The 97,817-nt window shown below is 45.8% G+C and carries 76 protein-coding genes, 3 tRNA genes and 1 other RNA gene (1 of these 80 running past the window's edge); 46 read left to right on the top strand and 34 right to left on the bottom strand.

Annotated elements, in window-relative coordinates:
- Window positions 1-303: 303 nt before the first annotated feature.
- Complete coding sequence (locus DVO77_RS02100) at window positions 304-612, bottom strand: hypothetical protein (RefSeq protein ID WP_119977072.1); 309 nt, start codon at window positions 610-612, stop codon at window positions 304-306.
- A gap of 714 nt (window positions 613-1,326) precedes the next feature.
- Between DVO77_RS02100 and DVO77_RS02095 the strand changes: the two genes are divergently transcribed.
- A complete protein-coding gene (locus DVO77_RS02095; protein WP_119977100.1) occupies window positions 1,327-3,039 on the top strand; it encodes an RluA family pseudouridine synthase in 1,713 nt (570 codons plus the stop codon).
- A gap of 53 nt (window positions 3,040-3,092) precedes the next feature.
- Here DVO77_RS02095 and DVO77_RS02090 read toward each other — a convergent pair whose 3' ends face one another.
- The 9 genes from DVO77_RS02090 to DVO77_RS02050 form a co-directional block, all read right to left on the bottom strand.
- On the bottom strand, window positions 3,093-4,247 hold the full coding sequence (locus tag DVO77_RS02090) for a sugar diacid recognition domain-containing protein (RefSeq protein ID WP_119977071.1): 1,155 nt from the start codon (window positions 4,245-4,247) through the stop codon (window positions 3,093-3,095).
- A gap of 149 nt (window positions 4,248-4,396) precedes the next feature.
- Window positions 4,397-6,496: an MtrB/PioB family decaheme-associated outer membrane protein gene (locus DVO77_RS02085; RefSeq protein ID WP_119977070.1), complete on the bottom strand. Its 2,100-nt coding sequence runs from the start codon at window positions 6,494-6,496 to the stop codon at window positions 4,397-4,399.
- An 11-nt stretch (window positions 6,497-6,507) separates the two neighbouring features.
- Complete coding sequence (locus tag DVO77_RS02080; RefSeq protein ID WP_119977069.1) at window positions 6,508-7,494, bottom strand: DmsE family decaheme c-type cytochrome; 987 nt, start codon at window positions 7,492-7,494, stop codon at window positions 6,508-6,510.
- 79 nt (window positions 7,495-7,573) lie between these two features.
- Complete coding sequence (locus DVO77_RS02075) at window positions 7,574-9,583, bottom strand: OmcA/MtrC family decaheme c-type cytochrome (RefSeq protein WP_119977068.1); 2,010 nt, start codon at window positions 9,581-9,583, stop codon at window positions 7,574-7,576.
- A gap of 333 nt (window positions 9,584-9,916) precedes the next feature.
- Window positions 9,917-12,070 (bottom strand): OmcA/MtrC family decaheme c-type cytochrome, encoded by a 2,154-nt coding sequence (locus DVO77_RS02070; RefSeq protein ID WP_119977067.1) that lies wholly within the window; start codon window positions 12,068-12,070, stop codon window positions 9,917-9,919.
- 599 nt (window positions 12,071-12,669) lie between these two features.
- A complete protein-coding gene (locus DVO77_RS02065; RefSeq protein WP_249038082.1) occupies window positions 12,670-14,817 on the bottom strand; it encodes an OmcA/MtrC family decaheme c-type cytochrome in 2,148 nt (715 codons plus the stop codon).
- Window positions 14,818-14,897: 80 nt separating this feature from the next.
- On the bottom strand, window positions 14,898-16,820 hold the full coding sequence (locus DVO77_RS02060) for an OmcA/MtrC family decaheme c-type cytochrome (RefSeq protein ID WP_373317410.1): 1,923 nt from the start codon (window positions 16,818-16,820) through the stop codon (window positions 14,898-14,900).
- A gap of 32 nt (window positions 16,821-16,852) precedes the next feature.
- A complete protein-coding gene (locus DVO77_RS02055) occupies window positions 16,853-18,955 on the bottom strand; it encodes an MtrB/PioB family decaheme-associated outer membrane protein (RefSeq protein ID WP_119977064.1) in 2,103 nt (700 codons plus the stop codon).
- Between the two features lie 15 nt (window positions 18,956-18,970).
- Entirely contained in the window at window positions 18,971-19,933 is a 963-nt protein-coding gene (locus DVO77_RS02050) for a DmsE family decaheme c-type cytochrome (RefSeq protein WP_119977099.1), read from the bottom strand.
- Window positions 19,934-20,333: 400 nt separating this feature from the next.
- On the opposite strand from DVO77_RS02050, the gene DVO77_RS02045 reads away from it, so the two are divergent.
- The 3 genes from DVO77_RS02045 to glnS all read left to right on the top strand — a co-directional run bounded on the left by DVO77_RS02045 (window position 20,334) and on the right by glnS (window position 24,718).
- Window positions 20,334-20,573, top strand: coding sequence for a FeoA family protein (locus tag DVO77_RS02045; protein ID WP_110456631.1), 240 nt, complete (start codon window positions 20,334-20,336; stop codon window positions 20,571-20,573).
- Entirely contained in the window at window positions 20,566-22,860 is a 2,295-nt protein-coding gene (gene feoB / locus DVO77_RS02040) for a Fe(2+) transporter permease subunit FeoB (protein WP_119977098.1), read from the top strand. The genes DVO77_RS02045 and feoB overlap by 8 nt, the downstream gene beginning before the upstream one ends.
- A gap of 187 nt (window positions 22,861-23,047) precedes the next feature.
- The gene (gene glnS, locus DVO77_RS02030) at window positions 23,048-24,718 is read left to right on the top strand and encodes a glutamine--tRNA ligase (RefSeq protein WP_119977063.1); all 1,671 of its coding nucleotides are present in this window, start codon (window positions 23,048-23,050) and stop codon (window positions 24,716-24,718) included.
- Between the two features lie 219 nt (window positions 24,719-24,937).
- Here glnS and DVO77_RS02025 read toward each other — a convergent pair whose 3' ends face one another.
- Window positions 24,938-25,534 carry a Yip1 family protein gene (locus DVO77_RS02025; RefSeq protein ID WP_119977062.1) on the bottom strand — a complete coding sequence of 199 codons (597 nt, stop codon included), beginning with the start codon at window positions 25,532-25,534 and terminating at the stop codon, window positions 24,938-24,940.
- 254 nt (window positions 25,535-25,788) lie between these two features.
- Here DVO77_RS02025 and miaE point away from each other — a divergent pair, with 254 nt between their 5' ends.
- Complete coding sequence (miaE, locus tag DVO77_RS02020; RefSeq protein ID WP_119977061.1) at window positions 25,789-26,553, top strand: tRNA isopentenyl-2-thiomethyl-A-37 hydroxylase MiaE; 765 nt, start codon at window positions 25,789-25,791, stop codon at window positions 26,551-26,553.
- 73 nt (window positions 26,554-26,626) lie between these two features.
- On the opposite strand, the gene DVO77_RS02015 is transcribed toward miaE, so the two are convergent.
- Entirely contained in the window at window positions 26,627-27,343 is a 717-nt protein-coding gene (locus tag DVO77_RS02015) for a UDP-2,3-diacylglucosamine diphosphatase (protein WP_110456805.1), read from the bottom strand.
- A 47-nt stretch (window positions 27,344-27,390) separates the two neighbouring features.
- A complete protein-coding gene (locus tag DVO77_RS02010) occupies window positions 27,391-27,885 on the bottom strand; it encodes a peptidylprolyl isomerase (RefSeq protein WP_119977060.1) in 495 nt (164 codons plus the stop codon).
- A gap of 254 nt (window positions 27,886-28,139) precedes the next feature.
- Between DVO77_RS02010 and cysS the strand changes: the two genes are divergently transcribed.
- Entirely contained in the window at window positions 28,140-29,519 is a 1,380-nt protein-coding gene (gene cysS, locus DVO77_RS02005) for a cysteine--tRNA ligase (RefSeq protein ID WP_119977059.1), read from the top strand.
- Window positions 29,520-29,604: 85 nt separating this feature from the next.
- Here the strand turns inward: cysS and folD are convergent, their stop codons facing one another.
- Window positions 29,605-30,459 carry a bifunctional methylenetetrahydrofolate dehydrogenase/methenyltetrahydrofolate cyclohydrolase FolD gene (folD, locus tag DVO77_RS02000; RefSeq protein ID WP_110456624.1) on the bottom strand — a complete coding sequence of 285 codons (855 nt, stop codon included), beginning with the start codon at window positions 30,457-30,459 and terminating at the stop codon, window positions 29,605-29,607.
- Window positions 30,460-30,920: 461 nt separating this feature from the next.
- Here folD and DVO77_RS01995 point away from each other — a divergent pair.
- From DVO77_RS01995 to DVO77_RS01950, 9 genes are all read left to right on the top strand, one after another.
- Window positions 30,921-30,997 (top strand) — tRNA-Pro (locus DVO77_RS01995).
- 63 nt (window positions 30,998-31,060) lie between these two features.
- Window positions 31,061-31,137: transfer RNA gene (locus tag DVO77_RS01990), tRNA-Arg, on the top strand.
- Window positions 31,138-31,144: 7 nt separating this feature from the next.
- A tRNA-His gene (locus DVO77_RS01985) sits at window positions 31,145-31,220 on the top strand.
- Between the two features lie 257 nt (window positions 31,221-31,477).
- Window positions 31,478-32,782, top strand: coding sequence for a trigger factor (tig, locus tag DVO77_RS01975; RefSeq protein ID WP_119977058.1), 1,305 nt, complete (start codon window positions 31,478-31,480; stop codon window positions 32,780-32,782).
- A gap of 89 nt (window positions 32,783-32,871) precedes the next feature.
- Window positions 32,872-33,483, top strand: a complete 612-nt coding sequence (clpP, locus tag DVO77_RS01970; protein ID WP_110456621.1) for an ATP-dependent Clp endopeptidase proteolytic subunit ClpP — start codon at window positions 32,872-32,874, stop codon at window positions 33,481-33,483.
- 82 nt (window positions 33,484-33,565) lie between these two features.
- The gene (gene clpX, locus DVO77_RS01965; RefSeq protein WP_110456620.1) at window positions 33,566-34,846 is read left to right on the top strand and encodes an ATP-dependent protease ATP-binding subunit ClpX; all 1,281 of its coding nucleotides are present in this window, start codon (window positions 33,566-33,568) and stop codon (window positions 34,844-34,846) included.
- Window positions 34,847-34,972: 126 nt separating this feature from the next.
- Entirely contained in the window at window positions 34,973-37,330 is a 2,358-nt protein-coding gene (lon, locus tag DVO77_RS01960) for an endopeptidase La (protein ID WP_119977057.1), read from the top strand.
- Between the two features lie 258 nt (window positions 37,331-37,588).
- The gene (locus tag DVO77_RS01955) at window positions 37,589-37,861 is read left to right on the top strand and encodes an HU family DNA-binding protein (protein WP_011866302.1); all 273 of its coding nucleotides are present in this window, start codon (window positions 37,589-37,591) and stop codon (window positions 37,859-37,861) included.
- A gap of 217 nt (window positions 37,862-38,078) precedes the next feature.
- Window positions 38,079-39,944, top strand: coding sequence for a SurA N-terminal domain-containing protein (locus tag DVO77_RS01950; RefSeq protein WP_119977056.1), 1,866 nt, complete (start codon window positions 38,079-38,081; stop codon window positions 39,942-39,944).
- A gap of 726 nt (window positions 39,945-40,670) precedes the next feature.
- Here DVO77_RS01950 and DVO77_RS01945 read toward each other — a convergent pair.
- The 9 genes from DVO77_RS01945 to pspF all read right to left on the bottom strand — a co-directional run bounded on the left by DVO77_RS01945 (window position 40,671) and on the right by pspF (window position 50,930).
- Window positions 40,671-41,177 carry a GNAT family N-acetyltransferase gene (locus DVO77_RS01945; protein WP_249038081.1) on the bottom strand — a complete coding sequence of 169 codons (507 nt, stop codon included), beginning with the start codon at window positions 41,175-41,177 and terminating at the stop codon, window positions 40,671-40,673.
- Between the two features lie 91 nt (window positions 41,178-41,268).
- Complete coding sequence (locus DVO77_RS01940; protein WP_119977054.1) at window positions 41,269-41,706, bottom strand: GNAT family N-acetyltransferase; 438 nt, start codon at window positions 41,704-41,706, stop codon at window positions 41,269-41,271.
- Between the two features lie 1,432 nt (window positions 41,707-43,138).
- Window positions 43,139-44,341, bottom strand: a complete 1,203-nt coding sequence (gene fabV / locus DVO77_RS01935; RefSeq protein WP_110456727.1) for an enoyl-ACP reductase FabV — start codon at window positions 44,339-44,341, stop codon at window positions 43,139-43,141.
- A 104-nt stretch (window positions 44,342-44,445) separates the two neighbouring features.
- Window positions 44,446-45,231: a peptide ABC transporter ATP-binding protein gene (locus DVO77_RS01930; RefSeq protein ID WP_110456726.1), complete on the bottom strand. Its 786-nt coding sequence runs from the start codon at window positions 45,229-45,231 to the stop codon at window positions 44,446-44,448.
- Window positions 45,206-46,219 (bottom strand): oligopeptide/dipeptide ABC transporter ATP-binding protein, encoded by a 1,014-nt coding sequence (locus DVO77_RS01925; protein WP_110456725.1) that lies wholly within the window; start codon window positions 46,217-46,219, stop codon window positions 45,206-45,208. Before DVO77_RS01925 ends, DVO77_RS01930 begins: the two co-directional genes overlap by 26 nt.
- A gap of 12 nt (window positions 46,220-46,231) precedes the next feature.
- Entirely contained in the window at window positions 46,232-47,122 is an 891-nt protein-coding gene (locus DVO77_RS01920) for an ABC transporter permease subunit (protein WP_110456724.1), read from the bottom strand.
- Window positions 47,109-48,140: an ABC transporter permease gene (locus tag DVO77_RS01915; RefSeq protein WP_110456723.1), complete on the bottom strand. Its 1,032-nt coding sequence runs from the start codon at window positions 48,138-48,140 to the stop codon at window positions 47,109-47,111. The genes DVO77_RS01920 and DVO77_RS01915 overlap by 14 nt, the downstream gene beginning before the upstream one ends.
- Window positions 48,140-49,774: an ABC transporter substrate-binding protein gene (locus tag DVO77_RS01910; RefSeq protein WP_119977053.1), complete on the bottom strand. Its 1,635-nt coding sequence runs from the start codon at window positions 49,772-49,774 to the stop codon at window positions 48,140-48,142. Before DVO77_RS01910 ends, DVO77_RS01915 begins: the two co-directional genes overlap by 1 nt.
- A gap of 88 nt (window positions 49,775-49,862) precedes the next feature.
- Window positions 49,863-50,930, bottom strand: a complete 1,068-nt coding sequence (pspF, locus tag DVO77_RS01905; protein ID WP_110456721.1) for a phage shock protein operon transcriptional activator — start codon at window positions 50,928-50,930, stop codon at window positions 49,863-49,865.
- A gap of 178 nt (window positions 50,931-51,108) precedes the next feature.
- Here pspF and pspA point away from each other — a divergent pair, with 178 nt between their 5' ends.
- From pspA to DVO77_RS01875, 6 genes are all read left to right on the top strand, one after another.
- Window positions 51,109-51,804 carry a phage shock protein PspA gene (pspA, locus tag DVO77_RS01900; protein ID WP_110456815.1) on the top strand — a complete coding sequence of 232 codons (696 nt, stop codon included), beginning with the start codon at window positions 51,109-51,111 and terminating at the stop codon, window positions 51,802-51,804.
- A gap of 20 nt (window positions 51,805-51,824) precedes the next feature.
- The gene (gene pspB / locus DVO77_RS01895) at window positions 51,825-52,064 is read left to right on the top strand and encodes an envelope stress response membrane protein PspB (protein ID WP_110456720.1); all 240 of its coding nucleotides are present in this window, start codon (window positions 51,825-51,827) and stop codon (window positions 52,062-52,064) included.
- A complete protein-coding gene (gene pspC, locus DVO77_RS01890; protein ID WP_110456719.1) occupies window positions 52,051-52,446 on the top strand; it encodes an envelope stress response membrane protein PspC in 396 nt (131 codons plus the stop codon). Before pspB ends, pspC begins: the two co-directional genes overlap by 14 nt.
- A 95-nt stretch (window positions 52,447-52,541) precedes the next feature.
- On the top strand, window positions 52,542-53,984 hold the full coding sequence (locus DVO77_RS01885; RefSeq protein WP_119977052.1) for a YcjX family GTP-binding protein: 1,443 nt from the start codon (window positions 52,542-52,544) through the stop codon (window positions 53,982-53,984).
- A gap of 40 nt (window positions 53,985-54,024) precedes the next feature.
- Window positions 54,025-55,116: a YcjF family protein gene (locus DVO77_RS01880; protein ID WP_119977051.1), complete on the top strand. Its 1,092-nt coding sequence runs from the start codon at window positions 54,025-54,027 to the stop codon at window positions 55,114-55,116.
- An 81-nt stretch (window positions 55,117-55,197) separates the two neighbouring features.
- Window positions 55,198-56,376: a trans-sulfuration enzyme family protein gene (locus DVO77_RS01875; protein WP_110456716.1), complete on the top strand. Its 1,179-nt coding sequence runs from the start codon at window positions 55,198-55,200 to the stop codon at window positions 56,374-56,376.
- Between the two features lie 56 nt (window positions 56,377-56,432).
- On the opposite strand, the gene DVO77_RS01870 is transcribed toward DVO77_RS01875, so the two are convergent.
- Window positions 56,433-57,824, bottom strand: a complete 1,392-nt coding sequence (locus DVO77_RS01870) for an SLC13 family permease (RefSeq protein ID WP_110456715.1) — start codon at window positions 57,822-57,824, stop codon at window positions 56,433-56,435.
- 386 nt (window positions 57,825-58,210) lie between these two features.
- Here DVO77_RS01870 and DVO77_RS01865 point away from each other — a divergent pair, with 386 nt between their 5' ends.
- Together DVO77_RS01865 and ffs are read left to right on the top strand one after the other, a co-directional pair.
- On the top strand, window positions 58,211-58,510 hold the full coding sequence (locus tag DVO77_RS01865) for a ComEA family DNA-binding protein (protein ID WP_119977050.1): 300 nt from the start codon (window positions 58,211-58,213) through the stop codon (window positions 58,508-58,510).
- Window positions 58,511-58,682: 172 nt separating this feature from the next.
- An RNA gene (ffs, locus tag DVO77_RS01860) (signal recognition particle sRNA small type) lies at window positions 58,683-58,779 on the top strand.
- Between the two features lie 313 nt (window positions 58,780-59,092).
- On the opposite strand, the gene DVO77_RS01855 is transcribed toward ffs, so the two are convergent.
- From DVO77_RS01855 to dinG, 5 genes are all read right to left on the bottom strand, one after another.
- Window positions 59,093-59,365, bottom strand: coding sequence for a late competence development ComFB family protein (locus tag DVO77_RS01855; protein WP_110456713.1), 273 nt, complete (start codon window positions 59,363-59,365; stop codon window positions 59,093-59,095).
- A 267-nt stretch (window positions 59,366-59,632) separates the two neighbouring features.
- Complete coding sequence (locus DVO77_RS01850) at window positions 59,633-60,313, bottom strand: DUF2057 domain-containing protein (RefSeq protein ID WP_119977049.1); 681 nt, start codon at window positions 60,311-60,313, stop codon at window positions 59,633-59,635.
- A 9-nt stretch (window positions 60,314-60,322) separates the two neighbouring features.
- Window positions 60,323-60,985: a primosomal replication protein gene (locus DVO77_RS01845; RefSeq protein ID WP_110456814.1), complete on the bottom strand. Its 663-nt coding sequence runs from the start codon at window positions 60,983-60,985 to the stop codon at window positions 60,323-60,325.
- Window positions 60,982-61,755: a sulfite exporter TauE/SafE family protein gene (locus DVO77_RS01840; protein ID WP_110456711.1), complete on the bottom strand. Its 774-nt coding sequence runs from the start codon at window positions 61,753-61,755 to the stop codon at window positions 60,982-60,984. Before DVO77_RS01840 ends, DVO77_RS01845 begins: the two co-directional genes overlap by 4 nt.
- Window positions 61,756-61,763: 8 nt before the next feature.
- Window positions 61,764-63,836 (bottom strand): ATP-dependent DNA helicase DinG, encoded by a 2,073-nt coding sequence (gene dinG, locus DVO77_RS01835; protein WP_119977048.1) that lies wholly within the window; start codon window positions 63,834-63,836, stop codon window positions 61,764-61,766.
- Window positions 63,837-64,197: 361 nt separating this feature from the next.
- On the opposite strand from dinG, the gene DVO77_RS01830 reads away from it, so the two are divergent.
- Complete coding sequence (locus tag DVO77_RS01830) at window positions 64,198-65,769, top strand: methyl-accepting chemotaxis protein (RefSeq protein WP_119977047.1); 1,572 nt, start codon at window positions 64,198-64,200, stop codon at window positions 65,767-65,769.
- 470 nt (window positions 65,770-66,239) lie between these two features.
- On the opposite strand, the gene DVO77_RS01825 is transcribed toward DVO77_RS01830, so the two are convergent.
- From DVO77_RS01825 to dsrO, 3 genes are read right to left on the bottom strand one after another with little or no spacing between them, the layout of a single operon-like run.
- Complete coding sequence (locus DVO77_RS01825) at window positions 66,240-69,332, bottom strand: tetrathionate reductase subunit A (RefSeq protein ID WP_119977046.1); 3,093 nt, start codon at window positions 69,330-69,332, stop codon at window positions 66,240-66,242.
- A 23-nt stretch (window positions 69,333-69,355) separates the two neighbouring features.
- The gene (nrfD, locus tag DVO77_RS01820) at window positions 69,356-70,456 is read right to left on the bottom strand and encodes an NrfD/PsrC family molybdoenzyme membrane anchor subunit (protein ID WP_119977045.1); all 1,101 of its coding nucleotides are present in this window, start codon (window positions 70,454-70,456) and stop codon (window positions 69,356-69,358) included.
- Window positions 70,453-71,226 carry a sulfate reduction electron transfer complex DsrMKJOP subunit DsrO gene (gene dsrO / locus DVO77_RS01815; protein WP_110456706.1) on the bottom strand — a complete coding sequence of 258 codons (774 nt, stop codon included), beginning with the start codon at window positions 71,224-71,226 and terminating at the stop codon, window positions 70,453-70,455. Before dsrO ends, nrfD begins: the two co-directional genes overlap by 4 nt.
- A 285-nt stretch (window positions 71,227-71,511) precedes the next feature.
- Between dsrO and DVO77_RS01810 the strand changes: the two genes are divergently transcribed.
- The 11 genes from DVO77_RS01810 (at window position 71,512) to DVO77_RS01760 (ending at window position 87,338) form a co-directional block, all read left to right on the top strand.
- Window positions 71,512-73,362, top strand: coding sequence for a sensor histidine kinase (locus DVO77_RS01810; protein ID WP_211328745.1), 1,851 nt, complete (start codon window positions 71,512-71,514; stop codon window positions 73,360-73,362).
- Window positions 73,363-73,374: 12 nt separating this feature from the next.
- A complete protein-coding gene (locus tag DVO77_RS01805) occupies window positions 73,375-73,980 on the top strand; it encodes a response regulator transcription factor (RefSeq protein ID WP_119977044.1) in 606 nt (201 codons plus the stop codon).
- Window positions 73,981-74,114: 134 nt separating this feature from the next.
- Window positions 74,115-76,472 (top strand): DNA polymerase II, encoded by a 2,358-nt coding sequence (locus DVO77_RS01800; protein ID WP_259650891.1) that lies wholly within the window; start codon window positions 74,115-74,117, stop codon window positions 76,470-76,472.
- A 260-nt stretch (window positions 76,473-76,732) separates the two neighbouring features.
- Window positions 76,733-77,941 carry a porin gene (locus DVO77_RS01795; protein WP_119977043.1) on the top strand — a complete coding sequence of 403 codons (1,209 nt, stop codon included), beginning with the start codon at window positions 76,733-76,735 and terminating at the stop codon, window positions 77,939-77,941.
- 962 nt (window positions 77,942-78,903) lie between these two features.
- On the top strand, window positions 78,904-81,642 hold the full coding sequence (locus DVO77_RS01790; RefSeq protein ID WP_119977042.1) for a TonB-dependent receptor: 2,739 nt from the start codon (window positions 78,904-78,906) through the stop codon (window positions 81,640-81,642).
- A gap of 744 nt (window positions 81,643-82,386) precedes the next feature.
- Entirely contained in the window at window positions 82,387-83,169 is a 783-nt protein-coding gene (locus DVO77_RS01785) for a DUF3450 domain-containing protein (RefSeq protein WP_119977041.1), read from the top strand.
- On the top strand, window positions 83,169-84,524 hold the full coding sequence (locus DVO77_RS01780; protein WP_119977040.1) for a MotA/TolQ/ExbB proton channel family protein: 1,356 nt from the start codon (window positions 83,169-83,171) through the stop codon (window positions 84,522-84,524). Before DVO77_RS01785 ends, DVO77_RS01780 begins: the two co-directional genes overlap by 1 nt.
- The gene (locus DVO77_RS01775) at window positions 84,524-85,051 is read left to right on the top strand and encodes a MotA/TolQ/ExbB proton channel family protein (RefSeq protein WP_110456700.1); all 528 of its coding nucleotides are present in this window, start codon (window positions 84,524-84,526) and stop codon (window positions 85,049-85,051) included. The genes DVO77_RS01780 and DVO77_RS01775 overlap by 1 nt, the downstream gene beginning before the upstream one ends.
- Before the next feature lie 13 nt (window positions 85,052-85,064).
- Window positions 85,065-85,469 (top strand): ExbD/TolR family protein, encoded by a 405-nt coding sequence (locus tag DVO77_RS01770; protein WP_110456699.1) that lies wholly within the window; start codon window positions 85,065-85,067, stop codon window positions 85,467-85,469.
- Between the two features lies 1 nt (window position 85,470).
- Window positions 85,471-86,088 (top strand): energy transducer TonB, encoded by a 618-nt coding sequence (locus tag DVO77_RS01765; RefSeq protein WP_110456698.1) that lies wholly within the window; start codon window positions 85,471-85,473, stop codon window positions 86,086-86,088.
- Window positions 86,089-86,090: 2 nt separating this feature from the next.
- Window positions 86,091-87,338, top strand: a complete 1,248-nt coding sequence (locus DVO77_RS01760; RefSeq protein WP_119977039.1) for a tetratricopeptide repeat protein — start codon at window positions 86,091-86,093, stop codon at window positions 87,336-87,338.
- 62 nt (window positions 87,339-87,400) lie between these two features.
- Here DVO77_RS01760 and DVO77_RS01755 read toward each other — a convergent pair whose 3' ends face one another.
- Window positions 87,401-87,916, bottom strand: coding sequence for a diguanylate cyclase domain-containing protein (locus tag DVO77_RS01755; protein ID WP_119977038.1), 516 nt, complete (start codon window positions 87,914-87,916; stop codon window positions 87,401-87,403).
- Window positions 87,917-87,993: 77 nt separating this feature from the next.
- Between DVO77_RS01755 and DVO77_RS01750 the strand changes: the two genes are divergently transcribed.
- The 8 genes from DVO77_RS01750 (at window position 87,994) to DVO77_RS01715 (ending at window position 93,481) form a co-directional block, all read left to right on the top strand.
- A complete protein-coding gene (locus DVO77_RS01750) occupies window positions 87,994-89,820 on the top strand; it encodes a DUF885 domain-containing protein (RefSeq protein ID WP_119977037.1) in 1,827 nt (608 codons plus the stop codon).
- 99 nt (window positions 89,821-89,919) lie between these two features.
- Window positions 89,920-90,198, top strand: a complete 279-nt coding sequence (locus DVO77_RS01745) for a peptidylprolyl isomerase (protein WP_110456694.1) — start codon at window positions 89,920-89,922, stop codon at window positions 90,196-90,198.
- Window positions 90,199-90,212: 14 nt separating this feature from the next.
- Window positions 90,213-90,749: a GNAT family N-acetyltransferase gene (locus DVO77_RS01740; RefSeq protein ID WP_119977036.1), complete on the top strand. Its 537-nt coding sequence runs from the start codon at window positions 90,213-90,215 to the stop codon at window positions 90,747-90,749.
- A gap of 58 nt (window positions 90,750-90,807) precedes the next feature.
- Entirely contained in the window at window positions 90,808-91,041 is a 234-nt protein-coding gene (locus tag DVO77_RS01735; RefSeq protein ID WP_110456692.1) for an RNA-binding S4 domain-containing protein, read from the top strand.
- A 25-nt stretch (window positions 91,042-91,066) separates the two neighbouring features.
- On the top strand, window positions 91,067-91,453 hold the full coding sequence (locus DVO77_RS01730; RefSeq protein ID WP_110456691.1) for a ribonuclease E inhibitor RraB: 387 nt from the start codon (window positions 91,067-91,069) through the stop codon (window positions 91,451-91,453).
- 208 nt (window positions 91,454-91,661) lie between these two features.
- The gene (locus tag DVO77_RS01725; RefSeq protein WP_110456690.1) at window positions 91,662-92,441 is read left to right on the top strand and encodes a TSUP family transporter; all 780 of its coding nucleotides are present in this window, start codon (window positions 91,662-91,664) and stop codon (window positions 92,439-92,441) included.
- Between the two features lie 110 nt (window positions 92,442-92,551).
- Window positions 92,552-92,929, top strand: a complete 378-nt coding sequence (locus DVO77_RS01720; protein WP_119977035.1) for a VOC family protein — start codon at window positions 92,552-92,554, stop codon at window positions 92,927-92,929.
- 276 nt (window positions 92,930-93,205) lie between these two features.
- Window positions 93,206-93,481 carry a hypothetical protein gene (locus DVO77_RS01715; protein ID WP_110456688.1) on the top strand — a complete coding sequence of 92 codons (276 nt, stop codon included), beginning with the start codon at window positions 93,206-93,208 and terminating at the stop codon, window positions 93,479-93,481.
- A gap of 37 nt (window positions 93,482-93,518) precedes the next feature.
- Here DVO77_RS01715 and DVO77_RS01710 read toward each other — a convergent pair whose 3' ends face one another.
- Complete coding sequence (locus DVO77_RS01710; protein WP_110456687.1) at window positions 93,519-94,316, bottom strand: helix-turn-helix transcriptional regulator; 798 nt, start codon at window positions 94,314-94,316, stop codon at window positions 93,519-93,521.
- 102 nt (window positions 94,317-94,418) lie between these two features.
- Here DVO77_RS01710 and DVO77_RS01705 point away from each other — a divergent pair, with 102 nt between their 5' ends.
- The 3 genes from DVO77_RS01705 to DVO77_RS01695 form a co-directional block, all read left to right on the top strand.
- Window positions 94,419-95,132 (top strand): glutamine amidotransferase-related protein, encoded by a 714-nt coding sequence (locus tag DVO77_RS01705; protein WP_119977034.1) that lies wholly within the window; start codon window positions 94,419-94,421, stop codon window positions 95,130-95,132.
- Window positions 95,133-95,391: 259 nt separating this feature from the next.
- A complete protein-coding gene (locus DVO77_RS01700; RefSeq protein ID WP_119977033.1) occupies window positions 95,392-96,537 on the top strand; it encodes an exonuclease SbcCD subunit D in 1,146 nt (381 codons plus the stop codon).
- On the top strand, window positions 96,534-97,817 hold the beginning of the coding sequence (locus DVO77_RS01695; protein WP_119977032.1) for an AAA family ATPase. 1,773 nt of this gene lie beyond the right edge of the window; the window shows 1,284 of its 3,057 coding nt (coding positions 1-1,284); its start codon is at window positions 96,534-96,536; the stop codon falls past the right edge of the window. Before DVO77_RS01700 ends, DVO77_RS01695 begins: the two co-directional genes overlap by 4 nt.

Raw genomic sequence — 97,817 nt, 5'->3', positions numbered from 1 at the left:
CAGGATAACCTCCTGCTTTCTTGTAAGTCTCTTCGTCAAAATATCACTTGTAAGTGTTTGTTGTAAATATGTTATTTAACAAAAAATACAGGTTAAACATGACAATTTAACAGATAAAATGATGCATAGGTGTTTACGAGGTCTGCATAGCACTTTTATATATATTACAAACTATTGATAATAATGAGTTAATGTTTAAAAGTTAGTATTATCGATGCGCCAATCAAACGATTTATGCATCTTTTTCATAGTAATTATCTTAACTTGAACTGTATATGATCCAGTTTTTTGATCGGTAGTGGATTACATCATGCGGGTGTAGCGATAAAAATTTCTAGGCCAGAAAGTCTGCTCGTTACTGAACCACCGACAACTTGTTAACTCATTTGGGGGCAAAAGTACGTTAGCTTTTAATTCTGAGTTCACACCAAATACGGCTAAATCGAAGAGGCGATAGATATAAGTGTAAGCGCGGTTTTGGCCTTCGAAATCATGGATGATTTCGCAGAGCCCACACGGACGTGCTTGCGGCGAGCCAAAAGAGCGCTTGCACATAAGCTCACCGCAGGTGATAGATTGCCATGAAGGTTCACCTTCAAACACCCGTTCCAAAAAAGACTCCGCCAATCATTACCCAAACAAAGTAAAAAATGCCATACCTTCACTTCAAGGCCACCACACTTTGGGGCAAAAACTTCTTAGCCTTTATCTCACTAGTCGTATCAAATGAAGTCCAATCGAAGAAGCGTTAGAGATAGGTGTAAACGCGGTTTTGACCCTTGGCGGCATGGCCAAAAATGTTCCTTACATTTTTTGGCATTCCCTCCATCCATGGAGGTCAGATGCCGCCGTGGAGCGTATAGGGATGGCGCACAACGATATCCCTATCTAAAAGCCAGTTCGACAAAATATATCCATATACAAAAGCCAGTTCGACAAAATATATCCATATACAAAAGCCAGTTCGACATCCCTGTCTCTCGTTCACGAGTATATGGCTGTCGCCAAGCTCACCCTGTCTCTCGTTCGTAAGCACGAAGCTATGCTTCACTCACCGAGCAGCCTGCGGCAGGCTATTAAGGCATGCCTTCAAAGCACATCAATAAATGAAAACTCAGCCAAACGCTACTCAAGCAAACGTTAAAAAATGCTAAAGCTTCATTTCAAGGTCCACATTCCTCATGTTGCACTGGTTGCTAAATAATGACTTCACTGCCATGACAGCGTAAAATCACGCCTCATTATTGCTGTGCAGGCCTTGTGCCGTACCAGCCTTGTTTCGCTTAGTCACCGTTAAGATGTCAACAATTTATGCACCAAGCTCACATGCACCAAGCTTCACAGGGTCAAGCCCTTAAGTATCAAGCTCAGCACTGTTTTACCGCGTTTAAATCGCCAATCGAGAGTTATCAACTACCCGAGCGTTTTACCTTTCCGTTTTATTATGAGCCGCACCCTTTGTGCGTTTTGGCAGCAGAGGAGTTACAAGCTTATCTGAGTAGCCAAACGGATTGGCAGCATAACTTTGGCCTTAGTAACGATACAAACAATGTTATCGGTAAGATGTTTGGTGTGCTGTTAGTGCGCAACAACAGCGGCGAGATTGGTTATTTGGCGGCATTTTCTGGCAAGTTGGCTGAGCAAAATCTTATCGATGGTTTTGTGCCACCAGTATTTGATATGTTGACTAAAGACAGCTTCTTTCATGCTGAGCAACAGGCGATTAATCAGTTAACCCGTGAGTTAACAGAGCTTGAGGCCTCGAGCGAGTTATTGCGATTAAGGCAGCAGTTGGCCACATTAATGCAACAGGCTGATGATGAGCTTGAAGCGATGCGCGCAGCTATTATCGAAGGGCGCAAAGCGCGCAAATTAACGCGCGCTCAGGCGGAAGCTGAGTTAGGCCCAGAGCCGTTAGCCGCGTTAAATGTGCAATTGGGTAAAGAGAGTGTGGCTGAAAAGCACCAGCTTAAAGCGATAAAGCTGCATTGGGATAGCCTCATTGCAGCGATGAGCGCCTCGCTACACTTGTTAGAGACTGAGATTGAATCACTTAAAGCACGGCGGGCAAAGCAGTCTAACGCCTTGCAGCAAAAGCTGTTCGCTCAGTATCGCTTTTTGAACCAAGCGGGTGAGCTGCAAGATCTTAATCAAATTTTTAACGATGCGCCCCATCAGCTGCCGCCAGCGGGGGCTGGCGAGTGCGCCGCGCCCAAGTTATTGCAATACGCTTTTGCTCAGCAGTTAACGCCACTGGCGATAGCCGAGTTTTGGTGGGGCGCTTCACCAAAGTCAGAGGTGAAGCAGCATAAACAGTTTTATGGTGCGTGCCATGGTAAATGCCAGCCGATTTTGAGCCATATGCTTAAAGGCATAGAGATGGATGACAATCCGTTATTGAATAATCCGGCAGAAGGTAAAACTATCGATATCTTGTATCAAGATGAGGCGATGGCGGTGATCAATAAGCCGGCTGAGTTTTTGTCGGTGCCGGGGAAAAATATTACCGATTCAGTGTATGCGCGCATGAAGCAGTTGTTTCCTACGGCGACGGGGCCTTTGATCGTACATCGTTTGGATATGTCGACCTCGGGGCTGATGGTTATAGCCTTAAGCAAAGAGGCCAACAGGGCGCTGGTGCAGCAATTTATTGGCCGCACGGTTGAGAAACGTTATGTGGCAAAACTGGCGGGTAGTGTCGCAGGCGAGCAGGGCGAGATTAACTTGCCACTGCGAGTCGATCTTGACGATAGGCCGCGCCAATTGGTCTGTTTTGAACATGGTAAACAGGCGCACACCCTGTGGCAGGTCAAGGCGCGAGACGATAAACACACTTGGCTATACCTCTATCCCCAAACTGGCCGTACTCATCAGTTGCGGGTGCATTGTGCCCATGTTGATGGGCTTAATCTGCCGATTATTGGTGATGATCTATATGGCACCAAAGCGGAGCGATTACATTTACATGCACAGAAGTTAGCGCTTAATCACCCTACAACACAGGCACGCATGACCTTTGAGGTTGAGCCTGAATTTTAGGGGACTGCCATCAACGTGAGACCCTAACTCCTGAAGCCCCCTAGATTAGAGGCCTAAGTGTGCGAGGTGAATAGCGCTTGACCTAGGTAAAGTTGTAACAGGCCGTTAAGGTTACTCAACTCGACGCCTGTTATCTGACTTATCTTGTCGAGCCGATAGCGCAGGGTATTACGATGAATATACAACTGCTTAGCACAGGTGCCTTGGTCACCAAAATGGTTTAGGTAGGCGGCAAGGGTTTTACGCAGTTGTTGGTTACTGTCGTGCTCGACCAGCTTTTGAAAAGGGGTAAGTAGTTGCTGACCGCGCCAATCCTGTTGCAGCCCAGATAGCATCACTAGCAGTGCATAATCTTCAAATAAGTATTTATTCTGTGTCGGGTGCATCTGCATACCAAACCTAAGGGTCTCTTTAGCGGTTTGGTAAGAGCGATGAATATCTTCAGGACGAGGAAAATAATGCCCCAAGGCGATATTAAGCTGGGCGCTCATCTCTGGCGGTATACGCTTGAGCAGTTGGTCGATACGTTGGCTTTCAAGTTCGGCGCGCCACTGCTTACCATCGAGAAAGGCGGGTTTGAGGATCACCAGCTCTGTCATGGAGGTCATGGCGATAAGATTGCCACGCGAGGGGGTTTCTAAGAGATTAAGCACCTGTTTAAGTAGCGATTTGGCGCTCGACTCATTGCCTTCTTCTTGCACTTGGATCACGGCGGCGACTCGCGGCATGGTTAAATCTATACCCAAACGTTCGGCTCTGGTGCTCAGTTGCTCTAATTGCTGATATTCGCCCTTAATCAGCTGCAGAATAAACTCTTCCTGCTGGCGATTTTGCCATTGAGCAAGCTCGATGGAGTTGGCTTGCTCGACAATCATCTCGGCGCTCATCTTGAGCAGCTTTCCAAACGCCATTAGGGGTTCGGGCTCTCCGGTAATGCCAATCACTCCGATGATCTCACCTTGGTAGTGCAGCGGTAAATTGATGCCTGGTTTTACCCCTTGCAAGCTGGCTATGGTGCCTTGATGGATCTTGACGGTACGATTTTGGCTAATGGCGAGCAAGGCGCCTTCGTGGACAGAGCCAATGCGATTCTTGTCACCAGAGCCTAATATAACCCCTTGGTTATTCATTACATTGATATTGTGGCCGATAATCGCCATGGTGCGATCGACAATCTGTTGTGCGAGCGGGGAGTCTAATAGGTACACAGTGTTATTACGCGCTTATGGTTTTACACGAGCTTACGGTAAATTGGTCGGTGGCACTAGATCTGCGTTGCCGTTTTGTTGATAGCTGTGGAATAGGGCATAAAAAAAACCCGCTCGTTAAGCGGGTTTTTTACATAAGGCGATAACCCTTATAGCTTATAGCTCATGCTTAACATCACCAAATGGGCGGTGTAATCATGGCTGTTGCTACCAAAGCTGACCACATTCCAGATACCATCGGGAGCGATGCTATTGCCTGGGTCATTGTCTTGATAGTTTTCCATTTTGTAATCAAGACGCAGCGCCATTTTGTCGGTGGCCTGGTATTGGCCATAGACATTGACGTTGTGCACTTTGGCAAAGTAATCGCCATAGTCACCGCTTATGCCTTGAGTGACTTGGGTATTACTGCTTGAATCTGAATAGGTGTAATCTACGCCTAAACGCAGTTTATTTTCTAACAGGTTGTTGTAGCTAAAGCCGGCACCCACCACATCGACTTGATCTTCGATTTGGCTAAACCAGTTAGCGGCACCAAAGTTGGTGCTACCTGACTGATCCGAATCGATATTTTGACGATTGTAGAAGGCGTTAACCATCATGTCATCGGTGATCAAGTAGCTGGCATTGATATCGTAACTAAGATCGGTCGATTCAGTTAAGCCAATTTGGGTGTCGTTGTAATCATCCAGTGCGTAGCGTGCACCTAGATCGATAGTCAGCGCATCGATAGGCGTGTGGCTCACACGAGCCTCGACCATGCTGCGTTTGCGATCGGCTAAGTTGTACTTACGTAGCAGTTCGTTCGACTCGCTTGAAGTCCACTGTGATGCTTGATACTGAGAACCATCACGTTCGCCATAGCTGCCCTTGATCCACATATCCCAGTTGTTAAATGCACTGATATGGAACTTGGTCCAAAGTGTATTTTCATCTGTGGTTTCACGATCTTGGTAGCTACGCTCATCACGACGGTAATCGTAACCCGCATCGAGCTTCATGCCGCGGCTGATACGAAAATCGGCGCCCAATTTACCACGATGGGTGGTGATATCATAAGGCGTGTTGTAAGCCACTTTACCGCTGGTGGAGTCGATGCTGATCTGCGTCCACTGTTCAATCTCGGTTTGATTATCACGGTCGCTGTAGTCGTAGCTGGCATTTACACGCACAGTACGATTTAAGCGCGACACCACTTTAAGGTTAGCGCCACTCATATCGACCTGCGCATCCAGTGATTCAGCTGGCAGTTGATAACCGTAGCCTGAGGTAACAAAGGCTTGATCTTGCGTCATTTGACCATAGTGCACGCGGCCACTCATTACCGTTTTCCCTAGGTGATATTGGCCTAGCAACGATACCGTATGGGCTTCGTTGTCTGGGTCAAGCGCCATAGTGCCTCGGGTCTGCGCCCCAAAAGTTGGGTTGAACGCATTATCAAACGTCAGTTGGCTGTATTGGTTTTTAAAGCTCGAACCTGAATAGTTGAGCGCGGTAAACCAATTATCGCCTTTGAGTTTAATGCCGGCCTCAAGGTTATCAGTGGTGTGATCAACGGGTTCGGCAAGCATCATCGACTGGTTAAAGAAACTGCCAGATGCTGACTTTAGTCCGGTTTTATCTTCACGCTGATACTTGATGTAAGCGCTCCATAACTCTTCACCTTGGTAGCTTAGCCCAAGTCCAGCACGCTTACGTTTAAGCGACAATTCTTGCGGCGTTAAGCTGGCGTAAAGCTGGCTCATCTCTTGGCTTGACCCGGCGGTTTGCCAGTTACTCGGCAAGGTTAAATCGCCGCCACCCACACCTTGGTAAGGGGTCATAGCACTGTCGGTTTTGTAGGTCGCAATTTGACGATAATTCAGGTTGAAGTTGTATTGTGCAACTTTGCCGGTATTCACCTCTAAACGACCATTTTCCATGCCTAAGTCTTGTGCTTCTACAGAGGCGCGGTAGCCCGATTTACTGATGTAATTCACATCGGCATCGACCTTACCGGCAAACTCGTTTTCTGCGGCAAATGCATTGGCAGAGCGGATATCATCACTGTCGTTATAGCCAATGCCCGCGCCAACCGTACCTGAGACGCCAGTTGGAACATCACAGCGCTTACATTCCCACTTGTCCAGCTGCACCTTGCTAGTGTTAGCCTGTTGAAGATTATAGCCATCGGCGAGCACGATATTAGGCACAAACACACTGGCGTTAGCGATGAGGGCTAGAGTGACTAAATTTAAGTTAAATTTCATGTTGTCGTCTCCTAACGCTGAAACAGCTTGCCAGATGGATGATTAGAACCATGGATCTGGTTGTGGCAGTTTAAGCAACTGCGACCGCCGGTCATTGCGTTATCAGTAACACTAGCGCCTTGAGCCGTATTACCAAATAGTGCTTGACCGCTATGTGCTGACGAGTGGCACTGCTGACATAGCTGGGGTGCACGGGTCTTGAGCATCCCTTCGTTTACGCTGCCGTGTGGGTTATGGCACGCAACGCAATCTTCAGTTACGGGTGCATGTTCCCACAGCTTTGGGCCGCGTTTTTCAGCGTGGCATGAGTAGCAGGTTTCATTGACACTTGGCTTAACCAGATCCGCATCAGACACGCTACCGTGAGGATTATGACAATCGCTACACACCATTTGATCCCATTTCATTGGGTGGCTTGAGCGTTTATGCATATCCGCTTTTTGCTTGGTATGGCAGCTTGTACATACTTCCATTTCAGTGCTTTTTGATAGCACAGGATCTTTGGCGGTATGCACTGAGTGACATGAGGCACAAGCCACATCGGCATTGTCATGATGACCGCCATTCCATGACATACGCTTATCGTCTTGGTGGCAGCTTAAACAGACACTGTTTTGCTTTTCAGCAGACAAGCTAGAGGTAGGACCGAAATCGATCATTGGCTCTTTGCCGCCCTTGTTATGCTTACCCATTGGGCCGTGGCATGATTCACATTGCAGGCCCGCCATGGGGCTTTTGCTTGAATCAATTGCACCATGGACACCTTTGAACAGATCCATCACTTTTTCAGACTTGCGGTGACACATTAAGCAAGAGTCGGCGCCTTTAGGTGAATAGTGACCTTCGGCGAACTTCTTGTCCAAGGTGGCTTCCACTTCATCCGGTGTCATGCTGGCGTCCCACTTGGCAGCGTAGGTTGCTTGACTGGCGCCAAACGAGAGCAGCGCAGCAGCAATCATTGCTGGTATAAAGCGGGTTAATTTATTGGTGATTTTCATAATAGACTTCCTAATTTGCACAAATGGTAGCGAAAATGGGGGAGAGGGCTCCCCCGTTTTTCATATTGAGATGAGCAAATTACATCTTCACAGCCGTGTGGTCGTCGATAACCGGTGCGTGGCAGTAGAAACAGGTTTCTAGTTGCGCGGCATCGTTAGCTTCTTGGTAGCTGGCATTAACTTTAGCGCCTTGGCCTTCGACGTGATTCTTAAACTTGTCACCGCTGTAGCTGTGACATGAGTAACACGTTGCGGCGATAGGCGTGGTGTATTGGCCTGCCTCTGTTGCTAATGCGCCTTTTTTCTTGAAGGCTTGAGTATTAAAGTCGTTATGGCATGAGCTGCAGTTCATGCCATTAATCGCGGCATAATCGCCATGGCTATGGGTTTTATGCAGTTTCATCTCTAGCGCGCCTTTGTTAGCGCCGCTTGCATAGGTGCCATCTGGCGTATGACAAGTGACACAGGCATCGACACCCGTAACGATTTCACCATTAAGCTCACGGCCTAACTGCTCTGACATGACAAAACCTGCATGATGACCTTTATGGATCTCGAAGGTTTCACCATGACAGCTTTCACAGCCAGCAAAATTAACCGAGTTGATGTGGCGTGTGCTTGGGGCTTCACCCGATAAGGTACCGTGGGTTAGCTCAGCCTTCATGCTGGTCGTTGCAACACCTTCGGCACACTCAACAAGCTTGTCTTGTGCAGTACACATCTCTAAACCAATAATACTAAAGGCGGTATCAGTGTCAGTACCTGCTACGCCAAAAGGTAGTGGGCCAGTGTTAACAACCAATGCACCATCAACGATTTGAGCGCCGCCGTTAAGCGCACCGCTGTTAACAAGATCGATAGCGACTTTCTTTTGGCCATTTCCTGGGCTTGGGTTGTAACCCATAATGGGGAAGTTAGGCCCGACATTGGTGATGCTTTCGAGTCGTTTAACTTTAGGCAGGATACTGCTGACATCCAGCGTGTTACCTGCTTCATCAGAGAAGCTGATGGTGATGTTAGCACTCATATCTGCTGGTACAGCAGTTAGGGTTGCGTTCATACCGACTAAATCGATAAGGGCACGTTTTTGAATGGCATCGGCAGTGTGAATTTCTTCAGTCCAGCTGGCATTATGACAAGCAATACAGTTGCTGTTGTCATCTTGCTGTGAATGGCCTTTGCCGGCGATAAAGTCGACATTGACGTGACAGCTAGTACAGGTTTCCATGGTAGGAACCCGTGACCAGTTACCCCATTCACTTAGCTCGTCGCTGCCTTCTTCTGGAGCCACGTGACAAGTTTGGCAGTTGTCTTGAACTATGTTATGAGCCGTTTCGGCGCTTTTATCCATATCTCTACCGTACATTTTGGCGTTATTGTGTACGTTATGAATTAAATGGTTATAAGCAACTTGCGGCTTACCTTTTTCATCTGCCATTTCTTGGGTATGGCAAGATGCACAAGTTTCTGAAGAGGTATAACTGTGGTAAATTTTTTGTCCTTTAGTGTGACATGAGTTACAGCTTTGCGTTGCGACGACATCTTTAGTATACAGCGCCTCATAGCCTTCACCTGAGAAATCTTTAGAGATTTCCGTACGAGGTACAAGTGTTTCACCATCTTGTAGCGTCGAAGCACTGGCAATAATGTTGTAGCGTTGAGTAAGCTCAGGATTATAGCCTTCTAGCGGAATTGTGAAGCTGTAATTACCGTTCTTCAGATCGACGGGCGTTAACTTGTCTTCAGCACTTCGGGGAGAGCTATAAGTCTCTTGCCATTGGGCACTGTTACCCGCACCAGTAGCGCCCTGGGGGATAAGTTGAACCACTTTTTTGACTTCAAGATCTTTAAGACCAACAATGGGTAAATCTTCTTCGTTGGTGGCAAATACAGTTATCGTTGGAATACCGTTGTCATAGGTGACGCTGGTTACGTCTAGATTAAGTGTATTGATTGCTGGCGCAGCTGGACCACCAGGGTTACCCGGATTACCGTTGTCACCATCGCTGCCGCCACAGCCACTAAGAGCCATCGAGACTGCACCTGCTGCGAGAAGCAGCTTAAACTTATTATTTTGTACGTTCATCATATTTTCCCTGCATAGGTTTGGCATCGTCTTAAGTGCATGGTCAGTTTTCTGAACCGTTCTCATTATAAGTAGTGCAACCTAAGTCAATGCTGGAAATAGAAATCCCCACCGAAATCGTAACGTAACAAGCGGTTAAAATCTGCCGAACTTAGTCTAATGTGTGACCAAGATCTTTCTATTTCTAAAGAGGTAGTTAGATTGGAAGCTAAAGCGCGAGGAAGATCAAAAAAACAGGCGTATTACATTGGCTTAACGCAATTGCTTACGTTGTCACTATATTGTTTTACTGAAAAAACAAAGGGAGGCTAAGCCTCCCTTTGGCGGGGTTACCGACTAGTGACTGCTACCCCAGTTGGAGTGTGCTTCAAGTAGTTGGCTGTCTTTATGACAAGTTGAGCAGGTTTCTGCTGGATTGAGCGTGTCATATGCAGATGCTGGTACACCTAAAGTGGTCAGTGGAGCACCCTCTTCTTTGAGTAAACCACCGTTGGTCTTGATGTGCGCCGCAGTGGCATCATCGATACCATAGGGGCCTTGGTGACAACTCACACAAGCAGCTGTCTGTGGTGATACCACTAATTGCTCAGTATCATTTTTACCGTATGCTACAGGTGCAGCAGTAGGGGCGATTTTACTCAGAGAGAAGCCATTGTCACCGTGACAGGCTTGACACTCAGTTTTCTTAAAGAACATTTCACCATTACTGTCATAAACATAGTGCTTGCTGTGAACGATATAGGCTAGGTTTGAAGAACCAGTGCCTTTCTTGTCACGAGTGCCGTTGTGGCAGCTTGCACAGCCGTCGATATCATTACTGAAACGGTGTTTAATCTCAGTAGTATGACATTGTTGACAAGCGGTCATTTCAGTATGTTGGATACGAGGTGACTTATCGACTTTAGTACCATCAACGGCAAAGTAAGCGGTATCAGATGGCACATAGGGGCCAGCATTGGTAGCTTCTGTACCATCATCACTTAGCGTACAATCCGCGACAGCACCTTTGCCATCGAAACAGATGTGCAGTTGGCTACTTAAAGCGACGCTGACACCTTCGGTTTCCATCACTTTAGCAACCTCAAAGTCCCCATCCGGAATGGTGACATTGATGCTACCTTCTTCACCTGCGGTAAAGTTGCCATAACCGACTTTCTGATAGTTAACGATAAAGTCATCATTGACCACGCCGTTAAACACGATGGCACTGGTATACCCACCATATTTATATGGCGTTGGATCAATTTGAGCCAAAGTGACAATGGTGTCACCAGAGGTGACTGTCATGTTGGCCGTGACTGTTTTGGTATCGGCACTGTAACTCATGCTGTTGAAGGTTACTTTAGCCATTGCTGCTTGTGCATTATCATTTTTAAGATAATGTCCTGACTCTGCACCGCGATAACCGCCATCTGGATCGTTGTGGCAGCTAACACAATTTTGTTTACTCTCAGCAATTTGATTGTTAGCCGTGTCCCAATGCCAGCTTGGCACGCCATATTGGCTGTTGTGACAGTTCATACAGGTGGCTGTATCTAAATCCGCCTTCCATGCATCAGCCATAGCAAGATTTTCATCTGCTTGGTGACAAGTTTGACAGTTAGATGCTGATTGAGGATAAACACCGTTGAAGGTTGCGTGGCTATGGATCTCGTGAGCCATGCCTTTAATCGAACCGTCCACCTCATGTGCGCCAATGACATTCCCGTCTGCATCTTTGTCATCTTTCATGTAAGAGTTGTAGTCTGTATGACAGAAAGTACATGACTCGAGTGTGACATGCTTGCCGCCATGCATCGATAATGCGCCGTCTTGACCAGGGCGGTGACAGTTTTGACAAGTTTCATCGGCGATGATTGCTTTTGGCTTATCTTGAGCTGTGTCAGAGCTAGGTTGCCAATAGTAGAAACTATTATTAACTAGGGTGTGACCTGCATTGTTACTCGCTTTCACACCAAGATAAATACCGTTGGTCGCGTTGGCGTCATAAGCATATTTATCTAAGGTGTCGATTGCTTTGTCTAGGGTTAGGGTGTAGCTGCCGTCACCGTTGTCGGTAAGACAGGTTTCACATTCACTGCCTTTGAAATAAGAAGAGCCAGTATAGTAACCTTCACCTTTATCTTTATTGAAGTAACTTAGCCAAATCTCACGAGGATTCCCTTCTAAATCTGTGCTGCCGACCTCATCTTCACTGCCTACACGGCCAAATGATACGGCACCAATATCGCCATGTTTTAGGTCGAATACAGCAACGCCATTTGCGTCAGTGAGATTGAAATTGACTGTTAGGATGCCTGCATCATCAACGCTTGCTGATTGGATGTTTGCATCAAGATGCGAAACTGAACCTATGGCATTACCTATAGGACCTGGTTTTCCGTCTTCACCATCTTTTCCGTCGCTGCCGCAACCTGAAAGTGCTAAAGAAAGAAGCCCTGCACCTAATACAGCTTTGGTCGCTGCATTAAAATTGAACTTTTTCATCATGATTATTCCCTGCAATAGTTTTAATCATCACTATTGAGTTGTTCTGTTTTAAAAACAGGCCTCAAAATTGAGAACCGTTTCTATTTATAAATTTGTAAAACACTCAATTAGTGTGTGGAATTAAATTTCCACCTCTAAGGCTATCTAAGGCGCAACGATTTAGCAGTTGTTTTAATTGCTTTATGTGATTGAGATCTGACTATTTCTTTAGAGGTAGTCGAATTGGATAAGATAAATGGTCGATGCAGAATTAAACCCTACCCAAAAGATAAAAATTAACAGCTGAGCTGTACTTGTAAAAGGTTTTGGGCAAATGCTATCGCATTGTGGTCACGCCACTTTAGCGATCCTGTGAACTGTGATGTGACGCTTATGTGAAAAGATTGTTTGCAAAGCCGATTGAGATAAAGTGGATTATTCTAGTGGCTTTAATTGCTGGGGTTACAGTTTATTGCTGGGCAGTAAAAAAGGAGGCAAGCCTCCTTTGGGGGGGTAATGTCTTTTAAAGCCTGAATCAGCTAGCCAATTCACGGTTAAGGTATGGGCTTTCGCCGCTAAGGCGTTCCCTAGCGGCTAGGACATCAGGTTAACGTTGTAGATTATCCACCGTGGATTGAGCGCAATTGCGTGGGGGTGTGACAGGTCGAACAGGCTTCTGCCGCTCGGGTTCTGACATCATCGACGCTAGTACCATCGAGAATACCGCCATTGGTTTCAATATGACTTGCGCCAGCGTCACTGAGGTATTTCTGGTGACAGCTTAAACAGGTACCTGCATCTGACGAAACCCAGATATCGGCTCCGGTAGTGGTGTCACCATAGCGCCATACGCGCTCACTTGCGCGGCCCAGTGCAATACCATTGTCGGTATGACAGGTACTACAATCGGTTTTTAAGATGGTGCCCGATTGCACTCCGGCATATTTGAGGTAGTGGCCTGGCGCCTCATGCGCTTTAAAGGCAAAACTTGTGGATTTTTGGCCACCTGGATAGTCACTGTCAGAACGGGTCGTTTTATCAGCGGTATGACAAGTCTGACAATTGTAGCCGTTGTTATAGTGATGATTTTCTTGATTATGACAGCCCTGACATTTAGCACTGTCGATAATACTGCGGCGCATGGCCGTTTGTGCGTTAGCATCGAGGCCTGAGCCTGCCCAGACAAACTGATAAGGCGGCTCTTTAACGGCAACGCTGCGGGTGTTATCGCTACAGGCTGTCATGACCACTTGGGCCACACCATAACCGCCATTATTGAAACAGACCTCAATGGTTGACCATAATTCGAAGGTTTTACCATCGGCATCTGCAGGCAGATCGAAGTTGCTGCCAAGTAAAGTGTAAGTCATGGTGGCGGCATCATAGCTACCTTCAGATAAACGTATACGGCGACCGCTATAAGGAGCATCGGCATACGCGGGGTAATCTTTGTCAGTATCCCATGCGACTACGACTCGGGTACTTTGATCGACAAACTCACTGGCAATAGGTGCGCCACTAGCATCGGTCACTTGTACATCAAACATCAGTTTACCATTGGCATCGAGCCCGATATTACTAAAGCTGACTCCCATGGCTTCGGCGTCAACATATGCTTGTAATACGTCACCATGACGTTTTTCCGCATTGCCTGTACCTGGGTACGTATCGGTGGCGTTATGGCAGACCATACAGTTGGTATCAGTATGATTTTGTGAGGGCTTTTCGCTGTGACATGCGACACATGCCGTGTTGCTCAGATCGGCTTTAAACAGATCCGCATTCGCCGGAGCACCAGCGCCTTCAACATGGCATGAGGCACAATTGGCGGCAGGCTTTTGCGGGAAGGTGACTTTGCCATAGTCGTGTAAACTACCGCCATAACCCACAATCTTATAAGGCGCAGGTACTAATCCATCAGGGGTGCTGATTTGCCTGTCTTGCCCTTTATGAATGGCATGGATCATGTAAGTAAAGTCGACGCTGTTACCGCTTTCAGGATCGCCCGAGGTTGATGTATGACAACTGGCGCAGTTTTCTAATGCGATGCGTCGACCGCCATGCAGTGCTAAGCTTTCTGGCTGATGACAGGTGAAACAGCTGTCAATAGTCACCACATTGCGGGTTTGAATGTCATCAGTAGCGCCTGTTGAGGGCTGCCAATCGTGATGGGCATTGGCCGTTGCTTGTTCCAATTCTAATTCTAACGTCACTCTGTGGGTATTGTCGGCACCATAAGTAATCGTCAGCGGCTCGGTAACGTTGGCGATATTTTGCTGGAAAGTGTAGCTATAGCTGCCATCGAGGTTGTCGACAAGGCAATCGTCACAGTTGCTGGCGGCTTCGACATTGGCTTGATACTGTGGCGATGGATTTAGCCCGGTAGCATCATCCGGCAGTGTGCCCGGTTCTTTTAAGGTATTAATATAGGCCTGCCACTGTAAACCCCTATCATAAACCTCACCCTCGATTGTCTCTGTAACCGGCGCCAGTTGCGCGATACCAAAACGGATATCATAGTCTTTATTAAGGCCCAGCACTGCAACGCCATTGGCGTTTTCTAATTTAAAATCAACGCTGACGACACCATCTGTAATTGAGGCTTGGGTAAATTCAGCCATGATGGTCGATGTTGAATCAATATTGACTCCAATAGGGCCATCGACGCCATCTTTGCCATCGTCTCCGTCACTGCCGCAACCGATTAATAACGTGCTACACGCCAGAGCGATAACACTCCATGGGGTACTTTTTGCTTTTATATCCATAATTATGCGTTCCATAAATTGTGCGTTTTCAAAAGTCGCTTAAGAGATGTGCGCTAGAGAGCACCTAGCGCACATCGTTATTACTTGATCGGGTGAACCTTGAGTACATCGGCGCTTGCGCCTTGACCGTGACAGGTGGTACAGCTTTCGGTCAAGGCGCTGGCATCGGCTAAGGAACCCTTAAATACGGCGCCTTGCTGCACCATATGGTTGGTGGCGCTATCACTGGCGTGGCAATCGCTGCAGATGGCGGCGGTAGGGCTAGTGTATAAATCGCCCGTAATGGCCAGTGGTTTTACGCCCGCATACAGTGGCAATCCTGCGGTTAATACGCCAGCTTGTTGGCTATGACACTGCGCACAATTACCTAAGTTTCCAGGATAGTTAATCGACTCATAACCTTCACGTTGGCCACTGTGTATCCCATGCACTAGGTGCTTGTAATCGGCGGTAGCGGTAGAGGGGTTATCGGTGGCATCGGCAACCATATTAGGGTTATGACACAGCTGACATTGTCCTTCTAAATCATTGCGTGATCCGTGGAAATTAAGTTGTTGATCGCCATGACAACTCCCACATGTGTCATTAGTGACCACGACTCGTCGACCGCTATCGCTTAGTGCTTGTGCGCTAAAGAATTGGTGGCTCGACTTGATGTTAACTTCACTGTTTGTGGTGTCACTACAGTCGCCTAATACGCCATTGGCGGCACAAACCTTGCCTTGTATGGCTAAGGCGCCTAAATCCATCTCGGTGCCAGCGGGCACTGTGACGCCAGTGATTTGATAGCTATAGCGACCATCGCTGCCTGCTATGGGGACTTCCTCTTGCAAGCGAATGGAGCGTGGCGAACGTGTGGCGTAATCGAAGCTGGTTCCCCAATTAGCGTATACACGGAGATCGGCGACGAAATTAAGGTTGTTGGCACTGTCTGTATAAAGCTGGCCCGATGCAGGGTTACGTAAGCTCAGGGTAAAGGAGACTGTATCGCCATTGAGTGATGCCGATGTGATGCTGGCTTCAAACTGGCCTAGGGCCTCATCATTACCACCGTCGTTGTGCACATTGGCGGTCCAATCAGGGTTGTGACAGGCGATACAGTTAGCATTGTCGGCTTGCGCTGGATGCCCTTGGCCTGCTTTAAAGTCAATATTGTTGTGGCAAGCACCGCAAGCCTCCATGGTCGGAACCCGAGTCCAATTATGGTTTTCACTTAAGGTATCATCAGCCACATGGCATGTTTGGCAGTTAGCCAAAGAGCCAGGGAAGCCCGATAAGTGTTTGGCGTGTACCATCTGTGGAAAAATATTGTCAGGATTGCTGACTCTATCGGCATTATGACAAGTGACGCAGGTTTCTATTTGGTTGTAGTTACTACCATGAAAGGCTAAGTCATTATGGCAGCTATTACAGGTTGCCATGGTCACTATGTTGCGGGTGTAAGCTGGCTCTGCACTTGGCCCCGTTGTGGGTGCTTGCCAGTCAATATGCTGATTGGTCACTGGGAGCACTGTGCCATCGGCTAGGCTGTCACCGCCCATTTTTATGACGAGTCGTTGGGTTGCTCCCGCTTGGTAACTAATGTCATTCATGCCATCAAAGGGGGCATCAAAGGTGTAGCTGTAGTCGCCATTTTTATAGTCGACATAATCCCCAGTACACCTAGCAGGGCAGTTTTGTGAGGTAAAAAACTGCCATTGCGAGCTATTGCCCGCGTTAGTGTAACCTTGGGGTAGCAACTGCGCGGCGATAAAGGTAGCGCTTGGCACGCCAACAACCGGTTCATCATCTTGGTTGGTGACACGGTAGTTAACGGTGGCAATACCAGACTGCATAGTGACATCATCGATAGTGATCTGTAGGGTATCGACTGTCATTGCTGGTGGGCCGCCAGGCTCTCCAGGTTTACCGGGGGTGCCATCATCGCCACCGCAGGCGCTGAGGATAAAAGCCACTGCTAGCGTGGCAGCGTAACGGTTAAGGTGGGTCATTTTTTTCATCATCTCTTCCTTGGAAATTTGGTCGTTGGCATCAGTTAGAGTTGATAACTTAATGTCAGCCCAAAATAGTGGGCATTGTAATCGTGGCTTAAATCGCCAAAGCTCAACACATTCGGAATGCTGTTTGGCGCTAGCCCTTCATTTGCCCAGTCAGCATCTTGGTATTGTTCAAAAATCCAATCGAAACGCAGTCCAAATTTGTCGCTAATTTGGTAGTTAGCAAAGGTATTGAGCGTGTGTCTAGTTGAATAGTAACTGTCATAGGGGGAACGCAGACCTTGGATCACCTCGGTATCGTTTTGCCCATCGGCATAAGTGTAATCGATTCCTAATTTAAGCTTGTTATCTAGTAGGTTAGCGTAATCTAATCCAGCGCCGATCAGAGTTGATTTTGCCGCCGAAGTGGCATACCAGTTAGGCGCGCCAAAATTGCTACTGCCAGCTTGGTCGCTATCGCGCCAATCTTGATTAACAAAGGCGTTGAGGTTGATATTGTCGTTGACGGCGTATTGTGCCGACAGATCATAGCCTTGAGTATCGACTTTTGTGAGCCCAATAAGGGTGTCAGTGTAATCATCTTGCATCCAATGTGCGTTGGCGCTGGCTGAGAAGGCACCAGTGGCGTAGCTGCCGTATAGTCCGTAACGTTGGCGCTCACGGTCTGCCAAATAGCTTTTTCTTAACAACGGGTTGCTAGGACTTACTGTGGTGGTGACTGGTGAGTATTCGCTACCGGTTCTATCGCTACCGCTGGCTTTGAGCCAGACTTGCCATTGGGTGGAAATGCGATAATGTATTTTGGCAAATAGCGTCGACTCTTGCAGGTTTTGTCTGTCTAAATCACTGTAATTATTGTGATCATAGTCGTAGCCTATATCGATATACGCGGCGCGATTCAGTCGATATTTAGCCGCAAGTTTGGCCTGCTGTGCGGTGCGATCATATTCGAGATTGTGTGCGTAACCACTGAGGTAGCTGTCGGTGATGATCTGTGGATAGAGATCAACTTGAGTTTTGTTGTCCCTGTCACGGTAGTCATAACTGGCCCGCAGCGACAATGCTCGAGAGACCCGGCCTGAATAGTTGAGTTTCATTTCGGTAATATCAACTTGGCCCGCTAAGTTATCCGTTGGCAGCACAGGAGAGGGGCCATTAATGGTGGCGGGTAAGTAGGACTGATCTTGGGTCATACGGGTAAAACCTATATGCATCAATACGTGCTGAGTCCCACTGGATAACTGGGTATTGCCTGCAATACGGTAGGCTTTATTGTCGGGTGATACCGCATTTTGGCCAGAGTATGCGGCGCCAAAGGTGGGAGCAAAAGCCGATTGCCAACGCAGGGCTTGTTGATCGTTCTTGTAATGGCTGAGCTGCGTCTCTATTCCTGCTAACCAGTTTGTTCCGTTAAGGTAAATTTTAGCGGTCACATTATCGGTGGCATCATCGATACGTTCTGTCAGCATGGTACTGTTAGTGAGTAGGTTGCCACTGGCACGGCGATGTCCTTGGCGCTGCTCATACTGATACCCCAGTTCGGCGCGATAGAAGCTGCCGATATAGCTGGCATCTAAGTTGTAACGATCCCGCTCTACCTGTAATGACGTTGGTTGTATGCTGCTTTGTAGGTCGGTCATCTGCGCGGTAGTTGCGCCAGTTTGCCATTGCTGAGGCAGCTGCCACGCATCGGCTTGAATGTGGTAGGGGGTTAAAGCCTGATTGGTATCATAGTGGGCGATAGCGCGGTAGGCGGCCGATATGTTGTATTGACCAGGTTTACCAGTGGTGAGCTGAGCGAATCCATTATCGTAACCTAGCTTGTCGGCAGTAAAGTGGGTTTGGTAACCCGATGCTGCCCTATGGCGTATATCTCCCTCTAGGCTGGCTACCACGCCATCTTTATCGGTACCGCTGGTATTGCCAAAATGGCTGTCTTCGCCATCGTTATGAGCAACGCCTACGCCGATAGTACCGTGAGTGCCTGTATTGCTGGCACAACGCTTGCACTGCCAAGCCTCAGTTTTAAGGTTGTCACGATTGGCCGATGCTAAGCCATACCCTTCGCCAAGCACGGTAGTGCTGAGGATTGCCAATGCCAGCGTGCTGAGGCGTAAGGGAACTCTAGTGTGATGTGTCATTGCTAATACTCCCTGTTAACGCTGCAGCAGCTTGCCTGATGGATGGTTGGAACCGTGTACTTGGCTGTGACAATTCATACAACTTTGGCCTGCATTAAAGGCATTAGTCGTGTTGCCAAACACCGCGTTAGATGTATGGCCGTCTGATGCATGGCATTGCTGGCATAATTGTGGTGGTTTAGCGATTAGCATAGTTTCATTAACGCTGCCGTGCGGGTTGTGGCAACTGGCACAATTATCTGTGACGGGGGCATGCTCCCAAAGCTTAGGACCGCGTTTCTCTGCATGGCAGGCGTAGCAGTTGTCGTTAACACTCATCTGTTTGAGGCTGGCATCACTGAGACTACCGTGAGGGTTATGGCAATCACTGCAAACCATTTGTTGCCATTGCATTGGGTGAGCACTGCGTTTGTGCATATCCGCTTTTTGCTGGGCGTGGCAGCTGGTGCACACGGCCACTTCTTGGGCTCGAGTGGATATAGGGTCATGTGCAGTGTGGACTTTATGGCAGTCGGCGCAGGCCACGTCGGCGGTATCATGGTGATTCCCATTCCAAGCCATGCGTTGATCATCATTATGGCAGCTCATGCAAACACTATTTTGTTTTGCTGGCGGTACAGGAGAGTTGGCACCGAAGGTGATCATCGGCTCTTTACCGCCTTTGTTATGCTTTCCCAGTGGACCATGACAGGCTTCACATTGAAGATCGGCCATGGGGGAGCCTTTAAGGGCGGTGCTACCATGGACACCGTCGAATAGTGCCATCACAGTTTGGCTTTTACGGTGACAAGTTAAACAGCTATCTGCGCCTTTGGCTGAGTACTGACCTTCAGCAAATTTCTTATCGAGTATCTGCTCTATCTCCAGAGCCGATTGTTCATCCGGCGGGGTAGCCATTGCATTGATGCTTAATAGCATCAAGATAGCGATAAAACTTCCTTGGATTAGGGGCTTTATCCCTGTTGCGTCCATATTCATCATTATTCGTCCCAAGCACATAAGTTGTTTTAGTTGTTATGTTTCATTTTTGACTAAATTACCAAAGGTAAATAATAGGACTTAAATGTGACAAGTGTGTAAATAAATGGTTATTTACTGGTTTTTTTGATGGCTTATGTTAGGGAGCAATACTTAATTGTGACGCCGGTCACAACTTTGCCCTATGCGGCGGGTAAAATAAGTTCTTAATGAAAATCATTATCAATCGCATAAAGGGTTTTACTCGTTGAGAGTTCTATCACATAATACAAAATACAATTGAAAACTATTATCGTTTACGATCTCAAACATTGATCTAGATAAAGTTTTTTTAAGCCATGCTCCGTTAAAATCGGTGCTAATTAAGCTCTTTCGAGGCCTGAAAAGGTAGATATACGATATGAAATTAAGCGAATTAAAGCCCGGCGAGTGTGCTGTTATCGCCGAAGTGGGCCAGATTAATCTGCCTTCCGTTGTCAAGCGTAAGCTATTATCCATGGGGATCACCCCCAACACTGCTTTCACTATGCTCAGACGAGCGCCATTAGGCACAGGTGTAGAGTTGGCTATTCGCGGTAGCAAATTATGTATGCGTAAAGATTTAGCAGATGTTATAGAGGTGGATGTTACCCATGGCTAACCAATTTCATTGTGTCACTGTCGGTAACCCTAATGCGGGTAAATCGACGTTATTTAATGCGTTAACGGGGGCTAATCAACAGGTTGGTAATTGGTCTGGCGTTACAGTTGAAAAGAAAACGGGGCAATTTACCCTCCATGGGGCGGAGGTTTTATTAACTGATTTGCCAGGTATTTACGACCTTCTCCCAGCGGGCAGCAGTTGTGACTGCTCACTCGATGAGCAAGTTGCTCAACAATATTTAGCCGACACCAATATGGATGCCATTATTAATTTGGTCGATGCCACGAATATTGAGCGCCACCTTTATTTAACCGTCCAGCTGCGTGAGCTGGGTATCCCTATGGTGGTGGTGGTTAATAAAATAGATGTTGCTAAGGCCCAGGGTATCGATATCAATGTTGCCGAAATGAGTCAGCAACTGGGTTGCCCTGTGATTGCAGTATGCTCTCGTGAGGCGGGCGATATTGAGCAGGTTAAAAGCCAAGTTGTTAATTTACTCGAGGGCAAAGTTTCTGAGGCGCCCTTGGTATTACCATACGATGATGAAATTGAACGTGGTATTGAGGCGCTACATAGCCGCGATCCTCAGCTTAGCCGCGGTCGAGCGTTGGCGATGCTAGCCAATGGTTTAGGTTGTGGCCAGTGTAAAAATGGCCAAATGTTGACTGAAGTTTCTCAGTGTTCCGAAGCATTAGCTGCGCAAGGTAAAGATATCGAAATTATGATCGCGGCGACGCGCTTTGATTTTGTGCAGCAGGTGTTTGACCAATCAGTAATTAGCAGCAATGCACCCACCTTAAGTGATCGTTTAGATAAGATAGCCTTACATCCTGTGGCTGGGGTGCCTGTTTTTCTGTTTGTGATGTACTTGATGTTCATGTTCAGTATTAACGTGGGCAGTGCTTTTATTGATTTTTTCGATATTGTTGCCGGTGCTCTGTTTGTTGACCATTTTGGTGCTTTGATGAGCAGTCTCAGTTTTCCTGATTGGCTTGTGACGATTTTGGCAGGTGGGCTTGGTCAAGGTATTCAGACGGTCGCGACCTTCATCCCAGTGATAGCGGCCCTATTTTTAGCGCTATCAATATTGGAAGGATCTGGTTATATGGCGCGCGCCGCTTTTGTGGTTGACGGGCTAATGCGTCGTATCGGCCTGCCGGGTAAAGCGTTTGTGCCTATGATTGTAGGCTTTGGCTGTTCAGTCCCTGCCATTATGGCGACACGTACTTTGGGCAGTGAGCGTGAACGCATCGTGACGGGCATGATGGCACCTTTCATGTCGTGTGGTGCTCGTCTGCCTGTGTATGCCTTGTTTGCTGCCGCATTTTTTACCGAATCAGGGCAAAACTTGGTTTTCTTGCTCTATATCATAGGTATTATCGCAGCGGTGGGGACCGGCTTATTGCTACGCTCTACGCTACTTCCTGGTTCAAGTAGTGCTGTGGTAATGGAACTGCCTAATTACGAGACGCCTAAATTCAAGACGGTGATGACTCGAACAGGTAAACGCACCAAGAGCTTTATCAAAGGCGCGGGTAAGACCATCGTCATCGTGGTGACTTTGCTTAACTTTGTCAATGCGATTGGCATTGATGGCTCTTTCGGTCATGAAGATAGCTCTGAGTCGGTGTTAAGTGTGGCTAGCCAAAAGGTGACTCCACTGTTTGCGCCTATGGGCATAGAGCAAGACAATTGGCCTGCCACTGTTGGGATCATCACTGGTATCTTTGCTAAAGAAGCCGTTGTAGGAACCTTAAATAGCCTTTACTCGACGGCGAGTCATGATGATGGCGAGTTAACGCCATTATCTGAGAGTATTAGTGAGGCATTAGCCACCATACCTGAAAACCTGTTTGGTATTGCACCTGAAGATCCCTTGTCAATGTCGGTGGGAGACATTTCAAACCAAGAGTCGGCAGCAGATGAGTTAGTGGTTGATACCTCAACCTTTAGTGCCTTGAAAGCTGGCTTTGCGGGCACGACTGCCGCATTTGCTTATCTGTTGTTTATTTTGTTATATACCCCGTGTGTTGCCGCAATGGGAGCGTTAGTCGGTGAGTTTGGTTCACGTTGGGCGGCCTTTGCCGGGACTTGGACTTTTGCTTTAGCCTATGGTACTGCTACCGTGTTTTATCAGGCGGCGACATTTGCTCAGCATCCATTGCAATCTAGCCTGTGGATAGGTTTCTTTGCGGTGGCACTAATCGGCTTTTATCTGTGGTTGAAGCATAAAGGTAAAAGAGCACAAACAGTGATCCCCGTGGTTAACATAGTGACTGAATAGAGATCACTCTGACTCAAAAAGCAGCGAATGGTCGCTGCTTTTTTGTTTTTGCGATAAATGATAGGGCTTTTTACCTTTCAGCCGTTGTAACTCAGCCTGATCTGTAGGAATATGCAGGTTTTCCCTAATCGATACCGATCGACTACAATCTCGATTGGTCATAGCACTGTTGGCAAAGAGGATTTCCATGAGTCATGCGGGCACTGAAGTTCGTCCAAGTAACTTCATTCGTAATATCATAGATGAAGATTTAGCAAGCGGTAAGCACACACAGGTGCACACTCGTTTCCCACCAGAGCCAAATGGCTACCTTCATATTGGTCATGCCAAATCGATCTGTTTAAATTTCGGTTTAGCGCAAGATTATAAAGGGCTATGTAACTTACGTTTTGATGATACCAATCCTGAGAAAGAGGATATCGATTACGTTAACTCTATTCAGGCCGACGTGCAGTGGTTAGGATTTCAGTGGGATGGTGATGTTCGTTATTCATCTAATTACTTTGATAAATTACATCAGTATGCGGTTGAATTAATCAACAAAGGTTTGGCCTATGTCTGTTTTCTTAATGGTGAACAAACACGTGAATATCGTGGCACCTTAAAAGAGCCAGGTAAGAACAGTCCTTACCGCGATACCTCGGTTGCAGAAAACCTTGAGCTGTTTGAAAAGATGCGCAAGGGTGAGTTTAAAGAGGGGGAATGTTCGCTACGGGCTAAGGTCGATATGGCATCCCCCTTTATGTGCATGCGCGATCCTATTATTTACCGTATTCGTTTTGCTCATCATCATCAGACTGGCGATAAGTGGTGCATCTACCCGATGTACGACTTTACCCATTGTATTTCGGATGCGATTGAAAATATTACTCACTCTTTGTGTACCTTAGAGTTCCAAGACAATCGTCGCTTGTATGATTGGGTATTAGATAATTTAAATGATTTTCAGGCGCCGAACCGTACGCGTCAATATGAATTCTCACGCTTAAACCTTGAATACACCCTGATGTCTAAGCGTAAGCTCAACGACTTAGTGGTGCGTGAACTGGTTTCGGGTTGGGATGATCCGCGTATGCCAACCATTGCTGGTCTTCGCCGCCGTGGCTATACCCCATCCTCTATCCGTGAGTTTTGTCGCCGTATCGGCGTGACTAAACAAGATAATATGGTCGAAGTAGGCATGCTTGATGCGTGTATTCGTGAAGAATTAAACGAACATGCACCACGAGCCATGGCCGTGATTAATCCGCTGAAGCTGGTTATTGAAAACTATCCAGCAGATCACATTGAGCGTTTAAGTGCACCAGCGCACCCAACAATTGAGTCGATGGGTCAACGTGAGCTTGCCTTTGGCCGTGAAATTTACATCGATGCCGATGATTTCCGTGAAGAGGCGAACAAAAAGTACAAACGTTTGGTGCAAGGTAAAGAGGTGCGTTTACGTAATGCTTATGTGATTAAAGCTGAACGTTGTGATAAAGACGCAGATGGTAATGTAACGACCATCTACTGTACTTATGACAAGGACACATTGGGTAAAAACCCTGCGGATGGCCGTAAAGTTAAAGGTGTGATCCATTGGGTTGAAGCCACTACTGCAGTGAAAGCCGAATTGCGTCTGTACGACAAGTTATTTAGTCAGCCTAATCCAGCTGCGGCCGCTACTGTGGATGAGGTATTAAACCCTAATTCACTCGTGGTTAAGCATGGCTTGGTTGAAGCGGGTTTGGTTAATGCCCCTGCAGAGAAAGCATATCAGTTTGAGCGCGAAGGGTATTTCTGCGCCGACAGTAAGGATTCAACCCCTGACAACCTAGTGTTTAACCTGACGGTTGCATTAAGAGACTCATCAAATTAATCGTGCCAAATACGCTGGTATATAACCGCGAGCATTTAGCAAAAGGCCTTAGGATATCCTAAGGCCTTTTTGTTTTACTTTTTTTGTTTACAATCTTTCTGTTTTTAAAACAATGTTCCATTGCGCGACCAGCATATTGAGTTAGTCTAATAGCCAATGGTGTATGTAACTTTTCATTATGGTGCAAGTTTTTGTGTTTCAAGCCATCAGCAAAAGATGTTATTGATACATGGGGCCAAGCCCTAGGCTCCATAAAATGATGCTAGAGGCCATTAATGCCACCAAGAGCACTAAGCCAGCAGTGACCACAGAACTTGCGTAAATAAAGCCTTTCTCTTCGGGGATATTCATGATGATAGGCACGCCAGTGTAGAGTAAATATACCGAATAGCTAAGTCCTGCCAAGCCGACCACCATCATAAACCAAAGTGATGGGTATAGGGCGGCCAATCCTACCATAAATAGTGGCGTAGCGGTGTAAGCAGCCAGCTCTAGAGCTTGAGTAAAACTTGGCGTAGCATCGAACGTTTTAGCCATCCAAAATGCTAAGTAAGCTAATGCAAAGACTCCAACAATAAGCCCAAAATACATACTGATAGACATCATTAACGCGCTGGTCTTGGTGAGAAATAGAGGATCCGATACCCCCAAGTCCCATCCAATAGAGGTGGAGGCAAAATAGGTGCAAATGGCGGGTATAAGTGCAATTAATAACACATGACTAAGACTACTTTTTACCGCTTCGTGGTTTTGTTCAATAGTGTGCCACTCTTCCTTAGGATGAGTGTATAACCCCATTAAGTGATTCAATATCATTATAGTTATCCTTGTTTAGCTTTAATCTTACGCTCGCCAAACTACAGACGAACCTGTTATGCCTTATGGTCTGCAACCCATAGATCCTAGGCTTCAAAAACCGTCACGTCACCGTGACAGTATAGTTAATTTATTGGACATAAACTCTGACTAGTCAAGGTGACGTTGACATCTTAGTTATGAGAATATGCCTATCGGCGCGATTTTTTGTTAAAATGCGCGCCTGTGTAAAACCATCTATTTAGAGTCCATTAATGCAAGCCTTACTAGCGCCAATTCAAGATTTTTTACAATGTGAGACCCCTGATGAGTGGATTGTACGGGCAACAGAGCCTAAACAACTGCCTGCCTTATTAATTGATCATTGTAATTGTGAGCTTAAGGCGGCGCAGACGGCGATGTTTTTAATACGTAAGTATGCGATCGATAAAGCCAGTGGAGGGTTATTGCTTAGTTGGGCTAAGCCTTATGAGGAGTTTGTCTATAACAAGCAACGTTCTATTACTGAATTTTTAGCAAGAGATGTAAAAAAAAATGAGCTTTTAGGCGAGCTAACACCTAAGTCTGGTGTCGATTATAGTGCCGATCTGATTGCGAAAATGGTCAGGCTGATTAAAGAGGAGTTTCATCATTTTGAGCAGGTACTTGAGATCATGCAGGCGCGAAATATCCCTTATCAAAACTTAACGGCTGGACGCTACGCCAAAGGGATGATGAAACAGGTACGTACTCATGAGCCAGCCACACTTATTGATAAGCTGATAGTGGGCGCCTTTATCGAGGCCCGCTCATGTGAGCGTTTCGCAAAATTAGCACCTTATCTCGACGACGGCTTACAAAAATTTTATATTTCATTGCTGCGCTCAGAAGCGCGCCATTATCAAGACTACCTAACTTTAGCTCAGGCTATTGCAGCGGAGGATATTAGTCAGCGAGTCGCTCATTTTGCACAAATAGAAGCGCAGTTAATTTGTGCACCAGATAATGAATTTAAATTTCACTCAGGTTGCCCAGTTTAACTGCTTAGTTGAGTGATGTGGTATTCAGAATGGTTATAACAGGCTTAGTTAGTCGGTAGCGATAAGCTGCCCTTCATTTTAGTGGTAAGCAGCTTAATGTGGCTTCGGTGGGAGTTACCGTTAATACGCTACCTTGATCATACCAGTCGCCGACCACAATACGTTGCCGGTTTCCAGCGAGCGAGTGAACATTGGGCCTATGGGTGTGGCCGTGGATCATCAAGCTGGCGCCTGTTTTATCCATTAACTCAGTCACCGCATGGTTTTCAACGTCCATAATCGTGTCGCTTTTTTGCTGATTACTCTGTTGACTCTTATTTCGCAGTCCGCTGGCGATATCGACACGGCGTTTTTGGGGGAGCAAACCATAAATAAATTTAACCCACGATTGATTTCTAAACCAACGAAATCGTTGATAGGCCTTGTCTAAGGTGCACAGACTATCGCCATGTAGCAATACTGCGGTTTGCCCATACAAATCGATGCAATGCACTTCAGGTAACAGGATCATGCCAGCTAAGGCTGCGTACTCTTTACCGAGTAAAAAGTCTCGGTTGCCGTGGATAAAATAGATAGGGGTATGCGCTGCAAACCGCTTGAGTGTCGCAGCCAGTTCAAGGGCAAATGGCTCGGCCAGATCATCGCCTACCCACACCTCAAACAGATCGCCAAGAATGTATAAGGCATCACAGTGATTAGCGTGTAGCTCGAGGAAGGCATAAAAAGCCGCTAGGATGTCGGGGCGATCGGCACTCAGGTGCAGATCGCCCACGAAAAGAGTGTGATTCAACAAGTGATACTCAGGTGGTGTGATAAAAGTGGCTTAAGAGAGGCTGATTATTCAGCAATCGTCACTTTTTCAATTACAACCGCTTCCAGTGGCACATCTTGGTGCATACCGCGGTTGCCAGTGGCTACGGCTTTTATCTTGTTGACCACGTCCATACCTTCAACCACTTTACCAAATACGCAGTAACCCCAGCCTTGAGCCGATTCAGCTTTAAAATCGAGGAAGGTGTTATCGTTGATATTAATGAAGAATTGAGCGGTTGCTGAATGGGGATCTGATGTTCTTGCCATTGCAATGGTGCCAACGGTGTTTGATAATCCATTATTGGCTTCATTCTCGATAGATTCATTCACGCGTTTTTGCGTCATATCTTCGGTGAAACCACCGCCTTGCACCATAAAACCGTCGATAACACGGTGAAAGACGGTACCGTCATAAAAACCATCTTTAACATATTGAGTGAAATTAGCCGCGGTAACAGGGGCTTTTTCAGCATCTAATTCAATTTTGATTTCGCCGTGATTGGTTTGCATTATGATCATTTGATTCATTCTCATCGTGTGTAACGGGATAGATAACGCAAGATTCTAGCCTATTCCACCAGTAGCATAAAGCCATTCCGTTGACTTTTCCCCTTGAACAATACCAAGTTGCTGAGCTTTTAATCAGCAAAATGTCGATAATGTGTTGGCGGACAAAAAACGCTGCAAATTAGCGCTATCAAGCTGGAAGCGCTGGTTTTCAGGTGATAGACTGAAGTCACTTTTGTTGTCAATTACTTATATAGAGAATCTCAATGTTGAAGCTATACAACAGTCTTACCCGCCAAAAAGAGGAATTTAAGCCATTACAGCCAGGTAAAGTCGGCATGTATGTCTGCGGGGTGACCATCTATGATTTGTGTCATATTGGTCATGGACGTACATTTGTTAGTTTTGACATGATAGTGCGCTATCTGCGTTATAGCGGTTATGAGGTTAACTTTCTGCGTAATATTACCGATGTCGATGACAAAATAATTAAACGTGCTGCAGAGAATAATGAAAGCTGCGAGTCGTTAACCGAACGTTTAATTGGCGAGATGTACCGCGATTTTGATGCGCTTAATATGAAACGCCCTGATTTTGAGCCGCGTGCCACGTTACATATTCCCGAAATTATCGAGATGGTTGAGCGTCTGATTGAGCGTGATCACGCTTACATTGCAGACGATGGCGATGTCCTCTTTAGTGTTTCCTCATTTCCAGAATATGGGCGCTTGTCAGGTCAGAATTTAGATCAGCTGCAAGCCGGTGCTCGCGTTGAAGTTGATGAGAATAAACGCGACCCTATGGATTTCGTCTTATGGAAGATGTCAAAACCCGGTGAACCTACGTGGGATTCGCCATGGGGACCGGGTCGTCCAGGTTGGCATATTGAGTGCTCTGCGATGAACAGCAAGCATTTAGGCGAGCACTTTGATATTCATGGCGGTGGATCTGACTTGCAGTTCCCACATCATGAAAATGAGATAGCCCAGTCTTGCTGTGCCCACGACACGCCCTATGTGAACTACTGGATGCATACAGGGATGGTGATGGTCGATAAAGAGAAGATGTCCAAGTCATTAAACAACTTCTTTACCATTCGTGATGTGCTTGAACATTACGACCCGTCGACGGTGCGCTATTTCCTTTTATCGGGTCATTATCGTAGCCAGCTTAATTATTCTGAAGACAATCTTAAACAGGCTAAAGCCGCGTTAGAGCGCCTTTATACCGCGTTAAAGGGGTTAGACTTAACGGTCGATGCAGCTCAGGCACAGGAGTTTGTTGCTAAATTTAAGGCGGCAATGGATGATGATTTCAATACGCCTGAAGCCTATTCAGTGTTGTTTGACATGGTGCGTGAGATCAACCGTCTTAAGGTTGATGACATGGCAGCGGCCTCAGCGCTTGGTGTTAGTATGAAGCAGCTTGCCGATGTGCTGGGTATTTTAGATCAAGATGTCGATGCCTTTTTCAAAGGTGAGGGGAGTGACGATGAAGTTGCTCAAATTGAAGCGTTAATTGCCGAGCGAAATCGCGCCCGTACAGAAAAAGATTGGGCTGCAGCTGATGTGGCTCGTGATGGCCTAAATGCCCTTGGTGTTATCTTAGAAGATGGTCCAGAAGGCACAACGTGGCGTAAAAAATAGTGCTTGCTGCTTAGACGTACCAATAAAAATGCCTGCACTATTGAGTGCAGGCATTTTTTTATCTTTCTCGAACAGCTAACCTTAATTAATCGTGATAGTTTTCTGCCGCGTACAAGGTATTTTCTAACAGGCTAGCAATGGTCATTGGGCCAACACCACCCGGTACTGGCGTAATATAACTGGCGTGCTGGGCTGCAACATCAAATTGTATATCGCCAACGAGTTTACCGTCGTCTAAACGATTAATCCCCACGTCTATCACTATAGCGCCGGGTTTGATCCATTCACCAGGAATAAAGTTGGCTTTGCCTACGGCAACGATCACTAAATCGGCAGCGCGGATCTTACTTTCAAGATTGCGGGTAAATCGATGGCAAGTCGTGGTTGTACAGCCGGCAAGAAGCAACTCTAAGGTCATGGGTCTGCCAACTATGTTAGATGCACCAACGACCACAGCATCTAAACCATAAGTATCGACACCAGTTGACTTGATTAACGTCATAATGCCCATTGGTGTACAAGAGCGCAGCACTGGGATGCGCTGCGCTAAACGGCCGACGTTATAAGGATGGAAACCATCGACATCTTTATCGGGGCGGATACGTTCAATGACTTTTGACTCTTCAATGTGCTCTGGCAGCGGCAATTGCACTAAAATACCATCGATTGCAGTATCTTCATTACACTGATCAATCAAGGCAAGCAAATCAGCTTCAGAGGTGTCAGAGGGGAGGTCAAATGACTGCGAGAGGAAGCCTACTTCCTCACAGGCGCGTCTTTTGCTGCCCACATAGACTTGTGATGCCGGATCGGCTCCCACAAGAATCACGGCTAAGCCAGGAACACGTTGTCCAGCCTCTTTACGGGCGGTTACTTTTATAGCTAACTGAGTTCGAATGGATTGGGCGATCGCTTTGCCATCGATTATTTGGGCTGTCATGAGGGGTGGATTTCCTTAATATGGCGCGATAATAAAAACGGCGACATTTTAACAGGGGCATAGGTCGGTGTCATTGATTTAGCTGTATAACAGACCGTTTTAAAATACGAATAATCCAGTGATGACTAATTTGCGTATAGTGCGTATTGGATGTGGGCTGTTGAGCTAAAAGTTGTTTAGATGTAGCAGTAGCACAAAATATGGCTAAAATAGTCCTTCAGATAATGATCAGCTATTAAGCAGTAACGTTTTGGCTTACTTTTAGAGCGATTTTAATATTACTATCTTCCATATAACAAGACGTATTATTAGCCTATTAGATGAAATTATTGGCGTATAGTCGTTAAAATAAGCAAGTGAATGGGCTTTTAAAAATAATCGTTGACGGTATTAAATTGAGGGGATAAGATGCGCTCCGTTCTCAGGGAGACTTAGTCAAACAGCGAACAAAGTAATACTTTCGGTGATTAGCGCAGCCCGGTAGCGCATCTGGTTTGGGACCAGAGGGTCAGAGGTTCGAATCCTCTATCACCGACCAAATTTTTAAGTAGCGTGTAAACGTTATTTGCCCAGTTAGGATATGAACCTAGTTCATAACGAAGCGCCCGTAGCTCAGTTGGATAGAGCATCCGCCTTCTAAGCGGATGGCCGCAGGTTCGAATCCTGCCGGGCGTACCAAACAGTGGTGATTGTAGCTCAGTTGGTAGAGCCCCGGATTGTGATTCCGGTTGTCGTGGGTTCGAGCCCCATCAGTCACCCCACTTCTTTCATAGAAGAAAAATAAAAAAAGCGACCTTGAGTCGCTTTTTTTACGCCTGTAATTCGAGCTTTGAGGCTCGACTATGCAGAAAACCGTGGCTATAATGTCGCGTCTTGATAAATTTCAACTATATGCGACGACTGCGAAACTCAGTTACCAAGCCATTTTAGTCGTTTTTTTAGATCAAGAAACGAATACCTTAATAGTTGAATATTCGGCTATTACAAAAAGACGTTTGACATATTTCGAGGTAAAACAATGCAAGTTTCTGTAGAAACAACACAAGGTTTAGAACGCCGCCTAACAATTTCTGTTCCTGCTGAACAGATCGAGAAAGCCGTCTCTGATAGTTTGAAGAATGAAGCCAAGCGTGCGCGTATTCCTGGTTTTCGTCCTGGTAAAGTACCTGTAAGCGTGATCAATAAGCGTTATGGTAGTGCGATTCGTCAAGACATCACTGGTGAAGTGATGCAGCGTAACTTTGTTGAAGCTATCATCGCTGAAAAGTTAAACCCAGCTGGTGCGCCTACTTTCGTTCCTGGCGAAACTGACGGTGAATACTTCCAGTTTGTAGCGACTTTTGAGATCTACCCAGAAGTAGAACTAAAAGGTCTAGATGCGATTGAAGTTGAACAGCCTAAAGCTGAAGTGACTGATGCTGATGTTGACGCAATGATCGAAACACTACGTAAGCAACACGCTACGTTTGAAGTAGTTGATCGTGCTGCTGCTGATGGCGACAAAGCGAAAATCGACTTTGTTGGTTCAATCGACGGTGAAGAGTTTGAAGGCGGTAAAGCTGAAGATTTCGAACTACAACTAGGTAGTAACCGTATGATCCCTGGTTTTGAATCAGGTGTGGTTGGTCACAAAGCCGGTGAAGAGTTCGACATTGAAGTGACTTTCCCTGAAGATTACCATGCTGAAAACCTAAAAGGTAAAGTTGCTAAGTTTGCAATCACCCTTAAAGAAGTTCAAGCGGCTAACCTACCAGAAGTCAACGATGAGTTTGCTAAGTTGTTTGGTGTTGCTGAAGGTGGCTTAGAAGCACTTAAGGCTGAGATCAGCAAGAACATGAGCCGTGAACTTGAACAAGCGCTAAAAGCGAATGTTAAAGAGCAAGTACTTAATGGGCTGCTTGAGCAAAATGATATCGAACTGCCAAAAGCCTTGATCGACGGTGAAGTCAACGTCCTGCGTCAACAAGCGATGCAACGTTTTGGTCAGCAAGCGGCTAACATGCCTGAGCTACCAGCCGATCTATTCACTGAACAAGCTGAGCGCCGCGTAAAAGTAGGTCTACTGCTAGGTGAAGTGATTAAAGCTAACGAGCTAAAAGCTGAGGACGATCGCGTACAAGCGCTTATCGCATCTATGGCTTCTGCATATGAAGATCCAAGTGAAGTTGTTGAGTATTACAACAACAATCCAGAGATGATGCAGAACATGCGTAACGTTGCATTAGAAGAGCAAGCCGTTGAAGCATTGTTAAAATCTGCGAAAGTGACCGAAAAAGAAGTCAATTTCGAAGAATTTATGAACAAGGCTACCGGTCGCGCGTAACCTATGCTTGACTTAAATGGCTATTAGCCATTTATAATGGCTCGTATGAGGCTCCTCATGCGAGCCATTTTTATTTAGGGAAGTTAATAATGCTAAATGCACCAGAATCAGTACTGAATGCACTTGTCCCAATGGTTGTAGAACAAACTGCCAAAGGTGAACGCTCATATGATATCTATTCTCGTCTCTTAAAAGAGCGCGTGATCTTTCTCGTTGGACAAGTTGAAGAGCACATGGCTAACCTCATCGTTGCACAACTACTGTTTTTAGAGTCGGAAAGTCCTGACAAAGATATTTATCTTTATATTAATTCTCCTGGTGGTTCGGTCACTGCAGGTATGGCAATTTATGATACTATGCAGTTCATTAAACCGAATGTCAGCACGGTATGTATCGGTCAGGCTGCCAGCATGGGCGCATTTTTGTTAGCCGGTGGTGCAGAAGGTAAGCGTCATTGCTTACCTAACTCGCGGGTAATGATCCATCAGCCACTAGGTGGTTTCCAAGGACAAGCGTCTGATATTGCGATTCATGCGCAAGAGATCTTGGGGATTAAAAATAAATTAAACCAAATGCTGGCCGATCACACAGGTCAACCTTTGGAGGTTATCGAACGCGATACCGATCGTGATAACTTTATGAGCGCCAAAGAGGCTGAAGCCTATGGTCTGGTTGACTCTGTGTTAGACAAGCGAAGCTGATAATTGTCCGTTGCTGAGCTATGATCAGTAAAGGTTGTAAGATTAATTATGCAGTGCCAGACACTGCAAAAGAGGTAAAGTAATGGGCGACAACAAAAGCAACGGTGATAGTGGGAAACTACTGTACTGCTCTTTTTGTGGAAAGAGTCAGCATGAGGTTCGTAAGCTCATTGCTGGTCCTTCAGTGTATGTATGTGATGAGTGTGTTGAGCTTTGTAATGACATCATCCGCGAAGAGATCAGAGAGATATCACCTAAGCCTGAACAAGATAAGCTGCCTACACCCCATGATCTCAGAGCGCATCTCGATGATTATGTTATCGGTCAGGAAAAAGCGAAAAAAGTCTTGTCGGTTGCAGTATACAACCATTATAAGCGCTTAAAGAATGCTTCTCCTAAAGATGGTGTCGAGCTCGGTAAGAGTAATATTTTACTGATTGGCCCAACGGGTAGCGGTAAAACTTTATTGGCCGAAACCCTAGCACGGTTCTTAAATGTTCCGTTCACCATGGCAGATGCCACGACACTGACCGAAGCCGGTTATGTGGGTGAAGATGTAGAGAACATCATCCAAAAACTCTTGCAAAAGTGCGACTACGATGTAGAAAAAGCTCAGCGTGGTATCGTCTATATCGATGAGATTGATAAGATCAGCCGTAAGTCAGATAACCCATCGATCACTCGAGATGTGTCGGGTGAAGGCGTGCAGCAAGCTTTGCTTAAGCTGATTGAAGGTACGGTTGCCGCTGTACCTCCACAAGGTGGCCGTAAGCACCCTCAGCAAGAGTTTTTGCAGGTTGATACTTCAAAGATCTTATTTATCTGTGGTGGTGCATTTGCGGGCTTAGAGAAAGTGGTTGAGCAGCGTTCACAAGTCGGTACCGGCATTGGCTTTGGTGCTGAAGTTAAAGGTGAATCAGACAAGGCCACTATCTCAGATATGTTGATGCAGGTTGAGCCGGAAGATCTCGTTAAATACGGTCTGATCCCAGAGTTTATCGGGCGTTTACCAGTGCTCGCCACATTAACAGAACTCGATGATGCTGCGTTAGTACAGATTCTGTCTGAGCCAAAAAATGCATTAACTAAGCAGTTTGCTGCGCTTTTCGAAATGGAAGGTGTTGAACTTGAGTTTAGAGAAGATGCGTTAAAAGCGATTGCGCTAAAAGCGAAGACCCGTAAAACGGGGGCTCGTGGTTTACGTTCAATCGTAGAAGGCCTGTTACTCGATATCATGTACGATTTACCATCACTCGATAATGTGGTGAAAGTGGTTATCGATGAATCTGTGGTAAACGGCGAATCAGACCCGATCTTGATTTATGAGAACACCGAATCTCAAGCTGCTGTTGCCGAACAATAATTGGCCTAACAGAGCACTAAATTATGATTAAGGAGTCCGACGGGCTCCTTTTTTTATGTTTGCCATTGAAACCCATTAATCAACCCCAATATACTCATTAATATTGTTAGCAACCGGAATCGAGCTATGACCTTAGAGCGTGAAGCGCGAATCGAACTCCCTGTACTGCCGCTGAGAGACGTGGTGGTGTATCCTCATATGGTTATCCCCCTTTTTGTTGGCCGGGAAAAATCAATTCGTTGCTTAGAGGCGGCGATGGAGCAAGATAAGCAGATTATTTTAGTCGCACAACGCGATGCTGAACTAGATGAGCCAACTAGTGACGATATCTTCGAGGTGGGTACTGTTGCATCAATCCTACAATTGCTTAAGTTACCTGATGGTACGGTAAAAGTACTGGTAGAAGGTGGCCAACGTGCGCGCATTGAAAAGTATACGCAAGAAACAGAATACTTTATTGCCACTGCAGAGTATTTAGAGTCTGAGCAAATTGCCGACAAAGAAGAAGAGGTTCTGGTTCGTTCTGCTCTCGGTCAATTTGAAGGTTATATCAAGCTCAACAAAAAAATCCCACCAGAGGTGTTGACCTCACTGTCAGGTATTGATGAAGCCGCGCGCCTCGCCGATACCATGGCCGCTCATATGCCATTAAAGCTGGAAGACAAGCAAACCATTCTCGAGATGGTCAATGTTTCTGAGCGACTCGAATATCTGATGGCCATGATGGAGTCTGAAATCGATCTGTTACAAGTCGAGAAGCGTATCCGTTCTCGCGTTAAAAAACAGATGGAAAAGAGTCAGCGTGAGTATTACCTCAATGAGCAGATGAAGGCGATTCAAAAGGAACTTGGCGATATCGATGAGTCCCATGATGAATTTGAAACCTTAGCGAAAAAAATTGACGAAGCTGGCATGCCTAGCGAGGCAAAAGAGAAAGCCGTTGCTGAACTGAATAAGCTGAAGATGATGTCGCCAATGTCGGCTGAAGCCACTGTAGTGCGCAGCTATGTCGACTGGATGATCTCTGTGCCTTGGAAACAACGCTCTAAAATTAAGCGTGACTTAGCCAAAGCACAAGATGTACTCGATACCGACCATTTTGGTTTGGAAAAGGTCAAAGAGCGCATTTTAGAGTATCTCGCGGTGCAGAGCCGTGTTAAGCAGCTTAAAGGGCCAATTTTATGTTTAGTTGGACCACCAGGGGTCGGTAAAACCTCGCTTGGCCAATCCATCGCTAAAGCGACTGGCCGTAAATATGTGCGTGTCGCGTTAGGTGGCGTTCGTGATGAGGCGGAGATCCGTGGGCATCGTCGTACCTACATTGGCTCGATGCCAGGTAAGGTGATTCAAAAAATGTCGAAAGTCGGCGTTAAGAATCCGCTGTTCTTGCTCGATGAGATCGATAAAATGAGTTCAGATATGCGTGGTGACCCAGCGTCAGCCTTGCTTGAAGTACTCGATCCTGAGCAAAATGCGACCTTTAGCGATCACTATTTAGAAGTGGATTACGATCTATCCGATGTGATGTTTGTGGCCACCTCTAATTCAATGAATATCCCAGGTCCACTGCTTGACCGTATGGAGGTGATTCGTCTTTCTGGTTACACTGAAGATGAAAAGCTAAACATTGCTAAACAGCATTTGTTACCTAAGCAAATTGAACGTAACGGCCTGAAAGCCAGTGAAGTGATGGTAGCAGACAGCGCCATTATCGGCATCATTCGTTACTACACCCGCGAAGCTGGTGTGCGTTCGTTAGAGCGCGAGTTATCTAAGATTTGTCGCAAGGTGGTTAAGCAAATTTTGCTGGATAAATCCGTTAAGCATATCGATGTAAATCAAGATAATTTGAAATCATTTTTAGGCGTACAGCGCTTTGATTACGGTAAAGCTGAGTCAAATAATCAAATTGGCCAAGTAACAGGCCTTGCATGGACCGAAGTGGGTGGTGATCTGCTCACTATTGAAGCCACATCGGTACCAGGTAAAGGTAAGTTAACTTACACTGGTTCACTTGGTGATGTGATGCAAGAGTCGATTCAGGCGGCAATGACTGTGGTTCGTGCCCGCGCCGAACAACTAGGCATTAACCCTGATTTTTACGAAAAGCGCGACATTCATGTACACGTACCAGAAGGTGCGACACCTAAAGATGGTCCATCTGCTGGTGCCGCTATGTGTACGGCATTAGTGTCTAGCTTAACGGGTAACCCTGTACGGGCCGATGTGGCGATGACAGGTGAAATCACCTTACGTGGTGAAGTTTTACCTATTGGTGGTTTAAAAGAGAAGTTGCTTGCAGCCCATCGCGGCGGGACAAAATTAGTGCTTATTCCGAAAGAGAATGAGCGCGATTTAGAAGAAATTCCTGCCAATGTGATTGCCGATCTGGACATCAGGCCGGTACGTTGGGTCGATGAAGTCTTGGCTTTGGCGTTAGAACGACCAATTGAAGGGTTTGAAGTTGTTAAAAATTTGGGCTAACGCAAGAAAATGCTTATTTGCATTAAAAAAAATGCAAAAAGGGGCTTTCTAAAATCCTAACCTGTGGTAGCCTAGGTCGGTGGATAGCTTTTTAGCTACAGGCCTTGGCGCTACTGGTTTTTAGCTTATTCCAATTTTATTTCTTAGGTTTTCCTATTTGGCTTGAACTTTAGGATCAAGCTTGTTATAAAAGCCACCGCAGACCGCTCTAGACAAGGATTTGGTTGCGGCGCACAAAATTAAATTCAAGGGGATGACATGAACAAATCTGAACTAATCGAGAAAATCGCATCTGGTGCTGATATTTCTAAAGCGGCAGCAGGCCGTGCTCTAGATTCTTTTATTTCTGCTGTGACAGACGGCCTTAAAGATGGCGATAAAATTTCTCTAGTTGGTTTTGGTACTTTTGAAGTTCGTCAACGTGCAGAGCGTACTGGTCGTAACCCACAGACGGGTAAAGAGATCAAGATTGCAGCGGCAAACATTCCTGCGTTCAAAGCAGGTAAAGCACTTAAAGACGCTGTAAACTAAGATAAACTTAGTCAAGGTGGCCTTTGTAAACCTTACACGCCGATAAGCACTGTTTAAACAGTGCTTTTTACCGAGTAAGTGTTTTGATAATGTAATCGTCATTATCATGCCGTTGGCCTAACTTACGTAATGTATAACTAGGTCTGACAATTTACATAGAAGGCGCATCCTATCAAGTGATGCGCCTTTTTATTTTTAGTAACGAGCGAGAAATCTGATGTTAGAAAAGATTCGCGAAGGCTCACAGGGCGTGATTGCAAAAAGCATTCTCGTACTTGTAATACTATCCTTTGCATTTACTGGCGTGAGCAGCTATTTAGGATCATCATCTGAGCCTGTAGCCGCCACCGTAAACGGCGAAGAGATCAGTAACTCAGCGTTGGAACAAGCCTATCAAAGCGAGCGTGCTCGATTAGAGCAGCAACTGGGTGAAATGTATGATGCACTTGCCAGTAATGAAACTTACTTAGCAAGCGTAAAACAAAGTGTATTAGAGCGTTTGGTTGCCGATAAGCTTATCGATCAGGCGGCAGCAGATTTAGGCTTGACCGTCTCTGATGAGCAGATCAAAAACGCGATTATTAACGAGCCAGCCTTTCAAACTGACGGCCAGTTCGATAATGACCGCTATCTGGCACTTATTCGTCAGCTGGGTTACCAAGTAAACAGTTTCCGCGACATGATGCGTGTCGATATGACTCGTCGCCAGTTAGTGGCTTCATTGGTGGGTTCTGAATTTGTATTACCAGGTGAAGTTAATTACTTAGCCACTATTCAGGCGCAAACCCGTGATATCCGTTATCACGTTGTTGATGCAACACCGCTACTTGAACAAGTAAGCGTGCCTGATGAGGAAGTAGATAGCTACTATCAGGCCAACCAGCATCAATTTGTGCGACCAGAAACTGTATCACTCGATTATATCGAGCTTAATGCTGCAGATATGGCCAGTGGACATAGTGTCACCGACGAAGAGGCTAAAACCTATTACGACGAACATAAGGTGCAATACCTGCAGCCTGAAAAGCGTCTTGCAGGGCATATTTTAGTTAATTTTGGTGATGATGATACGGCGGCTAAAGCTAAAGCCGATGCTATCTATGCTAAGTTAGAAGCTGGTGAGGACTTTGCCACCTTAGCCCAAACTGAGTCAGATGATACCTTTAGTGCAGAGCAAGGAGGTAAACTTGATTGGTTTGAACAAGGTGTCATGGATCCAGCCTTCGACAGCGCCTTATTCGCGCTAGATGAAGGTCAGTATTCAGATGTGGTTAAAACCAGTTTTGGTTTTCACATAATTAAACTGCTCGATGTTCAAGCGGGATCAACGGCATCATTTGATGATGTTAAACAGCAGATTGTCGCCCAGTTAATGGAAAAGAAAGCAGTGGATCAGTTTTACGGTCTGCAGCAACGCTTAGCCGATGTGAGCTATGAAGTACCTGACACCTTGTCTGAAGCGGCTCAAGAAGTGGGTGTAGCAGTTAAAACTAGCCCAGAGTTTTCACGTGACAATGCGCCAGAGCCGCTTAACGCGCCTGAAGTGATCAAAGCGGCCTTCTCTGAAACGGTATTGCTCGACGGCATGAACAGCGACGTTATCGAATTAGGTCCAAATCATGTGATGGTTGTGCGAGTGAAGTCCCATACGCCAGCAGGAACGCTAGCCCTAGAGCAAGTTAAAGCCAGTATTGTTGAGCGCCTCAAACAAGACAAGGCAAACGACATTGCTCGTGAGCAGGCTCAAACACTGATGGCGGCGATTAAAGCGGGTGAGAGCACAGCTGAGCTAACCACTCAAGTGCAACTGACCCGTTTCGATCAACGCATTGATAATGCTATTACTACTAAAGCGTTTGAAATGGCACAGCCAAATGCTGAGCCTGTGGTTGATACCGCCGCCTTGGCCAATGGCTATGCGGTTATCGTGCTCGATAAAGTGAATACCGCTGAGACTGTCGATGATAACTTGGCCAATGCCATTAAGCAGCGCCTTAATTCACAGTATGCTGAAAGCGATTACCGTGCAGTGATAAGCCTTTTAAAAGCACAAAGCGAAGTGGCTTATAGCCCAGCTGAGTAAATTATCCCGTCATTGATAAAAAGCCAGAAGCGTGATCTTCTGGCTTTTTTTATGCTAATAATTTATCGATGCTTAAGGTGCAATTAATCGGGTTTACGCCGCGTAATCTTTGCTCTGCTGACGCGGTAAGGTTAGAGCTAGTCACTTTGTACTGACTCATACACGAACTGACACTTTTAGATTTTGAATGTGACCTTATCTAACATTGAAGCATCTCTTGATTAATGTCTGAAAGGAGCGATAAGCAGACGGTCGCTCTAACTCGTTTTTGGACAAAAGTATCTTGACCTTCGAATGAAGGGGCTGGCATTTTTGGCTGGTAGCATTTAGTCGAATTAGTTTTTATTTATTGATGGTAGCGTTAACCTTTATGGCAACCAATTGCCTGCAGCATGCCTTTCGTGCAGGTGCTTCTTCGGCACCGCTGTAAACCCATCCTTGGGCGCTCTGCGATTTCATCCCTGAAATCGAAGGCCTCAGCCGCACCTACACCCGAGTTCTTAATCTCTTCGATTTGACCTTACTAGTGTCACTCGGACAATCAAAAGCTAAATTGTTTTTGGACAAAAATGTTAGAACTTTAGATCTATTTCATCAGGTTCGGATTCATTTATGTATGGGTAATGCCCAAATAACAGGCTAAGTAATGGTTGGCTAAAATTGTGCAGCGAAGCGAAACGTAGCCAACTGTTACGTGTCCTTGTTTATTTCTTGTTATATCTCGTTTTATAGTGTCACTTGATAGACGTCGACGTTAACCCCACGAAACACAGACGATTTAATAAATTTAAAACCTGTTCTATTTACCACTTTAACAGAGCTAACATTCGCTGACTCTATTAGCGCGTGTACAGCTTTAAGTTTTAAGGATTTTTTAGCAAAATCTAAAACACCAAATGTTGACTCAACAGCATAACCTTTACCTTGTTGGTCAGTGGCAAGGCGATAATTGATATGTATAACATCATCAGTGCCCACTTTATGCTTATTTAGACCACACACACCAACAAACTCACTAGTTATAGAGTTATAAATTGCCCAATGCCCATAACCATTTAAGTCATATTGATTTTTACAATTAGTTATATAGTCATAAATCTGTTCTTCTGAGTGAACACCTACGGTCGAATATTGCATCACAATAGGATCAGCTAACACTTTTGATAGGTTTATAGCATCCTCATTCGTAATTTTACGAATACTTAACCTTTCAGTTTCAACAATAGTCAACACAAACTCCTAGAGGTATTACGCCCGCCACAAACGCGAGCAACTTGTTGCGAGTCGAGCCGCGAAGCGGCGTTTTGATGGTGATTATTAGATATCACAGCTTGATGACTGCCAACATATCTTCACCATCTTCATCCAAACCCACTTCCTCAAAGCCAAAACTTGAATAAAAATCTTTGGCCACTGGGTTTTCAGGGTCATAGCAAATTTCGATTTCTTTTATTTTGTCACTGGCTTTGATTTCATTGAGTGCCAAATTTAGCGCAGCTCTACCAATACCCGCTTTTTGAAAACGTTGATCCACCATAAAGCGCCAGATAGAAACTTTTTCAGGGGTTTCAGATACCCACATGAAAAAACCGACAGGTTTATCGTTTTGATAGATCGCTCTACAGGTATGCCCTTGGCTGTAATGTGACTCAACCAAAGACCACATATTACTCGCAACATATTCCTGTTGCTCATCCGTGACATCTAAGTCACATACAGCTTCATAATTTGAACTTGTAACTTCTTCCAGTGTGATACTCATGGCGTCCTGCATTATAAAACAATAACATAATACGCTTTCGGTTCATGTTCAATCGCCGTGATGTGATTTTGTCATTTTAGGTCGATACGATATGGCCGGAGTATTGATATATGACGACATTAAGCCTGCTGACTTGAAAACGGCGTATTTCAGCTGTACTAAACCAACCTATTGCACCAGAAGAACAACAGGTTTTGTGATGCAATAAAGCAATAAGTCTAACAATGGAAGTCAGAATATAGTGTTACATTTGATAAATTTAGGACAATAAGCAAACCATACTATTCATGGGATAGACACTCTAAATTGAAGATGGATAAAAGCACGCTAGCCTTAGAATAACAAAAAATGACAGTGATGCTATTCATGAACCAGACTAGGCAAGTCTGTTTCACTGTAACGATTTTTGAAATCCCTCATGGGCTGGTCATATTTTTTTCTATTCATTACTTTATGTATCTCAAACTATCAGTCTATCAGACTAAGCAAGAGCATGCCTTCGAGCTGTGACACGTTTTGGGGCAAAAGCTTCTTAGCCTTTAACTCACTAGTCGTATCAAATGAAGTCCAATCGAAGAAGCGTTAGAGATAGGTGTAAGCGCGGTTTTAGCCTTCGAAATCATGGATGATTTCGCAGAGCCCACACGGACGTGCTTGCGGTGAGCCAAAAGAGCGCTTGCACATTCCCCGCCGGACAGGCGATTAATAACAGTGAAGGTTCGACCTTCAAACACTTTCAATAAATGAAAATACAGCCAGCCGCTACTCAAACAAATGTCATCGCTCTTCATTCCAAGACCTGCAGACTTTGGGGCAGAACCAAGTTAGCTTTCTACTCGCCACTCACACCAAATGCAGCTTAATCGAAGAAACGTTAGAACCCAAGTGTAAACGCGGCTGCGGCCTTTGGCAGCAGGGATGCTGGCGTAGAGCCCACAAGTATGTGCTTGAACAACGTCCATGTCTCTCGTTCGTTAGCGCGAAGCTACGCTTCACTCACCGTGTCGCAGAAGTGTTTGCACATAAGCTCACCGCAGGTGATAGATTGCCATGAAGGTTCACCTTCAAACACCCGTTCCAAAAAAGACTCCGCCAATCACTACCCAAACAAAGTAAAAAAATGCCATACCCTCACTTCAAGGCCAGCACACTTTGGGGCAGAAACGAGTTATACCTGAATGTCCGCTCGTGATCAGGAGCGACCAAATCTAACACTCTACGACTATTAGATTTGATCGCGCTCAGCTAAGGAGTTTTGTCTGATGAAGTTCGGACCTATTCAGGTAAATAAAAAACCACGATAGTAATCAATCGTGGCTTTTCATTAGACTTTATTAGCTTGTCACTGTTTTTAACAGACAGTGTTGCTAGCTAAACACTTTAGTCTGCGCCGGACTATATGTATTAGTCCCGACTAGATCTGTTTTACGTCCTATATCTGTTCTACATCGAAGTTGACTTCAGGGTTAACATCAGCGTCATAATCAACTGACTCTATACCGAAACCAAATAGCTTTAAGAACTCTTGTTTATATTCGCGATAATCGGTGAGCTCACAGAGATTTTCTGTGGTGACTAACGGCCATAAGTCACGGCAATGCTGTTGTATCTCTTCTTTGAGCTCCCAATCATCCAAACGTAGACGATCTGCTTCATCAAGTTGTGGCGCTGTACCATCTTCACGGAATAAACGTTCTTTAAACATACGGTTAATCTGTTCTTGGCAGCCTTCATGTAGGCCTTCTTCGCGCATCTTCTTAAAGACCATTGCGATATACAAGGGCATGACGGGAATAGCAGAACTAGCTTGAGTGACGACACTCTTAAGCACGGCAACATTAGCACTGCCACCGGTAGCTGACAGCTTAGCGTTAAGTTCATGGGCTGCACGGTCAAGATCCATCTTGGCTTTGCCAAGAGCGCCATGCCAATAGATAGGCCAAGTCAATTCGGTGCCTATATAGCTATAAGCAACGGTCTTACAGTTAGGAGCCAATACACCAGCATCGGCTAGGGCGTTGATCCATAGCTCCCAATCTTGACCACCCATAACGGTAATGGTGTCTTGGATCTCTTGCTCTGTGGCGGGCTCAACGCTGGTTTCGATAATGATATCTTTGTTGGTATCAACTGCTGTTGCGGTATAGGTTTCACCTATCGGTTTTAGAGCCGAGCGGATTAACTCGCCGCTATCAGGCAGTTTTCGAACTGGTGAGGCCAGCGAATAGACCACCATGTCAACTTGGCCAAGATCTTGTTTGATTATTTCAATGGCGCGTTGTTTAGCCTCATGGCTAAAAGCATCGCCGTTTAAACTCTTTGAGTATAAACCAGCTTGTTTAGCAAATTTATCAAATGCCGCAGAGTTATACCAACCTGCGGTACCAGGTTTGGTTTCGGTTCCTGGTTTTTCAAAAAAGACGCCGAGGGTTGCAGCGCCGCTACCGAAAGCCGCTGCAATACGTGAAGATAGACCATAGCCGCTTGAAGAGCCGATAACCAGTACCTTTTTAGGACCGTTTACAACAGGTCCGTTTGCCTTGGTTAGGTTGATTTGCTCAAGTACATTTGCTTCACAGCCGACCGGATGAGTGGTAGTACAAATAAAGCCACGTGTTTTGGGTTTGATTATCATGTTTCTGCTTCTCTTGAAAAAGTGCCATTAGGATAATTAAAGCAAGATGAAATGGCACATGTTTTTTAATAATTAGGCACATAAGTCCTAGTGGTTGGAGCAGTTTAGCGTTTGTAGGAGAACATCGTTTGCTCCTGGATCAGTCGCTGGGTGTATTCATGTTGCGGCGAATTAAATAAATTCTCCGTAGTGGCCTTCTCCACCATTTCCCCCTGATGTAACACCATAATTTTGTCGCTAAAATGGCGAATAATGTTCATGTTGTGTGATACAAAAATGTATGACAACCCCATCTCTTGCTGGAGTTTGAGCAACAGGTTTAAAATCTGCGATCGCACCGATAGATCCAATGCGGTTAATGCTTCATCGGCGATAATGATTTTGGGGTCTAACATTAAGGCTCTCGCAACCGCGACTCGCTGTTTCATCCCCTCTGAAATCATATGGGGATAAAAATCGGCGTGCTCAGGCAGTAAGCCAACCTTCCTTAAACGGTCAATCACTTGTGCACGGCGGCTGTGTTTATCTAAGTCGGTATTAAAGCGTAGCGGTTCATCGAGCAGTTCACCCACAGTTAAACTGGGGTTTAATGAAGTGTTAGGATCTTGGAAAATCATCCTAATTAACTTGCAACGCTGTTTAAGATCACGGCTATCAAGGCGTTCACCTTCAAAGTAAATCTCCCCCGCGCTGCGCTGCTCTGCGCCTACAAGAATACGCGCTAGGGTACTCTTACCCGAACCTGTTTCGCCCACAATGGCGAGGGTTTCGCCGCTGTTAAGCTCAAATGATATTGGCCCAAGCGCTTGATTATATTGACGCTTAAAACCTTTGTAGCCAGCAAAAAAGGTTTTACTGAGTTGGCTAACTTTTAGTAAGGGGCTCGTCATGACTTGGCTCATTATAGTAAGGGAAATGACACGCAAAATAGCGATCTTTATGATGGCTCAATTTGGGCTGATTCACACAGTGTTTTTGCGCCTGAGGGCAACGGGGACCAAGACGGCAACCAATGGGTTGGTGTTGTAGTGATGGTGCTGAGCCACGCAGGGTTTGCATCATGGTTTTATGCAGCTCAGGGTTAGAATAATCAGGGATATTGTCCAGTATCGCTTTGGTGTAAGGGTGATATGGTTGAGCAATCACATCGGCAGTGGGGCCCGATTCCATTATCTGGCCACTGTACATGACAGATAAACGGTCGCACCACAGCGATAAGTTTTCTAGCTCGTGGCTAATCAATAAAATCGACACATTATGTAATTGATTTAATTTACTCAGCAGGCGAAATATTTGCGCTTGGGTTCTGACTTCCATCGAGTTGGTCGGCTCGTCGGCGATCAATAATCGTGGTTGATTGGCGACCGCAATGGCAATCATCACTTTTTGGCATTCACCGTCAGACAGCTCCCAGGCGTAGCTTGACATCACTTTTTGGGTTTCTTTAATACCCACCTTATGTAGCCATTGTCGTGCAGTTTTACGTTTGTCTTGCTCACGTCGCCACCAAGGTAACGCCTTGTTTTCGGGCATGGCTTCGATAATTTGTACGCCGACCACTATGGTGGGATCTAAGCTGCTAATGGGGTCTTGAAAAATCATCGCCATTTCGCTGCCCATTAAGGCACGGCGCGCTTTAGTGCTCATGTCCAATAAATTTTGCCCATCCCACATCATGCGATCGGCTTGTATTGTCCAATTATGCCCAGGGATCCCCATAATGGCTTTTGCCAGCAAGGTTCGCCCCGAGCCAGATTCACCCAGTAGACCATGAATTTCACCCGGGTTAAGGGTCAAGCTTACTCGCTCTAGCGCCTTCACTCGGCCGTGGGGCGTATCGAGTTCTATGGTGAGGTTTCTAATGTCCAATAATGGCATGTTGGTTTCTCATTAATGGCGAATGGGTGAAAGTGCAGAGCGCAGACCGTCGCCAACGAGGTTAATCGCCAGTACACAGCATAGGATGGCTACGCCAGGGATGGTGACTGTCCATGGTGCCGTTAAGAGGTTATCTAGCCCTTGTGCCACCATGGCGCCCCATTCTGGGCTCGGCGCTTGTGCCCCCAGATTCAAGAAACCTAAGGCGGCGATATCCAAAATCGCCGCCGAAATACCTAAGGTGGTTTGAATAATCATGGTGTCTAAAATATTCGGTAAAATCACATACCAAAAAATTTGTAGTGGGTTGGCTCCATCTAGCCTTGCTGCGGTCACATACTCTTTTTGCAACTCTTCATGTACCGCTTGGTGGATGGCCCTGACAAATTGAGGCGTTAATGCAATGCCTACCGCCCAAAATACATTGCTCAGCCCTGGTCCGGTGACAGCCACCACTAGTATTGCCATTAATAACGATGGGATAGAGAGAAGTGCGTCGAGTAAATGACTCAATATACTCGATTTTAAGCCCGTCATCATGCCCGAAATAGACCCTATTACAAAGCCTATCACCAAGGCCGTGGCAACAATCGCTAGCGCCATACCAAAGGTCAGGTGCGCCCCATGCAGCAACCTGCTAAAGATGTCTCTGCCCAGATCGTCGGTCCCTAAAAAATGTTCAACCGTGCCAGCAGGATCCCAAGAGGGAGGCAGTAATAACGCCTGAGGATCTTGATGTGCAGCAGAAAATGGCGCAATAAGCGGTCCAAATAGTGCCAGTAATATGAGGCAGCAAATCGCCCAAAAACCGGCAAACGCAAATGGGTTGTCGGTAAACGCATTCCAGATGCGTCGCAAAGGCGAGGGGATATGCCCCACCTGATAAATTTTAATGGGCGGCATAGAGTTCTTTCCTACTGAGCGGATTGATCGCCGTATGTAACACTTCAATTAAGATGCTTAAAAAGATGATGATCAATGCCACTGCCAAAATCCCCCCTTGGATCACGGTATAATCGCGTTGATAGATCCCCGAGACTAACCAAGCACCAACCCCCGGCCAGCTAAAAATCACCTCAACCACAATCGCGTAACTGGCAAATGCCCCGAGCATGAGCCCCAGATTTTTAAGAACAGGAATAAAGGCATTGGGCAGTGCGTGGCGCATCACTATGGTATAGGTTCTTAGGCCGCGAGCTTCGGCGGCCTTAATATAGGTTTTTTCCATAATCGACATCATGGCGCTGCGAGTGATACGCACTACCACAGTAAAGGGCAGTACTGCCAAGGTGACCGCAGGCAAGACAATATGCTGCAGAGCGTCAACAAAAGCTGACCAAGCATAGCGAGAGTCCCATAGCAAAATATCGATGAGCAGAAACCCCGTTACTGGCTTTATCTCGTAAAGTAGATTGATTTGACCTGAGATGGGCAGCCAGCCTAGGCGCACGCCAAACCACAGTGACAGGCTCAGTCCGAGCCAGAAGACGGGAATTGAGTAGCCCGTTAAGGTGATTGCCATAATGGTATGTTGGGTAATTTTATGTTTACTTAATGATGCCAAAACCCCGAGAGGGATCCCGAGTAGTAGTGCAATCGCACCGGCGACAAAGGCCAGTTCGAAGCTGGCGCTGAGTACGGCGGTTAATTCATTAAACACCGGGTTTTGCGAGGTGACAGAGATCCCCAAGTTACCGGATAAACGTTGTTCTAAATAGGCAATAAACTGGCTCACTTGGCCTTTATCCAGACGATAAGCCTCATTGATGCTGGCTTGTTCTTCTGCCGTGGGAGCGTGGATGCCTGTGAGGGCGACAGTGTGATCGACCGGAAATTTAGCTGTGACACTAAACATCACCACAAACAACACCAGTGATGTGGCAAAAAATAGGTTTAAGCGGCGAGCAAGATAGCGTGCCATCAGTTAGGCTCCTCAATAGCCACAACGGCTGGTGTAACCTTAGTGAAAGAGATACCACCAAAAGGCGTTAGTTTAGACTGCGTTACCCGTTTTTGTTTGACCACCATGCGGGTGGCGTGTGCGAAAGGCAGCATCGGAACTTGCTCAGCGACATATTGTTCGGCTTGTTGGTATAGCGCTGTACGCTCTACACGATCAGTGGTTGACTTAGCCGCCTGAAGAATACGGTCAAATTCCGGTGCGCACCAACGTGAGCGGTTACTGTTAGAGTCTACTGATGCGCAGCTTAATATGGGGGTGAAAAAGTTATCAGGATCACTGTTATCGGCGTTCCAACCGATTAACACTGAATCGTAATTTTGCCGACTGAGTTTCTGGTTAAACACACTCCAGTCATAACTGACTATGTTGACCTTGACCCCAATTCGCGCCAAATCGGCTTGAATTAATTCAGCGGTTTTGTGGGTATTAGGATTATAAATGCGGGCCACCGGCATTGCCCAAATATCAATACTTAAGTCACTGATACCAGCATCGTTGAGTAACTTACGTGCTTTTTCTGGATTATAGTCGATCAGGCTTTTATTGCTCGAATAGGCCCATGATAGCGGGGGCAGGAGGCCAACGGCTTCTACAGCCGTTTGATGGTATACCGCCCGCAGGATATTTTCTTTATCCACAGCATGGGCTAATGCTTGACGTACCCGCACATCATTAAAGGGAATACGTTCGGTATTAAATGCCCAAAAGGCGACATTAAAGCCTGGGATAGAATCGACCTCTAAATTGGGTTTGTCGATCACCACGGGTAACTCACCGGCTTTGGGCAGCGCCGAAATGTTGCAGTCGCCTGTAATGAGCTTAGCCAGCCGTGTGGTACTTTTGGGGGTAATATCAAATACCAGTTGCTCAACGTCGGGGGTTAAACGCCAGTAATGGTGGTTGCGATAATAACGAATAAAATCATTTTTTACATAATCGACCAGCCTAAAAGGGCCAGTACCAATGGCGAGTTTATCAAGGAGTTCAGGCTCGTCAGCTTGTAGCAATTGTAAGCCATACTCTTGCGACAGTATGACGGCAAATCCGGTGGCGAGGTTAGATAAAAACGAGGCGTCTTTTTGTGTCAGATGAAAGGCAACCTGATAGTCGTTTACTTTCTCAATGTTGTCGATTAACTCTGAAAATCCAATACTTTGGAAATAAGGGTAGCCATTTTTAGCCACATCATGATACGGATGAGTGCTGTCGATAATACGATTGAAGGAAAATAGGACATCGTCGGCGTTGAAATTACGCGTTGGGGTAAAAATGTTTGAATGATGGAAACGCACTCCAGTGCGCAGCGAAAAAGTGTATACGCGCTCATCGTCACTGATGGTCCACGCTGTGGCTAATGAGGGGACTAACTGGCCGGAGGTCGCATCATAATCGACTAGTCCGTCATAGAGTTGCTGCGAAGTGGCGTCGACTGTGGTGCCCGAGGTCACTAATTGTGGGTTGAAGGATTCTGGATTACCTTCCGAACAATAAACCAGACCAGAAGGAACCCGAGAAGGGCCACAGGCTGCTAATAATGGTATAACGCAGCAAAGAACCGACCCTAATGTGAGACGCTTAAGCAGCTCTGTCATCAGTAGATGTAATCGTTGTTTGAATGAATAATTTCATTTTAACAGTGCTACTGAGCTAGGAGCAAACTTCATCTGCTTTAAGCGAGATTTATTTATCCAATAAATTGTATTTTTTCAAAATTCCTCGTAGTTGATGGTAACTGAGTCCGAGTAATTCGGCGGTTTTTTTCTGGTTGTATTGCCCAGCTTCCAAGGCCTTACTGAGTAACTGCACTTCATGGGATTCGCAGTGTTCTTTAAAGTCTAATGGAAATGCTATTGCGGCAGCCTGTTGTGGTTGCGGAGCCGACTCGGGCTCAAGTGGGGTGACAGGCGTCGCATTGTGCTGCGGTATAGCTTGGCGCGAAGTGGTTTTTACTCTGTGCGTGGGGCGGTAGGGCGAAGCGAAGGGATCTATGACGATATGATCGATAGCGGTATGCAGATCCGTATTTCGATAAACACTGCGCTCCACCACGTTTTTGAGTTCGCGAATATTGCCAGGCCAATCATATTGCATTAATTGCTCGATAGCGCGGGGGGAGAAACCGTCAAACAGTTTATGTTTTAATTGTCGCGCCATGCCGATAGCAAAGTATTCTGCCAGCGGCATAATATCTTCGGGGCGATGACGCAGTGGCGGTAAGGTGATCACATCAAAGGCTAAGCGATCTAGCAAGTCTGGTCTAAATTCTCCGGCTTGGGCAAGTGAAGGAAGATCCTCATTGGCAGCACAGATTAAACGCACATCGGTTTGTACCGTTTTACTGCCGCCCACGCGTTCAAATTCACCGTACTCAATGACTCTTAGCAACTTTTCCTGGATGAGCCCTGAAGTATTGGCCAATTCATCTAAAAAAAGTGTCCCGCCATCGGCGCGTTCAAAACGACCTTCATGCTTTTTATTGGCTCCAGTAAATGCGCCAGCATCATGGCCAAAGAGTTCACTTTCCAGTAAATTCTCGCTTAAGGAGGAGCAGTTCAGTTTGATAAAATTTTGCTCCCAGCGCGTCGACAGGTAGTGCAGTCGCTCGGCTATGAGTTCTTTCCCCGTGCCGCGCTCACCAATAATGAGTACGGGTTTGGATAAGGGGGCAATTTTTGATACGTGCTCTAGTACTTCCAATAACGCATTCGATTGGCCGATAAGATTATCTTGTTGGAATTGATTCGCCACGATAAGTTTTAGTCTTTCACGCTAATAATTGGTGAAATTTATAATATGTGGCTGCGGTTACAAAATAAAGTAAAAGTTAAAATAATGTTTAAGTCTATGTATTGTAATGGATATCGAAAGTTGGCACACTAAATGTATTATTATTTGCGACACCAACGTTAATTTAGAGGACAGTATTATGGGCATTTTCTCTCGCTTCGCAGATATCATCAATTCTAATATCAGCGCGTTACTCGATAAGGCCGAAGATCCTGAAAAAATGGTTCGTTTGATCATCCAGGAGATGGAGGACACCTTAGTCGAAGTTCGTTCAACCTCTGCCAAAGTACTTGCAGAGAAAAAAGAGATCTTGCGTCGTATCGTAAAGGTGCAAGAGCAAGTGCAAGATTGGCAAGATAAAGCTGAGTTAGCGTTATCGAAAGATCGCGAAGACTTAGCCAAAGCCGCATTACTTGAAAAGCAGAAAGCCAGCGAATTGGCCGCTACGCTTGAAAAGGAGTTAATGGTCGTCGAAGAACATATTACTCGCCTCAAAGAGGAAGTGAATCTGCTGCAAGAAAAGCTAGCTGATGCTAAGGCGCGTCAGAAGACGATTATCATGCGCAAGCAGACAGCCTCTTCTCGTCTTGAGGTTAAGCGTCAACTTGACTCAAGCAAGATTGATAGCGCCATGAGTAAGTTTGAGCAATATGAACGCCGTGTCGAAGGGTTAGAGTCACAGGTTGAAGCCTATGATTTAGGTAATCCTAAAACACTTAACGATGAGTTCGCCGCTTTAGAAGCCGAAGATTCAGTCAATGCCGAGTTGGAAGCATTAAAAGCCAAGGTTAAAGCCAGCAACGCGAAAAAACAGACGACTAAAACAACTAAATAGACACGATTCAGAGGTGAGTTATGGATATGGATTTATTAATAGCCCCGATCATCATCTTCATGATAGTGGTGGCACCCATTTGGCTGATCCTACATTACCGTAGTAAACGCCAAGTGAGCCAAGGACTCACTGAAGAAGAGTTTACTCAGCTAAATGAGTTAATTAGCAAAGCCGATAAAATGGCCCAACGCATAGAAACCTTGGAAGCTATTTTAGACAGCGAGGCGCCACAATGGAGGCATCGAGATGAGCGCATCTAATGGACGTCCCTTATATCGCATTCCCGAATCAGGCAAAATCGCTGGGGTCTGCGCCGGAATAGCCGATTACTTTAACTTTGAAACCTGGTTAGTCAGGGTGGTGGCTGCATCGATATTTTTACTTGGGGGCTCGGGCATCATCTTTATCATCTATGTGCTACTGTGGATGATATTAGATATCAAGCCTGGTAGCACAAAGAACAAATATCAACATAAAGAGATCGAAGTTAAAAAGAAGGTCTGGCAGGCTGGCGAACCCGCTAAAGCAGCGTTACGCGATGTCAGTAGCCAATTTAGACAATTAGAGGTAAGGCTTCAGCAACTCGAACGTCACGTCACCTCTGACAGTTTCGATCTTAAACGGGAGATCAACAACCTATAAGCTTGACTCATCTTGACTTACTTAGGGCGGTGAATACCGCCCTTTAACATGGCTACGACCTGAATACGGATTGTATAGGGTCCAAGATAGGTGCTATGAACTCACTCAATCGCTCACTTCAAAAGCTATCACAGCAATCAAAATCTTTGGTCAAACGTACCACAGATAACCATGTACGCTTAGCGGTAACGGGTCTGTCTGGCGCAGGCAAAACCGCCTTTATCACCGGATTAGTTAATCAACTCCTGCACAGTGGTACCGTTGGGCAACATAATGCGTTGCCCTTATGGCAGGTGGCGCGAGATGAGCGCCTTTATGGGGTAAAACGCGCCTTACAGCCCGACATGACCATTGCCAGTTTTGATTACGAAGGCGCGATGGCGGCCTTAACGTCAAGTGAGCCTCACTGGCCAGCGTCCACGCGTAATATCAGTGAGCTGAGGTTAGCGATTAAATATCAGCCGCAAAAAGGGCTGTTGGCAAAACTGACTGACCATAGTACCTTATATGTTGATATTGTTGATTATCCAGGTGAGTGGTTACTCGATTTACCTATGTTAAAACTCACCTATCAACAGTGGTGTCAGCGCCAAGATGAGCGCAGTAGCTTGTTGTCACTCAGCGAGTATTACGCAGCGTTTATTGACGCTTGTGCCGAGCTACCTTTAGCGTCACCAGCCCAAGAGCTGCAACTCAAACAGGTGTCGAGCCTGTATCAACAACTGTTGTGTGACAGTGTACATACCCATGGTTTTTATAATGCCCAACCTGGACGCATGTTATTGCCAGGTGAGCTGGCCGATACGCCAGTATTAGCGTTTTCTCCTCTATTAGGCTTAAGTGAGGCGCAGAGTGAGGCGTTAGAAAAAAGTCCTAAAGACTCCTATTACCATGTACTTAAAAAACGTTATCACAGCTATGTGACCCAGGTTGTTAAACCTTTCTACCGCGATTACTTTGCCAAGTTTGACCGTCAATTATTATTAGTTGACTGTTTTACGCCACTTAATCGCGGTAAAGCGCAGTTTGATGATATGAGTCAGGCGCTAGATGACATCATGGCTAGCTTTCACTTTGGTCAATCTAACTTATTGAAAAGGCTCTTTGCTCCTCGTATCGATAAGCTATTATTTGCGGCCAGTAAAGTGGACCATATTACCCGCGATCAGCAGGGCAATGTGTTATCGCTATTAACTCAACTCGTTAATCGTAGTCAACAACATGCCAAGTTTGAAGGTTGTGATGTTGAGGTGATGGCGATCAGCGCCATTAAAGCCACACAACATGGCATGGTGCAAGTCGACACTAAACAGATAGAGGTGGTTAAAGGGCGCGATATGGCAAGTGGTAAAGCGGTCACTTTGTTTCCTGGCGAAGTGCCTAAGCAGTTGCCTCGCAGTGAGTTTTGGCAGCAACAAGGATTTGAATTTGTTAATTTTGCGCCGCCTCAAATCGCCAGTACAGGTAAGGATATGCATTTTGAGCATATTCGGTTAGATCACCTATTGCAGTATTTAATTGGCGATAAGTTAACTTAGCTATCCCTGATTTACATCTTGATTGATGATAGGAACGATAATGACACAACCCTCAGATCCGATAGAAAAAAAACAGTTATTCGAGCTAGGCGATGATGATCCCTCGGCTCAGCCAAGGCTACAACAGGCAAGGCATTTTGATGCTGAACCTGTACATATACTATCGGCCGAGGGTGATGAGGCGCAGCTTGCACAATTATTAGATATTGACCATAGCGCGAAGCGCACCTTGATGGTGAGTAAGCGTCGCCGCTGGTCATGGTTGACTAAAAGCATGTTGCTTGGCCTTATCATCTTAGTACTGACCCAAACCGGGTTGTCCTTGGCACAAGCATGGACCGATAGCCCTTGGTTATTTGGTTTATATGCTAGTGTTCTGGTTTTAGTTATCTTGTGGGCTGGGCGGATAACCTTTAGTGAATGGCGTCAGCTGAAGCGATTAAAGGGGATTGAGGAGGCGCAGCAAGTGAGTGAGCGCTTAGCTCTCAGTATGCAGATTGGTGAGGCCGACCCATTTATCGAGCGGATTTTGGCTAAATTACCCACAGATATCGACACCCAAAACTACCGCGATCATGTGCGTGATGAGCATAACGATGCCGAACGCGTGCTGTTATTTGAGTCGCTGGTGTTAACTGAAATCGATAAAAAAGCTAAAAAATTAGTGCATCGCTATGCCACAGAATCGGCATTATTATTAGCCGCAAGCCCGTTAGCCGTGCTCGATATGGCGATTATTTTATGGCGTAATCAGAAGATGATCCGCGAATTAGCCAGCTGCTATGGTATTGAACTGGGTTATTGGAGCCGCATTAAGCTTATTCGTTCTGTGATAACCAATATTATTTATGCGGGCGCCAGTGAGGTGGTAACCGATATTGGTACCCAGTTGCTGTCACTGGAAGTGTCTGGCAAGGTATCGACGCGGATGGCGCAAGGCTTAGGCGGCGGATTACTCACCGCAAGGTTAGGTTATCAGGCCATGGCATTGTGCCGGCCCGTGGTATTTAGTCGTGAGAGTCGACCCAAATTAACCAAGATCCACACCGCACTATTGGGTGAACTCAAAGATTTCTCTTTAGGCGCACTGGCTAAACGGACTGGTCGTAACAAAGATTTTACATCTCGCTAAGGCTTAATCTGATGTCGTGGCTTTACTCTCAAGCGTAAAACGGGCCAAGGTTATACTTAATCGGCAGCTTGGAGAGATAAAATGCAACAAAAATGGCAGCAGGCGACTCAAGTTATCCACGCAGGGCATCAAAAGGATGCAACGGGAGCATTAGTCTCACCGCTATATCAAAGTGCAACCTTCACATTCGATAACGTAGAGCAAGGCAGCGCCTGCTTTGCTGGTGAGCAGCAAGGCTATATTTATACTCGCTTAGGTAATCCCACCACGGCTGAGCTTGAGCGTAAGTTAGCCATACTTGAGGGTAGCGCAGCCGCCGCTGCTACCGCTTCGGGCATGGCGGCGGTATCGGCCGCATTATTAACCCATTTATGCTATGGCGATCATCTCGTTGCCGCCAAAGCCGTCTATGGGTGTACCTTTGCCTTGATGACCACGCAGTTGAATAAGTTTGGTATCGAAACCACCTTGGTGGATTTTAATGATATTGATGCGATAAAGCGCGCCATCAAGCCCAACACTAAAGTGCTGTTTTGTGAAACTCCGGTGAATCCCCATCTCGATGTGTATGACTTAACCGCCATTGCTCATATAGCGAAGCTGCATCATCTGGTGAGTATTGTCGATAACACCTTTATGACCCCGTTGCTGCAGCAACCTATCTCGTTGGGCATTGATATGGTGGTGCATAGCGCCACTAAATACCTAAATGGCCACGGCGATGTGATTGCCGGCATGGTGTGTGGCAGTGAGGAGGTGATAACCAAACTCAAAACAGAAATTCTCAAAGACATAGGTGCGGTATTATCACCACACGATGCTTGGCTTATCTTACGCGGGCTAAAAACCTTAGATGTCAGACTTGCACGTCATTGTGATAATGCCCAGGTGATTGCCGAATATCTGGATAAACACCCGCAAATTAGCCGGGTCTATTATCCAGGCTTAAGCCACCATAGTGGACATCATCTTATCGGCTCGCAGATGCGCCGAGCCGGGGGAGTGGTAGCCTTTGAACTTGATAGCCATTTTGATGGGGCCGTTGCATTTGTTAATCGACTTAAGTTATTTACTATTGCGGTCAGTTTAGGTGATGCTGAGTCACTTATTCAGCATCCAGCTTCGATGACGCATTCGCCCTATTCATGTGAGGAGCGACTTGCGGCAGGGATTAGCGACAGTCTATTGCGTATATCGGTAGGATTAGAGGCGGTTGAAGATATTCTTGATGATTTACGTCAAGCGTTAGAAGGGGGGTAGTCCATCAGTGGCCAACTCATTATCGAGTAGGCCACTGACAAGTAAGCGGCTTACGCTTAGATAGTCCAGAACAGGTGAGCGATGATGTACAGTACTAACATACTGATAAAGTTGATTATTGCGCCTGCTCGCATCATCTCTGATTGCTTAATATGACCTGAGCCATAGACAATCGCATTGGGCGGCGTCGCCACTGGCAGCATAAAGGCACAAGAAGCAGCAATACCAATTAACACCGACAGCATCACAGGTGAGAGTCCCAGTGCTTCAGCAATCGCGGCAAATACAGGTACCAACAAAGCAGCACTAGCGGTATTACTGGCAAACTCGGTGAGCATCACCACAAAAAAGATCACCGCAAAGGTGAATAACGCCATGTGAGTGTTACCAAAAATGTCGGTGACCCAGTGGGCTAAAAACACACTTGTACCTGTGGTTTTTAAAATAGCACTTAAGGTTAAACCACCACCAAAGAGGATCAGCACGCCCCAATCTGTCGTTTTTTCTATTTTTTTCCACTGCACTAAGCCTAGGCCAGCTAGTAATACCACGGCACTTAATGCCACTATGGTATCGAACTGCTTGATGCCGCCTAAAGCGCCAGAAATAGGCTTACTGAATATCCAGCAACATACGGTTGCTAAAAATACGATGAGGGTGAGTTTACCTTGAAAGTTTAATTTCTGGCTGTCGTTTGGGATCTCGCAAACCACATTAAGATTGGGTTTCAAATAAAGATAAAGCGCGATAAGCATACTGGGCAACATCAGTGCCACGGTGAGCAGACCGAACTCTAACCAGTCGGCAAAACTTAAACCCACTTGAGCCGCTGCGATAGCATTAGGCGGACTGCCCACTAAAGTACCTATGCCACCAATATTGGCCGAGTAGGCAATGCCAAGCAGCATAAAGAGGTATGTACTGCGATGCTCTTTAATGTCTAGCTGTTGCAAAATGCCCAAAGCTAACGGCAGCATCATTGCCGCTGTTGCTGTATTACTGATCCACATCGATAGTAGGGCGGTGATGACGAACAACATCATACAGGCAATACTCAGTTTACCTTTAGAAGCGGAAAGCACTTTCTGAGCAATGCGGCGGTCGATGCCTTGATGGTTCAAGGCTGCAGCAAGGACAAAGCCGCCAAAAAATAGATAAATAATCGGGTTAGCAAAATTGCTCATTGCCGTTTTGGTCTCAAATACTCCTAATACGACCCCTAAAATAGGGATCAATATCGCGGTCACGCTAATATGGATAGCTTCGGTTAACCATAATATTGCGGCGAAAACGAGAATGGCGAGTCCGATATTAATGCTCTGCTCAAAAGGCAAAAATTGATACATCAATATGAATAAACAGATATCGGCAAACAATATAAGCATATTTTTAGATTGTGCCGGCTTTTCTGGGATCAGTGGCTGAGCCTGCGTGGTTTCGTGAGACATTAAAGGGTCCATATATTTGTTGTTAGGTGCACAACATTATCCCAGCGTGAGATCGGCACAAAGCTTTTTATTTGTAGTTAAATTACTTTGTACTACAGCTGTATGTGTGCAGTAGCGCAATAAAATGCGGCTCAATGCTACCTGAATCACACTTTAAAGTAAGGGGTGGATCACATTTTTTTTCATATTGAATCGCTTACAACAGATTTCATCCAGTTATGAAATAAACTGAAAGTCATTTTGTGTGATCGTCGTCACCGTGTGCTCGACTTGTTGTTGGTGCTTGTCACGTATTTGCACAAGGTATGAGTTTGTTCTATGTTTTTAACGTGACCAAGGAAAAAGGAATGCTGGTCATCCCCTAATGGATACTCAAGGAGTTGGTTATGAAAGCAACATTATTGGGCTGTTTAATCGCGGCTACATTGGCAATCGGTTCGGCTCATGGGGCCGAAAAAGTTGAGCCTGTCACTGTGAATGCACCAGTTCAGGCGCAAGCTGTTAATATCAATACCGCCACAGTAGAGCAGTTAAGTCAGCTAAAAGGAATTGGCGAAAATAAGGCGATGGCGATTATTGAGTACCGTAATACCTACGGTAAATTCACTGATATCAATCAATTGTCCGAGGTTAAAGGCATAGGTCCTAAACTACTGGAGGACAATCGCGCCAATATCACATTGTAAATGATTGACTTGTTTTTATTAAAAATACCCGCGCTTGTGGGTATTTGTTTATAGATTCACCACTCAGGCATAAAGAATGCCTCATATGCAGATATTCGCTTGATCGCATCTGCTGCATGATAGATAATGCCCCCGTCTTAGAGTGAACATGCTTTAAGGATCTATGGTGACCCTAGGGTCCCCCCGCAATGATAACTTGTGAACTCGGCCAGGCCCGGAAGGGAGCAACCGCAGCAGGCGACTCATGTGCCGGGGTGTGGCTCTAGGGAAACCTCCAAACCTCCTGTAAACCAATCTTAAAAATTAAATTCTAATCAAAGGTTTATTTCATAAAGACCGCAAATAGTACACTCGATGAGAAATCGGTTAGCTAAAACTTGCATTATCTTTTCTAATATTTGCCGTTTTATCTTTGGTTAATGCCGTGCCGTTATAAATAGTGAAATACCCATAGGTGTGATTTTTTATGTCTGGGGGTCTGAGTTATGTCTGGAAAGTCGCGAGCGTGTGAATACCAAGGCGTACGCCCTTAATTGAAATCCTTGGTAACGTGAAACTATTAATTGAAAGCGTTGGTTCTATTTATAGGTTTTCCTGTTTAGGAAGCTTAGTTTTTAAAAAAGCGCGAGATTTCTCTAAGGCGGATTGGATCTCCGTTTTCATCTGCTTGAGTTCGTCATAATCTTCAAAAAAATAGGTATCGACGAGATGACGAATATAGCGTACGGGCAGCTGATTGAGCGTCACGCAGCATAAATCGGCGAGATAGTCTTCGGGGAGTTCATCAATTAACCCTTCATCAGACAGCATCTCGAGTAACAGTACTTCATAATAATTTCGAATTTCTAGTTGCATGCATCTATCTCCACGATGAGGGGCTTGGCTTATATCGTTTGTCTAGTTTGCAATCATATTGGCTTAGCCGCAATAACTATTTAGCGTTGCGTGATAGTCAGGTACGTGATGCAAAGTAGGGTAATACTGACAATGTTATTAAGTGTAAACGCGAGAAAGGTGTGAGGCGGTATATTGTTCGAGGCGAAACTGGGGGCGATTTCGATATGGGGAGCGTCACGCCAACATATTGCCAGCGTGACTCAGCTTGTGGTACTTACAACTTAATCACAACTGTTTGATAGCCCAGCTCATAAACTCTTTGCGTGTTTTTTCATCGGCGTGTAACCACCAATATTGCAACATTTGCTGAGCATGTTCAGCTTCGCTCTTGTTGCTGGGTGTTGTTGTTGCGGGTAATGTCGCGGCTTCGATTGCACTAATAGGTTTTGCGGGGACGGAGCTGGCAGCCACAGCGCTGCCCGTTGCAACGGCTGCTGCGGCTTCAACATCTTGTCCGCTGTCATTACCAAAGAGTCTACCGATGAATGAAGACTCAGTTATATCAGTTTGTTCCACCTGATAACTGACTTGCCCACCACCTGTTCGAGTGACAATAACCTCGGGGGATTTAGCAAACTCTTTCGGGCGTTTAATAATTTCACCTTCGGCAGGCTGTAGCTGGTATTGATAGTCTCCATCAACTTTAAGGGTAACGATAAAGGGAGATGATTTGATAAAGCTCTCGCTGTCACTGAAGTCATCTTGCACCATATCGTGATAACGGATAGCGATTTTATGTGTACCGTTATCTAGGCTTAAATCGGCCTTATGATTAAACAAGCTGCTTTCTACTTTTTGACCATTAAGGGCTAAGTATTCAAATGCCATGGGAATGGTGAGGTTGGCGGCCATTGCCGATGAGCTACCAAGCAAAGCGATTAAAGCGATTGGCATTACTGATTTCATTGTTACTCCTTAACGATTATGACTTCTATACGGGCGTTCAAACGCCTGAATGCGATCTTCTATATAACTAATAGCTTGTCGACACTTACCTAAGCGACGATGGACTAAAAGTATCTCATTTTGCAGTGCAATTTTGTCAGCACTATGACAGTTTTCAAGTTTTGATTGTAAATCTGCAATTTTTTGCTCAAATGTTTGAACCCAGTTCAAATGTTTGTTTAATTCATCATACAGCTGGTGGCTATTATGCATTACGCCAGAGGCAATCCAACTAAAACCGCTATCGGCGTGGGATTGTTGCCGTCGTTGCTTAGCATTAGCAATACGCGATACTCTTTGTTGCTCGGCCGATTTCACATCAAGTGTGGTGGTATTCAGTGCCCGGCGCAATGCGGTAAATCTATCTTGAATACCTTCACAGCTTAGCGCTACGGTCGATGTCGAGATATTTCCCTTGAGTAGTTTTTCGAGCTGCGTAATTTTATTGCTGATTTGACTGATACAAGGGGCAAGCTGGGCACCAGATTGATTAAATAAGCCATGGTTAAAACGCTCGGTATCGTGTAGTAGCTTACGTTGTCCTTTTGCCAGTTGACTGTCATGTTGCAGTACTTCTTGCTCTAATTGCTTAAGTTGGACTCGTAAACGATGAATTAGTTCTGAGGTGTTCATGCCCATGCACTCCACGCCAAATTGACGGCAATCAAAATAACCACGGTGATAAATAGCGGACGGATAAATGGTACGCCAAATTTGATTGCGGTGCGAGCGCCAACAAACGAGCCTAACATCATGCATAAGCCCATGGATAAACCGATAACAATATTGACTTGTCCCAAGGCTAAAAAGACCATTAAAGAGGTTAGGTTACTGATAAAGGTCATGGCGCGGGCTAATCCACAACTGTTGAGTACTGGTAATTGGTATTGTGAAATACTGCTGATTGTCCAAAATGCTCCAACAGCAGGCCCTGCAAAACCATCATAAAATCCCAGTGGTATCCCTTGGCGCCATTGCTTAAAGGCCGATGGCGCGCGAGTTGGAGGTAAGTGGGTGTTAGCTCCCATTACGCTGGGTTTTAGCAAGGTGTAGATGGCAATGATGATGATTATAAGTGGCAGTAATTTTTCGAGCCATTGATTATCAATTAGATACACTACGAAGGTGCCAATAACAGCCCCAATAAAGGTGGCTATTGAAGCATGGTACCAAAAGCGTGGTTCAAAAAAGTGTTTACGATAATAGGTAAATGCCGCCATGGATGAGCCAAAGCTGGCGGCCAATTTATTGGTACCGAGCGCCGCGTGTGGCGGTACGCCTATGGTTAATAACGCCGGGATCGACAGTAAGCCACCGCCGCCGGCGACAGCGTCAATAAAGCCGGCAATAAAACCTGTGGCGGCTAAAATAACCCAAACGCTGGGGTCTAAAAGTAACTCCAATGTGGTTCCTACTCTATCACTTGGCGAAACGGCGGTAAGGCATCAAGCAGTGACTTACCGTAGCGTTTAGTCACTAAACGCCGATCTAAGATAGTGATACGGCCATAATCCTCTTCCTTACGCAGTAATCTACCACAACTTTGGATCAATTTACGCGATGCGTCGGGTATGGTCAGTTGTAAGAACGGATTACCGCCCTTTATCTTGATATATTCTGCATGGGCTTGCTCAACCGGAGAGGTTGGCACTGCAAAGGGTAATTTGGTGATAATTAAATTGGTAAGATAATCCCCAGGCAGATCGAGCCCTTCAGAGAAGCTGCCCGTGCCGAAAATAATACTTACCTCGCCAGCATCACAGCGCTGTTTATGTTGTGTCAGCAGTTGTTGACGCGAGTCTTCCCCTTGGATCAATAATGGGCTGTCAATCTTGGGGCGGACAATATCGGCCACTTTTTCCATCTGCCAGTATGAGGCAAACAGCACTAAGGTGGCGGTTTCACCTTCGATAAGGGTCAATATCTGCTCGGCAAGCTCATCGGTATAACGGTCGTCCGTAGGTTCGGTACGCATTTTTGGCAGATATAAGGTCGCATTTTGCTCAAAATCAAATGGGCTATCCATGGCTAGATAACGACTGCCATCATTTATCGACAGGCCCACTTGATGGGTAAAATGATTAAAATTGTTCAGTGCACGTAATGTAGCGCTGCACAGAACCACGCCGGCGGCTTTCTCCCACAATAAGGATTCGAGCATGAAGCCCACTTCAATTGGTGAGACGTTACACAAGTAGTCGTGTTGTTTTCCCGGAAGTTGCTCTATCCATCTGGCCATAGGCGCCCCTTTAGGACTGTCGGTCTTGGCCATCATCTTCCACAATTTTTGCAGGTTTTCTAAGCGCTGCAGCATAAAGCCGGTTTCGCTCAGCAGTTGCTCAGCCTGATGCTTGGGCAGTTCACCATCTTTTATGGCTTCGTTGAGCAGGGTTAGCATTTTATTAAATTGTTTGAGGGCATTATTAGAGGCGCTCGCTAAGTTTTCCGCTTGAATAACCAAAGGTTGCGGCAGCTTGCCATGCTCAAAACGGATGCGGTTTTCAGGGTTATCAAATGCCGCGCCTTGGCCATCGCAATACTGCGCCACGGCGTTGAGCAAGCCAGTTAATTCGTTAATATGGTCTAACATCGCCTGAGCAGGGGCAATAATATGGTTACTCTTCAGCTGATTTTGCAGCTTAGCACTGGTTTTGCCTATCTTTTCTAACCAATCGACCGCGCCCCTAAGTGTCGCCTGCGCACTGGAGAAATCTCTGGCGACGATCGGGAGATGATGTGCTTCGTCAATCACATAATAGAGATCTTCTGGATCGGGCAAAATCACCCCGCCACCTAGCTCGAGGTCGGCAAAAAGCAGACTGTGGTTAGCGATTAATACATCCCAGGTATCAATATCTTCACGCGCCTTATGAAACGGGCAGTGGCGATGACTGGCCAGTTGCCGATGACAGCTGTGCTTGTCGCAGGCGATTTGGCTCCAAAGGTGATCGGGCAGTTGTTGCGTCAGGGTATCACGCTCGCCATTCCAATGGCCTTCATGGAAATCTTTTAATAAGCTTTGTAATAAGGCTATCTGGCTGTTATCGGGTTTAGTTTGCCACATGGCCATCTGCGTGCCGTCATCACTGCCAATGAGCATTTCGAGTTTGGCTAAGCAGACGTAGCGTTGACGCCCTTTGACCAGGCCAAAGGTAAAGTCGAGTCCAGATTGCTGTAAAAAGAAGGGCAAATCTTTATTGAGCAACTGCTCTTGCAGCGCGACAGTTGCGGTGGCAATACAGACTTTTTTCTTGTTCGCTAAGGCAAGTGGAATGGTACCGAGAATATAAGCCAATGACTTACCAATCCCCGTGCCGGCTTCGACGACAATGATACGCCTATGTTTGTCATATTCACCTGCTAATGTTTTTGAGATCTCTGCCACAATATAGTTTTGCTCGCGCCGAGAGCGAAAGTTGGGCAAGGCGGCCGCAATATCTTTATAGATAGTGCGGATCTGAGTTTTAACGTTGGCAGATAACATGGAGGCACATAGCAGAGAAATACAGCTGTACATAATAACAGTAAAACAGTATCAGCGGAATATGATTCAGCGCTTAATCAGTCGTTATAAGCACCAGAGGTTATCTGTTTGTGCTTCAGGGTTTTGGTGTTTTGTTCGTTGTGCGCTTGGTAGCACAAATGAAATTTTAGTGAGCAAGCTCATACTGCACCCTGTAAGTCATTTGTTTAAGTTGCGAAATTGATAACATAGCTTCTGCTTTTACATTGTTAACATTTGTAAGACTAACAACTGTGATCGGCAGCGCACTCTTTTACGTATTGGGTCTGTCAGTCATAACGCACTGCAAGGCAACATAATCTCGGGAAGAAGTCACCTTAATATGGTCAGTAAGCATACTAACGCAGAACGTGAAGTCGAGTTTGATCTCGATGCTAATCTCATTTCAACCACAGATCCCGCTAGCAACGTCACTTATGCTAATGCCGGTTTTTGTGATATTGCCGGCTATCAAGCTGATGAATTAATTGGTAAACCACACAATATAGTGCGTCATGCCGATATGCCAAAGTCGGCTTTTAAACAGTTATGGCACACGGTTCAATCTGGGCGCAGCTGGATGGGGCTTGTGAAGAACGCCCGTAAAGAGGGCGGTTTTTATTGGGTCTCTGCGTTTATCACCCCCATCACAGATGCTAAGGGTAAGATTATTGAATACCAGTCTGTGCGTACAAAACCTAATCGAGAATGGGTTAAGCGTGCAGAGTCGCTCTACAGTGAAATGAGCCAAAAAGGGATGCCATCTAAGCTATCAAGGCCGCGGTTTAATTATCGTTGGGCACGTTATCTGGCTGCGTTAACTACGCTCGCTAGCACCATAGTTATGATGAGCGGTGCGTCGTTGTACGCAGGTGGTATGGTATCGATACTGGCGATGGCCGGGCTTTTACTCAATGAATTTTTCCATCAACGACGTTTAGGGCAGGTGGCAACGCTGGCGACACAAGCATATGATAATCCGTTGATGGAACTGGTGTATACCGGGCGCTATGATGAATATTCTATGATTGAACTGGCGCTGCAAAAGCGTAAAGCTGAGGTGCGTGCAATTGTTGCCAGGGCTTGCGAAACTGCTGAGGGAATTCACGTTAGCGCCGAGCAAGAGTTAGTCAATCAAGAAGAGATTAAGGACAATTTAGATAACCAAGGTGCAGGGACTGACTCGGTGGCCACCGCGGTAACTGAAATGGCTAGTTCTATTCGAGATGTGGCAGATAATGCGATGGCGGCATCACAACTGGTAGAACAAGTGAATCAGCTTGCTGACGACGGCCTCGATAATGTGCAAACCACGATAGATTCGGTGGCTGAGCTGCACTCAGAATTGGAGCGTGCCAAAACCATTATTAATGATCTGTCGGTGAGCAGCCAAGAGATTGAAAAGATCCTCGAAGTGATTGGTACCATAGCCGATCAGACTAACCTGCTGGCCCTAAATGCCGCGATAGAAGCGGCTCGAGCGGGGGAAAGTGGCCGCGGATTTGCGGTGGTGGCCGATGAGGTGAGAGCGTTAGCCTCAAAAACCCAAGCTTCCACCGAGGAAATTCACAGCATGATAACTCACCTACAACATACCGCAGGCCAAGCGGTGACGGCGACACAAAGAGGCAGTCATTTATCAGATGTGTGCCGAGACAATGCCGTACGTACTGGTGATGTGCTTAAACATGCTAATAGTATGCTGGGCGAAGTGGCCAGTGCTAGCCAACAAATTGCCGCTGCGGTGCATCAGCAAGCGAGTGTGACAGAAGACATTAATGTCAACATCATCTCCATTCAGCAGTTGTCATTAGCCAATATTGAGCGATGCGATCACTCGGTGAAACGTGGTTCTGACTTGGTGAGTCAGTTAGGCGATTTACAACGTTTAATGCAGCAATTTCAAAAACGATAACGCGATTGCTTAAGCACAATCGCTCATCATCGCCACGTCTCTTAAACTAAGTCCCTTAAATGGCAGGCATTGTGGATTGAGGCCGTCAGCAGAAAGCTAAATGAGTATGAACATACGCCGCTGATATAGCGGCGTTTTTATATCTATAGCGACCGCAACCAAACTGCCAAGCAATCAAATAACCAAGTGAGGTGTATCTGTTATCGGCATGCTTCTACTTAACGCGCTCAATGTGGGATGGATAATGCCAGATGGTTAATTCTACAAGGTTAATTCTACAAGGTTAATTCTACAAGGTTAATTCCATGAGACTGAGCCCACTAGATTAATGCTACTCGCCTAATGACTAATGCCTAGGTTTTAGGCTGCAACAGGCTTAGCATCGACTAAATCGAGTCAGTAAAAGGCATAAAAAAACGCCATCATGTTAATCATGACGGCGTTGATTAAGGGGCAATCGCGCGATGTGTTTACACCTTATAAATCTTAGCGGGTAAGGCTTGGCGAACGGCGGCGCCAACCACCCAGTCGAGCATCACGCCTTGGCCTTTGCGGGTAGGGTCGATAAGGCCGATGTCGTTAATATTGACCCCATCGCTGGATTTCATTTTAACGGGCTGCTGTTTGTCACCAATCCAATGAGCCCGCTCACCTAGCTCAGTATGGCCAAACCCATGCTCAAACCCTAAAGTCCCGGGCATTATCCCCTCAACGACCATTGCTAAGGCTTGGGTTTTAGCGCTTGGGGTTTCAATCATAAAGTGATCGCCGGTGCTTATCCCCGCATTGTTAGCGTCAACGGGGTGAATATACACAGGGTTAATCCCTTTAATAGAGGCGAGGCGTGGTGATAAATTAGACACCGAGCTGTGGATGTTTGACTTAAAGTTGGTCAAGCTAAACGGCCACTGTGTTTTAGGGTATTGTTGCTCAAATGGCGTGCCGTCAGCCAAGCGTTGCGGTGACCAAGTTGGGCAACCTAGGTAGCGCTCGCCGGTCATGGTGTTGATTGATGTACCGACGGTTTCATTCCAAATGGCCAGTGGCTTGGCCCAGCGATGCTTCATTCTCTCTTGCTGGTAAGCTTGGCTGGCGTCTTCAAAACGACCGCCACGGGCAAAGATGTAGCCCACTTTTCGCATCTCTTCACCTGTTAAGGTACGGGTCATCGCCGGCATGAGGCGCTCAAGCCCTGACCAAGCAATGTCTTCTGCTTCGACGCTCGGAACGCCGCCTTTAACATAGGCAAGGTTTGCCGCCGCCCGCAGGTAGAAATCTTCAGCGCTGTGGATCCCATGCCAGTTGCCTTGGTTGTCTGGTATCGCATTGTCGCCAAAGCCGCCTAGTTCCATCCGTTTAGCCACATCGATAACGAAGTTTTCAAGGTTAATCGCTCGGCCATCGGCAGTTTTGTCGGTGCGCGGTTCAACAATGGGCCAGCGTGCGGTGACCGCTTTGGTCGGTACGCCGTGCCAAGGGGTAGACATGCCCCAGCTTTCATAGGTGACAGTGTCGGGCACAATATAATCAGACAGCGCAGTAGTCTCATTGATAAAAGCATCAATAGAGATAATCAGGCCTAATTGCTGTGGATCTTTCAGCTTATCGCCCAGCAGGGTATTTAGCCCGGGTACCCCATAAAGCGGGTTGGCCATGTGGTTAATCCAGGCTTTGGCTTTATAAGGGTAACCGTCGATAGCCGCCGATAAGTGCTCGGTGAGCAGTGGGGCTGATATCGGATACCAAGGCGCGCGAGTAGGGTATGGTGACTCTCCAGCGGCGACGCGGCGTTTATATTCGCTGGTTTTTTGGTAGGGGAATTTACTGCGAGATAAGAAAATCCCTTTTGGCTTAGTCTTGCCGTTAAATTGGGTGAAATCGTAACGTGGGCCTGCGGCCGATGTGGGGTAACCACCGGCTTTAGCCATGGCGCCACCTTTCATATTAATGTTACCAATCAGCGCGTTAAGCATTAAAATAGTAAAAGAGTTATAAAAGCCATTGGTGTGCATATTGCCGCCATGGGTATCGACTACCGCTTTGGTGCCGTGGCTGGTGAACTCGCGCGCTAAGGCTTCGATTTGTGCTACCGCGATGCCACACTGCTGGCTATAAAACGCCAAGTCATGCTTAAAGGCTTCCTCTTTTAAGCGTTGCAATGATGATTTTACGCGGATATTTTTGCCATGGCTAATGACTTGCCTATCGACAAACAGCTGCGCCGCATCGTCTTGGGTATTGACGTTAAGTTGCTCTGAGGCCGCATTAACCACCACAAAAGGGTCGCTGTCAGATAACGGCTCACCGCTATAGCTCAGGCCAATATCGGAGGCGCGCAGGAAGCGGCCATTATCGGCATGACTCTCGTCACTTATCACCAAGTGTGTGGCATTACACCAATGGGCAGTATTGGCTTTTGCCATAGCTGCGGCGCTAGGCTGGGCCAAAAAGGATTGGTTGTAAGCGTGATTAGCGATGATCCATTGGATCATGCCCAGCACTAAAGCAGAGTCTGTACCTGGGTTGATGGGCAGCCAATTGTTGTTATCACCGGCGGCTAAGCTCGATGAGCCTGCTGGTAAACTCGGGGCGATGATGGTGTATTTGAGCCGACCGCTAGTGCGTCCTTCGGCCAATTGCCTTGCTTGGCGTTTAAACGGGTTGCCCGCTTGCGCCGGTGACATACCAATAAATAGCACGTATTCGGCGTGGTCTAAATCGGGTTTTAGATGAGCGAATTTATTCAAATCATTCATCATGGCGCCCGAGCCTGCACGAAACGCATAGCCACAATAGGAACCATGGTGACCAAAGTTACGCGTGCCGTAACTGTTGAAGGCAAAGCGTTTTAAAATATCATCACGGCCTTCGTTTCCCGCATTGGTGACTAATAGCTGGTTGGCTTTGGGGCCATATTCGGGGTTTTGGGGATCCAGCGGGGTGTGAATGTCGCGTATTTCACGCAGCCCAGTTACTTGGCCTTCACCAAACAGATCGCCGCCTTCTATCACTTCGTTGAGCAACTGCTCATAGCTAATGGGTTGCCACTTGCCTTCGCCGCGTTTACCCACACGTTTAAGCGGTTGGGTGATACGATAAGGGCTGTTGCGTATCTCTAACATGCCATTGCCGCGGGCGCAGGCGGTGGAGCGTCCCGCGAGCCCAGCTTCGCCCATTAAAGAACGATAAGCCTCTTTAACAGGGGTCGCGTAAGGGATTTGCTCATGGTGCGATAGTGGGTGGTATGGGTTACCAGCAATGCGCAATATATCATCGGTACGATTATCGATACGTACTCGCAGGCCACATAACGACCAACAGCCAAAACACATAGACGGCGCGACTCTTTGATCTGGATTAGGCAGTAGTTTGCCATTCGCATTGAGGTGATATTCTGGCGCTAACGAGTTGCCGTGGTGAATGTGCTGAGTCTTTTTACCCGCAGTGCCCTCTAAGGTTCCTTTGACTGCATGATGAATGGTGTCACTGTAACCGGCTGAAAATGCACCTAATCCACCAACAGCAAAACCTGATTTTAGTAGCAGACGACGTTTATTATCCATTTTAAAATCCTTAAATATGTTGGTTATTGCTGCGGAGCTTGAGGTTGGCGAGCCGCAGTAGCTTTAGTGTTGATAAGCTCTGAGGCGATAAGTGCCAGTGCCAGCCATAGGCCGAATATGCCAATGATCCCAAGCCAGCCGGCGCTACCAGCGGGTAATTGATAGGCAAAATCTCCCACATCGAAGCGAGCAATGGTTTGTACTTCCAAAATAGTCACCCAACGAATGATCCACGCACACAGTAGGCTGCAAACTAACATGGCAATGACTCCGAATTCGCGCGTGGCAAGGACGCCGAACAGCAGCGCTAAACCAATACACACCAATAAGGACGCGGCCATCAGCGTAAGATTGATGAGCCAAACGGGATCGGCGAACAGTGAAAAGCTGGGGTTGTTTGAGGCCCAAATCGGCACTAACACTAATGCCAAGGTCGCAGCAATAACGCTAGTGCGTTGGATGATGTTGCGATCGGCGCAGCTTAACGCCGGTTTTGTCGCGTTAGGCAGCAGTGTCCATGTGAGTAGGGTAAAGCCGATGGCGCCAACAAATGCGCTGGTAAACCACAGTAGCGCTGAAGCGGGTTGATGCCATAAAGGGCGACTGGCGATGACTGAAATTTCGGCGCCAGTATAGATGGCAATACTCAACCCTGATAGCGCGGTAAGGCTGGCGGCCATCAGTAACTGCTTGGGAGTACTTTGCCATTGCCCCAAGGTTAACAGCGCTACCTTGCGCAGCCAGGGGGACTCGCTAAACTGCCACGCGGCAATATCGCGGCGCAAATAAAGCCAGGCGGTCAGCACGCTTAGCCCAGAAAATAGCGGTAAGAAAAACGAGCCTAATGACATCCAAGACCATGGCGTGACATGAAAATAGAAATGCCAAGCGCGGCCCGGTTGATGTAGATCGCCCGTGAGTGCCAGCGGGCCAACAATGGCGCCGATGGCCATGGTGAGCGCGAGTGCCACACGAAAATGGTGGGTGGTTTGACGGCTAAAAAACAAGGCGACGAGAAACAAGATTGCCGCGGCGTAAGAGGCGCCAATATAGAAAAAGTATTGCACTGCCCAGGGAAGCCAGGCCACTTCTTGTGCTGGAATCAAGATTTCGGTGATGTTCATGATTGTTCTCCCACAGGTTCGTAGAGGGCGGCTTGACCGTCGACATGGCTGACGAAGCGCTCATCCATGCCGATGTAAAACACGTGTGGATGAGTATTGTTTTCAGGTTTAAGTACCTTGATATCGTCTTTGTTTGCGGTCAGTAATTGGCTGATCACACTATTAGGGTCGTTGATATCGCCAATCACGCGAGCACCGCCCACACAGGTTTCGACGCAGGCTGGGAGTAAGCCCTCTTCTAATCGATGGGCGCAGAAGGTGCATTTATCGGCAGTTAAGGTGTCGTGATTGATAAAGCGGGCATCATAAGGGCAGGCCTGGACGCAATAGGCGCAGGCAACGCAGCGCTCGTTATCGACCATGACGATGCCATCTTCACGTTGAAAGGTAGCTTGTACTGGGCAGACCTTGACACAAGGCGGGTTATCGCAATGGTTACACAAACGCGGTAACATAAATGCCTTCACCTGCTGGGGTTGTTCTTTACCGTCTAGCTTGACTTCGTACTGTTTAACCGTGGTTCTGAACTGACCAATTGGTGCCTGATTTTCTATGCTGCAGCCGACGGTGCAGGCTTGGCATCCGACGCATTGACGCAGATCGATCGCCATGGCATAGCGTTTACCTATGTGACCTTTACGATCGGCTTGTTGGTTGTTGCGAATAACCGTACTGGCAACCGCAGTATTGACTCCTGCTACGGGAATGAGCGCCGCACCGGCAGTAATACCCGCTATGCGATTAAGAAAATGTCGTTTATCAGTATCCATATAACGCCTACTTGGGTGGGTGATAAAATGTACTGCGGCCATTGTTCGTTATTCACATCAGTGGCGGTATTGTGGATTTCCACATACCCAGATCAATATTGATCTAGAACAAGTTATATGACCGCCATAGGGTGATATACCTCTAATAATTAAGAAGATATGATACATAAACAGGAGAATGAGGCCTTGAGTCCATGCTTGATATTTCGATGTCAAAGAGCGCTATTTAATAATGCATTACGGCTAAGTCCAACATGGCTAAAAACAGCATGGCGCGGCGACTTAATGCACTGGGGGCTATGGCTCAGTGCATGCGCTGTTATTTGCTCTGCTATTAATCCTGCTCTAGCCGAAATGCCGACCGATAGCGTAAGCAGCCAAAGGGGGGCGCAGCGCGATATTGTCATTGCTGATGCTAACCAGCCTGTTGCGGTGAAAATGATCGATGTCGCGGTATTAGCCACTCGTGGTAAGTCGGCGGCACGTCATCGTTGGCAGCCAACGATGACGTGGCTGGAGTCACATATTGCCAATTCCCGTTTTATGTTACATCCGCTAACCTTGGATGAAATGGCCAACGCCGTTGAGCAGCTTAAGGTCGATTTTGTGATAACCAACCCCGGACAAGCGGTACAGCTTGGGCGGCAATTTGATCTCTCTTGGCTGGTAACCATGACCAGCCATACAGGTGAGAGCCAAACCAACAGTATTGGCTCAGCGCTGGTGGTGCGCCGTGATTCCCCCTATTACAGTGTTGAGCAGCTTTACGGTAAACCCCTCTCTGCGGTGGCCAGTAACGCCTTTGGGGGCTATTTAAGTTTGCGCCATCATTTAATAAGTCAGGGTTTTGATGCCAATGCGTTTTTTTCACGTGTACGCTTTTTAGGCTTCCCCATCGATGCCAGTTTGTATCAGCTACGCGATAAGCATATTGAGGCTGCGGTCGTGCCTGCCTGTTTATTAGAAAGCATGGTGACAGATGGGTTACTCGAGGATAACTATCGGGTGATCCAGTCCCGCTCGCCGGCTTACTTTCCCTGCCAAGTGACCAGTGAACTATATCCCAATTGGTCATTTGCCAAGACCCAGCGTGCCACTAACGAATTAGCGAAACAGATGTCCCAAGCCTTATTGGCTATGCCTGCTGAGAGTGAGGCGGCCATTGCCGCCAGAGCGTCAGGTTGGACATCGCCAGTGAGCTTGTTAGCTATCGATAAGTTGTATCAAGAGCTGAACATGCATCCCTTGCATCTGCCTTGGTGGCAGGAGGCCTTTATCTGGCTTGATGATAATCAGCAGTGGGGCTGGTTGCTGTTTGTAACGTTAGTGCTGCTTAATGGCTATCACTTCTGGTTAGAGTATTGTTTTAACCGAAATAAGAAGCAGCTAGAGCAGGCGTTGCACCGACTAAAACACAATGGTGAGCTGCTCGAACATGCTCAGCGCGTTGCCATAGTGGGCGAGCTGGGCACCAGTGTGGCTCATGAAATTAATCAGCCTTTAGCGGCGATACGAAATTACACTGAAGCGGGGTTATTACGTATCGCTAAGCAGCGTCCGCTTGAGGATTTGGTGCCTGTACTTGAAAAAATTCAACATCAGGTAGAGCGAGTCGATAACATAGTGCAGCGACTACGAACGATGATCAAGAAGCATGCGGCTGAAAAAAAGTTTATCGATATTAATCAATTGATTATTGATACCATGGAGCTGCTTGATTTTCGTCTTACTAAGCTTGAGATCCCTTACCGTTTGTCACTACAGACGTCATTACCACTGTGTTATATTGACCCGATTGGCTTGCAACAAGTGTTAGTGAACCTCGTCACTAATGCCATTGATGCCTGCGTCAGTGCGCAGCACACCGATGTGACTTGGCAGCCAGAAATCGTCATTGAGAGCCATTATCAGGATAACGTTTTAACCTTAACGGTTAGCGATAATGGCATTGGTATCTCAGCAGAACAAGCCGCAGCGACCCAGGCCTTTGTGAGCACAAAAACACAAGGGCTGGGGCTAGGACTAGCAATTTGCCGTGATGTGATAGAAGATCATGCAGGGCAAATGAGTTTGAGCCCTATTGCGCCTCATGGCTGTAAAGTCACCATTGTTATCCCTGTATCGTTACCTCAGTGAGTAGAAAGTCCCATGAATAATCGCCTTACTAACTTGCCCGTGTATGTTGTCGATGATGATCAGTCTGTCAGGGAGTCTCTGGCATTTTTACTCGAAGAGTATGAATTTAATGTCGCAGTGTTTAGCGATGGTCAGCACTTTCTTGACAACGCAGCGCTGACGCAACCGGGTTGTGTGATTTTAGATAGCCGTATGCCAGTGCTGCGTGGCCAGCAAGTGCATCAACATTTACGCGATAATCAAAGTCCGCTAGCGGTGATCTATTTAACTGGCCATGGCGATGTGCCCATGGCGGTCGATGCGCTGCAAGCTGGGGCGGTCAACTTCTTCCAAAAACCGGTTAATGCCGAACAGCTGGTGGCCGCGATCAACCTTGCATTGGAAAACTCAATGCAGCAGCTGGATAAATTGGCTAGTATCGATGCTTACCAGTCATTAACCGAACGTGAGAAAGATATTTTGGGGTTAATTGTTGCCGGTAAACGTAATCAAAAAATTGCCGATGAGCTGTGTATCGCTATGCGCACCGTTGAAGTGCATCGCGCCAGTTTATTGAAAAAATTTGCCGCCAAAACTGTGGCAGAACTCGCCTATATTTATGGCGTGCTGCATTCGTGATTGTATCACCGATCTGCCTCTTTAATTAGGCGTACTTAAACAATGACAGGCCACCTTAAGTGACATCTCAATCTGTAACACCCAGCGCTGCCACATCTCAGCCTACTCGCTTAACCTCTGCTGGGGGGCAATCGATTAAAGGCCGAATATTGACTCGCCATCATGTGGGCAACGCCCTGCATTATTACCTAAAAACCCTCGATGGCCCTGTACGTGTGGTGATCAACGACAGTGAGCGAGTCTGCTTTTGTCGTACCCAAGATGTCGCTCAGCTGTTATCGCCTTTGGCGCACCAGTCTGTACGTACCGAAGCGCTGACACTAAAGACCTTTGATCATCAAGCGGTAACGGCGCTTTACTGTGGTAATAGCCAAAGTTTTCGTCAGTTAGTCAGAGAGGCGACCGACTTAGGGATAGCGCTGCACGAAGCCGATATTCGTCCTGAGCAACGCTACCTCATTGAACGTTTTATCGCCTTAGATGTGGAGTTTGTCGGTGAGTGGGTGCCAAATGAGAGTATCAAGACGCTTATCGGACATCGAGCCCGTCGTACAGATATTGATGTCACACTTTCTATCGTCTCTCTGGACTTTGAATGCTCAATGAGTGGCGAGCTTTATAGCGTTGGCTTATATGGCAAGGACAATGAGGGGAAAGCGATTGAGTTAGTTATTATGGTCGGCAACGGGGAAGGCGTGAATCCTCCATTGGTTGCTAGCAGCGTCACCTATATTGAATGGGTAGATAATGAAGCGGCGCTGATTATCGCCTTGATTAACTGGTTTGCACGCTTTGATCCCGACATTATCATTGGGTGGGCCGTGGTCACGTTTGACTTAGCCTTGCTGTATCGCCGTGCAGCTCTCCATCAAATTCCGCTTAAGTTGGGACGACATCATCAGCTGTTAACGTGGAAGGTGGAAGGTAAGTTTCGTCCTGAAACCTTGGTGCTTCCAGGGCGAGTGGTGCTCGATGGCATCGATTGGCTCAAGGCTGCATTTTATCAATTTGATAGTTATGCTTTAGACAATGTCTCTCGTCAGCTGCTTGATGAGGGCAAAGCGATTGATAATGTGGACAATCGGGGCGAGGAGATCACCACCTTATTTAATGAAGATAAGCTGGCGTTGGCCCATTACAACATCACAGATAGCCGCCTGGTGTGGGACATTTTTCAAAAAACGTCGCTGACCGAGTTTGCCCTTGAGCGTTCAAGACTAACAGGTTTGGAGTTTGGCAGAGTTGGCGCCTCTGTCGCCGCGTTTAATAATCTCTATTTACCGCATCTGCATCGCGCCGGATATGTCGCGCCAAGTGAGCCAGCAAGTGATGGCATAGAAAGCCCAGGCGGTTATGTGATGGATTCCATCCCTGGGCTTTATCAGCATATTTTAGTGCTCGATTTTAAGAGCCTATACCCTTCTATTATTCGTACCTTTTTAATTGATCCTAAAGGGCTGATCGAAGGACAGGCGATGAGCGATACCGATACCGTTGCAGGCTTTTTAGGCGCGCGTTTTAGTCGTAATGCGCCTATTTTACCTGACTTAGTGGCGGAGCTGGCCACTAAGCGCGAGCAAGCTAAGCGAGAAGCGAACGCACCATTGTCACAGGCGATAAAAATCATCATGAACTCCTTATACGGGGTATTGGGATCGCGGGGGTGCGTGTTTCATGATGCTAAGTTAGCCAGCTCAATTACCCTGCGTGGACATGAGATCATGAAACAAACCCGTCGATGGCTTGAAGAGATGGGGTTAACAGTGATCTACGGCGATACCGATTCTACTTTTGTGCATTTAGCTGATGTGAGCTCAATTGATAATATCGATGATTTCGCGCGTTCACTGGTGACTAAAATCAATAGAAAATGGCAACAAAGGCTAAAACGTGACTATAATTTAGCCTGTTATCTTGAGTTGGAGTATGAACGTCACTTTGAACAGTTTTTTATGCCAACCCTGCGTGGTTCGTTAGAAGGTTCAAAAAAGCGTTATGTCGGTGCCTATACCCAGAAAAATGGTGAATTAAAACTGGTTTTTAAGGGGATGGAGCAGGTGAGAAGCGATTGGAGTCCTGTAGCACGACAAATACAGGCTGAACTCTATCTTCGCTTGTTTACCAAACAAGATGTGGTGGAGTACTTAAAAAGCATGATAGTCGCGCTGCAGCGTGGCGAATTAGATGATCTATTAGTGTTTTCTAAGCGATTACGCCGCAATATTGAAGATTACACCGCAAAGTCTGCACCGCATGTCAAAGCCGCTACATTGTGGTGTGAGCGCAGTGGAGATAGTCGTTTCGGTAAACGAGGCTGTAAAGTGGAGTATGTAATGACAACCAATGGGGCTGAACCAAGGCAGTATTGTCATGGGAATATCGATTATCAGTATTACTTGGATAAGCAGATCGCGCCCATTTCTGATCCAATACTTACGATTTTGGAGCTTAGTTTCACCGAAGTGGCGTCAAAACAGCTAACGTTAATATAGTTGTTATTATTTTAATAGTTGTAACTCCGAGTGTTAATGCATGGTTTTGGGTTTGGGTGAGTATGGTTTCATTCGGTGGTTGAGTGAAATAAAACTGCAATTTATGCGATATTCAGCTTTGAGTGACAACTGATCTTTTGTTAGTCTCAATTTGGAATGGGAGTGAAATAAAACAACGGAATGTAGCACTAAAGTTAACATAAAAAGTTAGCAGTAAAAGTTAACAGCAAACTGAACATTATAAAAGGTTAAGCCAACACATGAAGAAGAGTTTAATAGCAACAGCATTAGCGGCTGTCATTTTTGTACCAGCAGCATCAGCTATCGAAATTTATAAAGACGATAAAAATGCTGTCGAAATTGGTGGTTTTATTGACGCCCGAGTTATTAACACTCAAGGTGAGACCGAGGTTGTTAATGGCGCGTCACGTATCAACTTCGGCTTTACTCGTGATATGAGTGATGGCTGGAAAGCGTTCACTAAATTGGAATGGGGCGTAAACCCTGTTGGTAATAGTGATATTGTCTATAACAACCGTTTTGAATCAGTTCAGGATGAGTTTTTTTATAACCGTCTAGGTTATGTCGGCATCGTCCACGACACCTACGGTACCCTAACCATAGGTAAGCAATGGGGTGCTTGGTACGATGTGGTTTACAGCACAAACTATGGCTTTGTTTGGGATGGTAATACTGCTGGTGTATACACTTATAACAAAGATGATGGTGCTGTAAACGGTGTAGGCCGTGGTGACAAAACGGTGCAATACCGTAACTCATTCGGTGATGTCAGCTTTGCTGTACAAGCACAGTTGAAAAATAGCAGTTTCTATACGTGTGATTCAGATAATATCTCTGAAGAAGCATGTGAAGCGCTTTGGGTAAATGGCGATAGAGCGGCGCAACAAGTTGAGTTTAACTACACTTACGGCGGTGCAATTACTTATGCAGCAACTGAAAAATTGACCCTTACTGCAGGTGTAAACCGTGGTGAGTTTGACGTTCGTTTTGGTAATGGTGAACAAACAACGGCAGTCGATCTTATCTATGGTGCTGGTGTGACTTGGGGTAACTTTGATGATGCTGGCTTCTATGCGGCGGCTAACGTAAATAAGCAAGAAAACCATGATACTGATAACATCGGCCGCTTAATCAAAGATGCGTGGGGTGTAGAAAGTTTATTCTCTTACACCTTCGATAATGGTCTACGTCCATTTGTATCGTATAACATCTTAGATGCGGGCGATGATTATGTTATCCAGCCTAACTTCAACGCCGATCCTAACGATGTGTTTAAGCGTCAATTTGTGGTTGTTGGTTTGCACTATGTGTGGGATAACAATACTGTGCTTTATATCGAAGGTCGTAAAGACTACAGTGATTTTACTAGCGCTGATAAAGAGCAAGAAGCGAAAATGTCGTTATCTGAAGATGATGGTATCGCTATTGGTATTCGCTACACCTTATAAGTTGACAGTTTAACGTCGTCATCTTGAATAAAAAGCGCTTCATCATGAAGCGCTTTTTTTTGACTGCTCACAGCACTTTTACATGATTTTTTGATAGTTGTTCTATCCAATATCGTATTTGTCGTGAGGGCGTTCACTATGTTGATAACGCCGGCGTTAACACATTGTGTGCGAGTTTTACTTTTTTCATTTTAACGGCCTATTTTACCTATCTCTTTTGTTAATAGTGTTTGCCCTATCATGATGGTGTCCTGCTGTCGTGTGTTAGTTGTTAATTTCCCGGTATTAGCTGTAATTAATTATTTACATTCATTCGTGAGTGAAGATTGATTGAAGGAGGCTGGCGCTATTGTGAATTACATAGCCTCCTTCGCTATTAAACGAAAAATATCTACTTTATAAAATACTCATGTTAATGCTATTCGTGATCCTCGGGTGAAATATTTTTTATATTTTTCAATCTGATTAAAAACCAAAGTGGTGAGGTTAGTCCGTACTGACTATTTAATCTAGATAGTCTATAGGGCTTAGTTTTAAGTACGACAAAACTGACTGACCATATATTTAATAAGGTTTTCCTTCCATTTGCTTTTGGAGCCATTTGTAACATCCAATTCAGGTGCTAATGTATCTCGGTTGTCTAATTTAGTGTTTGCGTGTTACCGGATGAGGTGAGTATCTATGATTTTTATCTACCTGATAAATAATATTTTATGTTGAATTCTCTCATCGAGTTAATAGCGTGTTATGGGTTATGACAAGGGAAATGGTATATAACATTCCTGTTTAAACGCTTATAAATTCGGCTTTTAATAGTTAGTCTGTAAAAAATGGGTTGTAAGTGTTGCGAAATTGTTTCTCTTGTGGTCTTATCTTGCTTAGAAATTTAGCCGACAATGTTGCTTTCGTTGTCGTGTTAGATATTCGCAATAAAATAAAAATGATGTCCAGGGAGAAACAACATGTATAAAAATAGCCTATTAGCTAACTCAGTGCGTATCGCGCTAGTTAGCGGTGCTGCGTTAACCGCTTTCACCGCCCCAACAGCCTTTGCAGCAGATGAAATAGCTGATAACGTTGAACGCATAGAGGTGACTGGTTCACGTATTAAGCGTGCCGACTTGGAAACTGCGAGCCCAATCAGTGTGATCGATGCTTCATCAATCATTGCATCTGGTGCAACCTCTATTGATGATGTATTGCGTAATATGACATCTGCTGGTGGTGCAATGACTAACGCGGCCATTAACAATGGCTCACAAGGTAATGCACGTATTAACCTACGTGGTCTTGGCTCTAATCGTACGCTTGTGTTAGTTAATGGTCGTCGTATGATTGCCTCAGGTACTGGTGCTGCTTCAACAGTGGATTTAAACACCATTCCAGTATCAATGATCCAGCGTGTTGAAGTACTCAAAGATGGTGCATCGGCTATCTATGGTACTGATGCGATTGCAGGTGTTGTCAACGTCATTTTGAAGCGCGATTTCGAAGGTTTTGAAGTTAATGTCCAAACGGGATTGAGTGGTGAAGGTGATGCTGATGAAACGAGTATCGATTTTACTCTTGGCAACACGTTTGACAAAGGTAATATTGTTATCAATGGTCAATACACCAAACGCGGTGATGCGAGCCAAGCTGACCGAGATTTTTCTAAGTGTCCAATTGCTGAAACAACTGATGCGAGCGATATCTACTGCGCTGGTAGTGGTTACTCTCAGGGGGGGCATATATGGGGAGATAAAAACCACGGCATAGTCGGTTCAGGTCAAGATGGTGCTTATGCAATCGGTGATTCCGGTTACTATGGTCACTATGTAGCAGACCCTAAAACGGGTAAACCAGTATGGGAAGCTTTTGCTGATAAATCGGTTCCAGACCTAAGTGGTTTAGGCGGGCAGTATCATGACTTTACCGATGCAGATCGTTACAACTTTGCTGAAACTAGTTACCTGTCAACACCAATGGAACGCTTAAATCTATCATTTTCGGGAACTTATGAGTTAAGTGACTCTATTATGTTTTTCTCGGAAGCTATGTATTCTAAGCGTTGGTCAAATCAGCAAATGGCGCCTCAACCTATCTGGAATAGTTCTCCTTGGGCGTATGATTCATCTTGGATGACTCAGGAGCTGGTTGGTTTGGTGCAAGAGGGTGAAAAGCTTGATTACGGTCGCCGTGTGGTTGAGTCAGGTAATCGTTATTTCTCGCAGACAGTTGATACAGTGCGTGTCGTTGTTGGTTTAGAAGGCGAGTTGTCTAATGGCTGGTCTTGGGATGCCTCTTACAATAAGGGTAAAAATGATTCGGTAGATACTCTTGCCAACCTTCATAACTTAGGCTCAATTAACGATGCTGTAATGGCTAAAGAGTTTGACCCATTTAGTCAATCTTCTTGGGAAGGCGAAAGTATTGCACCTTATATTTACACTGAAGTAAATAGCGGTGGCAGTGAATTAGATATTTTCTCTGCAACACTTTCTGGTGAAGTGATGGAGCTTCCTGCCGGTATGCTAGGGTTTGCTGCTGGTTATGAATATCGCGAAGAGTCAGCGCATTTCACTCCCGACTCATTGACATCTCAAGGTCTTGCGAATGATCCACGTGTTGAAGGCACCGCTGGTTCATTTGATGTAAATGAGCTATATGCTGAATTAGCGATTCCATTATTAAGTGATCTTCCTTTTGCTGAGCAAGTGGATTTAAGCGCTGCGATGCGTTACTTCGACTACAGCACATTTGGTGATGACTCAACGTGGAAGTTAGGTCTTACGTGGCGTATGACTGAAGACTTAATGATTCGTGGTGGCCGTTCAACCGCGTTTCGTGCACCAACGGTGAGTGAGCTATACGGTGGTAAGTCACCATCATTTGAGCAAATTAAGCATCCAGCTACCACACAAACACAGGCTGAAGTTACCGTTGGTGGTAACCCAATGCTTACACCAGAAGAAGCTGATATCACAACAGTTGGTTTAGTCTACTCGCCAAGTTACGTTGAAGGTCTGTCTTTTACTGTTGACTATTTTGATATTGCAATTACCAATACCATCACTGAAGTTGACAATAACTATCTAGCAAATCAGTGTTTAGACGCCACAGGCAACAAGATTAATACGGGTGCTGCATTATGTCAGTCTTCTAATATTGAAATTGATGGTACTGGCCGTATTTCATTCGATAATGGCTTACAAAACATAGGTCAAACCAATACTTCTGGTTATGATATTAACGTAGCTTATGTCTTTGAAGGTCTTGGTCTAGATTGGAAAGCCGGTTTAGATACGTCGATTCTTGATACCTATGAAGAGTTTGATCCTGATGGTAATGCCGTTGATTACCGTGGTTATGTCACTGGTGGTGTAGGTGCTTACGCTAAGTTAAAGACTAACTTTAACCTTACCGCAACTGGCGATATCTGGAGTGCTACGTATGAGGCACGTTATATCGATGGTATGGATTCATTCGCATGTAAGGATGACCCATCTAAATGTTATGCTCCGAGCGTGGATAGCATTATTTATCACGATTTATCAGCAACCTACGATGTAACAGATATGGTGCGTTTAAGTGGTGGTGTGAATAATATCTTTGATGAAGAGCCTCCATACTATTCAGGTAATAACGATTCAAACACCGACCCATACACATATGACGTGTTAGGCCGCTATTTCTTCGTTAGAGCAAGTGTAAAGTTCTAAAGAGGACAAGTTAACTATACAATCTTTGTGTTGTAGTTAATTAAAGTCAAAAAAATCGAAAATCATGAATTTGATTTTCGATTTTTTTTATATGAGATGTTACCTTACCATGTTAATCGTATTCCAGTGCCAAGCCTGTTTTGTTTTTCCTAGCGTTTCATGTTGTACACGTAACGAGATCTAAAATTAAAGAAAGTATTTGCTATGCCAAGCTGGCTAACCATTGGTCGCTGGGTGGCGTTATTACGCCAGTTTAACTATTTCATTTACTCTATTTCATCGCTGAAAACCCGCTAATGCTTTAATGTATGTGCAACAAATAATCATTTAAATGGTTTTATATCTGCAACTTTGTTACTGCTTGGTTGTTTTTGTGTTTAAAAAAGGTGTTCTAGATAAAATGCTTTTTTTTCAGGTGTTTAATTTAGTTTTTAGCATGTTTCATGTTAATGCAGTCGTATCTAACTGAAACATAGTTAGTTGAAAAAACATATCTTATGTAAATTTTGCCGTGTAATCGCCTTTTCATAGGGTTTTAGCCCTTTTGAAATGTTGACATCGGTCAACATTTTGTGAAATGATGCCAGCGGGTCTGCACTTTATATGGTGTGGAGAGGGAAGATAATAACTAACAATCACAAGAGAAATACACACTTATAGTAACGGCATTCTAGCAAGATAAGCAGAAACCCATGTTGCTACAAAGTTAAACTTTTTATTTTCACTTCAAATTGGTTGGGAACTATGTCCAAGGTAAGCAATAGAACTAAAATCGCTACAGCGCTCGTAGGCGCGCTGGCCTTAGCAGGCAGTAACTTAGTGGTTGCCGATCCACTTTCTGATGTACAGAAAGCGGATGCGAGAATTCATTCAGATGCGGCTGCATCGCAAAAGAAAGTTGATAAATTCTACGATCAAGCACAAGACATGGCATTTGAATATGGCCAAGTCGCTGATACGCGTGAATCAACAAAATCATATAACGACTACGTTGCTGGATTGGTTGCAGACCAAGAAGCGACGATGAAACTTATCCAAGAAGACATCAATGGTGTTGATAAATTACGTCAAGGTGTTGTGCCATTAATGTTTAAAATGGTGGATGCGTTAGAGCAGTTTGTCGCTTTAGATCTGCCATTTAATAAAGAAGTACGTGAAGCTCGTATCGAGCGCCTGCGTGAAACACTTAATACTGCAAACGTAACACTTGCTGAAAAATATCGTCTTATTCTCGATGCATACAATATCGAACGCGAATATGGTTCAAAATTGAATGTTGAAACGGGTAAGTTGCAGCTTGATAGCAAAGAGATCTTGGTTGATTTTATCAACTTCGGCCGTGTCGGCTATTACGCTCAAAGCCTAGATCAAAAGTCTGCATGGATGTTCAATCCAGAGACAAAAGCATGGGATAAGCTAGAAGATGGCTATCTGCGTAACATAACTAAAGCTATTCGCCAGGCTCGTGGCCAAGGTGCTCCTGATATGTTCGCGTTACCAATCCCAGCTGCGGAGGCTGCACAATAATGAAAAAGTTAATCTCTACAGCAATCGTTGCTGCAACGCTATCTCTAACAGCGGGAATGGTCAGTGCCGCTGATGCACCTAAGACTATCGATCAATTGTTAAAGCAAGTTCAAAGTGATCGTGCTAATGCGGCTCAAGTCAATAAGAAGCGTGAAGCTGAATTTCAAGCTGAACGTGGCGATAAAGCTGCACTACTTAAGCGTGAAAAAGCAGCGTTAGCCGCTGAAGAGCAACGTGGCAAAGATCTCGCTCAAGCGTTTGCTGATAACGAGCGTAAAATTGCTCAGTTAGAAGAAGACCGCAAAATTGCTCAAGGTGACTTGGGTGAAATGTTCGGTGTCGTTAAAGGTGAGGCCGGTGATTTCGCAGGCAAATTAATATCTTCAAATGTAAGCGCTCAGTTTCCTGGTCGTGACGCATTTATCTCTGAATTAGGTGCTCGTAAAGAACTACCCAAAATTGAAGAATTAGAGAAGTTCTGGGAAGCACAGCTGTTTGAAATGGCTGAGTCAGGTAAAGTGGTTGCATTTAATGCAGACGTTACTGGTATTGACGGTAATGTTAGCAACACTAAAGTGATTCGTGTCGGTGCATATAACCTATTAGCCGATGGCCAATATGTTGTATATAACCCTGAACTGCATCTTATCCAGCAGTTATCTCAACAGCCTGGTGGTGAGCAAGTTGCTAGCGTTAAAAACTTTGAAGGTCAAACATCAGGCGTACACAAGCTGTTTGTTGACCCTGCGCGCGGTGTCCTATTAAACGTATTCACACAGAAAGCGACGTTAGAAGAGCGCATTGAAGCGGGTGGTACGATTGGTTATATCATTATTGCGCTATTGGTACTTGGTGCGATCATTTCAATCGAACGCTTAGTGACGCTTTATATTGTTGGTGCGAAAGTTAATGCTCAGCGTAAAAACATCGATAACCCTGGTAACAACCCACTTGGTCGTGTGTTAAAGGCTTACCATGACAATAAAGATGTCGATGTTGAAACCTTAGAGCTTAAACTTGACGAAGCCATCCTGAAAGAGACGCCAGCGCTTGAAACTCGTATCTCTATCATTAAGGTCCTTGCAGCTATTGCGCCTATGATGGGTCTACTTGGTACTGTGACCGGTATGATTGCAACGTTCCAAAGCATTCAGTTATTTGGTACGGGCGATCCTAAGCTTATGGCGGGTGGTATCTCTATGGCACTGATGACGACAGTACAGGGTCTAGTTGCGGCATTACCACTAATGCTTATGCATGCCATTGTTATTGCACGTAGCAAGTCAGTTGTTCAAGTACTTGAAGAGCAAAGTGCAGGTATCGTAGCCGAGCACGCTGAGAAGAGGAACGCCTAATGATGCTATACCTGATGGACATCTGGGATTCCGTCAGGGGCTTCATGGCCTCCGGAGGCGACGTCCTCTGGTTGGTTGCGGCAGTGCTATTTCTAATGTGGGTGTTAATGCTTGAGCGTTTTTGGTATCTCAATTTGATTGCGCCAAAAGAACATAACAACATTATCACCGCATGGAATAACAGAGAGGACTCTACCTCTTGGCATGCACACCGTATCCGTGAAGCTTGGGTATCCCAAGCGAAACAAGATATGAATGCTCGTATGCTGATTATCAAAACCTTAGTAGCTATCTGTCCGATGATAGGTCTACTGGGTACCGTAACCGGTATGATACAGGTATTCGATGTGATGGCAGTTCATGGGACGAGTAATGCTCGTATGATGGCAGCTGGTATTTCAATGGCAACCATGCCGACAATGGCGGGAATGGTCGCTGCGTTATCGGGAGTATTTTTTAGTACTCGCCTTGATGCAAAAATGAAGATCAGTATGGAAAAGCTAAAAGACAGCCTGCCACACCACTAGAGAGAGATTGAACATGGCACGTAAAAAGCATTCAAGTATAGAAGAAGAAGCACAGATTGATATGACACCGATGCTAGACATCGTGTTTATCATGCTGATCTTCTTTATCGTAACAACGTCGTTTATTAAGCCCTCAGGTCTTGACTACAATAAACCTGAAGCTTCTCAAGCGACGACTCAGAAGTCTGCAAACATCTTTATTGGTGTCAGCAAGACAGGCGTGATTAAGATGGAAAACCGTCAGGTTGACATCGAGCGTGTAACAGCTAACGTAGAACGTATGTTAGCTGAGTCACCAGAAGCGGCTGTGTTGATTGAAGCAGATAAAGAAGCTGAGCATGGCCTAGTTATCAAGGTCATGGACAACGTGAAGAAAGCCGGTATCGACAAGATTTCGGTATCAGCGGGGAAAGATTAATATGCTCAGAGCAATAGTATCATTATTAATTGGTGGTGCTGTTACTTTTGCCCTGTTTGTATTCATGGCCTTCTTGGTCGGTGGCGGCGCTAAACGCGCCGACACCGCAACTGAATCTCCAGTGATTGAGATCAGTATGGATAAACAGGATACAAAAGTGCAGGATAAGCCTAGGGTAAAACCTAAGCCACCTACACCGCCTGAGCAGCCACCTTTGCCTGATACCCCACCACCAGATAGCTCATCTGATATCGACACTAATATGTCGTTTAACATGAGTGGTGTAGTGGCAGGTTCTGCGAGCACAGGCTTTAAGCTTGGTAATATGATGACTCGTGATGGTGATGCGACGCCAATTGTGCGTATCGAACCACAATATCCTATCGCTGCTGCTCGTGATGGTAAAGAAGGTTGGGTACAACTTAGCTTTACTATTAATGAACTGGGCGGTGTTGACGATATCGAAGTGATCGATGCAGACCCAAAACGTATTTTCGATAGAGAAGCTAAGCGCGCACTCAGAAAGTGGAAATACAAGCCAAAGATTGTTGACGGTAAAGCCCTTAAACAGCCTGGTATGACGGTTCAACTTGACTTTAAACTCGATGGAGGCAAATAGAGATGCAAAAAGTGAATACGCTTGCAACTGCACTATTGTTTGCTATCGGTGGTAGTCTTGCTGTAGTGCCAACTGTAAATGCTGCGGAAAAGTGTCCCATTGAAAAGCGTCAGTCTAAGGCTGTCGGTCAAAACTCTGCTAAAAAAGTGCAGAAGTCTTTTGAAGCTTATCAAGAAGGCAACATTGACGAAGCGATTGCAGTATTGCTTGAAGCCAATCCACGCGATGATTTTGATAAGGCCTATATTGCCCGCATGTTGGGTAACTTTTATGCCGAAAAAAATCAGATGGCTACTGCGATTAAATACCTTAAAACGGCCGTAGATGCTGACATTCTTGGTGGTACTGATCATGGTGCAACGCTGCGTTTGTACGCGGACTTGTTAATCCAAGAGAAGAAGTTCAAAGAGTCTATTCCGCAATATTACAAGTGGATGGAGTTTACCTGTAAGGAAGATGCACAAGTGTATCGCCGTATAGGTATTGCTTACTCTGAACTTAAAGAGTGGGATAAAGTACTACAGGTCGTTGATAAAGGTCTTTCTATCAGTGATAAGCCAGATAAAGGCTTATATCAGATGAAACTGACGGCTTACTTCAACAAGAAAGATTATAAAAATGCCGTTAAAGTACTCGAGACCATGGTGCCATTGTTCCAACAAGATGGCCGTCTATGGGTACAGTTAGCACAGTTTTATCTGATAACTGAAGACTACACTAAATCGTTGGCGACTTATGATCTGGCTTATAAGAATGGATTTTTAGAAACCGCTGGTAATATCACCCGTTTAGCGCAGCTACTTGCGCAAAATGGTTCACCTTACAATGCGGCAAAAATCTACGAAAAGCATTTAAAAAGCGGTTTGATTGAAGAGGATGAGAAAACGCTCTCAATTTTGGCTGGCTTTTATCATAATGCGAAAGAGCTTGATAAGGCTGCCACCTATTATGGTAAAGCCGCTGTCATCAACAATGATGGTAAGTTATTCCTGAAACAGGCACGTTTATTGACATTACAAGAAGAGTACAAGCAAGCAATTCCTGTACTCAAAAAGGCGCTAGCAGCTGGTGATGTGAGTGAAGGTGAGGTTGAGTTTGAATTGGCATTAGCCTATCTTGGCACTAAGCAGTATAAAGCCGCGTATAACGCATGCTTAAAAGCTGCTAAAGACGAGAAAACTAAACGTACAGCTAACAGCTACCTTGCTTACATTAAAGAAAAGGCACGTATTTATAACGTTGCACTTTAACTTGTTGAGCCTAAAAAGCCCCTTTATGGGGCTTTTTTTATGCGGTAAATAAAATGGATAAACTATTGCACTTTAAGCTGATGTACCACAGCGTGCTGGCTTTTTTGTTGCTCTAATTGTTGAGACAGGCTACGCACATCGTCGAATAGTTGTTGAATATGCAGTGTGGCGACAGGCTGACACACAGATGCGGCTAATTGGTAATCTATTTTATGAGTATGTTTACGTTGATGATCATGATTGAAATGAGCGATTTTTTGCTCGATACGTTCAATCACAGTATAAGTACCTTGTGTATCAATATTGAATAGGCCTACGGCAAAGTTGTCCTGATTCATCCGAGCGATTAAGTCGCTAGTGCGCATCAGTGCCTGTTGCACTTGGCCTATGAGTAATTCTAATAAGTGAGCTTGTTTGTCGGTTTCATCAATCTGCGGGCATAGATACAATAAGGCTAATGTTTGACGCTCCCTGATATGGCGATGCCATTCGCGATTAAATATCTCCATAAAGTAGGTTTGGTTATAGACACCCGTTTCGGGATCCCTAAATCCAGAATGATTAAATGAGTAGATCATTGCCAGCTCCTTAGATTAATCTATTGACAAGTATAGAAAATAACTAGCAATTGCACAGAATATGAAGGAAAGCAAAAATGAAGAAAACCATTGTCGCAACGACCATCGCCGCGAGTATTATTCTCGGTGGTTGCTCAGACGCTCAGACGGGGTCGCAGGCCACTGTTACTGCTGATCCTAGTGTCGCCAGTACTACGGTGCAAACTGCTGAACAAGCGTATTTGGCTCTGGCTGATAACTATTTTAAGGATAGCCTAAAGCTTGAGCCGATTTATGCGACTTTTGTGGGAGTTAATGATTATAACGACCAGTTTGGCAGCGCATTGACTGAAACCTATTTAAAACAGCGCCATGAGTTAAACACTCGCTACTTAAAGCAGGTCAAAGCCATTGACCGAGATGCCTTGTCGCCAGCGTTGCAACTGAGCTATGACATGTTTTCTTATGACAGAAACGTAGCACTTGTTTCTGAAACCTTTCCTGAGCATTTCATGCCCATGAATCAGTTTTACAGCACAGTGATCAGCATGGTGCAATTAGGCAGCGGAGAAAGTGCCCAACCGTTCAATACTGTGCAAGACTATACTAATTGGTTATCACGTTTAGCTGGGTTCGTTGAGTGGACTAAATTGGCACAAACTCGGATGGATGAAGGCATTGCCAGTAAAGTGGTGTTGCCCCGAGTCTTGGTGGAGCGCATTATTCCGCAACTGCAAGCGCAGTTGGTCAGCCAGCCGCAGCAAAGCCTATTTTACGCGCCCATTACGCAATTGCCGGCTTCATTTACAGCACAAGAAAAAGCACAGCTGACGCAGCAATATACCCAATTTATTGATGAGCAGTTACTACCTGCACTGAGCCAGCTCACAGACTACTTTCAGCACACTTATCTGCCTATGGCCCGCGGCAGTGATGGTTGGTGGGCACTCCCTAATGGAAAGGTCTGGTATCAACACTTAGCCAACTCACATACCACTACCACCATGTCGGTTGATGAAATTCATCAGGTTGGTCTATCTGAAGTTGCCCGTATCTTGTCTGAAATGGATAAAGTACGTCAGCAAGTGGGTTTTGAAGGTGATTTAAACGCCTTTTTTGCGTCACTGTCATCTGAGCCACAATATTTTTTCAATGACCGTCAGGGGCTTATCGATGGTTATATGGCGCTGAAAGATAAAATTAATCTCGAGCTACCCAACTACTTCAATGTGATGCCCAAAGCGGATTACATTGTTAAACCTGTAGAGCATTTTCGTGAGCAGTCTGCTGCCGGTGCCTCCTATGATGCTCCTGCCGTTGATGGCTCGCGTCCTGGGGTATTTTATATCAACACCTTTAATTTAAAAGCCCAGCCGAAGTGGGGCATGACCACTCTCTCGCTACATGAGGCTGCTCCTGGACATCACTTTCAAATTGCTATTAAACAGGAGCTTAGCGATATTCCTCAGTTCCAACGCTTTGGCGGCTACACCGCATTTGAAGAGGGCTGGGCACTCTATGCTGAATACTTAGGCATCGAGATGGGCATGTTTAATGATCCTTACCAATACTTTGGTAAGTTATCAGACGAGATGCTACGCGCTATGCGCTTAGTGGTCGATACTGGCCTGCACGCTAAAGGGTGGAGCCGCGAGCAGGCGATTGAGTATATGAAAGACAATTCGCCAATGGCGGAGTCAGATATTATTGCTGAGGTCGAACGCTACATGGCTATTCCAGGACAGGCTTTATCATACAAAGTGGGCCAATTGAAAATTTTGGCTTTGCGCGCAGAGGCTGAACAAGCTTTAGGTGATAAATTTGATTTAAAAGCGTTTCATGATCAAATTTTGACCTCCGGTTCACTGCCAATGGCTGTGATGGAACAAAAAATTCACCACTGGGTCGCCGCGAGCAAGGCATAATCCTCTCTGCTGAACATCATCGTTCATTAAGCCCAGCAAATGTTTTATACTTGCTGGGTTTTATTTTACTTACTTTTGACACACTTTTAGGAGCGATACATGGTACAAGCAACTGCGCGTCATTTATTAGTCAGCAGCGAAGCACAATGCGAGCAATTAAAGCAGCAAATTTTGGACGGCACCGATTTTGCTGATGTCGCTAAAGCTCATTCATCTTGCCCATCTGGCGCTCAAGGTGGTGATTTAGGTTCGTTCGGCCCAGGCATGATGGTGCGTGAATTTGACGAAGTGGTATTTAGTGCGCCATTAAATGAAGTTCAAGGTCCAGTTAAGACCCAGTTTGGTTATCACTTACTTGAAGTGACCAGCCGCGGCTAAATTGAGGCAACACGATGTTTGAGCTATATACCAACAGGTTAAAGATTAGGTCGCTGCAACGTGAGGATTGGCAAGTTTACTTGTCAATCCACCAAGATCCGAGTGTGAACCAATTTGTTCGCCGACCGGATAGTGCTGAGGTTATAGCCGAAAAATTTGCTGCGCGGCTAACACCTTGGGTATTTGAATCGGGTGATTGGTTAACCTTGACTATTGAGGAGTTAACCACGGGGCAAATCGTGGGATTTACCGGTCTTCACGCCAGTAATGTCACACTTGCCCACGCCGAAGTTGGTTATATGCTCAGCCCAGGTAGTCATGGTAAAGGTTATGCAACCGAAAGCCTCAATGCCGTGATTGACTGGGGGTGTTTACAGTATCAAATTCATAAGTTTATTGGGGTTTGCGTTAAGGACAACCGTGCTTCTGCCCGAGTATTAGAGAAATGTGCTTTTCAACTTGAAGGCATTTTGCGCCATAACTACAAGCTTGACGATCTTTGGGTGGATGACTGTTATTACGGTTTACTGGCTTCAGAGCGTCCACTGTAGCGTGTCATCATGCACAAGTGTTATAATCGCGCCGATTTTTTTGAAAAAGGTATAAAGTGTGACCACAGCATCACAAACCCTAGCATTATTGCCAGGCGAAGAGTTTATAGAGCTCTATAAAGTATTAAAAGTACAGTCGATGACCGGCGGCGGTGGCGAAGCTAAATTCGTCATAAGTGAAGGCATGGTGACTGTCGATGGCGAAGTGGAAACTCGCAAGCGCAAGAAGGTTTCACCTGGGCAAGTGGTGAGCTTCAATGGCGAAAGCGTAATGATTGTCGCAGGCGAATAACGTCCTTAAGTAAGTGGAGTTAATAATGCAATTTCCAGATGATGATAATGGCAAAATGCTGGCCGCAATGGCGGAGTCCGGTATTGATTTGAGCAAGGCGCTTGATGTTGATTTTTTCCTTGTGTTTGAAGATCAGCGAGATGCTGAGTCAGCAGCAGAAGAGTTAGCTCAATCTGAACTCGAGGGCGAAATGGAATTACACCTCAACGATGAACTCGGTAAGTGGGAGCTTATCGTGTGCATTAACATGGTGCCTGAGTACGATGCGATTGTTAGTCAAGAGCTCGAACTCAATACCTTTGCCGCCGAGTTCGGTGGTGCCACTGATGGTTGGGGCGTCATGCAGCATCAGGAAGGCGATGATGAATTTGCTGACGATGAACACCAATGCAGTGATAACTGTCAGCATTAATGCTACCGACGATTGAAGCCACTGTATACAGTGGCTTTTTATTGCCTATTTCACAGACAGACCTTGTGTTTAGCTGGTTCTTACTCGCATTGATTTTAGGCTGGATTACATAAAACAATGCAAAAAAAGAGAAAACTTCTTTGCCTTGTTAATACAAACCAAGTCTAATAGCCGCAATTCTACTCCATTGATTTATAAAGCAGTCACTATGTCTTTCGAATTAACTTATGAGCTTATCGCCATTCTCTTTACCGTCGCAGTGATGGCTGGCTTTATCGATGCAATCGCCGGTGGTGGCGGGCTATTGACTATCCCGGCGCTGATGTGGGCGGGTCTACCACCAACCGCAGCATTAGCGACCAATAAGTTGCAGGCGTGTGGTGGTAGTTTTTTTGCCAGCCTGTATTTTATCCGCAAAGGCATGGTTAGTTTAACGCAAATGAAGCTGTCTATTGGCTGTGCGTTTATCGGCTCAGCGTTGGGTACGGTTGCCGTGCAGTTGATCGATGCCTCAGTATTGCAATTAGTATTGCCATTTTTAATGTTAACCATTGGCGGCTATTTCCTCTTTTCGAAGAAGATAAGCGAAGAGGACAAGCAACAACTACTTACCCCCACGGTGTTTGGCTTTACGGCGGCCCTAGGTGTGGGCTTTTACGATGGGTTTTTTGGGCCGGGGACTGGCAGCTTCTTTGCACTTGCCTTTGTGTCATTGGCAGGATTCGGGCTGGCAAAGGCGACTGCTCACGCTAAGGTACTTAACTTCTCAACCAATATCGCCTCGCTCATATTTTTTGCGCTCGGTGGCAAAGTGGTGTGGTTACTCGGCGCATTTATGCTTGTTGGTCAAGCGCTGGGAGCCACGCTTGGTTCGCGGATGGTGATGAGTAAAGGCAGTAAAATTATTAAGCCGCTAGTGGTGACCATGTCGATCGCGATGAGCGTAAAATTATTGTCGGATCAGTACGATCTCACTGCATGGTTTTAACGTTTCTAGGTTAATCGTCTGAGCTGCCGAACGTGCACACTGAAACTGAGTGCTAGACAATCACCATGGAATATTGCACAGTCAAAACTCATTTTTTACAAGGATACACCATGTTTAGTCATGTTATGTTTGGGGCCAACGATGTCGCGCAATCAAAAGTATTTTACGATGCAATCGTGCACGTTTTGGGGTACTCGGAAGGGGTGATAGATGAAAAAGGTCGTTGCCTATATTTTACACCCGATGGTGTATTAGGTCTCACGGCACCGATCAATGGTGAAGTCGCCACCCATGGTAATGGCATGACCATCGGCTTTAAAGCCAGCACTCTGGAACAAGTCCATGCGTGGCATGCTGCTGGCTTGGCTAACGGTGGGACCGCTTGTGAAGAGCCGCCAGGTGTACGTGGTAGTGGAGAGAGGCGACTTTATCTGGCCTATTTGCGCGATCCGTCGGGCAATAAAATATGTGCGACTCATTTTATGTAGCCGGCAACATAATAAGCTGCTGATAACGCGTTATTCTGTTTTTTGCGGAGTGACGCGTAATTCAATCGTCGAGTGTAAATCGAACAATGTATTTGCCTCTTACTCGGCTTTTTAGCTATATCTGCTTTAAATGGTCTGCTTGGCGTGGTGAACTACGAGTCACCTTGGCAGTGACGTAATCTATGATTGCACTTGTTTTATTGTACTTATCTTATTGATTTAAAATATTATCCCACTCAATGTTGCACCAACTGCCAAGATAAAAGTAGGTGACGTATGCCATCAAAACCCGATCCTAAGACGGCGATGCTGCAGCTTATCGAACAAGTAAAACAGGAGTTGCCTTTAACTGAGCCGGCTCATTTTGTCTGCGGCCCAGAAGGGAGTTGTATCGGTTGCCCTAAAAAATTACTCGAGTTGGTTGATAGTGAATTATCTTATTGGGAAACCGCCATTGCCAATGGTGATACGCCGCGACTTGGTGACATCTCCCGTTTCGGTAAACTGTGTAAAAATGTCAGGCGAGGGCTAATACGAAGCGGGGTTTTATAGGCAAGTCCTACAAATTGATTACTTACTCTCATCACCATTAGTAGTTTAGATTTGTGCCACTATGGGACAAATGAGATTTACGATATTGACTCGGTGTTTGAGTGAAAATGCTTTTAAAAGCATGAATAAAGGCTGAGTCAGAGTGGTAACCCAACTCGATGGCAATGCTTTGTATTGATAAAGGGCTTTCTAATAATTGTAACGAGAGGACCAGTTTAATATGTTGGCGCCATGACGAAAATGACTGGCCAAACTCTTTGCTACATAACCGCGACAACGTCCTACCCGATGCACCAACTTTTTCTGCCCATTGTGTGAGTGTTAATGCTGAGTCAGGCTGTTTTTGTAATTGTATGAATATCGACATTAACCTTCTATCGCTAGGAATAAGCAGAGGGATTTCATAGGGGTTAGCGATGGTGATTTGATCTTGCAATACAATAAGTAGATTACTCAGCATCTGTTCTGTGTTGTTGCAGTGAGCATGGTCGATTAACAGTAATATCAGGCTTTTCAAAAATGGCGTGATAAAACACGATTTGAGTGTGCTGCTGAAGCTAACGGTGTGGTTGGGATTTAGGTATAAGGTTAAAAATTGTGTCTGGGTGACCGCCACTGATTTATGACGAGTGTTTGCCGGTATGTACAACATGGCATTGTGAGGCACAATAACAGTATTTTGCTCGATAGTGGATTGTAGTAAGCCCGAGACAGGAAAAATGACTTGATGCCATGGGTGTGTATGCCAATCGTCAATATAATGGGCTTGCATGTCGATGGTTTTACTTACCATTTGATGGTGTGAAAATAGCGCTATTTTTTCATTTGCAGGCATATGTGGCGACTTATCGATGTTTTATGTCTTAACAGGTAAATTGAGACAGCTGTTTTTCAGATAGCATCATACCTTACTGATATTCACCATCAAGGTAACTAGATGCATATTCACTTTATTATTCATGAATCCTACGAAGGTCCAGCGGCTTTTAGTCAGTGGGTTACTGATAACGGCTTTAAACAAACCTCGACACACTTATATTTAGGTGAATCGCTCCCTGCGGTAATAGATTTTGACCTGCTGGTCATTTTAGGCGGCCCTCAGTCTCCATTAACTCGGCGTGATGAGTGCGCCTATTTTGATGTAGAACAGGAGATTAGCTTGATTAATAGATGTATTGCTAAGGGCAAAGCTTTGGTGGGTGTGTGTTTGGGAGCACAGTTAATTGGTGAGGCTCTCGGAGCCAAGTTTGAACATAGCCCGCAACGAGAGATCGGCTACTTCCCGATCACTATGACTGATGCAGCGTTAGCTTCGCCATTATTTGAATACTTTCAACTCACAGAAGTGGTTGGCCATTGGCATAATGATATGCCCGGTCTATTGCCGACCTCTAAAGTACTTGCCTACAGCCAAGCTTGTCCGAGGCAGATTGTTGAGTATGGCGATCTCATCTATGGCTTTCAATGCCACTTAGAGTTTACTCAAACATCAATATCTGCACTTATCGCCTCTGCTTTCGAGCAAGACGCTATGTTTGGTGAGCAATGGGTGCAGCATCCCGTTGACATGGCTGCTACGGACACGCGCGCCATGAATCGATTGTTGTTTCAATTTTTAGACAAGTTAGTTCTCAAATATAAAGCACATTGAGGACAGCTTGGCGTGTAGTCGTGTGATTCACGTGAACAATAGCAGGTATTAGACGGCGGTATTTAATTCGCCACTTCTAATAGGTGGCGCCGCTTATGCTATCGACTAGGTTCAACTACTGGTGTACCTGCTTCTTATGGCTTGAGGGGCGCGATTAATTTGCGGGAGGCACCTAAGGTCGTTGCCATCTGTTGCGGCATTTCTTACTATAACAACCATTAGATACGTTCGTATCCTCCTCATTTTTAAACGAGAACTGATGAAATTTATCCACACCTCGGACTGGCATATCGGTCGTCAGCTACATAATCAAAGTTTGCTCGACGATCAGCGCCATGTGTTAGCGCAAATTATCGAATTAGCCAAGGCGCACCAAGTTGATGCCATCGTGGTAGCGGGTGATATTTACGATCGCTCCGTGCCGCCAGCGAATGCGGTGGCGCTGCTCGATGATGTGCTTAATCAGGTGGTCAATGAACTGGGCATTCCGGCCATTTTAATTGCTGGCAACCATGACGGGCATGAGCGGTTAGCCTTTGCTTCGCGGCAGATGCTGAGCAGTGGTTTACACATTATTGGGCCGCTAAGTGACACAGTTCGGCCGATTAAACTTACCAGTGCAAGTGGTGATGCCCTCTTTTATCCGCTGCCCTATGTTGAGCCAGCAACGGTGGGCCATGTGCTCGATTGTGATGTGTCTAGCCATGAAGAGGCGATGGCTACACTGCTTGAGCAGGTCACAGAGCATGACAGTCAAGGATTGCCAAAGGTAGTGATTAGCCACTGCTTCTTAGATGGCGGCAGTGAGTCAGATTCAGAGCGCCCATTGAGTATTGGCGGCGCCGATAAAATTGCCCCACAGCTGTTTAATGATTTTAGTTATACCGCACTGGGGCATCTGCATGGCCCACAATATAAGGGCCAACCTTATATCCGCTATTCGGGCTCCATTTTGAAGTATTCCTTCAGCGAACAGCATCAACATAAATCGGTCACCTTGGTAGAACTCGATGAGGTAGGCGAGGTCAACATTGAGCTGTTGCCACTCACACCGCTTCGAGATGTACGTATTATCGAAGGTGAACTGGCGCAGTTATTAGCCGATGGTGTTAACGATCCCCAGCGAGACGATTATTTGATGGTGCGTTTATCCGATAAAAGCGCCATTTTAGATGCGATGGGCAAACTACGGACGGTGTATCCCAATGTGCTGCATCTTGAGCGAACAGGGCTGATGGCCCAAACCGAGCAGCTTGCCATTCGCAGCGACCATATCAAAAAGGGTGAGTTAGCCATGTTTACCGATTTCTTTAGTCAAGTGGCCGGTGAGCCGATGTCCGAAGAGCAGCAGCAATTAATGGCCGAGCTTCTCGACAGCTTGCATAAAGCGGAGGACTGCCAATGAGACCGTTAAGTTTGACCATGGCGGCATTTGGCCCTTTTGCTACTGAGCAAGTGATTGATTTTAAATTGCTGGGTAAAAACCCTTTATTTTTAATCAATGGCCCTACTGGTGCGGGTAAAACCACCATCTTAGATGCCATCTGTTTTGCGCTTTATGGTAAAACCACCGGTGATGAGCGCGAAGGATCACAAATGCGCTGTGATATGGCCGATGATGAGCGCCTCACAGAGGTGAGTTTTACCTTTGAACTCGGTGAGCGGCAATACCATATTCGCCGTGTACCAGAGCAACCTAGAGCCAAAAAAAGTGGTGATGGTTATACGGTGCAAAAACCTGAAGCTCAGCTTACGTGTATTGAACGCGATGGCACTGAGGTGCTGTTGGTGGCAGCTAAAGTGTCGGAAGCAACAGCGCAGATAGAGCAATTAACCGGACTCGATGTGGATCAATTTCGTCAAGTGATGGTATTGCCACAAGGTAAGTTTCGCGAGCTGCTGATGGCCGATTCTAAGGCGCGTGAAAAAATCTTCAGCCAACTGTTTCAAACTCATATTTATCGCAAGATTGAAGACAAACTCAAGCAGCATGCCTTAGGCATTAAAAAAGAGGTCGAGGCGATGCGCAATCGCCGCGACGGTGTTTTGCAAGGCGCTGACCTTGAAAGCGATGCGGCGCTCAATGATGAGCTTAAGGCGTTGGCTCCCGAGCTTGCCAGCGCGACTGAAAAAAAGGCTAAGATAGATAAACAAGTTCAACTGGTGAGTCAGCAACTGGAGCAGGCTAAGCAGTTAACTGCTGAGTTTTCCTCGCTAGAGCAGCTTAACTTATTAGCTAGGCAACTCGATGAGCAAAAAACGCAGATCGACCAGCAGCAACAGCAGTTACTCGCCGCGCGTAATGCCAAGCAGCTGCAACCTGTTTATCAGGCGGTTGAGGCTCGCAAGCTTGAGTTAACCCAGGCTACTGAGCAGCAATTGAAGTCGCAGGCGCATCAGCAGCAAAGTGAAGCTATGCTCAATCAAAGTCTTGCTGCGATAGAGACGCTCCCCGCACTAGAAACTCAGCAGCAACAGACATTAACCACGCTTCAGCAGCGTCGTACCTTATTACCGCAACTTAAACAGCTTGAGCAACTGAAGGCCCATGTGAGTGACAGCCAGCAGCAGATGACTCATGCCGAACAGTTAGGTAAGCAGACAAAAGCAAAACTGGCGCAGTTAAATGATGAAAAGCTGGCAGCCCAGGCCCAAATGCCAGAGCTAAAAGCCCATAGCCAGCAG

Source organism: Shewanella algidipiscicola (assembly GCF_003605125.1).
Lineage (GTDB): Bacteria > Pseudomonadota > Gammaproteobacteria > Enterobacterales > Shewanellaceae > Shewanella > Shewanella algidipiscicola.
Note: the sequence above shows the minus strand (reverse complement) of the source record. Positions and strands in the feature narration are given on the sequence as shown.

Bases quoted from the DNA above. Each gene is read 5' to 3' on its own strand.
- DVO77_RS02095 (WP_119977100.1), top strand. From the start codon at position 1,327: ATGCACCAAGCTTCACAGGGTCAAGCCCTTAAGTATCAAGCTCAGCAC.
- DVO77_RS02085 (WP_119977070.1), bottom strand. From the start codon at position 6,496: ATGAAATTTAACTTAAATTTAGTCACTCTAGCCCTCATCGCTAACGCC.
- DVO77_RS02080 (WP_119977069.1), bottom strand. From the start codon at position 7,494: ATGAAAATCACCAATAAATTAACCCGCTTTATACCAGCAATGATTGCT.
- DVO77_RS02075 (WP_119977068.1), bottom strand. From the start codon at position 9,583: ATGATGAACGTACAAAATAATAAGTTTAAGCTGCTTCTCGCAGCAGGT.
- DVO77_RS02070 (WP_119977067.1), bottom strand. From the start codon at position 12,070: ATGATGAAAAAGTTCAATTTTAATGCAGCGACCAAAGCTGTATTAGGT.
- DVO77_RS02065 (WP_249038082.1), bottom strand. From the start codon at position 14,817: ATGGATATAAAAGCAAAAAGTACCCCATGGAGTGTTATCGCTCTGGCG.
- DVO77_RS02060 (WP_373317410.1), bottom strand. From the start codon at position 16,820: ATGATGAAAAAAATGACCCACCTTAACCGTTACGCTGCCACGCTAGCA.
- DVO77_RS02055 (WP_119977064.1), bottom strand. From the start codon at position 18,955: ATGACACATCACACTAGAGTTCCCTTACGCCTCAGCACGCTGGCATTG.
- DVO77_RS02050 (WP_119977099.1), bottom strand. From the start codon at position 19,933: ATGAATATGGACGCAACAGGGATAAAGCCCCTAATCCAAGGAAGTTTT.
- DVO77_RS02045 (WP_110456631.1), top strand. From the start codon at position 20,334: ATGAAATTAAGCGAATTAAAGCCCGGCGAGTGTGCTGTTATCGCCGAA.
- feoB (WP_119977098.1), top strand. From the start codon at position 20,566: ATGGCTAACCAATTTCATTGTGTCACTGTCGGTAACCCTAATGCGGGT.
- glnS (WP_119977063.1), top strand. From the start codon at position 23,048: ATGAGTCATGCGGGCACTGAAGTTCGTCCAAGTAACTTCATTCGTAAT.
- DVO77_RS02025 (WP_119977062.1), bottom strand. From the start codon at position 25,534: ATGATATTGAATCACTTAATGGGGTTATACACTCATCCTAAGGAAGAG.
- miaE (WP_119977061.1), top strand. From the start codon at position 25,789: ATGCAAGCCTTACTAGCGCCAATTCAAGATTTTTTACAATGTGAGACC.
- DVO77_RS02010 (WP_119977060.1), bottom strand. From the start codon at position 27,885: ATGATCATAATGCAAACCAATCACGGCGAAATCAAAATTGAATTAGAT.
- cysS (WP_119977059.1), top strand. From the start codon at position 28,140: ATGTTGAAGCTATACAACAGTCTTACCCGCCAAAAAGAGGAATTTAAG.
- folD (WP_110456624.1), bottom strand. From the start codon at position 30,459: ATGACAGCCCAAATAATCGATGGCAAAGCGATCGCCCAATCCATTCGA.
- tig (WP_119977058.1), top strand. From the start codon at position 31,478: ATGCAAGTTTCTGTAGAAACAACACAAGGTTTAGAACGCCGCCTAACA.
- clpP (WP_110456621.1), top strand. From the start codon at position 32,872: ATGCTAAATGCACCAGAATCAGTACTGAATGCACTTGTCCCAATGGTT.
- clpX (WP_110456620.1), top strand. From the start codon at position 33,566: ATGGGCGACAACAAAAGCAACGGTGATAGTGGGAAACTACTGTACTGC.
- lon (WP_119977057.1), top strand. From the start codon at position 34,973: ATGACCTTAGAGCGTGAAGCGCGAATCGAACTCCCTGTACTGCCGCTG.
- DVO77_RS01955 (WP_011866302.1), top strand. From the start codon at position 37,589: ATGAACAAATCTGAACTAATCGAGAAAATCGCATCTGGTGCTGATATT.
- DVO77_RS01950 (WP_119977056.1), top strand. From the start codon at position 38,079: ATGTTAGAAAAGATTCGCGAAGGCTCACAGGGCGTGATTGCAAAAAGC.
- DVO77_RS01940 (WP_119977054.1), bottom strand. From the start codon at position 41,706: ATGAGTATCACACTGGAAGAAGTTACAAGTTCAAATTATGAAGCTGTA.
- fabV (WP_110456727.1), bottom strand. From the start codon at position 44,341: ATGATAATCAAACCCAAAACACGTGGCTTTATTTGTACTACCACTCAT.
- DVO77_RS01930 (WP_110456726.1), bottom strand. From the start codon at position 45,231: ATGACGAGCCCCTTACTAAAAGTTAGCCAACTCAGTAAAACCTTTTTT.
- DVO77_RS01925 (WP_110456725.1), bottom strand. From the start codon at position 46,219: ATGCCATTATTGGACATTAGAAACCTCACCATAGAACTCGATACGCCC.
- DVO77_RS01920 (WP_110456724.1), bottom strand. From the start codon at position 47,122: ATGCCGCCCATTAAAATTTATCAGGTGGGGCATATCCCCTCGCCTTTG.
- DVO77_RS01915 (WP_110456723.1), bottom strand. From the start codon at position 48,140: ATGGCACGCTATCTTGCTCGCCGCTTAAACCTATTTTTTGCCACATCA.
- DVO77_RS01910 (WP_119977053.1), bottom strand. From the start codon at position 49,774: ATGACAGAGCTGCTTAAGCGTCTCACATTAGGGTCGGTTCTTTGCTGC.
- pspA (WP_110456815.1), top strand. From the start codon at position 51,109: ATGGGCATTTTCTCTCGCTTCGCAGATATCATCAATTCTAATATCAGC.
- pspB (WP_110456720.1), top strand. From the start codon at position 51,825: ATGGATATGGATTTATTAATAGCCCCGATCATCATCTTCATGATAGTG.
- pspC (WP_110456719.1), top strand. From the start codon at position 52,051: ATGAGCGCATCTAATGGACGTCCCTTATATCGCATTCCCGAATCAGGC.
- DVO77_RS01885 (WP_119977052.1), top strand. From the start codon at position 52,542: ATGAACTCACTCAATCGCTCACTTCAAAAGCTATCACAGCAATCAAAA.
- DVO77_RS01880 (WP_119977051.1), top strand. From the start codon at position 54,025: ATGACACAACCCTCAGATCCGATAGAAAAAAAACAGTTATTCGAGCTA.
- DVO77_RS01875 (WP_110456716.1), top strand. From the start codon at position 55,198: ATGCAACAAAAATGGCAGCAGGCGACTCAAGTTATCCACGCAGGGCAT.
- DVO77_RS01870 (WP_110456715.1), bottom strand. From the start codon at position 57,824: ATGTCTCACGAAACCACGCAGGCTCAGCCACTGATCCCAGAAAAGCCG.
- DVO77_RS01865 (WP_119977050.1), top strand. From the start codon at position 58,211: ATGAAAGCAACATTATTGGGCTGTTTAATCGCGGCTACATTGGCAATC.
- DVO77_RS01855 (WP_110456713.1), bottom strand. From the start codon at position 59,365: ATGCAACTAGAAATTCGAAATTATTATGAAGTACTGTTACTCGAGATG.
- DVO77_RS01850 (WP_119977049.1), bottom strand. From the start codon at position 60,313: ATGAAATCAGTAATGCCAATCGCTTTAATCGCTTTGCTTGGTAGCTCA.
- DVO77_RS01845 (WP_110456814.1), bottom strand. From the start codon at position 60,985: ATGAACACCTCAGAACTAATTCATCGTTTACGAGTCCAACTTAAGCAA.
- dinG (WP_119977048.1), bottom strand. From the start codon at position 63,836: ATGTTATCTGCCAACGTTAAAACTCAGATCCGCACTATCTATAAAGAT.
- DVO77_RS01830 (WP_119977047.1), top strand. From the start codon at position 64,198: ATGGTCAGTAAGCATACTAACGCAGAACGTGAAGTCGAGTTTGATCTC.
- DVO77_RS01825 (WP_119977046.1), bottom strand. From the start codon at position 69,332: ATGGATAATAAACGTCGTCTGCTACTAAAATCAGGTTTTGCTGTTGGT.
- nrfD (WP_119977045.1), bottom strand. From the start codon at position 70,456: ATGAACATCACCGAAATCTTGATTCCAGCACAAGAAGTGGCCTGGCTT.
- dsrO (WP_110456706.1), bottom strand. From the start codon at position 71,226: ATGGATACTGATAAACGACATTTTCTTAATCGCATAGCGGGTATTACT.
- DVO77_RS01810 (WP_211328745.1), top strand. From the start codon at position 71,512: ATGCACTGGGGGCTATGGCTCAGTGCATGCGCTGTTATTTGCTCTGCT.
- DVO77_RS01805 (WP_119977044.1), top strand. From the start codon at position 73,375: ATGAATAATCGCCTTACTAACTTGCCCGTGTATGTTGTCGATGATGAT.
- DVO77_RS01795 (WP_119977043.1), top strand. From the start codon at position 76,733: ATGAAGAAGAGTTTAATAGCAACAGCATTAGCGGCTGTCATTTTTGTA.
- DVO77_RS01790 (WP_119977042.1), top strand. From the start codon at position 78,904: ATGTATAAAAATAGCCTATTAGCTAACTCAGTGCGTATCGCGCTAGTT.
- DVO77_RS01785 (WP_119977041.1), top strand. From the start codon at position 82,387: ATGTCCAAGGTAAGCAATAGAACTAAAATCGCTACAGCGCTCGTAGGC.
- DVO77_RS01780 (WP_119977040.1), top strand. From the start codon at position 83,169: ATGAAAAAGTTAATCTCTACAGCAATCGTTGCTGCAACGCTATCTCTA.
- DVO77_RS01775 (WP_110456700.1), top strand. From the start codon at position 84,524: ATGATGCTATACCTGATGGACATCTGGGATTCCGTCAGGGGCTTCATG.
- DVO77_RS01770 (WP_110456699.1), top strand. From the start codon at position 85,065: ATGGCACGTAAAAAGCATTCAAGTATAGAAGAAGAAGCACAGATTGAT.
- DVO77_RS01765 (WP_110456698.1), top strand. From the start codon at position 85,471: ATGCTCAGAGCAATAGTATCATTATTAATTGGTGGTGCTGTTACTTTT.
- DVO77_RS01760 (WP_119977039.1), top strand. From the start codon at position 86,091: ATGCAAAAAGTGAATACGCTTGCAACTGCACTATTGTTTGCTATCGGT.
- DVO77_RS01755 (WP_119977038.1), bottom strand. From the start codon at position 87,916: ATGATCTACTCATTTAATCATTCTGGATTTAGGGATCCCGAAACGGGT.
- DVO77_RS01750 (WP_119977037.1), top strand. From the start codon at position 87,994: ATGAAGAAAACCATTGTCGCAACGACCATCGCCGCGAGTATTATTCTC.
- DVO77_RS01745 (WP_110456694.1), top strand. From the start codon at position 89,920: ATGGTACAAGCAACTGCGCGTCATTTATTAGTCAGCAGCGAAGCACAA.
- DVO77_RS01740 (WP_119977036.1), top strand. From the start codon at position 90,213: ATGTTTGAGCTATATACCAACAGGTTAAAGATTAGGTCGCTGCAACGT.
- DVO77_RS01730 (WP_110456691.1), top strand. From the start codon at position 91,067: ATGCAATTTCCAGATGATGATAATGGCAAAATGCTGGCCGCAATGGCG.
- DVO77_RS01725 (WP_110456690.1), top strand. From the start codon at position 91,662: ATGTCTTTCGAATTAACTTATGAGCTTATCGCCATTCTCTTTACCGTC.
- DVO77_RS01720 (WP_119977035.1), top strand. From the start codon at position 92,552: ATGTTTAGTCATGTTATGTTTGGGGCCAACGATGTCGCGCAATCAAAA.
- DVO77_RS01715 (WP_110456688.1), top strand. From the start codon at position 93,206: ATGCCATCAAAACCCGATCCTAAGACGGCGATGCTGCAGCTTATCGAA.
- DVO77_RS01710 (WP_110456687.1), bottom strand. From the start codon at position 94,316: ATGCCTGCAAATGAAAAAATAGCGCTATTTTCACACCATCAAATGGTA.
- DVO77_RS01705 (WP_119977034.1), top strand. From the start codon at position 94,419: ATGCATATTCACTTTATTATTCATGAATCCTACGAAGGTCCAGCGGCT.
- DVO77_RS01700 (WP_119977033.1), top strand. From the start codon at position 95,392: ATGAAATTTATCCACACCTCGGACTGGCATATCGGTCGTCAGCTACAT.